We start from the raw sequence: 115,343 nt of genomic DNA, 5'->3' as shown, positions 1-115,343 counted from the left end.
GAACAGCAGATGAATCTCGCTGTCGACAGGGTGATGACCGAAGGCGGTATCGCTGACCGCGAACTGGCGGCGCTGGCGCTGAAACAGGCCAGCGGCGATAACGTCGAAGCGATCTTCCTGCTGCGTGCTTACCGCACCACGCTGGCGAAGCTGGCGGTCAGCGAACCGCTGGATACCGCCGGGATGCGCCTGGAACGTCGTATCTCCGCCGTTTACAAGGACATTCCAGGCGGGCAGTTGCTGGGGCCAACCTACGACTACACCCATCGCCTGCTCGATTTTACGCTACTGGCCAATGGTGAAACGCCCCCGCTGCATCCCGCAGAAAATACGCAGGAACCGGCCCCGCACGTCTTTTCACTGCTGGCCAGGCAGGGACTGGCGAAGCGCGAAGAAGATAATGGCGCTCAACCAGACGATATCACCCGCACGCCGCCGGTTTACCCCTGCTCACGTTCCTCGCGCCTGCAACAGCTGATGCGCGGCGACGAAGGCTACCTGCTGGCGCTGGCCTACTCCACCCAGCGCGGTTACGGGCGCAACCACCCGTTTGCCGCCGAGATCCGCAGCGGTTTTGTCGAGATTGATATCGTGCCAGAAGAGCTGGGATTTGCGGTGAACGTCGGCGAACTGCTGATGACTGAGTGTGAAATGGTTAACGGCTTTGTCGCGCCAGAAAATGAAGCCCCGCATTTTACCCGCGGCTACGGACTGGTGTTCGGCATGAGCGAACGCAAAGCGATGGCAATGGCGTTGGTGGACCGCGCCCTACAGGCACCCGACTACGATGAAACGGTCACCGGACCGGCGCAGGACGAGGAGTTCGTGCTGGCGCATGCGGATAACGTCGAGGCGGCGGGGTTTGTTTCGCACCTCAAACTTCCCCATTACGTCGATTTCCAGGCCGAGCTGGAACTGCTCAAACGCCTGCAACAGGAGGCCGCCCGTGACCACTAACCTCTCCGGCTACAACTTTGCTTATCTGGATGAGCAGACCAAACGGATGATCCGTCGCGCCATTTTGAAAGCGGTGGCGATCCCAGGCTATCAGGTGCCATTCGGCGGCCGCGAAATGCCGATGCCTTACGGTTGGGGCACCGGCGGCATCCAGTTGACCGCCAGCGTGATTGGCGAGCCGGACGTGCTGAAGGTGATTGATCAGGGTGCCGACGACACCACCAACGCGGTGTCGATCCGCAACTTCTTCAAACGCGTCACCGGCGTCAACACCACCGAGCGTACGGAAGACGCCACGCTGATCCAGACGCGTCATCGGATCCCGGAAACGCCGCTGACTGAAGATCAGATCATTATCTTTCAGGTGCCGATCCCGGAACCGCTGCGCTTTATCGAACCGCGAGAAACGGAAACCCGCACCATGCACGCGCTGGAAGAGTACGGCGTCATGCAGGTGAAGCTGTATGAAGATATCGCCCGCTTCGGTCACATCGCCACCACTTACGCCTACCCGGTGAAGGTCAACGGGCGCTACGTGATGGACCCGTCGCCAATTCCAAAATTCGATAACCCGAAGATGGACAAGATGCCCGCCCTGCAACTGTTTGGCGCTGGCCGCGAAAAACGCATTTATGCCGTCCCCCCTTACACGCGGGTAGAAAGCCTCGATTTCGACGATCACCCGTTTACCGTTCAGACCTGGGATGAGCCCTGCGCCATCTGCGGTTCGACCCACAGTTATCTCGATGAAGTGGTGCTCGATGACACCGGCAAACGGATGTTTGTCTGCTCCGACACCGACTACTGCCGCCAACAGAGCGAGGCCCTCAGCCAATGACGCAACCGCTGCTTTCGGTTAACAACCTGACCCATCTCTACGCGCCGGGCAAAGGCTTCAGCGATGTCTCTTTTGACCTGTGGCCTGGCGAGGTACTGGGCATTGTCGGGGAGTCTGGTTCCGGCAAAACCACCCTGCTGAAATCAATCTCTTCGCGCCTGACACCGCAGTCGGGCGAGATTCAGTACCAGAACCGCTCGCTGTACGGCATGCACGAAGCCGACCGTCGCCGCCTGCTGCGCACCGAATGGGGCGTGGTGCATCAGCACCCGTTGGACGGTCTGCGCCGTCAGGTGTCGGCGGGCGGCAATATCGGCGAACGCCTGATGGCCACCGGTGCGCGTCACTACGGCGAGATCCGCGCCACCGCGAAGCGCTGGCTGGAGGAGGTGGAGATCCCCGCCTCACGTATCGACGATCTGCCGACCACCTTTTCCGGCGGCATGCAGCAGCGTCTGCAGATCGCCCGTAACCTCGTCACTCACCCGAAGCTGGTGTTTATGGACGAACCCACTGGCGGGCTGGACGTTTCCGTGCAGGCCAAACTGCTGGACCTGCTGCGCGGGCTGGTGGTGGAACTGGATCTGGCAGTGGTGATTGTCACCCACGATCTGGGCGTCGCGCGCCTGTTGGCGGACCGCCTGCTGGTGATGAAGCAGGGCCAGGTGGTGGAAAGTGGGTTAACCGACCGTGTGCTCGACGATCCACATCACCCTTATACCCAGTTGCTGGTGTCGTCGGTTTTACAGAATTGATGTCGCTGTTTTGCCGGATGGCGACGCTAACGCGTCTTATCCGTCCTACGAGTCGACATCGCTTGTAGGCCTGATAAGCAAAGCGCCATCAGGCAATTGAATGCACAAATGCTTAAAGAGGCTAAAAATGAACGCGATCCGCGTTGAAAACGTGAGTAAGACTTTCGTGCTCCACCAGCAAAACGGCGTGCGCCTGCCGGTGCTGCAAAGCGCCTCTCTGGAGGTGAAAAAGGGTGAATGCGTGGTGCTGCACGGCCACTCGGGCAGCGGCAAATCCACGCTGTTACGCTCCCTGTACGCTAACTACCTGCCGGACGAAGGGCACATCCACATTCGCCACAGCGACGAATGGGTGGATCTGGTACAGGCACCCGCCCGTAAGGTGCTCGAAGTTCGCCGTTCAACGATTGGCTGGGTCAGCCAGTTCCTGCGGGTGATCCCGCGCGTCTGCGCGCTGGATGTGGTGATGCAGCCACTGTTGGATCTGGGCGTATCACGCGAGGCGTGCGCCGCCAAAGCCGCGAACCTGCTGACCCGTTTGAACGTACCGGAACGGCTGTGGCATCTCGCCCCTTCCACCTTTTCCGGCGGCGAACAGCAGCGCGTGAACATTGCCCGTGGGTTTATCGTCGATTACCCGATTTTGCTGCTTGATGAACCTACCGCCTCGTTGGACGCCAAAAACAGCGCGGCGGTAGTGGCGCTGATTGAAGAAGCAAAAGCACGCGGTGCGGCGATTGTCGGCATTTTTCACGATAGCGCCGTGCGCGAGCGCGTGGCGGACCGTTTGCACCTGATGGGAACAACAGCATGATTATCAACAATGTAAAGCTGGTGCTGGAAGATGAAGTCGTGCACGGATCGCTGGAAATGCAGGATGGCGTGATCCGCGCCTTTGCGCAAAGTCAGAGCCGTCTTCCCGAGGCGCTGGACGGCGAAGGCGGCTGGCTACTGCCGGGGCTGATAGAGCTGCATACCGACAATCTCGACAAATTCTTTACTCCGCGTCCGAAGGTGGACTGGCCCGCCCATTCGGCAATGAGCAGCCACGACGCGCTGATGGTCGCCAGCGGCATCACCACCGTGCTGGACGCGGTGGCGATTGGCGACGTGCGCGACGGCGGCGACCGTCTGGAAAATCTGGAGAAGATGATCAATGCGGTGGAGGAGACGCAAAAGCGCGGGGTCAACCGCGCCGAGCACCGTCTGCATCTGCGCTGCGAGCTGCCGCATCACTCCACCCTGCCGCTGTTTGAAAAGCTGGTGGGTCGTGAACCGGTGACGCTGGTGTCACTGATGGATCACTCGCCGGGGCAGCGCCAGTTCGCCAGCCGCGAAAAATACCGCGAATATTATCAGGGCAAATATTCTCTCACCGATGAGCAGATGGCCCGCTATGAAGAGGAACAGCTTCAGCTTGCGGCGCGCTGGTCGCAGCCGAACCGTACCGCCATTGCACAGTTGTGTCGCGAGCGGCATATCGCGCTGGCGAGCCATGATGACGCCACCCACGATCATGTGCGGGAGTCGCATCAACTTGGCAGCGTGATCGCCGAATTTCCCACCACATTCGACGCAGCACTTGCTTCTCGCCAGCATGGAATGAACGTGCTGATGGGCGCACCCAACATCGTGCGCGGCGGTTCGCACTCCGGCAACGTGGCGGCGCATACGCTGGCGGAAATGGGGCTGCTGGATATTCTCTCGTCGGATTACTATCCCGCCAGCCTGCTGGATGCAGCGTTTCGCGTCGCAGAAGACGAAGCCAACCGCTTTACGCTGCCGCAGGCCATTCGGCTGGTCACCCGTAACCCGGCACGGGCGCTGAACCTCGACGATCGCGGCGTGATCGCCGAAGGTAAGCGCGCCGACCTGGTGCTGGCGCACCGCAAAGGCGATCATATTCATATCGACCACGTCTGGCGCCAGGGAAAAAGGGTGTTCTGATTATGGGAAAACTGATCTGGCTGATGGGACCGTCCGGCTCCGGAAAGGACAGCCTGCTGGCGGAACTTCGCCAGCAGGAACCTGCACAACTGCTGGTGGCGCATCGTTATATCACCCGGTCGGCCAACGCCGGGCATGAAAACCATATCGCCCTCAGTGAACACGAGTTTTTTACCCGCGCCGGGCAGAATCTGCTGGCGCTAAGCTGGCACGCCAACGGCTTTTACTACGGCATAGGGGTGGAGATTGACCTTTGGCTACACGCCGGTTTCGACGTGGTTGTCAACGGTTCACGCGCGCATCTGGCGCAAGCGCAGGCACGCTACGGTATATCGCTGCTTCCTGTCTGTTTAGAGGTTTCTTCTGCTATCCTGCGCCAGCGCTTACAGGCTCGCGGGAGAGAAAATGAAACGGAGATCGCCGCTCGCCTCGAACGCGCCGCCCGTTACGCGCCATTAAACTGTCATAAGCTGAATAACGACGGAAGTTTATTGCAGTCCGTCGATGCGTTACTCACGCTGATGGGTCGCAAGGAGAAAATAGATGTTTGACTGTGAACTACGCCATGCCACCCCAGGGGATACCGAGGCCGTCTACGCGCTTATCTGCGAGCTGAAGCAGGCCGAATTTAACCGCCAGGCCTTTAGCGCCGGGTTTGCCGTTAATTTGCAGGATAGCAATCTGCGCTACCAACTGGCGCTGCTCGACGGCCAGGTGGTTGGCATGATTGGTCTGCATTTGCAGTTTCATCTGCATCACGCCAACTGGATTGGCGAAATTCAGGAACTGGTAGTGATGCCGCATGCGCGCGGGGGGAAAGTCGGCAGTCGGCTGCTGGCGTGGGCGGAGGAAGAAGCACGCCAGGCAGGGGCAGAAATGACCGAGCTTTCCACCAGCGTGACGCGTCACAACGCGCACCGTTTTTACCTGCGCGAAGGGTATGAACGGAGCCATTATCGCTTCACCAAAACGTTGTGAGGTAGGCCGGCCGGATAAGACGCTCGCGTCGCCATCCGGCACGATACGACAAGGGGAGTCACGATGAGTTTGACCATCACCTTAACCGGCACCGGCGGCGCACAGCAGGTGCCCGCTTTTGGTTGCGACTGCGCCGCCTGTCGTCGCGCGCGCGTGCAGGCGCACTATCGCCGCCGCCCCTGTAGCGGATCACTCAAATTCAACGACGCGGTAACGCTGCTGGACGCCGGTCTGCACGATCTGATGGATCGCTGGCCTGCCGGATCTTTCCGCCAGTTTCTGCTCACGCACTACCATATGGATCATGTCCAGGGACTGTTTCCACTTCGCTGGGGCGTGGGTGCGACGATCCCGGTATACGGTCCGCCTGACGAGCAGGGCTGTGACGATCTGTTTAAGCACCCAGGGATTCTGGATTTCAGCCACACGGTGAAGCCGTTTGTGGTGTTTGATTTGCAGGGATTACAGGTCACGCCGCTGCCGTTGAATCACTCAAAGCTGACGTTTGGCTATCTGCTGGAAACGGCGCACAGCCGCGTGGCGTGGCTCTCTGACACCGCCGGATTGCCAGACAAAACGCTGAAATTTCTACTGAACAATCCGCCGCAGGCGATCATTATCGACTGTAGCCACGCACCGCGCGCGGAGCCTGCGCGTAACCACTGTGATTTAAATACCGTCGTGGCACTCAATAACGTCCTCCGCTGCCCACGGGTGATCCTCACCCACATCAGCCATCAGTTCGACCTGTGGCTGATGGAGAACCCGCTGCCGGAAGGCATTGAAGCGGGCTTCGACGGAATGGAGATTGTGCTGGATTAACGCCACTTCATCGTCTCTTCACTTACGCAGACTACTTTCCCTTCAGAGAAAACACGCTGAAGGGGATCCTGTGAACATAAAAACACGCCGTATTATCCATCATGCCTGCTGGTTTACTTTGTTGGGACCGTTTACCGGCGTTCCCCTCACCGTCGCCATCACGGCGCTGTACTTTCGGGATTCGCCGTGGGAATTGCTGTTCGATATCAGCAGAGTGTTGCCAGAGTTTCTGGTATTAACGTGGCTAATCGGCGCACTCCCGGCGCTGGCGACAGGTATTCTCAGCGCCTGCCTGCCAGACAGAATTTACGACTCACGTTACTGGCGCAGCTTCACCTGTGCGGCCATTGGCGGCGCGCTCGCGTTGCTGTACGAACTCATTCCCCATGCGCTCAGCGCCAGGGCATTATTCAGTCATGAGTTTGTGTGGATAGTCTTTTGTACTGGCCTGTTCGCAGGGGGCGCGTTGGGCTTTTTAGTCCCTCGCCTCGCCGGGCATGGCAATCGCCTCAGCGCGGTTCAGCCCGAAACCAAAGGGTAAACGCGCACTTTGTATTATCACGAACGCTGAAAGAGAGTGTGTCAAAACCGCGAAGGATTAACGGCTACCGATAGTAGTCCTCTTCCATCCTTCGCTCGTCATCTTCTAGCTGGCGACGCTCTTGATCGAGCTGGCGCTGGCGCTCGTCTAACTGGCGACGTCGGTCTTCAAACTGACGACGCCTGTCGTCGTACTGTCTGCGACGATCGTCACTCATCTGCCGTTGCCCGTTGTCATACCGAGAGTCATCGTCATAGCGGCGGTCACTATCGGGTTTATAGGCATCGCTGATCGCCTGCTGAATGTTGCCGATGGCGTCATCGATAATGTCGGCATAGGCCAGTGGACTGCTTAAAGAGCACAGACTCAGTAACAGAGCGATAGAGTAACGTTTCATAAGACCAGTCTCGCAGGTGAGCTGGCTTTACGTTAATGAAAGGTATACGCGGGGAGTAGCGGAGGAATCTCAATTTCGCTGATGCCGTAGCGCCCGTGCCAAATCCATACGGGTAAACGGTTTACACAACAGCGCCACATCCGGCAGTGCAGGATTGTCTGCCGGGCGTAAATCCTGACCGCTGATCAGCAGCAGCGTCAGATGGGGATAGTGTTTCAGCGCATGATTCACCACATCCGCGCCGCTTAACCCGCCGGGTAGCATTAAGTCACTGATAAAAATATCGATCTCTGAGGAGGCGGCGAGCATCTGCATCGCCTGCTCACCGTTGGCGGCTTCCAGCGTCAGGTAACCCAACAAATGCAGCTGCTCGCACAGCGTCTGGCGCACATCGGCCTCATCTTCGAGAACCAGAGCCAGTTTATCCGTGCGGGCCACATCCTCCTCTGCCAACGGTTCCGCAGCGGTCGCAACAGGCACAATCGCGCGGGGCAGTTGCAATCTGACTATCGTTCCCTGCCCCGGCGCACTCTCGATTTCCACCCGTCCGCCGGACTGGCGCACAAATCCGTACACCATAGACAGCCCCAGGCCACTGCCGCTGCCGGTCTGTTTGGTGGTGAAGAACGGCTCAAAAACCTGCGCTTTGATCTCCTGCGACATCCCGCAGCCGTGATCCGCTATCTCCAGAATCACCATATCCTCTTTGCGCCCGCTGCTGCGCGTGACTCGCTGATTCCAGGTACGAATTTTGATGGTGCCCATCTGCCCCTCCATCGCATCGCGGGCGTTCATCACCAGGTTGATGAGGGCATTCTCCAGTTGGCTGACGTCAATCCACGCGGGCCAGGCGGGCGACTGGGCTTCAATGTCCAGCGTCAGGGTGGCGGGCAACGAGTGGCGCATCAGTTCACCAAGATTCTCCAGCAACGTTCTCAGCTCCACCGCATGGGGGTGCAGGGATTGCTTGCGTGAGAAAGCCAGTAGCCGCTGGGTCAGCAACGCCCCACGTTCCGCCGCTTTCAGCGCCCGCGAAATACGCGCCGCATCCGGCGAGTCGGGGTTAACCAGTTCCAGACTGCCGATTATCACCGCCAGCAGATTGTTAAAGTCATGCGCCAGCCCTCCCGTCAGTTGCCCTACCGCTTTCATTTTTTGGCTGTGCAGCAGCGCTTCCTCCAGCCCTTTGCGCTCGATTCTGTCGAGTTCCAGTTGCGTGCTTTTTTCCTTCAATAGACGCGAGGTGTGCTCCAGCGAGGCGGTATTACGGGCAAAAACGTTGAACGCGCGCGCCAGCTCTCCCAGTTCGTCGCGCCGCTGTAAGGCAGGGACGCTGACGTCCGACTCGCCGTGCGCCAGGCGGGTCATTGCTCGCGAGATTGCTGTCAGGTTGGAGCCGAGATTGCGGTAAATATACCAGCCCGCAAACCCGGTAATGACAATCGCCAGCAGGGCAAATGTCATGATAAACATGATGATAGATTGCAACTCCTGATGGCTTTGCGCCACACGCTGTTCTGAACTGGCCGCCACCTGCGCCACATATTGATTGATGTCGCTGTTGAGGATCGCCACCAGCGCTTTGATGTGGAACATATACCAGATGATCGCCAAATCGCTTTGTTCCAGCGCCGCCGAGAGCGGTTCAAGCTGGCGTAACTCCTGATTGAAGTCACTGAGGATGCCGTTGACCAGCGGGCGGGCGTTACGTGTTGGCAACAGAGGCATCACGCCATCCAGCTGCTTGACCACAGAGCGCGGCGTGGGCGTTTCGATGGCCGCCACAATCAGCCTGTCCATCTGAGCAAGCAACACCGCATCCTGCGCCGCATTGATCGTTTGCAAATGCCGCAGATAGCTCAAATTCTGATACAGCGAACTCAGTAGCGCGTTACGCTCCAGATGTCGTCGCTGCCCGCGCTGAAGCATGCCCGCCACGCTAGTTTGCAGTTCGTTGCTGCGCTGAATAATGCGGGCGACCAGGTCCGGCTCCTGCTGCGCCAGCGGGGCAGCGGCCAGTTGTTCCAGCGACTGTTTCAGCGCACGCTGCGTCTCCTGTAAGCGTTCCGCCTCACTTTTATATTCCAGCGCGCCGACCACCTGCGACAGTCGCACTGCCGCCGTCGCCACGTTGGCGGTGTCGCGCGCCAGATTCATGCTGCCGGTCATGTCATCAACCGTTTGCTGTTGTACCTGCTCCTGAATCTGGCTGGCGTGCCGAAAACCGAGCACCGCCACGCCGCTCACCATCAGCGTGACGGCCACCACCAGCAGGTTAAAGAACAGCAATCGCCCGCGCGCGCTGGCGAAAAAGTGACGCCCAGGCTGCGGCATATCACGCTCCATGAAGAAAAATATCACTATGACAAATATGAACGGCTTCTGACATTTTGCATTTACTTTCCTGTGATGGACTGCTGATATCGACAACCCCGCAGGAGATCCGCCATGAGCAGGGCACCGGTTCTGGAGATGCGCAATATTGCCAAAGCCTTTGGCAAATTTTACGCACTGAAAGGGGTCGATCTGACGGTATATCCTGGCGAAATCCACGCCCTGATGGGCGAAAACGGCGCGGGGAAAAGCACCCTGATGAAGGTGCTTGCCGGGGCGTATAGCGCCACCAGCGGCGAGATCCTGATTGACGGTCAGCCTTTCCATATCAAAGGCCCAAAAGATGCCCTCAGCGCAGGCATTACCCTGATTTATCAGGAGATGCAGCTCGCCCCGAACCTGACCGTCGCGGAGAACATATTCCTCGGCAGCGAACTGTCGCGCGGCGGCCTGGTGCAACGCAAAGAGATGGTTCTTCAGGCGCAGCAGGTTATCGATCGCCTCGGCGCACAGTTTAAAGCCAGCGATAAAGTGATGCGGCTGACCATCGCCGAACAACAGCAGGTGGAAATCGCCCGCGCCCTGCACCGCAACAGCCGAATTCTGGTGATGGATGAACCCACCGCCGCCCTCTCCTCGCGTGAAACCCACCGCCTGTTTGAACTGATCATGCGCCTGCGCGATGAAGGAATGGCGATTATCTATATCAGCCACCGCATGGCGGAAGTGTACGAGCTTTCAGATCGCGTCAGCGTGCTGCGCGATGGACAGTACGTCGGCAGCCTGACCCGCGACAAACTCAACGCCGCCGAACTGGTGCGCATGATGGTGGGTCGTCCACTGAGCGATCTGTTTAACAAAGAGCGCGATATTCCCTTAGGCAAAGCGCGCCTGAATGTCCATCACCTGACCGACGGCGGTAAAGTGCAGCCGTGCAGTTTACTGGTGCGTTCCGGGGAAATTGTCGGCCTGGCAGGGCTGGTCGGCGCCGGGCGCTCGGAACTGGCGCAACTGATTTTTGGCGTGCGCAAAGCCACCGGCGGCATGCTGGAAGTGGATGGCGAACCGGTGGTGATCCACTCCCCACGCGAAGCCATCGACTATGGCATCGGTTATCTCACCGAGAACCGCAAAGAACAGGGGCTGTTTTTAGAGCTGGCGGCGGCAGAGAACATCACGATGGCGACGCTGGAGCGTGACGCCACCTGGGGGATGCTCAACCGTAAAAAAGCGCAAACGATCTCCGATGATGCCATTCAGTTACTCAATATCCGTGTGCCGCATGCGCAGGTACGGGCGGGCGGGCTTTCCGGCGGCAATCAGCAAAAGCTGTTGATTTCGCGCTGGGTGGCGATTGGCCCACGCATTTTGATCCTTGATGAACCGACGCGCGGCGTGGATGTCGGTGCCAAAAGCGAGATCTACCGCATCATGAATGACATGGCGCGCCAGGGCGTGGCGATCCTGATGATCTCCAGCGAACTGCCGGAGGTCGTCGGCATGAGCGACCGGGTGTACGTCATGCACGAAGGCAGCATTGCCGGAGAGCTGGACGGAAAACACATTTCTCAGGAAAACATTATGACGCTGGCCACCGGCGCGAACGACTCCCACCCTCAGGCGAGGCACCCATGAATAATTCACCCACTCCCCAGCAGGTGGCGAAATCCGCCTCCGCCAAAAAAATGCTGATGGGCGATCTGATGCAAACCGTCGGTATCCTGCCCATTCTTATCCTGATTGTTGCCGTGTTTGGCTTTATCGCGCCCAACTTTTTTACCGAGAGCAACCTCCTGAATATTACCCGCCAGGCGTCGATCAACATCGTGTTAGCGGCGGGAATGACCTTCATCATTCTGACCGGCGGTATCGATCTTTCCGTCGGGTCGATTCTTGGCACCACGGCGGTGGCGGCGATGGTAGTTTCACTGATCCCCGAATTCGCCATGCTCTCTGTGCCCGTCGCACTGATGCTCGGTATGCTGCTGGGCTTGTTTAACGGCGCGCTGGTGGCCTTTGCCGGACTGCCGCCGTTTATCGTCACTCTCGGCACCTATACGGCGCTGCGCGGGGCAGCCTACCTGCTGGCGGACGGCACCACGGTGATTAACTCCAATATCAGTTTCGAGTGGATCGGCAACAACTATCTCGGGCCGATTCCGTGGCTGGTGGTGATTGCGCTGGCGGTCATTGTGGTGTGCTGGTTTATTTTGCGCCGCACCACGCTGGGGGTTCATATCTACGCGGTGGGCGGCAATATGCAGGCGGCGCGTTTAACCGGCATCAAAGTGTGGCTGGTTCTGCTGTTTGTTTACGGCATGAGCGGCCTGCTTTCCGGGCTTGGCGGGGTGATGAGCGCGTCACGTCTGTACAGCGCCAACGGCAACTTAGGCATGGGCTACGAGCTGGACGCCATCGCCGCAGTGATCCTTGGCGGCACCAGTTTTGTCGGCGGGATCGGCACGATCACCGGCACGCTGGTGGGGGCGTTGATCATTGCCACGCTCAACAACGGCATGACGCTGATGGGCGTTTCGTATTTCTGGCAACTGGTGATCAAAGGGGCGGTGATCATCATTGCGGTGCTGATCGATAAATACCGTACCCGACATCATCAAAGTGCATAACACACCTGCCGGCCTTATCCGTCCTACAACCCCGTAGGTCTGATAAGCGTAGCGCCATCAGGCAATGACAACAAAAAGTACCCTACGTGAGGAAAAGACTATGCGTTTGAAGCCATTAGTAACCGCGCTCTGTGCAGGCGCGCTGCTGACCGCAGCACCGTTTACGCAGGCCAAAGATCTCAAATCGATCGGCGTGACGGTGGGCGATCTTGCCAACCCGTTCTTCGTACAGATCACCAAAGGCGCGGAGCTGGAAGCCCGCAAGCTGGCGGGTGACGGCGTGAAAGTGACGCTGGTCTCCAGCGGTTACGATCTGGGCCAGCAGGTGTCGCAGATAGACAACTTTATCGCCGCCAAAGTCGACATGATAATCCTTAACGCGGCGGATTCTAAAGGGATCGGCCCGGCGGTGAAGCGGGCAAAAGACGCGGGGATCGTGGTCGTCGCGGTTGACGTCGCGGCAGAAGGCGCTGATGCCACCATTACCTCCAATAACACCCAGGCGGGGGAAATGGCGTGTAAATACATCACCGATCGCCTGAAAGGCAAAGGTAATGTGGTGATCATCAACGGACCGCCGGTATCTGCTGTACAGAACCGGGTAGAAGGCTGTCAGACCGAATTCAAAAAACATCCGGACATCAAGGTACTTTCCGATAACCAGAACGCCAAAGGCAGTCGTGAAGGTGGCCTGGAAGTGATGACCGCCCTGCTGGCGGCGAATCCGAAGATCGACGGCGTGTTTGCGATTAACGATCCAACGGCGATCGGCGCCGATCTCGCGGCAAAACAGGCGCAACGTAACGAGTTCTTTATTGTTGGCGTCGATGGCAGCCCGGACGCCGAAGAGGCGCTGAAGCGTGAGAACTCGCTGTTTGTCGCCACGCCTGCGCAAGATCCGCAGGTTATGGCGGCAAAAGCGGTAGAGATCGGCTATGACATTCTACAGGGGAAACCTGCGCCGAAAGAGCCGGTGCTTATCCCGGTGACGATGATCGATAAGAGCAACGTCAGCGGCTATAAGGGTTGGACGGTGAAATAGCGGCAAGCGGCCTCTGTCCAGGCCTGATAAGCGCAGCGCCATCAGGCCTGGAAGGCGACATCACACAAGGAGAATCCAGTCCATGAAACGCTCCGAAATAAACGAAATCCTCGGTCATACACGGCAGTTTTTTTCCATGCATGACATCCATCTTCCGCCCTTCGCCAGTTTTGCGCCAACGCAATGGCGACAGTTGGATGCCGACGCCTGGCGTGAAGTGATCGATCTCAAGCTCGGCTGGGATGTGACGGCTTTTGGCGGGGAAAACTTTGCCGCCTTGGGGTTAACGCTGTTTACCCTGCGCAACGGTTCACCTAACGCCTTCCCTTACGAAAAGTGCTACGCCGAAAAAATCATGCATGTGCGGGACGCGCAGATCACGCCGATGCATTTTCACTGGCGCAAGCATGAAGACATCATCAATCGCGGCGGCGGTAATCTGATCGTGGAGTTGTGGAACGCCGACGCCCACGATCAAACAGATAACAGTGCTGTCACGGTGGTGATTGATGGCTGCCGACAAACCCACGCGGCGGGCAGCCAGCTGCGCCTGACGCCCGGAGAGAGCATCTGCCTGACGCCCGGTCTGTATCACAGCTTTTGGGCAGAGTCTGGCTTCGGCGATGTGCTGGTCGGCGAAGTCTCTTCCGTCAATGACGACGACCACGACAACCACTTCCTGCAGCCACTCGCCCGTTATAACGACATTGAAGAAGATGAACCGGCGCAGCTGGTGCTGTGTAACGAGTATCGACTGTTCCGTTGAACAAGGAGGCTGTTATGCCACTGATTTCTCTTGCTGATGGGCTCGCCCACGCCCGTGAGCATCGCTACGCGTTAGGGGCGTTTAACGTGCTGGACTCCCACTTTTTGCGCGCGCTGTTTGCCGCGGCGAAGCAGGAACGTTCGCCGTTTATCATCAATATTGCCGAAGTGCATTTTAAGTATGTCTCGCTGGATTCGCTGGTCGAGACAATTAAATTCGAGGCTGCCCGCCACGACATTCCGGTGGTGCTTAATCTTGACCACGGTCTGCATTTTGAATCGGTGGTTCAGGCGCTACGTCTGGGCTTTAGTTCGGTGATGTTTGACGGCTCGACGCTGGAGTATGAAGAGAACATTCGCCAGACCCGCGAAGTGGTGAAAATGTGCCACGCCGTGGGCGTATCCGTAGAGGCTGAACTGGGGGCCGTCGGCGGTGACGAAGGCGGCGCGCTGTATGGTCATGCCGACGAATCGCTGTTTACCGATCCGCTGCTGGCGCGGGACTTTGTCGACAGAACCGGGATTGACGCCCTCGCGGTCGCCATCGGCAACGCGCACGGTAAGTACAAAGGCGAGCCGAAACTCGACTTCCCACGCTTAGATGAGGTCCGCCAGCAGGCCGCAATCCCTTTAGTGCTGCACGGCGGTTCCGGCATCAGCGACGCGGATTTTCGTCGCGCCATCGAACTGGGCATTCACAAAATCAACTTCTACACCGGAATGTCTCAGGCAGCGCTGGCCGCCATCGAATCGCGCATGGCGAACCGCCAGCCACTGTACGATGAATTTGCCGAGCTATTGCTGGGTATTGAGGCCGCAATTACCGATACCGTCTCTGAGCAAATGCGCATTTTTGGCAGCGCGGGGCAAGTGTGATGGAACGCAAAGGCATCATCGCTGCGGGCAATATGCTGGTCGATCACGTGCATCAAATAGTGCAGTGGCCGGAGCGCGGCTGGCTGGCGGAAATCAGTCACAGCGAGCGCTCTACGGGCGGCGCACCGCTCAACGTCTTGTTGACGCTGGCAAAAATGCACACCGGTTTGCCGTTACAGGCGGTGGGGCTTATCGGTCAGGACAGCGACGGCGACTACATTATGGCGATGCTGGAGCAGTATCATGTCAATCGCCAGCATGTGCAGCGCACCACCTTCGCACCGACCTCAATGTCGCAAGTGATGACCGACCCCAGCGGCCAGCGCACCTTTTTTCACTCGCCTGGCGCGAACCGCCTGCTGGATCTGCCCGCCTTTGATCGGCTCGACAACTCAATGAAAATCTTCCATCTCGGTTATCTGCTGCTGCTCGACAGTCTGGATATGCCGGATGGCCAGTACGGTACGCGTAGCGCGCGGCTGTTGGCGCAGATGCGCGAGAATGGGTTTGAAACGTCGCTGGACCTGGTCTCGCGAAAGGGCGACCCGCGTTATCAGCCGCTGGTGTTGCCCACGTTGCCTCATCTTGATTATCTGGTGATTAACGAGCTGGAAGCCGGAGAGTTCAGCGGTCTTGAGGTTCGTTATCCGGACGGCGGGCCGCATATTCCGCACATCGCCAGCATCGCGCGGGAGTTGCTCAACGCGGGCGTTCGACAGCGCGTGGTGATCCACTGCCCGGAAGGGGCGTGGGGGGAAACGCCGGACCAGCCTGGCGTCTGGATACCGTCGCAGAAACTGGCGCAGGAGGAGATCGTCGGCAGCGTTGGCGCAGGCGACGCCTTTTGCGCGGGCTTCCTGTACGGCTGTCATGAATCATGGTCGCTGGCCGACAGCATTACGCTGGCGCATGCCTGCGCACGGGCTAGCCTGCTGTGTGCGAACGCCATTGACGGCGCCAAAACGCTGGCGGAGTTAAAAGCGGAAATGCCTGCTACTTGATGAATTGTGTAGGCCGGATCAACAACATTATGCCGCCTTGTCGTGATGCTGGACGTCGGCGGCAAACACATATCCCAGACCGCGTATCGTTTTTATTAACGTCGGTTGATGCGGATTGGCTTCGATTTTGCGGCGCAAACGCATGATTAACACATCGATGGTGCGGTCAAACACCTCGATGCTGTCGCTGTGCGTGAGCGCCAGCAACTGCTCGCGGCTCAGAACCCGACGGGCATTTTGCGCCAACGCCAATAGCAGACTGTACTCCCCTTGCGTCAGATCTATCGTTTGCTGCTGGGGATCACGCAACTGGCAACGCCCGGTATCCAGATGCCAGCCGTTAAAAGAAAGACCAGCGATTTGCGTCACGCCGCCTTCAGCTACCGATACGCCGCCCCGGCGCAACACGGCTTTGACGCGCGCCACCACCACCCGGGGATTAAACGGTTTGCAGATGTAATCATCCGCCCCCATTTCCAGCCCCACCACCACATCAGACTCGCTGCTTATCCCTGTCAACATCACCACGGGCAGCGTCGGCCTGATTTTCTGGACCTGCTGCAACACCCTCAATCCGTTGATGTCGGGCAGCATCATGTCCAGCAGTACCAGCGCAATCTCGGGGCGCTCTTCGACGCAGCGTATCGCCTCCTGTCCGGTATGGCAGGTGGTGACCGCAAAAACATGCTCGCTCAACACATCCTGCAGCAGCGCGCAGATTGCGGTGTCATCATCCACGATCAAAACAGCAGGCTTCATCATCCTTCCCCTTTCGTCTCTCACTCAGATGAGTGTGAATGATTCTGCCCGGAGTAACAGAAATTGCGCAGGAGGAGATGCTGGAAACATAAGCACCGTCACATTGACTGGCTGTCACATATTTTGAATTCGTCACGTCAAAACTGACGACAGCCTGCTTTTCGTCAGCATTTTGCGCGAAATTTGCCCGTAATATCAGGGAATGCCCACAATAAAAAGATGGCATAAAAGATGCATACTGAAGGCGACAGCGCGTATGCGCGATTTGATTAACTGGAGCGAGACCGATGAAAAAAGTCGTCACGGTTTGCCCGTATTGCGCATCAGGTTGCAAAATCAACCTGGTGGTCGATAACGGCAAAATCGTTCGGGCGGAGGCGGCGCAGGGGAAAACCAATCAGGGTACCTTGTGTCTGAAGGGCTATTATGGCTGGGATTTTATCAATGATACCCAGATCCTGACCCCGCGCCTGAAAACCCCTATGATCCGTCGCCAGCGTGGCGGCAAACTGGAATCCGTGTCCTGGGATGAAGCGCTTAATTACGTTGCTGACCGCCTGAGCGCCATCAAAGCGAAGTATGGCCCGGATGCCATTCAGACTACCGGCTCCTCCCGCGGTACCGGTAATGAAACCAACTATGTAATGCAAAAATTCGCGCGCGCCGTTATTGGTACCAATAACGTTGACTGCTGCGCTCGCGTCTGACACGGCCCATCGGTTGCAGGTCTGCACCAATCGGTCGGTAACGGCGCAATGAGTAATGCTATCAATGAAATTGATAACACAGATTTAGTGTTCATCTTCGGGTATAACCCGGCGGATTCCCACCCTATCGTGGCGAATCACGTGATCAACGCTAAACGTAACGGGGCGAAAATTATCGTCTGCGATCCGCGCAAAATCGAAACTGCGCGTATTGCCGATATGCACGTTGCATTGAAAAACGGCTCGAATATCGCGCTGCTCAATGCGATGGGCCACGTCATTATTGAAGAAAACCTGTACGACCAGGCGTTCGTTGCCTCCCGTACGGAAGGGTTTGAAGAGTATCGTAAGATTGTCGAAGGCTATACGCCGGAGTCCGTCGAAGACATTACTGGCGTTAGCGCACAGGAAATTCGTCAGGCTGCGCGTATGTACGCGACCGCGAAAAACGCGACAATCCTGTGGGGCATGGGTGTTACCCAGTTCTACCAGGGCGTCGAAACCGTGCGTTCACTGACCAGCCTCTCCATGCTGACCGGCAACCTCGGTAAACCAAGCGTGGGCGTTAACCCGGTGCGTGGCCAGAACAACGTTCAGGGCGCCTGCGACATGGGTGCGCTGCCGGATACTTATCCGGGCTACCAGTACGTGAAGTTCCCGGAAAACCGCGAGAAATTCGCCAAAGCCTGGGGCGTGGAAAGTCTGCCTGCACATACCGGCTATCGCATCAGCGAACTGCCGCACCGTGCGGCGCATGGCGAAGTTCGCGCAGCGTACATTATGGGTGAAGATCCGCTTCAGACCGATGCGGAACTCTCTGCTGTGCGCAAAGGGTTTGAGGATCTGGAACTGGTCATCGTACAGGACATCTTCATGACCAAAACCGCCGCTGCCGCAGACGTTATTTTGCCGTCTACGTCATGGGGTGAGCATGAAGGCGTCTTCTCTGCCGCTGACCGTGGTTTCCAGCGCTTCTTCAAAGCGGTTGAGCCGAAGTGGGATCTGAAAACAGACTGGCAAATCATCAGTGAAATCGCGACCCGTATGGGCTATCCGATGCACTACAACAACACCCAGGAAATCTGGGATGAGTTGCGCAATCTGTGTCCAGAATTCTACGGTGCCACCTACGAGAAGATGGGCGAACTGGGCTACATCCAGTGGCCATGCCGCGATACGTCGGATGCCGATCAGGGGACCTCTTACCTCTTTAAAGAGAAGTTCGACACCCCGAACGGCCTGGCGCAGTTCTTCACCTGTGACTGGGTAGCGCCTATCGACAAGCTCACCGAAGAGTATCCGATGGTGCTCTCCACGGTGCGTGAAGTCGGCCACTACTCTTGCCGTTCGATGACCGGCAACTGTGCGGCGCTGGCAGCGCTGGCGGATGAACCTGGCTATGCGCAAATCAATACCGCCGACGCTGAACGTCTGGGTATTAAAGATGAAGAGCTGGTGTGGGTTAACTCACGCAAGGGCAAAGTCATTACCCGTGCAGCCGTGAGCGATCGTCCGAACAAAGGCGCGATTTACATGACCTACCAGTGGTGGATTGGTGCATGTAATGAACTGGTGACCGAGAACTTAAGCCCGATTACCAAAACGCCGGAGTATAAATACTGTGCCGTCAACGTTGAACGCATTGCCGATCAGCGCACTGCCGAACAGTATGTGATTGACGAGTACACCAAGCTGAAAACCCGCCTGCGCGAAAGTGCGATGGGCTAATCGGTTTTCGTTTGATATCCGCCTCAACAGCCTCCTTCTGGAGGCTGTTTTTTTATCTAAAAGATCGCTCTATACTGCCTATTCCGTACCCTAAACATAAAAATAAGATGAAACGACTTTTCGCATTGATGTTAATGATGACATGCGTTGCCCATGCCGAAGAGCCAGAGCCGGGTAGCCAGTATTTGAGGGCCGCCGAATCCGGAGACCGACGTGCGCAATACTATCTCGCAGACAGTTGGTTTAGCTCAGGTAACCTGAGCAAGGCCGAATTCTGGGCGCAAAAATCGGCGGATAACGGTGATGCGGACGCCTGCGCATTACTGGCGCAAATCAAGATAACCAATCCGGTGAGTCTGGATTACCCCGAGGCCAGGACGCTCGCCGAAAAAGCCGTACAGGCAGGGAGTCTGCCGGGCGAAATTACGCTGGCGCGCATTTTGGTCAATACCCAGGCGGGTCACCCCGATTACCCAAAAGCGATTTCACTACTGCAAAACGCCTCTGAAAATCTGGAAAATGACTCTGCCGTCGACGCGCAAATGCTGCTCGGGTTGATTTACGCCAACGGTGTGGGGATCCCCGCAGACGATGATAAAGCCACCTGGTACTTCAAGCGCAGCTCTGCGATTTCCCGTACCGGATATTCCGAATACTGGGCCGGAATGATCTTCCTGAACGGTGAACAGGGTTTTATCGAGAAGAATAAACAAAAGGCGCTGCACTGGTTGAATCTGAGCTGTATGGAAGGATTTGATACTGGCTGTGAAGAGTTTGAAAAGTTAACCAATGGGTGAATCAGATTGCCTGATGGCGACGCTCTCGCGTCTTATCAGGCCTACAAAGGAAGTGTAGGCCGGATAAGCGAAGCGCCATCCGGCAATCAACCCGCAATCAATTATTGATCGGCGGTTTTATCGAATTTGCCCAGCACTTCGCGCTCATACGCCAGCGCTTTTTTACGGTCAAATTTGTGTTCCCACTTGGCAATTACCAGTACCGCCAGCGCATTGCCCACCACGTTCAACGCCGTACGCGCCATGTCGAGGATACGGTCAACACCGGCAATAAACGCCAGACCTTCCAGCGGGATCCCCACGCTACCCAACGTTGCCAGCAGCACCACGAAAGAAACACCCGGCACGCCAGCAATCCCTTTCGATGTCACCATTAACGTCAGCACCAGCACGATTTCCTGCCACAGCGACAGGTCGATGCCGTACAGCTGCGCAATAAAAATGGCCGCAATACTCTGGTACAGCGTTGAACCATCGAGGTTAAAAGAGTAGCCGGTGGGCACCACGAAACTGGTGATCGACGCTGGTGCGCCGTAGGCTTCCATCTTCTCAATGATACGCGGCAGCACGCTCTCCGAGCTGGCCGTCGAGTACGCCAGAATCAGTTCATCCTTCAGGATACGAATCAGGATCCAGATGCTCAGCCCGCATATCCGCGCCACAATTCCCAGCACCACCAGGGCAAAGAACAGAATCGCGAAGTGAACCAGCAGCACCAGTTTCGCCAGCGGCCACAGCGAGGCAAAACCAAAGTTGGCGACGGTGACGGCGATCAACGCAAACACACCGACTGGCGCATAGCGCATCACCATGTGCGTCACTTTGAACATGGTTTCTGAAATGGAGCGGAACACTGCCACCAGCGGTTCACGGTGCGTTGACGGCAACGATGACAGGCCGAGACCAAACAGTACCGAGAAGAAGATAATCGGCAGCATGTCACCTTTCGCCATCGACGCGATGATGTTGGTCGGCACCAGCGACAAAATGGTGCCCATCAAGCCATGCGCGTGGCTCTGCACCTCTGCCGTCGTGTTCTGATATTTCGAAATATCCGCCGTCGCCAGCTGCGACATATCGATACCAGAACCGGGCTGGAACACGTTCGCCAGGGTAATCCCAAGGATAATGGCAACCGTCGTGATCACTTCGAAATAGATAATGGTTTTGGCGCCAATACGCCCCAGTTGCTTCGCGTCGCCGACGCCTGCAATACCGACCACAAGGGTAGAGATCACAATCGGCACAACGATCATTTTGATCAGGTGGATAAAGATATCACCCGCCGGAGAGAGCAGGTTTACAACCAGCCACTCGCGGCTGTCACTGTGATAATGCAGATAACTGCCCAGCAGAATGCCCAGCACCATAGCCAGCAAAATTTGCCAGGCCAGGCTGATTTTCATGTTTTTCATAACGACAGACTTCCTCAATGAAGCGCCATTCTACGTGCGCTGACGTGAGAATGGTTACATACTGAAAGGGTATGAATTGTGTTGCGTACGTTTGTAGTGTTTTTTAACGGGCATAATCAGTACCATTTACACGGCATCTTGTGCAACCCTTTAAGAACGAGGCTTTTCGCTAATTTAATGCATAATAATGCGAATTTATTGCGATAATCATCAATAACTATTTGTTATGAAAAGATTTTTATAGCCATTGTTTTGAATAATACACTTTTGGAATCATTTTAATCTTTTTGTTTATTTGATTATTTTATAAACACCAAAAAAGACCAAAATCACAAAAAAATGAAATCATTCCTGCCGATTCCGCAACAATTTCGCCATATTAATAGCGTCTATGAGTTGCACGCGGTTAACTCTCGGCGAGTTCAAATCCAGTAATTGTTGCCACAATGAAATGGCTTGTACGTAGTTAGCCTGCATAAACGCATCAGAGGCCAATAACATCAACGCCGTCACTTCCGTCGCATCCAGCGCCAGCGCTTTATCAATCATTTCCCGCGTCGCGGGCGTCATATGCTGCCCGGACTGGTAGTACAACACCGTTGCCAGCGCCGAATAGATCTCCGCGTTTTCCCCCTTCAGGCGCAGTGCCTGACGGTAGGCCAGCAGCGCATTCTGATACGCGTTACGCCACAGATAATATTCGCCAAGCATCGCCCACTGCTCACTGTCCTGCGGATTCGCACGAATCTTCGCCTGCAACGCCAGCAACTGTTTTTCAGGGGTCTGCTCATCAGCAAAAATGTGTAGCGGGTCCGCCAGCCGCTGCTGCTCCTGGCGCACCGCATGCCATTTAGGGCTAAGCAGATAACCGCCGACGCAGAGCAGCAACACGCCTGCCGCAACGGCAGTCATCACTTTCACCGGCAACGGACGTAATGGTACGCCCATCACCGCCGGTTCTTCCAGATCGTGATGTAGCTCACACTGCAAGGGTGTTGCGGCCCCCTCAGACATCTGCTGACTGGCCTGGCGCTGGCTGTGACGCAGCAGTTGTACGCTCACCTGATGCAAACTCATTCGCCCTCCTTTTTGCTCTGGCTGATGCTCGCCCGCCATAACAGGACGCCTGCCAGCAATAACAGAACGCAGGGCAACGCCCACAGCACGATCGTTTGTCCCGTCAACGGTGGGTTATAGAGGACAAATTCGCCGTAACGTTGCGTCATCCAGCGCGTGATCTCCTCTTCGCTTTTCCCTTCTGCCACCATGGTGAAAACCTGGTGGCGCATACTCACCGCAACAGGCGCATTGGATTCCAGCAAGTTTTGATTCTGGCACTGCGGACAACGCAACTGGCTGGCAATAAACAGGGACTTTTCCTGCTGTTGCGGGCTTTCAAAGGCCCAGGTGTCTACAACCTGCGCGTGGCTGGTAAAGGAGGTGAAAAACAGTAAGATAAACGCGATGATAATGCCTGATGGCGCTGCGCTTATCAGGCCTACACGGCGCTCGAATAACGCATTTACGCCGCCATCCGGTAAAAATGGGGTCATCTTAGGCATCGCGTTTTCTCCCTCGCCATCCGCTGAGCAACGCACCGAACACCATCAACAACGCACCGCCCCATATCCAGCGAACGCCGGTCTGCACGTACAAACGCATGGCGTAACGGTCCTGCCCGGTTTTTTCGCCGATGACCGCATACCAGTCGTGAAGCAGATTCCAGCGAATACCCGGCTCCATCATCTGCTGGCGACGCGCAGCATAGAAGCGCCGTTCAGGCAGCAGACTGCCAATGCGCGTCTTATCCTGCCACAGCGAAATCAGCGCTTTCTCGGTGGTGTAATTCCCCTTTGCTTCCAGGTCGAGGCGCTCATAACGGAAGGTATAACCCGCCAGCTCAACCTGCTGCCCCGGACTCAGATTAAGACTGACCTCCTGTCGGCTCCCGCTGGAGAAGATGATCCCCGCCGCCACAATCAGTACCCCACTGTGCGCCAGCAGCGCCGGAAGCTGACGGCGCAACGCATCAGCGGGCTGAAACCAGAGCCGCAGCATCACTGCCGCCACCAGGCCACACGCCAGCGCTTCTGCCGCACCGAGCGACCAGCATAGCGCGACCGCCAGCAACCCAATCGCAAAGGGCCATACCCGACGGTGCAGGGAGATGGGCGGCGAACGTTTCCAGAATCCGCCCGCCGAGAGCCCTATCACCACCAGCATCAGCAGACCAAAAGGCAATGTGGCGCGGTTAAAATAGGGGGCGCCAACAGAGAGTCGCCCCCACCCCAACAGGCCGTAGAGCATGGGGTAGAGCGTACCAATGAGCACAATCAGCAGTACCGCGCTAAAAAACAGCAGTGCCGCCAGAATCAGCATTTCGCGCGACCAGAGGGTGAATCGCGCAGCCTGCTGTGTGACCCGCGCCCGCCAGCCGTACAGACCCAGCGATGCCAGACTCAGGGCACAGAAGAGTCCAAACAACGGTACGGCGCGCACGTTATCCAGCGCAAAGGCGTGTACGGAAACCAAAATGCCGGAGCGCACAATCAGCGTGCCCAACAGCGAAAGGATCAGGGTCAGAATGGCCAGCAGCAGCGACCAGTGGCGGAAGATGCCACGCTGACGTGAGACATACAGGCTGTGCAGCAACGCGCTGGCGGAAAGCCAGGGCAATAAGGAGGCGTTTTCCACCGGGTCCCAGAACCACCAGCCGCCCCAGCCCAGTTCGCAATACGCCCACCATGATCCGAGAATGATGCCGAGCGTCAGCGCGCACCAGCCGGGCAACGCCCAACGCCAGCAGACCCAGGCCGTTGCCGCGCTAAAACCGCCACGCAACAGCGACGCTAATGCCACGCCCGCCGCCACCATCAAACCGCCGTAACCAAGATAGAGCAACGGAGGATGAAGAATTAACCCGAGATGTTGCAGCATCGGATTGAGATCGCGTCCTTCGATGGCAGGCGGAAAGAGGCGCACAAACGGATCGGACCACACCACCACGAACAGCAGCAGTAAGGCCGTGATGACTGACAAAATGCTGAGCGTCAGCGGGAACAGAGGATCAGACTGCCTGCGATAACGCCAGGCAAACAGCGCCCCCCAGCCGGAAAGCAGCAGCACCCACAGCAGCAGAGATCCTTCGTGCCCCCCCCACACCGCAGCCAGTTTTAATCCCCACGGCAATAAACGGTAGCTGTGCTGGGCAACGTAAACGACCGAGAAGTCGCTGGTGAGAAAGCAGATAACCAGAATGGAAAACGCGAGCAGTAACAGGACAAACTGCGCCAGCAAGCCCACCGTCGCCAGAGGCATAACACGCTGCCAGCGCAGGCGAATGCCCGAAAGCGTAACAAGCGGGGTCAACACGTTGACCCCGAGACTCAATAGCAGCGCCAGAAACCCGGCTTCAGGAAGGAAGAGATCCAAAAAGCTATGCCACCGTCAGTTGCCCTGCATAAAGAATAAAGAAGCGCAGCAACAACACACCGGTCAGACTGGCGCCGCACACCGCCAGCACGCCATGAAATGTCGAACCGCGATTTGCCCAGGGCTTCAGCAGCATCGGCACAATCAATCCCAATCCCGCCACGCCGAGCCAGAACCACCAGGTCCAGAATCCACCGCCCAAGGCCGCCGACAGCGCGCGCATTTTGCCGTCATCACCCAGCGCCAGCCCGACGAAAAACGCCGCCAGCAGGAAGATCTCCAGCCACACCACCGGGGTTTCCATGCGATGCACAAAGTGCGCTTCGGTGCTGTGCGGATTGCCGCGATGGCGCAAAGCCATGGCAATCAGCGCTACCGCCGCCCCGGAAGAGATCCCCGAGAACAGGAACAGGACCGGCAAAATCGGGTTATTCAGGAACGGATAGGACTTCAGCGCCGAGAGCAGAAAACCGGTATACGCCCCGAGCAGCACCGCCAGAACCAGCATCACCGTTTCAAGCAAACGGTGGAACGGCGTCAGCAGCGTGAGAACCTTTTGTACCAGTCCCAGGCGTGGCAACCAGCGCTGTTGCAGGGCAATCACCTCTTTTTCAAAGATTTTTGCCAGCCACAGGGCAAGCACCACCATATAAAGCTGGAACAGCATGACCCCCATCGACATCACCGAGGTGAAGCTGTAGTGGAACATCAGCTTCCAGAAGGTCCACGGGCGCGTCAGGTGGAAGACGAGGATCAACAGACCGAGAATAATCGCGCCCGGCCCCACCACCAGCGTCGTACGCAGCAGCGTGCTGTCCGCCCCGCCCGCCTCCGGATGGAAACGCCGCAGCAAAATGGCCAGTGTGACCAGCCCGGCGGAGATCCCAATCAAAAACAGGTAGATGGCAATGGGCCAGTCCCACACCAGCGATTCAAAATGGAAAGCAGAAGCGTGTGTCATTGGCTCACCTCCCCAAATTTAAAGGGAACGCGGTAGACCTTCGGTTTAGTCCCCAACGCCAGCTTGTAGCGGTAGGTCGTTTTCTGCTGCAACAGACGAGAAATATCGCTGTTGGGATCGTCGAGATTGCCAAATGTTAGCGCCTTTGTTGGGCAGGACTCGACGCAGGCTGGCAGCTTGCCCGCTTTCAGATTGGTCTTCCGGCAGAAATCGCACTTATCCGCCGTCTTCGTGACCGGGTGGATAAACCGCACGCGGTACGGACAGGCGGCGATACAGTACTGACAGCCGACGCAGAGATCCGGATCCACATCCACAATACCGCTGGCGGCATCGCGGAATGAGGCCCCCGTCGGGCAGACGTCAACGCAGGGCGCATGGTCGCAGTGCTGGCACGAGTGACGGAAGAAGCGATACTTCACATCCGGGAATGTGCCCTGCGGCTCGCTACGAATAATCGTCAGACGCGAGACCCCTTCCGGCACCTGATTCACTTCCCGACAGGCATCCATACAGGCGGTACAGCCGATGCACAATGTTTCATCATGCACCATACCGTAACGTACTCCGTTGATGTTCAACGTTTTCGCCACCACGCGTCCAGCCGTTGCGCTCACCGCCACCAGCGCGCCGACGCGGGTGATAAACTGGCGACGGGAGCAACTCATGGATGCTCCTTAAGCAAGGGAACGGACGCCGGATTAAAGTTCGGATTGTTACGCTGATCGCTGTGGCAATCGACGCAAATCTTGACCCGTTCTTTATCATTTAACGTCTGCATCGTGTCTTGCTTTGGATGCAGCGAGTGGCAACTGGCGCACGTCACTTTCGTCACATGGACATCGTGCGGCCAGAACGCTTTTTGCAACTGCTCAGGCAGGTGGCAGGACATACAGACGCTGTTCTGCTGCTCGACGTTGTACATCGGCTCGTTAAAGCGCATCACATCCTTCACCCCTTCGCGGTGCTGGGGTGACGGCTGACCATGACAGTTGGTGCAGGTGACCGGCAGTTTGTTGTTCGGGTTAATGGCATCGGCATGTTTACCATGCATACCTTCGGTGTCCGGCTTGTGGCAGTCCAGGCAAGCGGCATCAGGGCTGCGTTGCTGAGTCACCGTCCAGCGTTGTTCAGACGCCTGTGGCGTTGGCGTGGCGGTCATTCCACTCAGGCTCCAGAACAGACCTGACGCCAGCACCCCAGCAGTTAATAACGAACGTAATACGCTCATATTCACTCCGTTGCATAATGCCTGATGGCGCTACGCTTATCAGGCCTACAAGACTTCCGTAGGCCGGATAAAGCGCTTGCGCTGTCATCCGGCAAATTGAGGTTATTGGCTTAACAGACCGTTTTTACGCGCCTGATCTTCCCATTGCGGAATCACCGTTTTAATGAAGTCCTGCTTCTCGGCATTGATTTTCTGCACGTCCAGACCAATCGCCTGCTGGGCTTTCTCTTTGGTGGAGATGTCCGGTAGAGGGATTTCATGCGTGATGCCTTTCGTCGCCAACAGACGCACCAGTTTGGTTCGCGCATCCGCGGCTTTGTCCATCGCGCTACCCAGCATCCGCAGGCCTTCATCCGGGGCGTGCATATGAATACCGTGCGAGGCAATCGCCAGATCCCAGCGCCATTGCGCATGGCGGATATCTTCCAGAATCGGCTTCATTTCCGCCTCTGTCGCACCAGCATCCCACGCCGCTTTGGCTTCAAAATGGGCACGAACCAGCTGATCTTCAACCTTGATTTTCAGGTCATGAATCGCCTGTTTACGCTCAGCGACGACTTTTTGCAGCGCGGCTTTGTCTTGCGTATGGCAGTTGGCGCAGGTCTGGGCGAAGTTGTCGAACGGATTGCCAATCTTATGGTCGGTGTAGAGTTTGCCTTCGGCGTTCTGCACTTTCGGCATGTGACAGTCGATACAGGTCACATTGTTTTTGCCGTGAATGCCCACACTCCAGGTTTCATATTCCGGGTGCTGCGCTTTCAGCATTGGCGTTTTCGACAGCGAGTTGGTCCAGTCGGAGAAGGCGATCGTGTCGTAGTATTTCTCCATATTTTCAACTTTCACGCCGTCATCCCACGGGAATTTGACGGCTTTATTTTTACCGTCAAAGTAGTATTCCACGTGGCATTGACCGCAAACCATTGATTGCTGGTCTAAACGGCTGGCCTTATCAAACGGTTTACCAATGGTTTCCATCGCACGTTCAGCATAGGGGCGCGACAGCGTGAGCTCCGGTTTGCCTTTGGCGAAATCTGGCGAGGCGGTGTTATGGCAATCGGCGCAGCCTAAATTGTTCACGATTTCCGGTCCGCCACGCGCCCATTTACCGTGGAAGTAACCGTCTTCACCGTCTTTCTGGATCAGACGCGCCACGTCCGGGCTTTTACAACTCCAGCAGGCCATCGGCAACGGGCCGTCCTCGGCGTTTTTCGGCGCGCCGGTACGCAGGGTTTCGCGAACATCGGTGACCGCATACGCGTGGCCACGCGGTTTGTTGTAATCACGGGAGAAGGGATATCCCGCCCACAGGATCACCAGTCGCGGGTCTTCAGCCAGCGCATCATCACGGGCTGACTGCTCTGAGGTGGCTTTCCAGGAGAGGTATTGATCGGGGTGTTGAGGTGCGAACGTTTCATTCTTCGCTTCAACGGTAACGGTTTTTGCGGGTACGGGCGTCTGTTCAGCGTAAACGGTGGAAATAAATAAAAAAGGCAATATCAGGCTGAAGAAACGGCGTGCGCGTTGTGTAATCCTTGCCATAGAGGTCTCATCCAGATTGCGCCATTGTCTGCAATGGCGGTTCTTTTATTGTTCTCCCATAACAGCAACCGCACGAACACTGTTATGACATTACTCCCCTCTATGTGTAACAAATAACCACACTTAAAATGTTGTTTTTAATCAATTGTAAGTGCATGTTAAATACCACTTTAGAGTTATTAACCTCCTTTATCGCCCACTTCTTTTATCAACTTTCGACACAACGCACACTTTCAAGAAAAAACTTATAACGTCATGTTATAGAAAGAATTAACTCATTTTTGCGAGTTCCCTTCAAAAAACAGTTTGCCGCTAATTTGCACAATTCCGTTATTGCGTGATCTGCCGCGCAAATACTAAACAAAACTGCCAAAGCCCCTATATTTAACGTTTATGAGACATATTATTAACATCTTACAAGGAGAACAAAAGCCATGAGCCAAATCCATAAACACGCTATTCCCGCAAACATTGCGGATCGTTGCCTGATCAATCCGGAGCAGTACGAAGCCAAGTATCAACAGTCAATTAACGATCCCAATACGTTTTGGGGCGAACAGGGCAAAATTCTCGACTGGATCAAACCGTATCAGAAGGTGAAAAACACCTCCTTTGCTCCAGGTAATGTCTCAATTAAATGGTACGAGGACGGCACGCTGAATCTGGCGGCAAACTGCCTTGACCGTCACCTGCAAGAAAACGGCGATCGCACCGCCATCATCTGGGAAGGCGACGACGCCTCACAGAGCAAACACATTACCTATCGCGAACTGCATCGCGGCGTCTGCCGTTTCGCCAACACCCTGCTTGAGCTGGGTATTAAAAAAGGCGACGTTGTGGCCATCTATATGCCGATGGTGCCGGAAGCGGCGGTCGCAATGCTGGCTTGCGCCCGTATCGGCGCCGTGCATTCCGTTATCTTTGGCGGCTTCTCACCGGAAGCCGTTGCCGGGCGCATTATCGACTCCAGCTCACGTCTGGTGATTACCGCCGATGAAGGCGTACGCGCCGGGCGCAGCATCCCTCTGAAAAAGAACGTCGATGACGCGCTGAAAAACCCTAACGTGAAGAGCGTTGAGCATGTGGTGGTTCTGAAGCGCACGGGCGGAAAAATTGACTGGCAGGAAGGTCGTGACCTGTGGTGGGGCGATCTGATTGAGCAGGCCAGCGCCGATCATCAGCCTGTCGAAGTGAACGCCGAAGACCCACTGTTCATCCTCTACACATCCGGTTCCACTGGCAAACCTAAAGGCGTGCTGCATACCACCGGGGGTTATCTGGTGTATGCCGCCACCACGTTCAAATATGTCTTTGACTATCACCCGGGCGATATCTACTGGTGTACCGCCGATGTGGGTTGGGTCACCGGACACAGCTACCTGCTGTACGGCCCGCTGGCCTGCGGCGCGACCACTCTGATGTTTGAAGGTGTACCGAACTGGCCGACCCCTGCGCGGATGTCGCAAGTGGTGGACAAACACCAGGTCAACATTCTCTACACCGCGCCTACCGCTATTCGCGCCCTGATGGCAGAAGGCGATAAGGCCATTGAAGGGACTGACCGCTCTTCCCTGCGTATCCTCGGTTCGGTTGGCGAACCTATCAACCCGGAAGCCTGGGAATGGTACTGGAAGAAGATCGGTAACGAGAAATGCCCGGTGATAGACACCTGGTGGCAGACGGAAACCGGTGGCTTTATGATCACGCCAATGCCGGGCGCTACTGCGTTAAAAGCAGGCTCCGCGACACACCCCTTCTTCGGCGTACAACCTGCGCTGGTAGATAACGAAGGCAATCCGCAGGAAGGCGCAGCCGAAGGCAATCTGGTGATCACCGACTCCTGGCCTGGCCAGGCGCGCACGCTGTTTGGCGATCACGAGCGCTTTGAGCAAACCTACTTCTCTACCTTCAAAAACATGTATTTCAGCGGTGATGGCGCCCGTCGTGACGAAGACGGTTATTACTGGATCACCGGACGCGTCGATGACGTGCTGAACGTTTCCGGTCACCGTCTGGGGACGGCGGAAATCGAGTCAGCGCTGGTGTCGCATCCAAAGATCGCCGAAGCGGCGGTGGTCGGTATTCCGCACAGCATCAAGGGGCAGGCGATTTATGCCTACGTGACGCTGAATCATGGCGAAGAACCGTCACCGGAGCTGTATACCGAAGTGCGTAACTGGGTGCGTAAAGAGATTGGCCCGCTGGCGACACCAGATGTGCTGCACTGGACCGACTCTCTGCCCAAAACCCGTTCAGGCAAGATTATGCGCCGCATTCTGCGCAAGATAGCGGCAGGCGATACCAGCAATCTGGGCGATACCTCAACCCTCGCCGATCCGGGCGTGGTAGAGAAACTGCTCGAAGAGAAGCAGGCCATCGCAATGCCTTCATAAGAAAAATATTCCGGATGGCGACGCATAAGCGTCTTATCCGGCCTACAAATCTGCCCCTACCCTCCCTTCACCGGGAGGGAATTATAAAAACCTCCCCCAAAGGATTTCGTGTTACAGGAAGGCGGCAATCGAGCACATCCCCAGCAGCATAGTTCACTATGTGACTGGGGTGGTTGAGTGCGGCCAACGAACCTGTGGCGCGAAAGACGAAGGGAATACCTCTGGAGACTCTGTGATGAATGACACTATTTATCAGCGGATAGAAGACAGCGCGCGTTTCAGGGAGTTAGTTGAAAAACGGCAACGGTTTGCCACCATTCTGTCGATTATCATGCTGGTGGTTTATATCAGCTTTATCCTTCTGATTGCTTTCGCGCCTGGCTGGCTGGGCACCCCACTGCATGCGGGCACCAGCGTCACCCGGGGTATTCCTATTGGTGTCGGGGTAATTCTTATCTCCTTCATTCTGACCGGTATTTATATCTGGCGAGCGAACAACGAATTCGACCGCCTGAACAACGCGGTACTGCACGAGGTAAAAGCATCATGAAGAGAGTCCTGACGGCGCTTGCCGCCACACTACCTTATGCTGCCAACGCAGCAGATGCGATTAGCGGTGCAGTTCAACGCCAGCCAACCAACTGGCAAGCGATCATCATGTTCCTGATTTTCGTCGTGTTTACGCTCGGTATTACTTACTGGGCCTCTAAACGCGTGCGCTCGCGTAATGACTATTACACGGCTGGCGGCAATATTACCGGCTTCCAGAACGGGCTGGCGATTGCGGGCGATTATATGTCTGCCGCCTCATTCCTTGGGATCTCCGCACTGGTCTTTACCTCCGGCTACGACGGGCTGATCTACTCGCTGGGCTTTTTGGTCGGCTGGCCGATCATTCTGTTCCTGATCGCAGAACGCCTGCGTAATCTGGGACGTTATACCTTTGCGGATGTGGCCTCTTACCGCCTGAAACAAGGGCCGATCCGTATTCTTTCTGCCTGCGGCTCACTGGTCGTCGTGGCGCTGTATCTGATCGCTCAGATGGTCGGCGCCGGTAAATTGATCGAACTGCTGTTCGGTCTGAACTACCACGTTGCGGTGGTGCTGGTCGGCGTACTGATGATGATGTACGTGCTGTTCGGCGGCATGCTGGCAACCACCTGGGTACAGATTATTAAAGCGGTGCTGTTGCTGTTCGGTGCCAGTTTTATGGCCTTTATGGTGATGAAGCACGTCGGCTTTAGCTTCAACAATCTGTTCACCGAAGCCATGGCGGTACACCCGAAAGGCTCTGCCATCATGAGTCCTGGTGGACTGGTGAAAGATCCGATTTCCGCACTTTCGCTGGGGCTGGGTCTGATGTTCGGTACGGCGGGCTTGCCGCACATTCTGATGCGTTTCTTCACGGTCAGCGATGCTCGCGAAGCGCGTAAAAGCGTGTTCTACGCCACCGGTTTTATGGGTTACTTCTACATCCTGACCTTTATCATCGGTTTTGGCGCGATCATGCTGGTCGGTGCTAACCCCGAGTATAAAGACGCTGCGGGCAAGTTGATTGGCGGCAACAACATGGCGGCAGTCCACCTGGCAAACGCAGTGGGCGGCAACCTGTTCCTCGGCTTTATCTCTGCAGTCGCCTTCGCCACCATTCTGGCAGTGGTCGCGGGTCTGACGTTGGCCGGGGCATCAGCGGTTTCTCACGATCTGTACGCCAACGTATTCCGTAAAGGCGCAACCGAACGTGAAGAGTTGCGGGTGTCGAAGATCACCGTACTGGTGCTGGGCGTGATTGCTATCGTGTTGGGCGTGCTGTTTGAAAACCAGAACATCGCCTTCATGGTGGGCCTGGCGTTTGCGATTGCGGCAAGCTGCAACTTCCCGATCATCCTGCTTTCAATGTACTGGTCAAAACTGACCACCCGGGGTGCGATGTTAGGCGGTTGGTTAGGCCTGTTAACCGCCGTGGTGCTGATGGTGCTTGGCCCAACTGTGTGGGTGCAGATCCTCGGTCACGAAAAAGCAGTCTTCCCGTATGAATACCCGGCGTTGTTCTCTATCTCTGCCGCATTCCTCGGGATCTGGTTCTTCTCAGCAACCGATAACTCCGAAGAAGGTAATCGTGAGCGTGAGCAGTTCCGCGCCCAGTTTATCCGTTCCCAGACCGGCCTTGGCGTAGAGCAAGGTCGCGCACATTAATCTCTCCTCCTCCCCGGCCATTATGGCCGGGGATCACATTTTTAGAATTGCGTTCTCCCCCTCTCCTGCAATAGCGATACAGTACCCAAACTGAATTGAAACGCCGTTTTTATTACATCAACACATTAATTCATTTAGTGAAAAGAGGATGCTATGAAAAAATATGCCCTGGTGGGAACCGGTGGGCGTGCGGGACTGTATATCTCGGCGATTGGCGGGCAGTGGCAAGAGAACGCCCGACTGGTCGCCTTTTGCGATACCAACCAAACCCGTATGAACTACGCCAATCAGTTGCTGGAGAAAGAAGGCGCAGTCCCCGCCTCCACCTGGAAAGCCCAGCAGTTTGAAGAGATGATCCGCGAAACCCGCCCGGATATCATTATTGTCACGACAATGGATCGCACACATGACGATTACATCGTCCGGGCGCTGCACGCGGGCTGCGATGTGATCACAGAAAAGCCGATGACCATCGATGAAAAGCGCGCGCTGCGCATCCTTGATGCCATTGAGGAAACCGGCAGGCAAGTACGGGTCGCCTTTAACTATCGCTATGCCCCACACCACAGCAAAGTGCGTGAACTGTTGATGAACGGCACTATCGGCGAGGTTTACTCCGTTCATTTTGAATGGCTGCTGAATACGGAGCACGGGGCCGATTATTTCCGTCGCTGGCACCGTGAAAAACGCAACAGCGGCGGTCTGCTGGTGCATAAATCCACCCACCATTTTGACCTGATGAACTTCTGGCTGGAGAGCTACCCGGAGCGCGTTTATGCCGAAGGCGGCCTACGTTTTTACGGTAAAGAGAACGCCGAACGCCGTGGCGTGACGCAATTTTACCCGCGCGCCCACGGTTACTCACACGCCAAAGATGATCCGTTTGCGCTACAGATGGCAGAAAATCCGCAGCTTAAAGCGCTCTATCTGGATGCCGAACATGAGGACAATTACTTCCGCGATCAAAGCGTGTTCAGCGACGGTATTACCATTGAAGACACCATGTCGGTGCTGGTGAAATACCAGAATCAGGTGCAGCTTACCTACTCACTGAATACGTATTTGCCCTGGGAAGGGTTAAACGTGGTCTTTAACGGCAGTGAAGGGCGCCTGGAGATGAAGATTGTTGAGAAATCTTACGTGAACGCCGGGGGTGAGCGTGAGAATGAGGGCAGTCTTGAGGCTTGCGATATCACCGTTTATCCGATGTTTGACGCACCGTGGAAGGCGGATTTCACACTGGGAGAAGGCGGACATGGGGGCGGTGATAACGCCATGCTGGCAGACCTGTTCGGCGAGCCACAGCATGACCCCCTCCAGCGCGCCGCCGACCACCGCGCCGGGGCGATGTCGATTCTCACAGGCATCGCCGGAAATATCTCTATACAGCAACAGCGTCCGGTGAACTTTACCGAGTTTGAACTGGTTTCGCGATTGAAATAAATCGCGAGCGCCATGCGGTGACAAGCCGCGTGGCGCTTTTCCCTACCCCACGGTAACGCTGCCAACCAGTCTGAGTTTTCCGTCAATCAGCTTAAAAATGTAGGACGACGCGCCATCGCAGTACTCAGAAAGGCCGGGGAGTTGTTTATTGGCGCTGGTCCCCAGATAAAGACGCAAACTCCCCTCTTCGAACTCGCCGCCAGCAACGGTATCGCACGTCCCTTCAACGGTATGCTTTTGCCCATTCTCCTCGTAAAAGAACATCCCATCGTCTTCTGCTGGAAAGTAGTGCCGTTTTTGTTCTTCTTCAGATAACGCATTTATCCTGCGCTCGCCGAGGGTCTGCACATCAGGATTCACCATGATTTCACTGAGCATCTGCAAGCTATCAATGACTTTTGTCGCATTTTTGTCAAAAACGGCCTCGGTGAGTTTTTCCGGTTCCTGCGAATCAATATGAGGGAAAAAGCCCCACGTATCGCCCTCAACCGGAAACACAAAATATGTTTTCAGCGCGGCAACGTCCTTTTCTCGCAGCGCCTGCTGGAACTGTTGCAACTGAACCAACATGCTCTTTTTCTGCTCTGGCGTGGTCGCCCCGCTGACCTCTTTTACATCATCCAACAGGAGTAAAACGGACGTGAAGTGCCAACCAGACTGCAAATACTGGGTTTCCCCCGTTACGATGACCTCTTTATCCAGACTCGGCGCGATGTCGGCGTAAGTGACTTTCGTCTTATCGATGAAAATAAGCTGCACTTCAGGAACCTGTTCGTCTGCGCTGGTGATATTGCATTCAAGAGGCTCGTTAAGCTGCAAAAAATCGTAAGTCAGCGCTTCGTCACCCTCCTCGATGCTTTCGAAATTCGGCGGGCCAGGGTAAGTGTGCTGCACCAGCTTACCCTGCAGGGTAATGTGTTGATTTTCATCAGGACACCAGGCCAAAACGGACTGGCTAAATAAGAGGGCAGACAGCCATAAATACTTCACACTTTGTATCCTTACATCAGCGAGTAGAGTTACCCGCCAGTGTAATGAGTACGCAGAGTAATGAACATTGCCGACAGCAAAATCAGAACATAACTCTGGCAACCAGCGGCGCCGCCAGCACGGTCACAACCCCTGAAAGCATCATAACCAGACTGGCCACAACCCCTTCCTGCTGACCCAGTTCATAGGATCGCGCGGTGCCCGCGCCGTGGGAAGCGGCGCCAAACCCCGCCCCTTTTGCCATCCCTTCACGAATAGAGAGACGCAAAAACAGCGCATCGCCAACCGCCATGCCAAATACCCCGGTGACCACAACAAACAGCGCGACTAAATCCGGTTGCCCACCCAACGGTTCTGCTGCCGCCAGCGCAAAGGGCGTGGTGATGGAACGCACCGCCAGACTGCGCTGGATCTCATCCGGCAATGTAAATAAGCGCGCCAGCCACACGGAACTGGTGATAGCCACCACCGTCGCCGTCACCACGCCTGCGGTCAGCGACATCCAGTGGCGTTTGATAATCGCGATGTTATCGTAAACCGGTACGGCAAACGCAATGGTCGCCGGGCCGAGCAACCACAACAACCAGTGCGATTCGCCAATATAGTTTTGCCAGGAGATATGTCCAAACACCAGCATCAACACCAGGAGCGCAGGAGTGAGTACCAGCGGCATTAACGGCAGTTTACGAAAACGACGGTACAGACGTTTGTTGGCGAAATAGATAACCAACGTGACAGCCAGGCACAGTATGCTTAACTGGAAATTACTCACGGTTTAACCTGCTTAACTCGTAGCGATACACTTTGTCCACCACCCACGCGGTGGTGCCCAACACCATCAGGGTGCTGATGGCGATCACCGCAAAGATTCGCCATCCGTCCACCAGCAGCAGTTGCGTGTAGTTGACGACAGCGACCACCGCCGGAATAAAGAACAGCAGCATTTCGGCCAGCAACCAGTGTGCGCCCGCCCGAACCCATTTGAGCGGAACTACCCGACAGACAATCAACGCCAACATCAACACCATCCCGACCAGATTGGCGGGTAACGGCAGATGCAGCCAGACGACGAGATATTGGGCAAAAACAAATAAACCTGCATACAGCAGTACCTGAACCGGTACCTGGAGTCGTTGCACAACGGCAGGCGTAACGCGGCTTATCGCCACAGCCATGAGGAAATGTCCTGAAAAATAATACGAAGCGCCAGTATAGAGAGCCTCCGCCCTGGACTGAAATGAATTAAACTCATTGCAGGCATAGTCTTAAGGAATAATCATGGATATCAGAACGCTGCGTTATTTTGTCGAGGTGGTGCGCCAGCAAAGTTTCACCCGCGCAGCGGAGAAGTTATTTGTCACCCAGCCTACCATCAGCAAAATGCTGAAGAACCTTGAAGATGAACTCAACTGTACGCTGCTGATCCGCGACGGGCGGCGGCTTTTGCTGACCGATACGGGGCGCGTGGTCTTTGAGCGCGGACTGGCGATTCTCGCAGAGTTCCGCCAACTGGAAGCCGAACTGGGGGATATTAACCATCTCAACAAAGGCGTGTTGCGCCTCGGCATTCCCCCAATGGTGGGCATGTTAATGGCGGGACCAATTAGCCTGTTTCGCCAGCGCTACCCCGGCGTGGAACTGAAGATTTCAGAGTTTGGCGGTCTGACAGTGCAGCAGGCGGTGAGCAATGGCGAGCTGGATGTCGCCATGACCGCGCTGCCTGTCGAAGAGGAAAGCGGACTGGCAACGTTGCCGCTCTTTAGCCATCCCCTGTGCGTACTGGTGCCGCGCTCCGGCCAGTGGACGAAGTGCGAATCGATTTCCCCGGAGGCGTTGGCGGAACACCCATTGCTTATCTACAACGAAGATTTTGCGTTGAGCCGCCAGCTGATGCAGCTTTTTCACCAACATGGCGTGAAGCCGCGTATTGCCGTGCGCAGCGGGCAGTGGGATTTTCTGGCGGCCATGGTGCAGGCGGGCGTTGGCATTGCCATTTTGCCGGAACCGATTTGTCAGCGTCTGGATAAGAATACGCTGCGCTGGCTCCCGCTGGAGAGCGACTTACGCTGGCAGTTGGGGATGATTTGGCGCGAAGGCGTTTACCTGTCGCATAGCGCCCAGGCATGGTTGAAATGTTGCGAAGGGTTTTGGTTAACGCAGGAACGGCGCATTGCCCGGTAAGCGAGACGTCACCGGGCGCACAGGCTGGATTTGTAGGCCTGATAAGCGCAGCACCATCAGGCTCGTTCACCTGCACATAAGTCGGCCACTTCACCGGCCCAGTTTTCTGGATACAAACCAAGCCTCACATCACGATGAAACGAGGAAAAAGGCCATTCGCTCACCCGCTTAACCCAGCCATGCTTAATGGGATTGAGATAAATATAATCAATGTGGTGATGGTAATCACGTTCATCCCGGAGGGTGTGTTCCCAGAATCGCGGTTGCCAGACCTGGTTTAAGCGCAGTGTCTTACTGAATCTTTTTTTAATCTCCCGCCAGCGGCAGGAAAAGTCATATTCGTTGTCAGGCAACGTCCAGATACAGTGCATATGCTCGGGCAAGACAACCCAGGCATTGATGTAAAATGGCTTATTTCTTTTAACCGCCCAAATAGCATCGCGAAGCGCAGTGATTTGCGTTGTCAAAAGATGACTTCTGCGATTGCGCAGGTTAACCGTAAAAAACCATGTCCCACCGTTAATATAGTTGCGCCGATAGTCAGACATATTCCCTCCTTTTTTCGCAACATAGAAGGATCAGAGGGAAGCAGCAAGATAGCCAGATTAATTCAGGAATGCGGCTCGCAAAGTGGGTTGCCGGATGGCGGCGCTCACGCCTTATCCGGCCTACAAAGAGCCCAACAGGTATTGTAGGCCTGATAAGCGCAGCGCCATCAGGCAACCACGAGGTTTACTGATTTTCGATCAGCAGCGCTTCCAGCAAATCGAGATCGTGCAGCAGTTTCTGCAACGTTTCATTGCTGATCTCGCGCGTGGCGCGCAGGTGATACAACTCGGCGCGTTCGGAGCGTAATGCCGCCAGACGGAATCGCCGCTCAAGGTTTTCCTCCTGCATTGAACTTTCGACATCATTACGCCCATCGGCACGACGGCGTAAATTACCAATCACGCGGGAACTGACCTCCGTCAGCAACTGGTTATCGATGTTCTCTTCGCTATCCGCCGCCAGACGTTCTTCCATTTTCTGGATGGCGACAATCGCCACCTCAGCCGTCGCCGCCCGCGCGATCCGCATCTCTTTCTGCTGCTGAGAGTGGTCGGCCACTTCCAGATGTTGCAGCAGAATCGGCAGCATCACCACACCGACAAACAGCGAAAATAAAATCACCCCTGCGGCCAAAAAGACGAGTTCGTAGCGCGCGGGAAAGACGCTGCCATCAGGCAGCAGCAGCGGGATAGAAAGCACACCCGCCAGGGTGATCGCCCCACGAACACCGGCAAAAGAGGCAATCAGAATTTCACGCGTCGTCCAGGAGCCAAACTCCATCGGTTTTTTCTTCAGGAAGCGCTGGCTGAAATTTTTCATCGTCCACAACCAGCCAAATCGTACCAACATCAGCGCCACGTAAATCAGCACAATATCGGTAAACAGCATCCACATTTCAACGTTCGGATCGGCTTCTGCCGCCACCAGCGACGATTCCAGAATGCCCGGCAATTGCAGTCCCAATAGCAGGAAGACCATGCCGTTAAACACAAACTCCAGCATCGCCCAGGTACTGTTAGCACGCAGACGCATCGCCAGCGGCGCACGGCGCATAACACCAGAGCGGGTGATGGTCATCCCGGCCGCCACCGCCGCCAGAATGCCGGACACGCCAATATGTTCCGCAATCAGGTAGGAGGCAAACGGCAGCAGGAACAGCAGAACGATTTGGGTTGCCGGTTCATCACCACCCCAGCGGCTCAGGAAGCGCAGAGAGCGACCATAGAGCCAGCTGACCACAAACCCCGCCAGAACCCCACCAGCCGCCACCTTAAAGAACTCTACCGTTGCGCCGCCGATGGTGAACACCATCGTGCCCATTGCCACGGCCACCGCAAACTTCAACGACACCAGGCCGGAGGCGTCATTCATCAACGCTTCGCCTTGCAGGATGCCCATAATTTTTTTCGGGATCCGCCCTTCACCGACAATCCCGGAGAGCGCCACCGCATCGGTCGGCGACAGTACCGCCGCCAGCGCAAAAGCCGGTATCAGCGGAATACCTGGCACCAGCCAGTAAATCATAAAACCAATCCCGACTACCGTGACGATCACTAACGCCAGCGCGAGGCCCAAAATCTCTCGCCCGTGCTCAAGGAATTCGCGGGTCGGCGTCTTCCAGCCATCCGCAAACAGCAGTGGCGGGATAAAGAGAACCAGAAACAGTTCAGGGTCAAATTCCACATGCAAACCAAACGTTGGCCACGCCAGCAACGCGCCAACGGCGATCTGCATGAGGGGGAGAGGAAGTTGAAAGGGTAATACGCGAGTCACTACCCCGGACAGCGAGACCACGAGGGTCATAATGAGTATCGTGAAGAAAATTTCCATGCGATCCCTGTTTGCGATGTTTCTTATGATAAGTACTGAGAGGCGTCGTGCCTCAATTCTATCTTCCTCAGAGTAACGCAAAAGACAACGGGATGTGCTCCGAAAATAAAAACGGGCGGCAAAAGCCACCCGTTTTTAGAGGGTTCGACAGGATTAGATAGCCCAGCCGCCCGCGTAGAATGCGACCAGCGCCACTGCGATCACCACTGTACCGATGTTCAGCTTACGCCATTCGCCAGAGACCAGACGACCAATCACCAGCGTCGCAAAACCGATCATAATGCCGGTCACGATGTTACAGGTCAGGACGATAAACACCGCAGTGACCAAACCGGCCATCGCATCGACAAAATCAGTAAAGTCGATTTTTCCCACGTTGCTCAGCATCAGCAGGCCGACATACATCAGCGCTGGCGCTGTTGCATAGACCGGCACCAGGTAGGATAGCGGGGAAAGGAACAGGATAAACAGGAACAACACGCCAACGGTAATGGCCGTCAGACCGGTTTTTCCGCCTGCCGCCGTACCGGCTGCTGATTCAATGTACACCGCAGCCGGAGCCGCACCGACCAGCCCGGAGAATACGCTGCTCAGGGAGTCCGTGGTCAGCGCTTTACCGCCGTCGATAATCTGCCCGTCTTTATCCAGCAGGTTCGCCTGACCGGCGACCGCACGGATTGTGCCTGTGGCATCAAACACCGCCGTCATCACCAACGCCAGTACGCTCGGCAGCACAACAGGGTTCAGCGCCCCCATAATGTCCAGGCTGCCAATCAGCGAGTTACCGTTCTCATCGCTCAGAGAAGGCATGGCAAAAATACCGGAGAAATGCACGTTCGGGTCGAAGATCAGGCCAACAACGGAAATACCGATGATGGTGAGCAGGATACCGCCTGGCACTTTCAGTTTTTCCAGACCGATAATCACCGCCAGGCCAATCAGCGACATGATCACCGGGAAGGAGTCAAAGTGACCCAGCGCAACCGGCAGGCCGTCCAGCGGGTTCTTAATGACCAGACCCACGCCGTTCGCGGCAATCAACAGCAGGAAAAGACCGATACCAATCCCCGTACCATGTGCCACACCCTGCGGCAGGTTTCGCAGGATCCAACTACGGATACCCGTTGCGGAGATAACCGTAAACAGCACGCCCATCAGGAACACCGCGCCAAGCGCGACCGGTACGCTGATGTGCTGACCCAGCACCAGACTAAACGCGGTGAACGCAGTCAGAGAAATCGCACAACCAATGGCCAGCGGCAGGTTCGCCCACAGACCCATTACAATCGAACCCACACCCGCCACCAGACAGGTCGCCACAAATACGGCGGCTGGCGGGAATCCTGCTTTACCCAGCATCCCCGGAACGACGATCACAGAGTAGACCATCGCCAGAAACGTCGTTAATCCGGCAACCACTTCCTGACGGACGGTACTTCCACGGTGTGAAATTTTAAACCAGGCGTCAAGTGAACCGCCGGTACGCGCTGAAGGCGTAGACATAGAAAACATCCCCTGAGAGTTTATTTTTTCGTCGATATGCGTGGTGGACAATCCACTGCCAGCGAAACGTCATCTCCATGTGCTACGTTTGCAACAATAGGGGTGTCGCAAAAAAGCAAACGTTTAGCTCCGCGCATAAAAAACGGGTAGTAAAAAAAAGCAAACGATTATCCAGCGATTCTACGGGGGTTTTCAACTTAACTTTGTCCCTTTTTACGCATTTCTTTTTAGAATGGCGAAGAAACAGACAATCGATGCGCAAACGTTATCGTCAATGCGCAATCTGATAACAATTTTCTCCTGTGCTGTTCATAAATCAACCAGAAAACAGCTTACCCGCCGGGGATCTCGAATGCGCCGCCCTGATGAATCGCGCGTTGCCAGGCGGGTCGCGTCTCCACCCGTTTTTTCCAGGCGCTGATGTGCGTCAGGTCCTCAATTCCGCTTCTGGCAAGCAGCGCAAACAGCGGGAAACTCATTTGAATGTCCGCCATGCTGATATGCTCTCCGGCAAACCAGGGGCGTTCCGCCAGATGCGCATCAATATAGCGGGCATGCGTTTCCAGTTGCGGATTGAGCCAGGCTTTTTGCACCCCTTGTCCCAGCACGCCGCCCAGCGTACGCAACCCAAAGGGGACGGGAGGTTTACCGAGGCTCACGAAGACCAACTTCAGCAGTAACATCGGCATCAGCGAACCTTCAGCATAATGAAGCCAGAACCGGTACTGCCGTTTCTGTTCGCTATCAACCGGTTTAAAGTGTCCTGCGCTGTCATAGGTTTCCTGCAAATACTCAAGTATTGCCCCGGATTCGGCGAGGATGGCGCCGTTGTCTTCAACCACCGGGGATTTACCAAGAGGGTGGATTTTTTTCAGCGCCGGCGGTGCCAGCATCGTCTTTTCACGCTGATACCGAATAATCTGGTACGGCAGCGATAACTCCTCTAATGCCCACAGTACGCGCTGGGATCGGGACTGATTCAAGTGATGTACTGTCAGCATGTTTGCCTCCTGTTTTTCATTCCAATTAACTATAGAAAATTGTCGAAGATGGCGTAAAAATTTCGGCTAAATAATCGACATAACAGTGGCAAACCTGCGGTCGTGGCATACAATTACAGTATCAACACAGACCGGAACCTCCACCACGTGCTCGACTGAGGGGTGTTGACGTCGGGGGAAACCCTCCCGTGAACCAGCGGGATAGAGTGAAAGACAAAGACCGGAAACAAACTAAAGCGCCCTCCTGTGGCGCTTTAGTTTTGTCCTGTTATGACTGGAGCGCGCGTTTTTGGTCCTGCAAAAACGCGTAAATGACAACCCTGATACGCATCGCGCCAGCGGGTCAACACAAACCGTTTAATCATCTTCCAGCAATCGCGCGCCCGTCCCCTGCTCGCCTAACTGATCGCCAGGGTTACGCAATGGGCAGTCACTACGTGAAAGACAACCGCAGCCAATACACCCGTCCAGTTCATCACGCAACGCCTCCAGCGTGTGGATGCGCCTGTCCAGCTCCTCACGCCATTGCGATGAAAGCTGCCGCCACTCTTTTACACTCAATGTATGGCCTTCCGGCAGTACGCCCAGCGCCTCGCTAATGGTCGCCAGGGGAATGCCAATTCGCTGAGCAATTTTGATGATCGCCACATAACGCAACACATCGCGTTTATATCGTCGCTGATTGCCGCTGTTGCGAATACTGCTGATCAGCCCTTTGCTTTCGTAAAAGTGCAAAGCGGATACCGCCACGCCGCTACGCTTTGCCACCTCGCCCGGCGTCAAAAGGGCTTTAATGCGGGGTAATTTCTTTTCCATAAATCGCTTTACCTCAAGTTAACTTGAGGAATTATACTCGCCCGCAGACAAAACGACGAATTGAACACTGAGAAAGAGGCAGCAATATGTCCCATCAGCAGATTATTCAAACCCTTATTGAATGGATTGATGAACATATCGACCAACCGCTGAACATTGATGTGGTCGCAAAAAAATCAGGTTATTCGAAGTGGTACTTGCAGCGAATGTTCCGAACGGTGATGCGCCAGACGTTAGGCGACTATATTCGCCAGCGTCGGCTCCTGCTGGCCGCCGTTGAACTACGAACGACCGAACGCCCCATTTTTGATATTGCGATGGATCTGGGATATGTGTCGCAACAAACCTTTTCGCGTGTCTTCCGCCGCGAGTTTGATCGCACCCCCAGCGACTATCGCCATAGCCTGTAATATTACTGCTCGTGCTGCATCATGCTCACGAGCGGTCGTTGTAACCATTGCATGAACTCTTGCGGCGGTAGCGCTTTCGCAAAGTGCCATCCCTGACAGTAATGGACGCCGCGCTTAAGCAACCAGGTGACCTGCTCTGGTGTTTCCACCCCTTCCGCAATGGTCTTCAGACGCAGGCTTTGCGCCATTTCAATAATATGTTCCGCGATAAGATGGCTGGTACTGTTGGTGGTCAACGTATCGACAAACGATTTGTCAATCTTCAGAATGTCGACATTCAACGAATACAGATTGTGCAGGTTCGAATACCCTGTGCCGAAATCATCAATGGCAACTTCATAGCCTGCCTGACGAAACGCCTGAATCACCGGCGTCATTTTGGGCACATCAATAAATCCGCGCTCCGTCACTTCCACTTTAATTTGTTGCGCAAGCACCGAATGCTGGCGTGCTTTCTCAGCGATTAACGCAATCAGGCGCGAGGAGTGAAAGTCAGAAGCCGAGAGGTTGATCGAAATATACAGATGGGGATGCCGCGCCAGGAAATGGCCCAAATCATTGAACACCCCTTCGACGACATAATCCGTAAGCTGTTCAATCATGCCCTCTTTTTCTGCCAGTTGGATAAACTCCGTGGGGCTCATGACCTGCCCTTCACATCCCGGCCAGCGTAACAGTGCCTCCGCACCGACGCATTTTTCATTTTTGACATCAATGATCGGCTGGTAATGAACACAGAGTTGACGTTTATCAATCGCACGCTGCAGCAAACGGCGGGGAGAGTGATATTCCCGGCGGGTACGCCACCCCATCAGCAGCAAAATACTGCTACAGATAATGCCTAACGGCAGTGTCAGCGTGGCCTGGTGATACAGATTCTGGTAAAAACGATCGCTTGAAGACGAAACAATCACCGCAATCGGGCGTTTTTCGGAATGCACAATAGTGTAGAAACGATTGTCTTCCTGAAAAACTAATTTATCACGGCGTATCAGCGGGAGTAATTGTTCAACATTGGCCCACTCGCTGACAGAGAAAAATGATTCGGTGACCGTATCGTACACTCCCCAGGCCAGGGACTGATCATCAGACATCACTTCGCTGTAAGATAACGGATTTATCACCGCCACATAGTTTCCCCTTTGCATATACGTCATTTTATAGCCTGCAAAAAAAGGGGTGTCGCGATAGTAATAAATAGCGGTATCAGGTTTTCGTTGATAATTGGCGGAGGGAATAATATAAGGACTGGCGGGTGCCATAACGGTCGAACACAAGAAATGATCGCCCTGGGCATAAATTAGCTCGCTAATATACAAGCGACCACGAATAATATTCAGCATGCGTTGCTGATGCGCAGAAGTGCACGCTTTGCCATGATACTGTTCTGCTGCATCACGCGCTAAATCAGCCTGTAAGATAACCAGCTCTGTTTTATCTAACGCCAGTTGTGCAAAAGAGTGAAGTTGGTTATGCGTTTCTGATACCGCGCGTCCCTGAGCGAACCATAGCGCCAGCATCACGGGGAGCAATGCCACCATGATTGTTCCGAGGAACTTCAGCATCTTGCTGCGCGCACTACGATTCATTTCAGCCCTATTTCCCTGCAGTATATGTGCCTGTCATCATCAAGGCTGGATGTTCTGGCTCAATAATTCGAGTTGCAGGACCAGGCGTAGTGACACGGCACGTAAAAGCGAACCCAGGCACTAACAAAACGCAATGACCGGGGTGAACGAATGCAGCCGTAGCACATGCAACTTGAAGCACGTCGAGTCTATAACAAACAGGTGATTAAATTGCATGAATCTATCAACATTAGCAACAGACTTTTCTTAGTAAAAGTCTGATATTGACGGATGATGATAATATTTTCCCGTAAGGCAAACTTGAAGTTACGCTTATTTTTATTAAGGAATACGCGGCCCGACAAGGATTCGGATTTTTCTTAAATGAATGACATGCGTATTTTTAAAAAATTTCGTTAATTTTTCTGAATGGTTAATTTTACTGAAAATATAAAAGGGTAATAAAGATACATCTTTATTATCCAACGCCTGGCGCTAAATAATTTGAATAACAGCGCATGCAACCTGAAACATGACCACCAGAAATCCTCTCCCATCCTTGTTTACCACATATTTATCGTGGTTATAAAACAGGCAAAAAAGGGCGTCCCACGCTGGCGAATAAATCACTCAATGTGATATAGTTCACAAAACAAATGAAACAAAAACAACGTTTCATTAAGTCTTGTTCTCAAAGCCCGCCGATAACCAGAGTGCGCCACGTCTCCCGTGAACAGCACCGTGCTGTCCAGGGCAGCAGCTACTCTCAGAGGATTTGTTTCATGGCAACCATCACCACTGGCGTGGTTCTTCTCCGCTGGCAATTGCTGAGCGCCGTGCTCATGTTTTTAGCCAGCACGCTGAATATTCAGTTTCGTAAATCAGACGCGATTGGGCTGTCAGTCATCAGTAGCGCTCTTGGCGTGGTCTCCGCCTGTTGGTTTGCAACCGGTCTGCTCGGTATTACTCTGGTGGATATCTCGACCATCTGGAGCAATATCGAATCGGTGATGGTGGAGGTGATGAGCCATACGCCACCCGAGTGGCCGATGGTGTTAGTCTGATATTGAGAAGAGCCTCCTCCGTGGAGGCTTTTTATTAGGCAATAAAAAACCCCCTGTCGAGACAGGGGGTTGCAGAAAACACGTTACCGTATTAACCCATCATTATCAGAACGGGATGTCGTCATCGAAATCCATCGGCGGTTCGTTAGACGGCGCTGGTGCAGACTGCTGCGGACGAGACTGCGCGCCGCCGCTGAACTGATTGCCGCCCTGAGGCTGCTGAGGCTGACCCCAACCACCCTGCTGCTGACCACCTGCACTACCGCCTGCCGGAGCACCGCCGCCCTGACGGCCACCCAGCATCTGCATGGTGCCGCCCACGTTAACCACCACTTCCGTCGTGTATTTTTCTACGCCGGACTGATCGGTCCATTTACGGGTGCGCAGCTGACCTTCAATATAGACCTGAGAACCTTTACGCAGGTATTCGCTGGCCACTTCCGCCAGTTTGCCAAACAGCACAACACGGTGCCATTCGGTCTGCTCTTTCATCTCACCGGTCGCTTTATCACGCCAGGATTCGGAAGTAGCCAGCGTAATGTTGGCAACTGCGCCACCATTCGGCATATAGCGTACTTCCGGGTCCTGGCCCAGATTACCGACGAGAATCACCTTGTTTACGCCTCTGCTGGCCATGATCGTGTCTCCTGAAAAACGTTTCTTAATAAGTGTAAGCGCGGGATTGTAGCATTTCCAATAGCGCTTTTACTACGTTGCGAGGTCGATTCCAGTCAACAACCTCAGCCGGACATTGTTGCACAGGCACCTGCGTTTTGCATTCCAATACTGGATATCCATTCAGGTTTTATTGTGTCATAATTAACCGTTTGTAGTCACCGGTGGCTCCATGCGACCGGGCAAAAAGCGTTTAATCCGGGAAAGGTGAATGGATAAGATCGAAGTTCGGGGCGCCCGCACCCATAATCTCAAAAACATCAACCTCGTCATCCCCCGCGACAAATTAATTGTCGTGACCGGGCTTTCGGGTTCTGGCAAATCCTCGCTCGCTTTCGACACCTTGTATGCCGAGGGGCAGCGTCGTTACGTTGAATCCCTTTCCGCGTATGCGCGTCAGTTTCTGTCGCTAATGGAAAAGCCGGACGTCGACCATATTGAGGGGCTGTCGCCCGCCATCTCAATTGAACAGAAATCGACGTCCCACAACCCGCGCTCCACGGTAGGGACAATTACCGAAATCCACGACTACCTGCGTCTGTTGTTCGCCCGCGTTGGTGAACCCCGCTGCCCGGACCACGATGTTCCGCTGGCTGCCCAGACCGTCAGCCAGATGGTGGATAACGTGCTGTCGCAGCCAGAGGGAAAGCGCCTGATGCTGCTGGCGCCGGTGATCAAAGAGCGTAAAGGTGAACACACCAAAACGCTGGAAAATCTGGCGAGCCAGGGCTACATCCGCGCCCGTATTGACGGTGAGGTGTGCGATCTCTCCGATCCGCCGAAACTGGAACTGCAAAAGAAACACACCATTGAGGTAGTGATCGACCGCTTCAAAGTCCGTGACGATCTGTCCCAACGTCTGGCCGAATCCTTTGAAACGGCGCTGGATCTTTCCGGCGGTACGGCGGTGGTGGCCGACATGGACGACCCAAAAGCAGAAGAGTTGCTCTTCTCCGCCAACTTTGCCTGTCCGATTTGCGGCTACAGTATGCGTGAACTGGAACCCCGGTTGTTTTCATTCAACAACCCGGCGGGTGCCTGCCCGACCTGCGACGGCCTTGGCGTACAACAGTATTTCGATCCCGACCGGGTGATCCAGAATCCCGAGCTGTCGCTCGCGGGCGGTGCTATCCGCGGTTGGGACCGTCGTAACTTCTATTACTTCCAGATGCTGAAGTCGCTGGCTGAGCACTACAAGTTCGACGTGGATGCGCCGTGGGCCAGCCTGAGCGCGAATGTTCACAAAGTCGTGCTGTACGGTTCGGGTAAAGAGAACATTGAATTTAAGTACATGAACGATCGCGGTGATACCTCAGTACGTCGCCATCCGTTCGAAGGCGTGCTGCACAATATGGAACGACGTTATAAAGAGACGGAATCCAGTGCGGTACGCGAAGAGCTGGCGAAGTTCATCAGCAATCGCCCGTGCACCAGTTGTGAAGGTACGCGCCTGCGTCGTGAAGCACGCCATGTGTTTGTTGAAAATACGCCGCTACCTGCGATTTCCGACATGAGCATCGGCCATGCGATGGATTTCTTCAACAACCTCAAACTCGCCGGTCAGCGTGCGAAAATCGCAGAGAAAATCCTTAAAGAGATCGGCGATCGTCTCAAGTTCCTCGTCAACGTCGGCCTGAATTACCTGACGCTTTCCCGTTCTGCGGAGACGCTCTCCGGCGGCGAAGCGCAGCGTATCCGTTTGGCCAGCCAGATTGGCGCGGGGTTAGTCGGCGTGATGTACGTGCTGGATGAGCCGTCGATTGGTTTGCATCAGCGTGACAATGAACGTCTGCTGGGAACGCTTGTCCATCTGCGTAATCTTGGTAACACCGTTATCGTCGTAGAACACGACGAAGATGCGATTCGCGCCGCTGACCATGTGATCGATATCGGTCCTGGCGCTGGCGTTCATGGTGGTCAGGTGGTCGCAGAAGGCACACTCGACGATATCATGGCGGTTCCTGAATCCCTCACCGGCCAGTACATGAGCGGCAAACGCAAGATTGAAGTGCCCAAACAACGCGTTGCAGCGGATCCGGAGAAAGTGCTGCGACTGACAGGCGCGCGAGGCAACAACCTGAAAGACGTGACGCTGACGCTGCCCGTGGGCCTGTTTACCTGCATTACCGGCGTTTCCGGTTCCGGTAAATCCACCTTGATTAACGACACGTTGTTCCCGATTGCGCAAACGCAGTTGAATGGCGCAACGCTTGCTGAACCCGCGCCGTATCGTGATATTCAGGGTCTTGAACATTTTGATAAGGTCATCGACATCGACCAAAGTCCGATTGGCCGTACACCGCGCTCCAACCCGGCGACCTATACCGGCGTATTTACCCCCGTACGTGAACTGTTTGCCGGTGTACCGGAATCACGCTCGCGCGGTTATACGCCGGGGCGCTTTAGCTTTAACGTGCGTGGCGGGCGCTGCGAAGCCTGTCAGGGCGATGGCGTGATCAAAGTCGAAATGCACTTCCTACCGGATATCTATGTGCCGTGCGATCAGTGCAAAGGCAAACGCTACAACCGCGAAACGCTGGAGATTAAGTACAAAGGCAAGACCATCCACGAAGTGCTGGATATGACTATCGAAGAAGCACGCGAGTTTTTTGATGCCGTTCCGGCGCTGGCGCGTAAGTTGCAAACCCTGATGGATGTCGGTCTGACCTACATTCGTCTCGGTCAGTCAGCAACGACGCTCTCCGGTGGTGAAGCGCAACGCGTGAAACTGGCGCGCGAGTTATCCAAACGCGGTACCGGGCAGACGCTCTATATTCTGGATGAGCCAACAACCGGTCTGCACTTTGCGGATATTCAGCAGTTGCTGGACGTGCTGCATCAGTTGCGCGATCAGGGCAACACCATTGTGGTGATTGAGCACAATCTGGACGTGATCAAGACGGCGGACTGGATAGTCGATTTAGGCCCGGAAGGCGGCAGCGGCGGCGGGGAAATCCTCGTTTCCGGTACGCCAGAAACCGTTGCAGAGTGCGAAGCCTCACACACTGCCCGTTTCCTCAAACCGATGCTGTAGTGGTACCAATGCCGCTTCCTGGTGTGTCAGGAAGCGGCACTCATCGCCCCGAAGTTCAGTGTTATATCAACTGTTTACGTTTCTCGTCAGGTAGGGTGTTCACTGCCTGCTGATAAGAGGCGTCAACCAGGTAATAGATCTGCGAATCCGGCAGAGAGCCATCCAGATATACCGTGCTCCAGTGCGCTTTGTTCAGATGTCGACTGGGACGCACGTCGCTGTGTTGCTGGCGCAACAACTCTGCCAGTTCAGGGCTGGTTTTCAGAGAGACTGCAGGACGTTCTTCCACCTCTTTCACCATCGCGAAGAGGACATCTTCCACTTTAATTTGTGTGGCCTTCCAGTCGCTGTGCACGCTCTGCTCTGCGCCTGTTTTTGCCATGCAATATTGCAGTAACTCCGAATTGGTCATCTTTATTCCCCTTACACGCATGCCGCCCACTGAGAACATCTTTTATTCAGTGTGCAGCAAGTCAGCGAAAGGTAAAAGTGAACAGCTCAATTTTGTTTAAAAAAACAGCAAACCGGCAAACGCAACGTTCGCCCGCTGTCTTAATATTCTGAGTTGACGATCACTTCTTCACCAAACGCACCTGCCTGCGGCAACGGTTTGTAGGTTGAGTTAGACGCACGCAGAATACGAACACCACGAATCCCCACATCACGAGCGGCGGTGATATCGTTATCCGAATCGCCGTAGAACATCAGGATATTTTTACTCTGCAACCACTGTGTTTTGGTGTTCTGGCCTGCTTTATCACCCGCGAAAATCACCGGGTTCATCGCCGTTGCCGGAATATGGAAGTTATCAGCCAGCGTTTTGGAGACGGTTTCAGTTTTCGTCTGGCTACGTCCGGTAACAAAGAAGATGCTGTCGCCGCGGCGGACGTGCATGTCAATGAGCTGACGCGCAACCTCTTTCGGAATGCTGAACTCATCCCAGCCATTATTCATCTTCTCCCAGAACGCCGGATTCTTCAGGTAATCCTCACTGTCCGGAGACCAGGTTTTTTTGCCGCGCCAGAAACCTGGGCTGGAAAACAGCACGGTGTCATCAATATCAAATCCGACGGCCATCGGGGGGCGCCCTGCCAGACTGTTTTCAATTTGTGCAACAGAGACCCAGTGAATGGGGGCTTGCTCTGCGAGCTTAGCGACATTGGTTCCGGGGTGTAATGGAGAAGGAGAAGAGGCCAGAGCTTCGGCGGGACCGTTTAGTGTGAACAATAAGCAAACGGCGCTCAATGCCAGCGTTATCTTGCGCATATTTTTCCCTAAATAGTCAGCGAGTTATGATTATAAAATTGAGCCTGCGCTCAACAAAACTCTCTGACCATAACCCCGGAGGGGGGTTAAGGGAAGAATTATCTCCGGTTTTGTTATAGAAAAAGAGCATGATCACACCCGCTCCTTAATTTATGTTACTGAATGTAATATTTTCCGATATAACAACCTGTGTGATAAACCACACAGTACCCGATGTATTCTGCTCACTTACTCACACAATGGTACTATTTCATTTCTCATCATCACTGCGTAAGGAATATACTGGTCGCATTTATCATTACTCGTCCGTGGATACTGAATGAGAACACCATGCTCTTTTATTATTAAAAATAGATGGCGCTTTCACATCACAAGTATTTTTCTCCTGTTATTAATGCTGACTATCTCTGTCTTATTTTTGCATATGCGTTTTATGACCTTAGTCGGCACTGATAAAATGCGTTTAGAGATGTACAAGTCAACATTATACTCAACAATAGATCAATATTATATTTTACCTTATATGTTGTCGATGGATAATATAATAAAACAGTCTATGGACCAACCCGATGATAATGTTTCCGAGAGCCTTAATAAGCATGTTGAATACTTCAACACACAATTAAAAACAGCGGCGATATTTATTCTTAATGCGCAAGGTAAAACCATTGCTTCCAGTAACTGGAGGCAACCCGGAAGTTATGTAGGTCAGGACTATAGCTATCGCCCCTACTATAAACAAGCGATGATGGGGCTGAACGGCAGATTCTACGGTATCGGCAGTACAACGAATACCCCAGGATTCTTCCTGTCTACCGGTATCAAGCGCGAGGGAAAAATCGTCGGCGTCGTGGTCGTTAAAATCAGCCTTAATGACATTGAAAACGTATGGGCAGAAGGCCCTGAAAATATCATTGTGAGTGATGAACACAGCATTATATTTTTAAGCTCAAAGTCACAATGGCGAATGAGAACCTTAGAACCATTACCTTCTCAAATAAAAGAAAAATTACAATTAACTCGCCAATATAGTTTAAGCAATATTTTACCTGCCGATTATTATCCATGTTTCACATTTAATGAATTTATTTTCTTAAAAGAGAAAGCAAATCAATTTTGTTTATTACCGCGTTTTTACACTCAGCAAATTTCCATTCCAGAATTTAACTGGAAAATGACCATCATTGTGCCATTAGATAATTTCTACTGGACATGGGCAATTTCACTGGTAATCACCCTCATTTTGTATTTACTGGTACTGGTTATCATCAAATACTGGCGTATGCGTTCGCATGCTCAACAGTTATTAACACAGGCAAATGAAACGCTTGAGATGCAGGTTAAAGAACGTACTTATGCCCTTGAGTCCATGAACCAAAAACTGCTTCAGGAGATGAAAGAACGCAGCCAGGCAGAGCACATTATTCAACTGACACGCAGCGAACTAGCAGAATCCAACAAGCTTGCCGCCTTAGGACAGATGGCAACAGAAATCGCCCATGAGCAAAACCAGCCGTTGGCCGCGATCCATGCCCTGACGGACAACGCCCGCACAATGCTGGCGAAAAAGATGTATTCACAGACAGACCAGAATCTCAAATACATCATTTCCGTTGTCGAACGAATGACTCAGTTAATCTCGGAACTAAAAACCTTCGCCTCCCGCCATCGGGTGCCAAAAGGTTCTGCAGATGTGATTAAAGTGATGTACAGCGCGGTCGCGCTGCTGAATCACAGCATGGAAAAAAATAATCTTGAACGCCGGATTAAAGCACCGTCCAGTCCTCTCTTCGTCGGTTGTGATGAATTAGGTCTTGAGCAGATCTTTAGTAATTTGATAACCAATGCCCTGGACGCAATGGAAGATCAGCAACGTAAACGTCTGGATATATCAATTTATAAGGAAGATCATAAAGTTATCATCACACTGAAAGATAATGGCTGCGGATTTTCACCCCAAATTATTGAGCGAATATTTGAAGCGTTTTTCACCACCAAACGTCGAGGTATTGGGCTCGGTCTCGCTATTGTCAGCGAAATAGTCAGAAACTCAAATGGAACAATCCACGCCAGTAATCATCCGGAAGGTGGTGCGATGATTACTTTATCATGGCCAGAATGGAGAGAAGACAATGGTAAATAATGCAAGCGATATTACCATTATTTATATTGAGGACAGCGATGATGTGCGCTTTGCCTGCGAGCAAACGCTGACCCTCGCAGGTTATCGAGTGATATCTTGTTCTAATGCTGAGCAGAGTTTACCGGTGATTGAGAGTCAAACGAATATTATTGTACTCACTGATGTCAGACTTCCCGGGATATCCGGTTTAGAGTTATTAAACCGTATTATTGAAATCGATGCCAAAATCCCCGTCATTTTAATCACGGGTCATGGCGATGTTGAAATGGCCGTTGAAGCCATGCGCAATGGCGCCTGCGATTTTATTGAAAAACCCTGTAGCTCCGATAAATTGCTCAGCATTATTGCCAGTGCGGTGGAAAAACGCCGACTGGTATTAGAAAACAAGCAATTACTCACCCGTTTGCAACAAGAAAACGGTCCGATTCTGATTGGTCGTAGCCCGCAAATGCAGCAATTGCGAAAAATGATCATGAATGTCGCTGATACAGATGCCGATGTGCTTATTTACGGCGAAACCGGCTGTGGCAAAGAAGTTGTCGCCCGCATGTTGCACCACTGGAGCACCCGCCATAAAGGTCAGTTTGTCGCATTAAACTGTGCAGGATTACCTGAAACCCTCTTCGAGAGTGAAATTTTCGGTCATGAACCCGGCGCGTTTACCGGCGCGCTGAAAAAACGGATTGGGAAAATAGAACACGCTAACGGCGGTACACTCTTTCTGGATGAAATTGAAGGCATGCCACCGGGTATGCAGGTGAAACTATTACGTGTACTGCAAGAACGAACCATTGAGCGACTCGGCGCCAACCAATTAATTCCGGTGAACTGCCGCGTTATCGCCGCGACAAAAGAAGATCTGCTACGCCAGAGTGAAGAAAATAATTTTCGCGCTGACCTTTATTACCGTCTGAATGTGGTGAGCCTGAGTATTCCCCCTCTGCGCCAGCGACGGGAAGATATTCCAGAGTTATTTTACTGGTTCGCCAGTCAGGCTGCGCAAAAATACAATCGCCCCCTGCCCGATATTTCACCGATGCTGCTTGCCTGGCTGCAATCACAAAGTTGGCCAGGCAATGTGCGGGAACTTAAACACAATGCCGAGCGCTTTGTATTAGGATTATTGACCCAGCACCAGTCAGTGCCGATGACCCAGCAAGAAGAACGAGGTCTGACCGCCTGTATTGATGCGTTCGAGAAAAAGCTCATTGAAGATATGCTGCGACAAACAGAAGGCCAGGTCAGTTTGACTGCGCGGCTACTGCAACTGCCGCGCAAGACGTTATATGACAAACTGAATAAGCACCAGATTCAGCCCCAGCTCTACCGGTTAGATTCAACCAGCTAGCGCAGGCGTCTGGGGATGCAGACCCAAATCAATCCCTTTACGGGCGTAGTGTTCCACGACCCATGACCAGAACGCGGCCGGGATCGCAATCGTTTTGCTGTTGCGTTCCCGCGTTTCGGCCTCCGGCATCCCAGGGTAAATGACCGGCCTGCCCCCCGGCTGCGGCCGGGTCGCCAGCAGGTAGTCGGCAAAAAACTGCCCCTTCGCCTCTGCCTGATCGCTGAATTTTGCGGGATCAATGACCAGGGCAAACAGGTGGTTATGCGCGGATCCATCGGCCTGATGATCTTCTGCGATCGTATCCCCACCGGACAAGATCCCCGCCATCATTTCAATCATCAACGCCAGACCAAAGCCTTTATGTTCGCCAAACGGCAGCAGCGCCCCCGATGGCGAGGTAAACAGCACCCCCGGATCGGTGCTGGGATTGCCTTGCGCATCAATCACCTGCCCCGGTGCTGCCTGTTTGCCCTCAACAGACATCACCCGCGCTTTGTTCAACGCCATGCTGCTGGTCGCAAAATCAACCAGCATCGGCGGCCTGCCGTCGTTAAACGGCCAGGCAAAACAGAACGGATTGGTCGTCATGCGGGCCTGCGCTCCCCCCCAGGGAGCGACCAGCGCCGGTCTTCCGGTGACATTGCTCATCGCCAGCATCGCCAGCCCTTTATCGCTCGCCATCTGGCCGAAGTGTCCCATACGCCCTAAATGGTGCGCGTGGCACAAAGTGAGCAGACAAAATCCATGCTCTTTTGCTCGCTCAATGGCCGCATTCATCGCCACTTTTGCCGCGTGCTGGCCAAAACCATTATGGGCATGGTAACGCAGCAGATGGCCTTCGCTGACCAGCGCTTCTGGCCGGGCGTTGGGTGTCACGTCGCCTCTGGCGATGTTCTCAAGATATTTAGGTAATAGCGTGACGCCGTGGCTGGGAAAACCATAACGTTCAGCCTCAATCATGTGTTCAGCGACATCCTGGGCGATATCCGCATCGCAGCCGTTCAACTCAAGTAATCCAGCCGTTAACCAACGGACTTTTTCCAGTGCAATTTGCAGTGACATGGCGTATCTCCTTACATCAGACCCAGAAATTTCCACCAGGTGGCGGCAAAAAACAGCAGTAGCAAATAGCCAATCACCGAGAGCCAAATCCCCACGCGGGTGAACTGGCGCGGCGAGAAGGTATCGGTCCCCAGACACACCATGTTTTGCGGCGCATTAATCGGCAAAATGAAACCAAAACTCACGCTAAAGGCCAGCAGAATGGTCATACCAATAGGGTTAACGCCCAGTTCCGGCGGCAGACTGCTCAACAGGCTGATCAGAATCGGCAACAGCGCGGCGGTTAACGCAGTGGCGCTGGCGAATCCAAGGTGGATGACAATCAGGAACGCGGCGAGAATGGCGAAGATCGCCAGCGGAGGTAACGCATCCAGACCAAAACCTTGCACGACGTAATTCGCCATCCAGGATGCCGCCTGGGTATCAAGCAGCGTAGAACCGAGGCTAATCCCGATACCAAACATCAGCAACGTCCCCCACTGCACGCGCTTCTCAACTTCTTTCCACTGCATCACACCAATGCCCGGCATCAGCATGACCGCCAGCCCTGCCAGCGTCACGGAGGTCGTGTCGATACTGTGCAGTTTTCCGCCAGTAGACCAGAACACCAGCAACAACAATGAGATAGCAATCAGGCGTTTTTCTTTTCCCGTTGTTGGCCCCAATTCCACCAGCGCTTTTTTAATCGCATCGCTGCCTCCTTCAACCGCTTCCGTTTCCGGCGGCAGCAGTTTTCGGGCCAGGAAGTAGAGGATCACTGACATCGCCAGGCTCCAGGGGGCGCCCGCTAACAGCCAGTCGAGCCAGCTGATCGAATGGCCAGCACCAAAGGTTTTATTGATAAAGCCGATGGAAAGCAGGTTCTGCGCGGCGGAAGTCTGGATACCCACGTTCCAGATACTGGTTGCCTGAGCGATAACAATCATCATGGATGCCGCAAGGCGGGAGTGTTTATCGACCTTAAATGCCGCAATAACCCCCATCATAATCGGCACTACGCAGGCAGTACGGGCCGTGGCGCTGGGAACCACCAGGCTCAATACGATGGTCACGACAATCGCGCCAATAATAATGCTCCGGCTACTGGCGCCTATTTTTGACATGGTAAATAACGCGATCCGCTTATCCAGACCGGTTATCGTCATTGCCGCCGCAATAAACATCGCCGCCGCGACCAGGGCGAGCGCAGAGTTAGAAAACCCTGAGAGCGTCATTTTCAGGGCTTTCTCTGTTCCCAGAATAGTGTCCGGATGGTTCATATCCGGCGCAAAGCCAACCATAAAAATAATCAACGCCGAAATGACAATCGCGCTGGCGGTATAATCCATCGCTTCGCTTATCCAGACAATGATTGCAAAAACTAAAATCGCAATCATATGTTGCCCGGCGACCGGTAATGAGTCACCTAGCGGCAGGAACATAATAATAAGACCGGCAATAATGGCGAGCAATAAACCGGGGTTAGGAATGATGCTACGCTTTTGCGCAACATTATTAGGGACTGATGACATAATCACCTCAACGTGAAAGATAAAAGACCTGTTTCTCTAATGCAGGTGTTATGCCATCTTTTTAAAATACACTAAGACACTGTTATTCAAGGTATTTGATAAAAATCACTCTCGATAAAATGCGTGAATTTCCGCACAGGTAAAAAAGGTGAATATAAAACCGCACACATAAAAAAGGGGGCTTATCGCCCCCTGTTACATTGCCGTTAATTACTTAATGGCATTCCATAATGTCTCGCCGATTAATGCTGGGTTTCTTGTCCAGGCCATACCCGCCTGATCAAAGGCACGGAATTTATCTTCGGCACTGCCGCTACCGCCAGAAATAATGGCTCCGGCGTGTCCCATACGTTTTCCTTTCGGTGCAGTAACACCCGCAATATAGCCAATGACCGGTTTGTTCATTTCGTGACGAATAAACTCTGCGGCACGTTCTTCTGCATTCCCGCCAATTTCGCCAATCATAATGACCGCATCGGTTTGCGGATCATCAGCAAATAAACGTAGCGCATCAATAAAGTTCGTTCCGGGAACCGGATCGCCGCCAATACCAATACAGGTCGACTGGCCTAACCCCAGCGCCGTGGTCTGTGCAACGGCTTCATAGGTTAATGTCCCTGAGCGGGAAATAATGCCGATGCGTCCTGGGCGATGAATATCGCCAGGCATAATACCGATCTTACACGCCCCTGGCGTAATAATGCCCGGGCAGTTCGGGCCGATTAAACGGACATCCGGATGACAATCCAGCAGGCGGCGTACTTTCACCATATCCAGCGTTGGAACGCCTTCGGTGATCACCACAATCAATTTAACGCCAGCCTCAACGGCCTCAACAACCGAATCCAGCACAAACGGCGCAGGCACATAAATCACGCTGGCATCCGCTTCTGTCTGTTTCATCGCCTCTTTCATCGAATTGAAAACGGGGCGATCCAGATGCAGTTGCCCGCCTTTCCCTGGCGTGATGCCGCCGACGATGTTTGTGCCATACGCGATCGCCTGCTCGGTATGAAACGTCCCATTTTTACCGGTAATGCCCTGCACCAGAACCCGGGTATGCTTATCAATCAAAACGCTCACGCTAACCTCCAGTTAATTCAGTAATGCGATAATGCGCTTAGCGGCATCATCCAGAGAGCCAACGGCTTCCACCGCGAGGCCGCTTTCCGCCAGCAAACGTTGCCCTTCAGCCGCATTATTGCCAGACAGACGTACAACGACCGGTAAGGTAATTTCCGTTTCCCGCAGGGAGTGAATGATGGCGCGGGCGATCATGTCGCAACGCACAATCCCACCGAAAATGTTGACCAGAATGGCCTGCACTTTGTCGTCAGAGACAATTAGCCTGAACGCTTCGCTGACGCGTTCCTGCGTCGCACCGCCGCCCACATCGAGGAAGTTAGCCGGTTGCTCGCCATAGAGTTTGATGATGTCCATGGTCGCCATCGCAAGCCCAGCGCCATTGACCATGCAGCCGATATTGCCGTCCAGCGAGACGTAGTTGAGATCGAGTTTTGCCGCCTGGCTTTCGCGAGGATCTTCCTGCGTTTCATCGCGCATCGCCTGCAATTCCGGGTGGCGATACAGTGCGTTGTCATCTAACGACACTTTCGCGTCAGCGCACATAAATCCACCGTCTTCACGCAGCACCAGTGGGTTAATTTCCAGCAGGGCAAAATCCAGTTCGTTAAAGGCCTTCCATGCCTGATTCGCTAAACGACTGAACGCCGGGAACAGCGAATTTTCAAGGTTCAAAACCGTGAACATCTCCCGAATATGGCAGGGTTGAATGCCCGTCAGCGGATCCACGCTGACGCTGCCGATTTTCTCAGGCGTCTCATGAGCGACTTTTTCAATCTCGACCCCACCTTCCGGACTGACAATAAACGTCACACACTGACTTTCACGATCCACCACCATGCCAAAGTACAGTTCCTGGCGTACCGGGTAGATGTTTTCACACACCAGAATGCTGCTGACATACTGGCCTTCTGGCCCAGTTTGATAAGTCACCAGCTGCGAGCCGAGCATTTGCTCAGCAAAAGCTTCAGCCTGCTGGAACTGCGTCAGCACCTTCACGCCGCCCGCTTTACCTCGTCCCCCGGCATGTACCTGCGCTTTCAGCACGGCGCCTTTGCTTTCGCTGGCGATGCGGCTCCACGCCTCTGGTAACTCCGTAATATGTTGAATCGCAATTTCTTTCGGGCATGGCATTCCCATGCCGGCCAGCAAGGATTTGGCCTGATACTCATGTAAATTCATAATGTCTCTCGGTGGTATTGAACGTTATCCGTGGAGCGCCTGTTTATTCAGCGCCATTGCCGCTTCGTGTATGACTTCACTCAACGTGGGATGCGCATGTACCGCGCAGGCGATATCTTCGCCCGAGGCGCTAAACGTCATCGCCAACCCAATTTCGTTAATCAGTTCAGAAGCCTGCGGGCCGACAATCGCCCCGCCCAGTACGCGATCGGTGCGTTTGTCGGCGTAGAGCGTACAGCGCCCGCCATCCTGCCCCAGCGCCAGCGCGCGACCGTTGCCCGCAAACAGTGAATGACCTTTGGTGAAGTCGATACCGGAGGCTTTCAGCGTCGATTCGCTTTCACCCACCCACGCCACTTCCGGCTGGGTGTAAATCACAGAAGGGATCAGCGAGAAGTTGACCGGCTCGACGGGCAGTCCCGCAATTTGATCGGCGACATTCAGACCTTCCTCCATCGCTTTATGTGCCAGCATCGGCCCACGTACGACATCGCCAATCGCCCACAGACCGGGTTTTCCCGTGCGGCACAGCGCATCAACCTCAATGCCGCCACGCCCATTCGATGCCAGCCCCAGCGCCGCCAGATCAATCCCGGACAAACGTGGCTCACGGCCAATGGCGACAATCAGCTTGTCGACGCGCGTTTCCTGTACTTTTCCGCCCTGCTGCCAGCGAATAACGACCTCGTCACCCTGGCGTTCGACCACATCAATGCTGACCCCGAACTGCATCTCCAGACCGCTGGCAACCATCGCTTTACGCACTTCGTTCGCCATTCTCGGCTCCAGTGCGGGCAGGAAGGTTTCCGCCATTTCCAGCAGCGTGACCTGTGCGCCCACGCGATTCCAGACAGAACCAAGCTCCAGGCCGATCACCCCCGCGCCAATCACCCCCAGACGCGCCGGGCATTCGGTTAATGACAGCGCGCCGCGATTATCCAGAATGTGCGTGTTGTCCGTCGCCACGTCCGCAAGCTGGCGCGGCTGTGAGCCAGTCGCAATCACCACATTTTTGGCGCTCACCGTCTGCTCGTTGACCTGCACCTGCCAGAGCCCCTCATGCTGTTCCCGCAGCGTTGCCTGGCCAGAAATATGCGTCACCTTATTTTTTTCAAACAGCAGGCGTATCCCCTGTGTCAGGCGACGCACGATGGCGTCTTTACGCTGGATCATCGAAGGAACGTCAAACGACACCTCCTTGACCTTAACGCCGTGAATCGCCGCTTCATGCTGGATCTGGGCAAACAGTTCGGACGATTGCAGCAGCGATTTTGACGGTATACAGCCGACGTTCAGGCAGGTGCCGCCCGGCGACGGTTCGCCTTGCGCGTTGACCCCATCATCAATACACACCACATTCAGCCCGCGCTGCGCCGCCCGGAGCGCCGCTACATATCCACCGGGACCGCCACCGATGACCGCGACGTCAAAAAATGCACTCATCACTCTTCTCCTTACAGATCCAGCAACAGTTGTTCTGGCGCTTCCAGCAGTTCACGGATCGCCACCAGCGTTTGCACCGCTTCTTGTCCATCGATAATGCGATGGTCATAGCTGAGGGCGAGGTACATCATCGGGCGAATCACGACCTGACCGTTTTCGGCAACCGGACGCGGGGTAATGGCGTGCATCCCGAGAATGGCCGATTGCGGCGGGTTGATAATCGGCGTGGACATCATGGAGCCAAACGTGCCGCCGTTAGTGATGGAGAACGAGCCGCCCTGCAACGCTTCCAGCGGCAGTTTTCCTGCACGCGCCAGCGCGGCGTAATCGGCGATTTGCCGTTCGATATCGACAAGAGAAAGGGTTTGCGCATTGCGCAGCACCGGCACCACCAGCCCACGGTTGCTGCTGACCGCAATCCCGATGTCGCAGTAGTCGCGCCAGACAATGTCATTGCCCTCAACGCTGGCATTGACGATTGGAAAACGCTCAAGGGCACGGGTGACGGCTTTCACGAAGAACGACATAAAGCCCAACTTCACGCCGTGTTTTTCGGCAAAGCGGTCTTTCCAGCGGGCGCGCAAATCCATCACGTTCTGCATATTCACTTCGTTGAACGTGGTCAGAATGGCGTTATCCCGTTGCGAGGCCAGCAAACGTTCGGCAATACGTGCGCGCAAACGTGACATGGGTTCGCGACGTTCCTCGCGAGAACCGGCGGGAGCGACAGGACGCGGGGTATCCGGTGCCATCGTCGGTGCAGGCGCTGGCGCCGGTGCTGGAGCGGCAGACTGCGCATGCTGCAGCACATCTTCTTTCAGGATGCGGCCCTGACGTCCGCTCCCGGCAACCTGTGCAAGATCCACATTGCTGCGCTGGGCTTCAAGACGCGCAGCCGGCATGGCGGTCGGTTCCACCTCTGCGATGACCACTTCAGCAGCAGCGGCCTGCGGCTCCAGATAAGCCAACAGTTGAGAAGAGCCCACCTCATTGCCTTCCTCGACCAGAATGCGCGTTAATACGCCATCCTGCGGCGCAGGGATTTCGAGGATCACTTTGTCCGTTTCCAGCTCTGCGACGACTTCATCACGGCGCACGAAATCGCCTTCTTTTTTACACCACGTCGTCAACGTGCCTTCCGACACAGACTCCGGTAATTGAGGGACAGTAATTTCAATCATCAGATATTTTCCTTGTTATTTTTTTATGGCTGGATGTGCGCAAACGCATCCGCAAGAAAATCGTCAATTTGTTGTTTATGAACGCGGCCATAACCCGTTGCCGGTGCAGCGGCGGCCGGACGCCCCGCGTAATGCCAGAACGGTTTATCCAGTGCCAACGCCGTCAGTTCATGGTGAATTTGCCGCCACGCGCCCTGATTCTCCGGTTCTTCCTGTAGCCAGACCCAGCGTGAACACTGCGGCCATTGCGCCAGCGCGGCGTTAAGCTCGTCGGTTGGGAACGGATAGAGCTGTTCTACGCGCACGATTGCCACGCACTCATCAAGACCGCGCTGTTTGCGGGCTTCCAGAGCGTCGTAATAGACCTGACCACTGCACAGAATGACCTGCTTAACCTGCGACGAATCGCGCGGGAAGGTGTCGGTAATGACCGGTTGGAAACTCCCTGAACTCAACGCGGAAAGCTCACTCATCGCACCTTTAAATCGAAGTAAGCGCTTACTCATAAATACCACCAGCGGTTTGCGCATTGGGCGTAACGCTTGCCCGCGCAGCAGGTGGAACATTTGCGCTGAATCCCCTGGCATCACTACGTGCATGTTTTGTTCTGCACAGAGTTGCAGCCAGCGCTCAGGACGACCCGAAGAGTGCTCCGGCCCCTGTCCGTCGTAGCCGTGTGGCAACAGAATGGTTAACCCGCTATAGCGTCCCCATTTGGTTTCGCCTGAGCAGATAAACTGGTCGATGGCGACCTGTGCGCCATTGGCGAAATCGCCAAACTGCGCTTCCCAAATCACCAGTTGCTGCGGTGCAGAGGTGGAGTAACCGTATTCCCAGGCCAGCAGCGCCTCTTCGTTCAATACGGAGTCAAAGACCTCGAAAGGTGCCTGCCCCTCGCGGATATGCTGTAACGGCAGGTAGCGACCCGCTTGCGTCTGGTCATGCACCACGGCATGGCGATGGCTGAACGTGCCGCGTCCAGAATCTTCGCCGGACAACCGCACGCCGATGCCCTGATCGACCAGCGAGGCATAAGCCAGGGTTTCTGCCATCCCCCAGTCCACCGGTTGGGTACCTGCCGTCATCTCTTTGCGCAGGGCAAGCTGGCGCTTGATGGTGGGATGGGCGACCACGTCGTGTGGAAGTGTGGTGAGGAGGTCGCCGTAACGGGCCAGCTCTTCTCCCGACAGGGCGGTTTCCGGCTGCGCGCTCCACTGCGGGTTGCTTAAACCCTCCCAGTTAGCGCTAAACGGATGCGTGGCATCCGGCACCGGCAGCGGATCGCGTTTCTGGCAGGCGTCCAGCCAGTCGCGATAGGCACTGACTTTTTCATCCTGCTGGGCGGGTGTCAGAACACCACGGCGGGAAAGCATCTCACCGTAGCGGGTTCGCGTTCCCGGATGACTGTCTACCGCCTGGTACATCTGCGGTTGCGTCAGACGAGGTTCATCACTTTCGTTATGACCGTGCTTACGGAAACAGACCAGATCGATGACGATGTCGCGGTGGAAGGTATTTCGCCAGTCACAGGCCAGCTCAATCGCCTGACAAACGGCGTCGACATCATCGCTGTTAACGTGGATCACCGGTGCCGCCACCATTTTGGCGATATCCGTACAGTAGCGTGAGGAACGCATGTCCTGTAAACGGGCGGTGGTAAATCCGACCTGATTGTTGACAACCAGATGAACGGTGCCGCCGGTACCGTAGCCTGTGGTTTGCGACAGGTTAAAAGTGGTCTGGTTTACGCCCAGCCCGCCGAGCGCGGAATCGCCATGAATCAATACGCCCATGACGCAATCCTGACCATTTTCGCCACGCCGATTCTGCCGCGCCCGTACCTGCCCAAGCACCACCGGGTTAACAATTTCCAGGTGCGACGGGTTGTAGGCCAATGCAATGTGCAGCAATCCCGCCGGCGTCTGCATATTGGTGGAATACCCCATATGGTATTTCACATCGCCAGAACCGGTGCCAATCGTCTGTTTTCCTTCGAATTCCGCAAACAGTTGCGCCGGATCTTTACCCAGTAAATTGATCAGTACGTTCAGACGCCCGCGATGCGCCATACCGATAACCAGCTCATCAACGCCCTGCTCACGTACACGTTTCGCCAGCGTAATCAGCGCCGGGATTGCGCTTTCCCCGCCTTCCAGCGAGAAGCGTTTTTGACCGACGTAACGGGTATGCAGATAGCGTTCAAGCGTTTCTGCGGCCACCAGATTATCGAATCGCTCCAGGCAGGTTTGCGCATCCGCCTGCGGCGCATTGCTGCGCTCAATACGCGCCAACAGCCAGGTGATTTCGTCACGGTTATCCAGATGTGCCAGTTCATATGCGCGACTTCCCGCCCATGCCTGTTCCTGCATGGAGATAATCTGCTTAAGCGGCATCTGGGTACTGTGTTCGCCAAAGGTGACGTTAAATTCCTGGCGTAAATCGTCCTCCGTTAAGCCCCAAAATGCGGGTGTCAGTTGCGGCACGTCGGGGAGTTCCACCAATGACAGCGGATCCAGCTTCGCTCTGAGATGTCCGAAATGTCGCCAGGCATGAATCAACTGCGTTACCGCAGCCTGTTTTTTTAATGCCGGGCCAGACGCCATTACCGCTGAACAGGTTTCAGTGGAAGACAATTCCTGAGAAATAAAAAAACGCCGCCAGTCTTCCGGGAGCTGTTCGGGTGAGTGCAACCAGGTCTGGTAATACTCTTCAAGCCAGGTCGCATTGTCTCCATTGAGCAGCGTTCCGGGTGAGGTCATGTTCTCCATGTTGTTCTCCTGAGGGTCGTAGACTGCTGTTGTATTGCAGTATTCGTACCAACATAGAAAAACATGATTAATCAATGCATTAACAATAAAGGGGAGTGAGAAAGTGAGTGGAAACAGGAACAGTCATGCGAGGGGTGGCTGGAGTTAGAAACACCGGAAGAAAAAGAGGCTGACCAGACGCCAGCCTCACAGGTAGGAGATTACATTACTGCGGCAAACGCCTTCGCGACACGCTGAACGTTATTGGCATTAAGACCGGCAACGCACATGCGTCCGCTGGCGATCAGGTAAACGCCAAACTCATCACGCAGGCGATCCACCTGAAGCGCGCTGAGGCCGGTATAGCTGAACATACCGCGCTGTTGCAGCAGGTAGTCAAAGTTACGCCCCGGGATCTCGGTACTCAGAACCTTCACCAGCTCCTGACGCATTGCCAGAATACGGGTTCGCATCGCTTCCACTTCCGCCAGCCAGCTGGCTTTCAGCGCCTCATCACCCAATACGGCAGCAACCACCTGCGCACCAAAATTCGGTGGGCTGGAGTAATTGCGACGTACCGTGGCTTTGAGCTGGCCCAACACGCGAGCTGCAGCGTCTGCGTCTTCACACACCACGGAAAGACCGCCGACACGCTCGCCATACAGAGAGAAAATCTTCGAGAAGGAGTTACTGACCAGCGCAGGCAACCCGGCGCTGGCGATCGCGCGAATGGCGTACGCATCATCGTCCATGCCCGCGCCAAAGCCCTGATAGGCGATGTCGAGGAACGGGATCAGATCGCGGGCTTTCAGTATCTCAATGACCGCGTCCCACTGCGTGTGGGTTAAATCTGCGCCGGTTGGGTTATGGCAGCATGGATGCAGCAATACAATGCTGCGCGCCGGTAAGGTATCGAGCGTCGCCAGCAGGTCGTTGAAACGAACGCCGTTGGTCGCCTTGTCATACCAGGGGTAATTACTTACTTCGAACCCGGCACCTTCAAAAATCGCAATGTGGTTTTCCCACGTCGGATCGCTGACCCATACGGCAGAGTCGGGAAAATAACGTTTCAGGAAATCAGCGCCCACTTTCAGCGCGCCTGACCCGCCCAGCGTCTGAATGGTCGCGACACGCTGCTGCGCAAGCACAGGATGGTCAGCGCCAAACAACAATGGGGCAATGGTGTGACGGTAGGTATTCAGACCTTCCATCGGCAGATACAGCGAAGCGCCATGCGGCTGGGCATTGAGACGGGCTTCCGCTTCAGCAACCGCTTTCAGCTGCGGGATAATCCCTTCTTCGTTGTAGTACAGACCGATACTGAGGTTCACTTTGTCGCGACGCGCATCTTCTTTGAAGCGCTCCATGAGCGAAAGAATCGGGTCGCCTGCGTAGGCGTCAACTTTTTGAAACACGCGAAGGTTCTCCAGGTTTACAGGCAGGGGGTAAAGACACAATAGACCGGAAGCGAGAGAAGATCGAGAGGATGTTTAGCTAAGAAGTGCCAGGCGCTGGCGGATCTGCGCGATACGTTCCGACAGCGAGCCATGCACACGTAAAAAGGGGATCCCTCTGCGCGACAACTCAGCTTCGTACCACGCCTGCTGCCGTGTCCGAAAATTCACACCCTGGCGAGTGCCATCCTGCACAAACGGAAATTCATCCCCGCAAAGGATCACCAATGAATACGCCCGTTCCGCCAGGTCGTGCAGTTCCTGTGGCGCAACGCCGAACTGATCAAGCGTATAAAACAGCGTGGTTAACGGCGAGGTATCGCAGACAAGATATCGGTTCGGACGCGCCAGCTCCTCCCGGCGAACCTGTTCACGGGCGATATGCAGTAAGTCCTCATATTCCAGCAACCCGCGCTTTTCTTCCCAATATTCACGACCAAACTCTGCAATAAACTCCGTATTGAGCGCCGCCGCCAGCGCTTTTGAGAGCGTACTTTTGCCCGTAGATTCCCCACCCAGCAGGCAGAGACGAAAAACAAAGCTGCGATAAACATCAGCCGCCAGCAGAGTACGGTAACGGTGGACATCAGAGCGGATCAGCGTTCCGGAAGGGGCATCAGGCCCCACAGGGCGCTGCAGACGAACATGCGTCACTTGCTGCCCGAAACGCTGACTCAGCACGGCGGCAAACCCGTCGCCATACGCTTCTGCGGTAAAGACGGCCTGCGGCTGACAGTGCAAAACCTGCTGGCAGAGCGTCGCAACGTAATGGCGATGAACATCAGCCTCAGCATCATTATGTGGAACAGGATCCAGCCCCTGGCGGGAGACAACCTCCGGCGAGAGCACCAGCGCGTCGCATTGGGGAAAACGCTGATGAAGCCACCGCAGCCGTTTTTCCGGCTCGCAGCCCGGCATTTCAGGCACCGAGTAGCTGATGATGAAGACCTTGTCACACTGCGCCAGCGCGGCGTTAATGAGTCGCTCATGACCCGAATGCAACGGGGCGAATTTGCCCACCACCAGTCCGCTGGAGAAAGGTTTCATGGTGTACGGATCGCCTTTCGCCACTGATACAGACCATGCCAGGCATTGAACCAGAACACCAGATATAAGCCTGCGGTTAGGTTAAGCCCACGCGCTGCGTACAAGGGCACCGCCAGCGTATTGACCGCCAGCCAGACGTACCAGTTTTCAATACGCCGCCCCATCAACATAAATTGCGCCAGAACGCTGAAGGTGAGAATGAGCGAGTCCAGCCAGGGCGCCCACGCATTCGTGAAGGTATGCAGCAGAAACCCGTAACCGCCCGCAACCAGAACGGCGCAGGCCAACAGCATTAAAAAATGTCCCGAGCGGGTACGGCGAATCGGCAGAACATCGCCATGATGACCTTTCAGCCAGTGTAGCCAGCCAGTGATACTGGTCGCAATGAAGAAGAGTTGCAGCGTGACGTCGGCGTACAGCTGTACGGACCAAAATACCCAGCCGTACAGCGCGCTGCCAATAATCCCAATCCACCACGTATGCACACTATTTCTGGCCGCCAGTCCGACGGAAACAGCGTAAGCCAGGCACGCGGCGATTTCAGACGGTGACATTGTCCCTCCCTGGAACGGTTAGTTAGTCGATGTACTTCATCGCCACCCTTGAGGTCAGGCGCGTGATAAGTTCGTAAGCACTTACTTTTGTTATTTCAGCGATGCGTTCGACCGGCAGTCCGTCACCCCATAAGATGACCGGATCGCCCGCTTTATCCTGTGCCTCTGGCCCCAGGTCAACGCAGATCATATCCATCGCCACGCGGCCCACAATCGGGACTTCGCGACCGTTGACCAATACCGGCGTTCCGGAAGGCGCGGCTCGCGGGTAGCCATCGCCGTACCCCATCGCCACCACGCCCAGACGCGTGTCGCGTTCACTTCGCCAGGTTCCGCCGTAACCGACCGGCTCGCCCGCTTTATGCTCGCGTACGGCAATCAGGCTGGAGGTCAGCGACATCACCGGCTGGCAACCAAAATCGGCGCCCGTGGACTGGTTTTCCAGCGGCGAAACGCCGTAGAGGATGATTCCTGGACGCGCCCAGTCAAAGTGAGACTGCGGCCACAGCAGAATGCCGCCAGAGGCTGCAATGGAACGCTGACCCGGCTTACCTTCACAGAAGGTGTTAAAAATATCGAGCTGCTGCTCGGTCGCGCCGCATTCCGGTTCGTCTGCACGGGCAAAATGGCTGACGATGTTCACCGGCTGGCGCACGTTTTTACACTGCGTCAGGCGTTGATAAAATGCCTCGGCCTGTTCGGGAAGGACACCCAGACGGTGCATGCCGGTGTCGAGTTTCATCCACACGGTCACCGGTTCATCCAGCGTTGCTGACTCTAATGCAACGAGTTGTTCCTGATTATGCACGGCGGTATGCAGATGCTGCGCGGAGATGGTCGGCAGATCGGCAGCGTCAAAAAAGCCTTCGAGTAACAGGATGGGTTGCGTGATCCCCCCTGCACGCAGTCGCAGGGCTTCTTCGAGACGTGCGACGCCAAAGGCATCAGCGTCGGGGAGCGTCCGCGCGGTCTCTAACAGACCGTGTCCGTAAGCGTTCGCTTTCACGACCGCAACCAGTTTGCTGGCAGGTGCCAGTTCACGCAGTCGTTGCAGGTTGTGTCGCAGAGCGCGGCGGTTAATCACAACAGTTGCCGCTTGCATTTCAAATCCTTATAAAAAGAATCGCCTAAATCGTTCGCGTGGCAGGACGGCGACAAGCCCAGGAATTCCCGGGAGCTTAGATAACTCAGTAACCGGGGATTCTCGGGCGTAGTCAACGCATCTGCGGCGTGAAGGATAACGGAGATTTATTCGTCGTCGTACTGCGGCCCCGCATAATTATCAAAACGCGACCACTGACCGTTAAATGTCAGACGTACCGTACCAATGGGGCCGTTACGTTGTTTACCAATAATAATTTCTGCGATGCCTTTTAAGTCGCTGTTTTCGTGATAAACCTCGTCACGGTAGATAAACATGATCAAATCCGCATCTTGCTCAATGGAGCCAGATTCACGCAAATCGGAGTTAACCGGGCGTTTATCGGCACGTTGTTCCAGTGAACGGTTAAGCTGTGACAGCGCCACGACCGGAACATGAAGTTCTTTCGCTAACGCTTTGAGCGATCGGGAGATTTCGGCGATCTCCAGTGTACGGTTGTCGGAGAGTGACGGCACGCGCATCAGCTGAAGGTAGTCGATCATGATAAGCCCGATACCGCCGTGTTCGCGGGCGATACGGCGCGCGCGGGAGCGCACTTCCGTCGGCGTCAGGCCAGAGGAGTCATCAATATAAATATTGCGCTTTTCAAGCAAAATCCCCATGGTGCCGGAGATCCGCGCCCAGTCTTCATCGTCCAGTTGCCCGGTACGAATTTTGGTCTGATCCACGCGCGAAAGCGATGCCAGAGAACGCATCATAATCTGTTCTGAGGGCATCTCAAGAGAGAAGATAAGCACTGGCTTATCCTGCAACATCGCGGCGTTTTCGACGAGGTTCATCGCAAATGTTGTTTTACCCATCGACGGACGCGCCGCAACGATGATCAGATCCGACGGCTGCAAACCCGCCGTCTTTTTATTAAGATCGTCATAACCGGTATTCACACCGGTGACACCATCGTGCGGCTGCTGGAACAACTGTTCGATACGCGCAACGGTGGCATCCAGCACATCGGCGATGTTTTTCGGGCCTTCGTCTTTATTGGCGCGGCTTTCGGCGATTTTAAAGACGCGTGATTCCGCCAAATCGAGCAGATCTTCGCTGGAGCGCCCTTGCGGATCAAAACCCGCATCCGCAATTTCATGGGCAACAGAAATCATGTCGCGAACGACAGCGCGTTCGCGGACGATATCAGCATACGCGCTGATGTTCGCCGCACTTGGCGTATTTTTGGATAGCTCCGCCAGGTAAGCAAAACCGCCGACGCTGTCCAGTTGCCCCTGTACTTCCAGCGATTCCGCCAGGGTGATCAGGTCGATAGGCTTGCCCATCTCCTGCAAGCGGTGCATTTCGGTAAAGATGTGACGGTGCGGGCGGGTGTAAAAGTCTTCTGCCACCACGCGCTCAGCCACATCATCCCAGCGTTCGTTATCCAGCATTAAACCGCCCAACACCGACTGCTCCGCTTCAATCGAGTGCGGCGGCACTTTCAGCCCGGCAACCTGTGGATCGCGGTCACGAGCTTCAGTCTGTTGTTTGTTGAAGGGTTTGTTTCCTGCCATAGTGAATGGAGTTACCGAGATAAAGAGTGGGTCGAAAGATTACCATATAAGTAGACCCTAACGATACGTTCTGGAGGAAGCATGGCAACACGAATTGAATTTCACAAGCATGGTGGCCCTGACGTACTAAAGGTGGTGGACTTTATGCCCGCAGACCCGGCAGAGAACGAAATCCAGGTCGAAAATAAAGCCATTGGCATTAACTACATTGATACCTATATTCGCAGCGGTCTGTACCCGCCTCCCTCGTTACCCAGTGGATTAGGCACAGAAGCAGCGGGGATTGTCAGTAAAGTCGGCAGCAACGTCAAACATCTCAAAGCTGGCGACCGCGTCGTTTATGCCCAGTCAGCGCTTGGGGCGTACAGTTCTGTGCACAATGTTCCTGCCGATAAAGCCGCCATTTTACCGAACGCTATCTCTTTCGAGCAGGCGGCGGCCTCTTTCCTGAAAGGCTTAACCGTCTTTTATCTGCTGCGCAAAACCTATGAAATCAAACCCGATGAGCCTTTTTTATTCCATGCCGCCGCGGGCGGTGTAGGGCTGATTGCCTGCCAGTGGGCGAAAGCGCTGGGCGCTAAACTTATCGGTACGGTTGGCAACGCGCAAAAAGCGCAACGGGCTTTGCAGGCGGGCGCCTGGCAGGTGATCAACTACCGTGAAGAAAACATTGTCGATCGGGTCAAAGAGATCACCGGCGGCAAAAAAGTGCAGGTCGTTTACGACTCAGTTGGCAAAGATACATGGGAAGCTTCGCTGGATTGTCTGCAACGTCGCGGCCTGATGGTCAGTTTTGGCAATGCGTCAGGGCCAGTCACCGGCGTTAACTTAGGTATCCTGAACCAAAAAGGTTCGCTGTATACGACCCGCCCTTCTCTGCAAGGGTATATCACCAATCGTGATGAACTCACCGAAGCCAGTAATGAGCTGTTCTCGCTGATTGCCAGCGGCGTTATCAAGGTCGATGTGGCAGAGGATCAGAAGTATGCGCTGAAAGACGCACAGCGCGCGCATCAGGCGCTGGAGAGCAGAACGACGCAGGGTTCGAGCCTGCTCATTCCGTAATGGTGTAGAAAGAAATTGGGCTTCCACATGGGAAGCCCTTTCTTTTTTTAGTTCGGCTGTATGTAGGGTACAGCTCGATGAATTCGTTAGACGCGCAATAGTGACAGATTTGATAATCAATTCCTAATGGGTTCTAAGAGCAAAGTTTCAGGTTGTGACCCATCCCTCACATCTTTAGTAACGCCAACGGTTATTGCGCTGATATTGTGGGATTTTTGGTGCTTTTATCGCCTTAATGACCCACACCACCGCAATGGCCAGTAACAGCCAGGGCAGCAGTTTAAACATCAGCGCAAACAGTCCCCCCAAAAACATCACCACCGTCGCCACGACCAACGCGGCGAGAACGCCCAACAGGGAAACCCCCGTCGCCATCAACATGATGAAAAATCCAATGACAAACAGTAGTTCCAGCATGATGCTCTCCCCTAATGAAAACTGCACAGATCATTACAAGAAACATGCCAAAAAGTAACACGTTGATTTTAAATAAAAACACCCCGCAACATTGTGCAGGGCGTGGTGAATTTGACCAGGTTTTAGTGAAAAATTAACGCTTGTCCGCCACCAGCTTCAGCGCATGCTCCAGCACGTTGATATCAGCACCGGCTTTATGGGCATTTTCGCTCAGGTAGCGACGCCACTGACGCGCGCCCGGAATCCCCTGGAACAGACCCAGCATATGGCGGGTGATATGGCCCAGATAGGTGCCGTTACTGAGTTCGCGCTCAATATACGGGTACATCGCACGCACCACCGCCACCGGATCGGCATCGCCCGTCGTCGCACCGAAAATCTCACGGTCGACAGAGGCCAGAATACCGGGGTTTTGATAGGCTTCGCGCCCGACCATCACGCCGTCCATGTGCTGCAGATGCGCTTTCGCATCGTCCAGCGATTTAATGCCGCCGTTGATCGACATCGTCAGATGCGGAAAATCACGCTTCAATTGGTAGACACGCGGGTAATCCAGCGGCGGGATCTCCCGGTTTTCTTTCGGGCTAAGGCCAGAAAGCCAGGCTTTGCGCGCGTGGATGATAAACATCTCACACTCGCCTTGACCTGCAACCGTCGTGATGAAATCGCAGAGAAATTCGTAGCTGTCCTGATCGTCAATGCCGATACGGGTTTTGACCGTCACCGGAATCGACACCACATCACGCATCGCCTTCACGCAATCCGCCACCAGTTGCGCATTGCCCATCAGACAGGCACCGAACATGCCGTTTTGTACACGGTCAGAGGGGCAACCCACGTTGAGATTGATTTCATCATAACCGCGCTCTTGTGCCAGCTTTGCACACTGCGCCAGCGCCGCAGGGTCGCTACCGCCCAGTTGCAGCGCGATGGGATGCTCTTCGTCGCTGTACGCCAGATAATCGCCCTTGCCATGGATGATCGCGCCGGTCGTGACCATTTCGGTATAGAGCAGCGTCTGGCGGGAGAGCAAGCGCAGGAAATAGCGGCAATGTCTGTCCGTCCAGTCGAGCATCGGCGCGATAGAAAAACGATGGGCAGGAAAAACGGGGGACGAAGTTTCTGGCATGGCGATTAATTAAGCATTCTGAAAAAGGGGCGCTACTATAGCATAAAGCAAAACCAGAGAGGCAAGACCGCACGCAGATGGCTGCATTGCGTGTGATCCGGGCCGACGGCGCAGACCGTCCCAGCCCGATGCTCAACGACGAAGAACGGTACTATTTTCGCCCTGGTTTTCCGTCGTGCGGGCCAAAAAACTGCGGCGGATGGTCAACCCAGCGGTCTTCTCGTGTGGCGGCATACACCGGATTAATCGGGTAATAGATGCGATTGTGTTTTTTATTCGCCTCCCCGACAACAAGCAGGCGAACCTCTGCGCTGGTGTTATTGATAAAGGTGTGACACACCCCGGTTCCCGCCGGAAAACCAACGCTGTCTCCGGGTTCTAATTTCCACAGATAGCCGTTTATCCAGACTTCGGGATAACCTTCCAGCACATAAATGAACTCCTCTTCGTCGCTTTCCGCATGCGGATAGGAGGTACGGCGACCCGGCGGGAGGCGTTCATGGTGAATGCCAAGCCGACGCAGTCCGAGCGTTCGCGCCAGCGGCGCGCCGATGGAAAATAGCTCATCGCTATCAGGATAGGTAGAGTCATCAGCGCCTTCTGCGTCGCGCCAGTGACGAATGCAATCAGGTCTTTTCATTTTGGTTTTCCAGGGTGCAATGGGTCAGGTATAGCACACCGCGGGGGATCTCGGTGTTTTAAGAAGAACATGATAAAGTAAGGGATTAACGTTTCACGTACTCCGGGGTGCCAAATGGAAAAGACCACAACACAAGACCTGTTGGCGCAAGCTGAGAAACTCTGTGCGCAGCGCAATGTGCGACTCACTCCTCAGCGCCTCGAAGTGTTGCGTTTGATGAGCCTGCAACTAGGGGCCATCAGCGCCTATGATCTGTTGGATTTGCTACGTGAAACTGAACCGCAGGCCAAGCCGCCTACGGTGTATCGTGCGCTCGATTTTTTGCTCGAGCAAGGCTTTGTGCACAAGGTCGAATCCACCAATAGCTATGTGCTCTGCCATCTGTTCGATCAGCCAACCCACAGTTCAGCCATGTTCATTTGTGACCGGTGCGGCGTGGTGAAAGAAGAAAGCGCCGAGGGCGTGGAAGACATTATGCATACGCTGGCGGCAAAAATGGGTTTTGCCCTGCGTCATAACGTGATTGAAGCACACGGGTTATGCCCGGCGTGCGTCGAAGTTGAAGCGTGTCGCCATCCCGAAGAGTGCCAGCACGATCATTCGATTCTGGTGAAGAAAAAACCGCGTTAAGCGAGTTGGGCGGCAAAACCGCCCAATGGACTGTACATCCTTGTACTTTCGGGTCACCGCGGCTGATTACCAGCGGTATTTATTACGCGTTTCCCAGTCGCTCACTTCCTTTTCCGCCTTGTCTCTGGCGTAACCGTAACGTTCCTGGACCTTACCGACCAACTGGTCGCGCTTACCTTCAATGACCGTCATATCATCATCGGTCAGCTTGCCCCATTGCTCTTTCACTTTCCCTTTGAACTGTTTCCAGTTACCGCTGACTTCGTCTTTATTCATCATCGAGTCCTCATGATTAGTGGTGATTAGCGATATTGCTTCGCCCAAATACACTACGTTTTCTGCTGGACGTGAGATTAATTGTAGTCAGTGATTCCATGTTCATTTTGATATTCAGAATTTTTAACCATCACGCTTGGGCAAACCAGGTTCCATGTCGCCAGTGACGCCGCCAGATCCAGGCCAACGAGAGTCCACGGAGCGCCAGAAAAACGGCTAACGCCAGCCACAGTCCATGATTGCCCAGCCAGGGCAATGCACACAGCGTGAGTGCAAATCCCAGCGCCGCAACGGCCATACTGTTGCGCATTTCCGCCGCACGCGTCGCCCCGATAAACATGCCATCCAGCAAATAACACCAGACACCGATTAACGGCAACACCACCTGCCAGATAAGGTAGCGATCGGCCAAAAGTTGAATTTGCGGCAACGATGTTAGCAACGCGATGATCTGCTCGCCCGCCAGGGCATAAACGAGGGCAAACAGCAGCGCCACAATCCCTGACTGCCGACATGCAGCACGCCAGACATCCAGCAACTGGCTGCCGTCACGTGCGCCATACGCCTGCCCGGAATGCGCTTCGACAGCATAAGCAAATCCATCAAGGGCATAGGCGGTAAAGGTCAGCAGGGTCATCAGAACAGCGTTCACCGCAATGATGTCGCTGCCCAGTCGCGCCCCGAGAACCGTGATCGCACCAAAGCACAGTTGCAACAGCAACGAACGCAGCATGATATCCCGGTTAAGTGCCAGCAAACGGCGGAAATTCCCCCGCCAGGCCTGTTTCAGCATCGTGGATGACACGCCGCGCAGTGTAAGCACTTTGCGCACCATCATCAGCCCAAGCAACAACGTGGCATATTCTGCAATCACCGTCGCCAGCGCTGCGCCCTGCACGTTCATATGCAAACCCATCACCAGCCACAGATCGAGCACAATATTGAGAATGTTGCCGACAACCAGCAGGATCACCGGCGCGCGGGCATACTGAACGCCCAGCAGCCAGCCCAGCAGAACCAGGTTCGCCAGCGATGCCGGAGCGCTCAGCCAGCGGATCTCCAGAAAACGTCGCGCCTGTACCAGCACCGCTTCATTTCCACCGACGATATGCAATGCAAGATCGATGACTGGCGTGCGGAACAACGCGATCAAAGCCCCCGCCCCCAACGCCAGAATCAGTGGCTGCACTAGCGCGCGTGCCAGCGCCTGGGGATTTTTGGCACCAAACGCCTGAGCCGTCAGCCCGGTGGTGCTCATGCGTAAGAAGAGCAACAGCATGAAGAGAAAACTGGTTGCCGTTGCGCCCACGGCAACACCGCCCAGATAAACAGGGCTGTCCAGATGCCCAATGACCGCAGTATCCACCAGTCCCAGCAAAGGAACGGTGATATTGGAGAAAATCATCGGTAACGCGAGACGCCAGAGCGCTTTGTCGGAAGAGGTAAAGAAAGGCATGCAGGAAAGCCTGAGAAGGAGTTAAAACAAACAGTGGCGCGAGATGCGCCACTGTATCAAAACAATATTACAACCACTCACCGTTACGGATGACGCCGACTGCCAGCCCTTCAATCGTGAAGTTTTGCTCGCGCAGGTCAACCACAATCGGTTTGAATTCACTATTTTCTGGCAGAAGTTCGATTTTATTGCCCTGTTTTTTCAGGCGCTTAACCGTGACTTCATCGTCGATACGCGCCACCACGACCTGGCCGTTACGCACGTCCTGGGTTTTGTGTACCGCCAGCAAATCACCGTCCATAATCCCAATATCTTTCATCGACATACCGCTGACGCGCAGCAGGAAATCGGCATTAGGTTTAAACAGCGACGGGTCGACCTGATAGTGGCCTTCAATATGCTGCTGTGCCAGAAGGGGTTCCCCTGCCGCCACGCGACCTACTAAAGGCAGACCCTCTTCTTCTTCCACCAGCAGGCGGATACCGCGAGAGGCACCGGAGACAATCTCAATGACCCCTTTACGCGCCAGCGCTTTCAGGTGTTCTTCAGCCGCATTTGGGGAACGGAACCCCAAACGCTGCGCGATCTCCGCACGCGTCGGTGGCATACCTGTCTGGCTGATGTGATCCCGAATAAGATCGAACACCTCTTGCTGCCTGGCCGTTAACGCTTTCATTCCGCCCCCTGGGTGTATATACAGTTATGCTGTGAGTATATACAGTTAAAGGCGATTTTGGAACCACAAGCGGCACAAAAAACAAGAGATTTATCGGATTATGGAAGCCTTATCTAAAATGCGACCACAGCAGGACTCCCCAGGTGATCATCGCGACAAAGATCGACAGCAATACTGCCGCTGACCCCATATCTTTCGCCCGCCCGGAAAGCTCATGGTGTTCAGAGCCAACGCGGTCAACCACCGCCTCAATCGCGCTGTTGAGGATTTCCACTATCATCACCAGCATGACAGAACCAATCAACAAAACACGCGTGATGGCATCCACATCCAGCCAGCAGGCAATCGCCACGCCCAACAGCACAGCAACACTTTCCTGACGAAATGCCGCTTCATGAATCCATGCAGCACGAAAACCTTTCCAGGAATAACCAGCAGCTTTAATAATTCGGGTGAGTCCAGTGGTATTATTAGCCATCAAAAGAACCTTTTTGCATTATCAGCGTCAATGACATTATATCGTTAACCCACAAAATTCGGGTTACAGCGGCGCGAAGTATGACGGGATACACCAGAAATTCGCTAGACTTTCTGATATCCTTGCAGCGCATTTGCATTATTAACCAGAGGCTTTACATCGTTTATGTCTGGCTGGCCACGAATTTACTACAAATTACTGAATTTACCATTAACCGTACTGGTAAAAAGCAAGTCTATTCCAGCGGAACCCGCTCCGGAATTGGGGCTCGATACATCTCGTCCCATTATGTACGTTTTACCGTACAACTCAAAAGCGGACTTGCTGACGCTGCGCGCCCAATGCCTGGCGCACGATCTCCCCGACCCGTTAGAGCCGCTGGAGATCGACGGAACTCTGCTGCCGCGTTATGTGTTTATTCACGGCGGCCCGCGCGTATTCACCTACTACACACCGAAAGAAGAGTCGATCAAACTCTTTCACAATTACCTCGACCTTCACCGCAGTAATCCAGACCTGGATGTACAGATGGTGCCGGTATCGGTGATGTTCGGCCGCTCTCCGGGGCGTGAAAAGGGTGAGGTAAATCCCCCTCTGCGTATGCTGAATGGTGTACAGAAATTCTTTGCTGTTTCCTGGCTGGGGCGCGACAGTTTTGTCCGTTTCTCGCCTTCCGTTTCCTTACGACGGATGGCTGACGAACACGGAACCGACAAAATTATTGCCCAAAAACTGGCGCGTGTGGCGCGAATGCATTTCGCCCGTCAGCGTCTGGCGGCGGTCGGTCCGCGCCTGCCTGCCCGACAGGATCTGTTCAACAAGTTGCTGGCGTCTAAAGCCATTGCTCGCGCGGTAGAAGACGAAGCGCGCAGCAAAAAAATCTCCCATGAAAAAGCGCAGCAGAACGCCATTGCGCTGATGGAAGAGATTGCCGCCAACTTCTCCTACGAGATGATTCGCCTGACCGACCGCATTCTGGGTTTCACCTGGAACCGACTGTATCAGGGGATCAATGTCCACAACGCAGAGCGTGTACGCCAGTTGGCGCACGATGGGCATGAAATCGTCTATGTGCCCTGCCACCGCAGCCATATGGACTATCTGTTGCTCTCGTACGTGCTCTATCATCAGGGGCTGGTGCCGCCGCATATCGCTGCCGGTATCAACCTGAACTTCTGGCCAGCTGGCCCGATTTTCCGCCGCCTGGGCGCGTTCTTTATCCGCCGTACCTTTAAGGGCAACAAACTCTACTCCACCGTCTTCCGCGAATATCTCGGCGAGCTGTTTAGCCGTGGTTATTCCGTGGAATATTTTGTGGAAGGCGGGCGTTCCCGTACTGGCCGTCTGCTGGATCCGAAAACCGGCACCCTGTCGATGACCATTCAGGCGATGCTGCGCGGCGGTACGCGTCCGATCACCCTGGTCCCCATTTACATCGGTTACGAGCACGTAATGGAAGTGGGGACTTACGCCAAAGAGTTGCGTGGCGCGACGAAAGAAAAAGAGAGCCTGCCGCAAATGCTGCGTGGCTTGAGCAAGCTGCGTAATCTGGGTCAGGGCTACGTTAACTTTGGCGAACCGATGCCGTTGATGACGTACCTGAACCAACATGTTCCTGAGTGGCGTGAATCTATCGATCCGATCGAAGCCGTGCGTCCCGCCTGGCTGACGCCAACGGTCAATGGTATCGCCGCTGAGTTGATGGTCCGCATTAACAAAGCGGGCGCGGCAAATGCCATGAACCTGTGTTGCACCGCGTTGCTCGCATCCCGTCAGCGTTCGTTAACGCGCGAGCAACTGACAGAGCAGCTCGAGTGTTATCTGGATCTAATGCGCAATGTCCCGTATTCCACCGACTCTACGGTTCCTTCGGTCAGCGCCAGCGCGCTGATTGACCACGCGCTGCAAATGAACAAGTTCGAGGTCGAGAAAGATACTATCGGCGATATCATCATTCTTCCGCGCGAGCAGGCGGTACTGATGACTTACTATCGCAACAACATTGCGCATATGCTGGTTCTGCCTTCACTGATGGCGGCCATCGTGACCCAGCATCGTCGCATCTCCCGCGACGCGCTGCTTGAGCATGTTGAAATTCTCTACCCAATGCTGAAAGCAGAACTGTTCCTGCGCTGGGAGCGGAATGAACTGGCGGGCGTCATCGACGCGCTGATAAGTGAAATGCAGCGTCAGGGACTGATTACCGTCCAGAATGAAGAGCTGAATATCAACCCGGCACATTCCCGTACGCTGCAACTGTTGGCTGCGGGTGCGCGTGAAACTCTGCAACGTTATGCCATCACCTTCTGGCTGTTAAGTGCAAACCCGTCGATCAACCGCGGCACGCTGGAAAAAGAGAGCCGCACTGTGGCTCAGCGTCTTTCTGTTCTGCACGGGATCAACGCGCCGGAGTTCTTCGACAAAGCGGTATTCAGCTCTTTGGTGTTGACCCTGCGTGATGAGAAGTACATCAGCGATACCGGTGATGCGGAGCCTGAAGAGACGATGAAGGTTTATCAGATGTTGGCTAATCTGATCACCTCAGATGTGCGCTTAACCATAGAAAGCGCAACGCAGGACGAGTGATGTTAAAAAGCCGGGTGGCGGCTTCGCCTTACCCGGCCTACGGTTCTGCGCAATAATGTAGGCCCGGTAAGCGCGAGCGCCACCGGGCTTTTTTATCAGAAGTGCCAGTAACTCATCGCCAGCCCCAGAAACAGCACCAGGCCAACATAGTTGTTATTCATAAATGCTTTAAAACAGGCTTCGCGTTCACGGTGCACAATCAGTTTTTGTTGATACACGAACAGGGCGCCAGCCACCAGCAGCGACCAGTAATACCCCACTCCCAGCCCGTTCATCCAGCCAATCAGCGCCATCAAGGCCAACACCCCCACCTGCAGGATGCCAATGATCACCTTGTCATACTGACCGAACAGAATGGCCGTTGATTTAATGCCGATTTTCAGGTCATCGTCCCGATCCACCATGGCGTATTGCGTATCGTAAGCCACTGCCCAAAGAATGTTGGCGAGGAACATCAACCAGCAACTCAGCGGAACTGACTCACTGACGGCGGCAAACGCCATCGGTATCGACCAGCCAAACGCCGCACCCAACACCACCTGCGGTAAATGCGTGTAACGTTTCATGAAGGGATAGACCCACGCCAGAGCCAGCGCGGCGACCGACAGCAGGATCGTCATCGTATTCAGCGTCAACACCAGCAGGAAAGCGAGGAGCACCAGAACCACAAAAAGCGCCCGCGCTTCTTTCTCGGTGACGGCGCCGCTGGGCAGCGGTCGGTTCGCCGTGCGTTTGACGTGCCCGTCAAATTTGCGATCGGCATAGTCGTTCACCACGCATCCCGCCGCACGCATCAACCAGACGCCCGCCACAAACACCGCCAGAATCCACAGCGGCGGCGCACCGGGTGTCGCCAGCCACAGCGCCCACAGTGTTGGCCAGAGCAGCAGTAAAGCGCCGATTGGCTTATCCGTACGCATCAAGCGGTGAAACGCCAGTAGCTTATTCTGCGTCAGACTCCACTCCATATCTTTTCCTCTCAGTACAACGGCGATGCAGGTAAAAACAATTCTGTCAGCAGGAGCGGCTTTCCACTCAACCGCAGACGGGAACGACGTCCCCACAGCGCTGCATCGCGACCAATCTCAATAAAATCTCGGGTCAACGTCGATGATGTAAACAGGTAACGCCCGAGCGGGGTTTTACCCAGATTTTGCAACGCCAGTTCAGGGCCGCACAACGTTGACTCCGGCACCACAGTACGCCCGGCAAGCCAGGGTTCACCATCCGCGCATAACAGAATTTCACGTAACCAGTAACGGGATTCCGTCGGCAATAGCGGCAGTTCTTCCGCCACTTCATGTTGGCCAACAAATCCTTCCCGAATCATCGTCACGCTCACCTGTTTTCCCTGCTGCTCAAAACGTTTGGTCATGGAATCTTCCAGTAACAGCCAGTCCAGCTGTTGGGAGTCCAGCGCAGGGATTGCGTCAAAATAGCGCAGCGCACGCAGTTGCGTTAACGCAGGGTGTGGCATGCCTTGCTCTCCAGTTCATAACGTGAGGGCATTGTATCGCAGAAAAGAGATTACGGGAGGCGTAAAGATAATTAAGTGAACTGTTGCGCAACAGGAGTGTAACAATTCGCATGGAATGATAAAAAAAGGTGCGTCAGGAGACGCACCAGTTGTTGCAAAATCAGCAATGCGGGGAGACGGTTACCCCTTGCCTTTTACACTGCTGATAAAGGTGGAACGGGCAGATGTGGACCCCAGGCGTTCGGCTTCATCGAGCAGTTTCAGCGCTTTATCCACGTCACCTGCGGCGACGGCATCTTTAATAGCTTTGTTGAAGTAGCTCTCGGTGTCGTTCAGCATGGGTTCACTTTTCTTCGCCGATGCTGGTGCGACGACAGGCGCGGCAGTAACCGCCGCCGGGGCAGCATACGCTGGCGCAGGTGCCGCCGTGTTGCCGACGGTAACCGGACCCGGTGCGGAAGAGCCAAACAGCGGCCCCACCAGCACACTGGAGCTGCTGTTGGTTTTCACTTTCAGTTTCAACAGGCCGTCGGTGGTATGACGCGCGATAGGATCAGGGATATCCGGAATGGCGTTACCGACGCCTTTTGCATATGCCTTAGCGGGATCGAGCAGCGTAGTCGTCTGCTGGAGATCTTTTTCGGTGGTAAAGACCAGAACATAGAGCTTCTGCTGGCCCAGGGCTGGCGTGAGACGCATCACCCCTTCCAGGCTATCCGCACTCATCACGCCCGGCTCCTGGTAGGTAAAGTAGCTGCTGGGGAAGAAAGCAGAAGGCGTCATGTTCTGATCAAGAATGAGAACGTTCGGCGCAAATACGCTGGTTTGCTTGTTCACTTCGCTGGTCAGCGTCAGTGTCAGCTCACCAATGTTTGCCGGTACGCTATAGGCGGCAACCGGGCCGCTAATACCAGCGACATCAAGGCGTTGACCGCCAGTGGCAAGCTGTGTGGACTGCGTTTTGCTCTGGTCGACAGGCGTCCAGGTTAATTGTTGTAACGCAGCGGTCGGAATCGCAGGCGCAGCGCTAATGTCTTGCGGAACATAATTCACGTCCGCCAGCGTCACGCCCGGTGCGCTTGCGAATAACCCTGCAGATAAACAAAGGGCAACGAGACTTTTCTTCATTTTCATTGTTATCACCTCAGATAGCATGGGTTCAGCGGTGGCCAGGCAATAGCGCGCTAAACTCCAGAACAGAGGGGCTTGCGCCCCTCTTTAGGTCTTTACGTCAGATTAGCTACGCATTACCACCAGATTTCCATCTGGGCGCCAAAGGTGACTTCATCATCGTCACCACGGCTGAAGGTTGTGGTGCTGGTATCGCTAACGGCAACACCATTGTCGTAGCCCCACTTCTCATCCCACTTCGCATAGGTTGCAAAGAGACGGATCGCCGGGCGAGACCAGATGCTGTCGCCAGCCTGCCATTGTTGCGCCAGGGTGATTTTGAACTGGTCGTTGGTATCGTCGGTTTTCTGAGATTTGACGCTGTCGTAACCCACTTCCAGCAGGGTGCTCATGATTGGCGTCCACTTGTACATCGGACGAACACCCACGGTGTACCATTCAGTACCGTTGTCGTTATCCCAGTCGATATTCTGGTACATCGCCACGTACATCAGATCCCAGCTATCGCCCAGAGAGATGGCACCGTGATCGAGAATACGGGTCAGGCTACCGTTGTTGTTGAGGAAGTCCTGATCGTTATCGAAATTACCGAAGATATCCTGGCTGCGGCTACCCTGCGGAATACCTTTACCCTGAGAGGTCATCGCGTCAGTGGCGTACTGCACCACAAACTTGTTGTAGCCTTTCAGCATGCTCTGCGTATGTTCAGCAGTGAACATCCAGCCATCTTTGGTGGCGCCATCGGCAAGGTCATAGCCGTCAGTCGTGTTGGCGCTACCGTAGTCAACGCCTAATTCCAGCGTGCCGCCTGGGTTAATTTCCATACCTGCCAGACGTACGTCGAACACATCGTTCGCGGTGTCTTTCGTGGCGTCATAAACTTCATCGCTGCTGAACGCATAAGAACCGCCCGCTTCCTGAGAACGGGTCGCTGCCAGAGAGAGTTTACCGAAGCCCAGATCGATGTTTTCGATACCCGCACCAGGACCAGAGATATCCCAGTAGTAGAAGTCGATCATATGAACGTCGTGACGTTGGTAGAAACGCTTACCGGCCCAAATGGTTGAGCCTGGCAGCCAGTCAATCAGGTTTTTACCCTGCACGTTCGCTTCACGGAAGGCGGGACTGGTTGCTTCCCAGTCGTTTTGCTGTGCTACGGAGTAGGCAACGTTAGTGTCGAAGTAGAAGCTCTTATCGCCTTCTTTCCACACTTCCTGACCCAATTTTAATTCCGCATAGGTTTCACATTCGTTACCGAGACGGTATTTACTTTGAGCACCGGTTGCCTGAAAACATTGTTGTTCGCCGCCACTACCCGTCCAGCCAATGCCGGAACGAGCATAACCATGGAAATCCACGGCCATTGCCTGAGCAGACATAACGCCTGCTGCAACAGCAACTGCCAGAGGGAGTTTGCGCAGAGTAATCATCATTCTATCTCCTGAGATCATTGCTTTTCTTTTTTTACACATCGTCTTTTGCAGACTTCGCGTATTTAATGGGAGTGCTTAAACGCCCGGCTCTTGATGCAACCGACGACATGCAGTGCCATCCTCACGGAACAAATGGCAACGCTCTGGCGGCAGGCCGATAGCGAATGTGGCACCCTCTTCTACCAACACCACGTCATTCTGGCGGTACACCAGGTTTTGACGGATGGCGGGGATCTGGATATGAATTTGCGTTTCGTGACCAAGTTGTTCGACGACCTGAACCTCGCCTTCCAGGGTGACATCGGCGATATCACTGGGCAGCAGATGCTCCGGACGAATACCTAAAGACATATTTGCGCCGACCTGAACATCGCGGCTTTCAACCGGCAACCAGACGTGTTGGTGATTCGGCAACTCCACCTGAACCTGATCAATCGCCGTCGCGGTGACTTTCACCGGCAGGAAGTTCATCTTCGGAGAACCAATAAAACCCGCCACGAAGCGGTCTGCCGGATAGTGGTATAACTCCAGTGGTTTACCGACCTGCGCGACGCGACCGGCATCCAGCACGACAATCTTGTCGGCCAGCGTCATTGCTTCGACCTGATCGTGGGTGACGTAAATCATCGTGCGACCCAGGCGTTTATGCAGACGGGAGATTTCGATACGCATCTGCACACGCAGTGCGGCATCGAGGTTGGAAAGGGGTTCATCGAGCAGGAATACACGCGGTTCAGCCACCAGCGTACGGCCAATCGCCACACGCTGACGTTGTCCGCCAGAGAGTGCTTTCGGTTTGCGTTCCAGCAGGTGCGCCAGCTGCAGCACTTCCGCCACCTGATTGACGCGTTGGTTCATCACCTCTTTTTTGGCACCCGCCAGCTTGAGGCCAAATGACATATTTTCGGCAACAGAAAGGTGGGGATAGAGCGCATAAGACTGGAATACCATGCCGACGCCACGCTCGGCGGGCGGGATGTCGTTCATCCGGTGTTCACCGATGTACAGGTCCCCGCTGGTGATGGTTTCAAGCCCGGCGATCATACGCAGCAATGTCGATTTACCGCAGCCTGACGGTCCTACGAACACCACGAATTCCCCTTCGTGAATGTCGAGATTGATATCTTTCGATACCACCACGTCACCCCAGGCTTTCGTTACATTTCGCATCTGTACGCTCGCCATGCCCTTCTCCCTTCGTTACAACCTGTCATCGACAGCAACATTCATCATGCCCCGACTATGCGTCATCGATAGGTTGCGTAAATCCTCCACCCCCCGGCTTTTTTATGGGGGAGGAGGCGGGAGGATGAGAAAGCAGGCTCTGAGACCCAGGCTGCACGCGGCAGGGGAATTTCGTGACGTAGCCTGCAAAAAGCAGTGTGTTTTTATGTGCGCCAACACGCATTACTCACATTTATGCAACAGGTGTCACATAAAGCGGGGGTGGGGCGTAGTGGCGAGGAGGATGGAAAGAGGTTGCCGTATAAAGAAACTAAGAACCGTTAAGCCACCTCTGAGTATCCACGAGCACTTCACCAAAAAGGATGGGGAATATGAAAATCAAGACTGGCGCACGCATCCTCGCATTGTCCGCACTGACGACGATGATGTTTTCCGCCTCGGCTCTCGCCAAGATTGAAGAAGGTAAGCTGGTTATCTGGATTAACGGCGATAAAGGCTACAACGGCCTTGCTGAAGTGGGTAAAAAATTCGAGAAAGACACCGGTATCAAAGTCACCATCGAGCACCCTGACAAGCTGGAAGAAAAATTCCCGCAGGTTGCCGCAACCGGTGATGGCCCGGACATTATCTTCTGGGCGCATGACCGTTTCGGCGGCTACGCGCAGTCTGGTCTGCTGGCAGAAATTACCCCGGACAAAGCGTTCCAGGACAAACTCTATCCGTTCACCTGGGATGCCGTACGTTACAACGGCAAACTGATCGCCTACCCCATCGCGGTTGAAGCGCTGTCTCTGATTTACAACAAAGACCTCGTACCAAACCCGCCGAAAACCTGGGAAGAGATCCCTGCCCTGGATAAAGAGCTGAAGGCGAAAGGTAAGAGCGCTCTGATGTTCAACCTGCAAGAACCGTACTTCACGTGGCCGCTGATTGCTGCCGACGGCGGTTACGCGTTTAAGTTTGAAAACGGCAAATACGACGTGAAAGACGTGGGCGTCGATAGCGCTGGCGCGAAAGCGGGCTTGACCTTCCTGGTTGATCTTATCAAGAACAAGCACATGAACGCAGACACCGATTACTCCATCGCTGAAGCGGCCTTTAACAAAGGCGACACCGCGATGACCATCAACGGTCCGTGGGCGTGGTCGAACATCGACAAGAGCAAAGTGAACTACGGCGTCACACTGCTGCCGACCTTCAAAGGCAAACCGTCTAAACCGTTCGTTGGGGTTCTGAGCGCCGGTATTAACGCCGCCAGCCCGAACAAAGAACTGGCGAAAGAGTTCCTCGAAAACTACCTGCTGACCGATCAGGGTCTGGACGTGGTGAACAAGGACAAACCGCTGGGCGCCGTTGCGCTGAAATCCTTCCAGGATCAGCTGGCTAAAGATCCGCGTATCGCCGCCACCATGGATAACGCCCAGAAAGGCGAAATCATGCCGAACATTCCGCAGATGGCTGCGTTCTGGTATGCAACGCGTACCGCTGTGATCAACGCGGCGAGCGGTCGTCAGACCGTAGACGCTGCGCTGAAAGACGCACAGGGCCGTATCACCAAGTAATGCCGCAGTGCATGTGCCGGATGGCGGCATAAATGCCTTATCCGGCCTACAGAAAACCGTAGGCCTGATAAACGCAGCGCCACCCGGCGCATTTGCCACAAGATTTCAATGCTGTAGAGGAAGATCCCCATGGATGTCATTAAAAAGAAACATTGGTGGCAAAGCGACACACTGAAATGGTCAGTGATTGGTCTGCTGGGCTTGCTGGTGGGTTACCTTGTCGTTTTAATGTATGCACAAGGGGAATATCTGTTCGCCATCATGACGCTGATTTTAAGCTCAGCTGGCCTGTATATTTTCGCCAATCGTAAGGCCTACGCCTGGCGCTATGTTTATCCGGGTATGGCCGGTATGGGACTGTTTGTTCTGTTCCCGCTGATTTGTACCATCGCTATCGCATTTACTAACTACAGTAGTACCAACCAGCTTTCCTTCGAACGCGCTCAGCAAGTCCTGATGGATCGTTCTTATCAGGCGGGAAAAACCTACAATTTTGGTCTGTATCCGGCGGGTGACGAGTGGCAACTGGCCCTCACCGACGGTGAAAGCGGTAAAAACTATCTCTCCGACGCCTTTAAATTTGGCGGCGAGCAAAAACTGCAACTGAAAGAGACCGACGCCCTGCCAGTCGGTGAACGCGCGAATCTGCGTGTGATCACCCAGAACCGCCAGGCGCTGACCCAGTTAACCGCCATCCTGCCGGATGAAAGCAAAGTTATCATGAGCTCACTGCGTCAGTTCTCCGGCACACAACCGCTCTACTCGCTGGCTGACGACGGGACGCTAACGAACAACCAGAGCGGCGTGAAATACCGCGCAAATAACGACATTGGTTACTACCAGTCCGTCAACGCCGAAGGCGGCTGGGATACTCAGAAACTGAGTCCTGGCTATACCGTGACCATTGGCTGGAAGAACTTCACCCGCGTCTTTACCGATGAAGGGATCCAGAAACCGTTCTTCGCTATCTTCGTCTGGACAGTGGTGTTCTCCGTACTCACCGTGCTTCTGACCGTGGCGGTGGGCATGGTGCTGGCGTGCGTGGTGCAGTGGGAAGCGCTGAAAGGCAAAGCGATTTACCGCGTGCTGCTGATTCTGCCTTACGCCGTTCCGTCGTTTATCTCGATTCTGATTTTCAAAGGGTTGTTCAACCAGAGCTTTGGTGAAATCAACATGATGCTGAGCGCGCTGTTTGGCGTCAAACCGGCCTGGTTCAGTGACCCGACCACGGCCCGTTCGATGATTATCATCGTCAACACCTGGCTCGGTTATCCGTACATGATGATCCTCTGCATGGGCCTGCTGAAAGCGATTCCGGACGACCTGTATGAAGCCTCGGCAATGGATGGCGCAACCCCGTTCCAGAACTTCTTTAAAATCACGCTGCCGCTACTGATTAAGCCGCTGACGCCGCTGATGATCGCCAGCTTTGCCTTTAACTTTAACAACTTCGTACTGATTCAACTGTTGACCAACGGCGGTCCGGACCGACTCGGCACGACCACGCCAGCCGGGTATACCGACCTGCTCGTCAGCTACACCTACCGCATCGCCTTCGAAGGCGGCGGCGGCCAGGACTTTGGTCTGGCGGCGGCAATTGCCACGCTGATCTTCCTGCTGGTCGGTGCGCTGGCGATTGTGAACCTGAAAGCCACGCGTATGAAGTTTGATTAAGCCTGATTAACCAGGCGTTATTGGCGCAGCCAGTTTGGACACGGACTGCGCGGAAAAACCGGAGCGTACACGTAGTACGTGAGGATTTTGAGCACTGCCCGGGTTCAAAATGGCAAGCAAAATAGCCTGGAGCGATGCTAAGGAGTAATGAAAATTATGGCTATGGTACAACCGAAATCTCAGAAACTGCGCCTGTTTACCACGCATCTTCTGCTGCTGATCTTCATCGCAGCCATCATGTTCCCGCTGCTGATGGTTATCGCTATCTCACTGCGCGAAGGTAACTTCGCCACCGGGAGCCTGATCCCGGAAAACATCTCCTGGGAGCACTGGCGGCTGGCGCTGGGCTTCAGCGTTGAACATGCTGATGGCCGCGTGACTCCACCGCCATTCCCGGTACTGCTGTGGCTGTGGAACTCGGTGAAAATTGCGGGCATCACAGCGGTTGGTATCGTCACGCTCTCCACGACCTGTGCTTACGCCTTTGCCCGTATGCGTTTCCCAGGTAAAGCGACCCTGCTAAAAGGGATGCTGATTTTCCAGATGTTCCCGGCGGTGCTCTCTCTGGTGGCGTTGTACGCGTTGTTTGACCGCCTCGGCCAGTACATTCCGTTTATCGGTCTGAATACCCACGGCGGGGTGATCTTCGCCTATCTGGGCGGCATTGCGCTGCACGTGTGGACCATTAAGGGCTATTTCGAAACTATCGACGGCTCGCTGGAAGAAGCGGCCGCGCTGGATGGCGCAACCCCATGGCAGGCCTTCCGCCTGGTGCTGTTGCCACTTTCCGTACCGATTCTGGCCGTGGTGTTTATTCTGTCGTTCATCGCCGCCATCACCGAAGTGCCAGTCGCCTCTCTGCTGCTGCGAGATGTGAATAGCTACACCCTGGCCGTCGGTATGCAGCAATATCTCAACCCACAAAACTACCTGTGGGGCGACTTTGCCGCCGCCGCCGTACTCTCTGCGATTCCAATCACCCTCGTGTTCCTGCTGGCGCAGCGCTGGCTGGTTAACGGCCTGACGGCAGGCGGTGTGAAAGGCTAAGTTTCATCGAAGTACCTGTGTTAGACCCGCCCGGCAACGGGCAATGCCACTGCTACCCTCAACTTACGTTATCCCAACTTGTGACTGTGATTTGGCGCTCTACGGAGCGCCCTTTTTTTTATTCCCGTTTTAGCCGTTTTGAATTACACAGCCACAGGGTGATCACCAGCAGCAGGATCGCCGCCGAGTAGATCAATACATCCATGGGAGATTTATGATCGACGATGATCAACCGCACAATGGCCGTGATCCCGATATAGACAAAGTAACGCAGCGGAAAGTGAAAGCCTGACTGAAAATACTTCACAATCAGCGCGATAAACTCAAAATAGAGGAAATAGACCACCAACCCTTCCACCAGCTGATACTTGCTGGTTTGCTCAGGCGCGAACAGCGCATCCGCCAGATGCAGGGTCTCTTTGCCAAGAAAGACGACCAGGATCAGACCCAGGCTCAACAGTCCAAGATTCAGCACGGTCTGTAGGATCGTGGAGATAAACTCAACACGCGGACGAGATAGCGACGTCATAACAGCACCTCTTTCTCAGTAGCGAGGTTCCTGTATAACGCAGAAATGTGACAGAGATCTACATTTTTTGTTTATATTTTGTTCAGGCAGAGTCAACAGGCGATCATCATTGCTTCAACTGATTTCAACGGAAAATGAAAAATGCAGTTAAAACAGTCAACCGTCCGTAACGTTATCTGCGGCGAAAATGTGGTGATTTATGAACCCGCAAACCTCTACGACTGCACGCTCGGCGACAACGTCTTTGTGGGGCCCTTCGTTGAAATCCAGGCCAACTCGCAGATTGGCGCCGACACCAAAATCCAGTCGCACACCTTTATCTGCGAATATGTCACTGTCGGAAGCCGGTGCTTTATCGGGCACGGCGTGATGTTCGCCAACGATATGTTTCGGGAAGGAAAACCCAATGCCGACCGTAGCTGCTGGGGGCGAATTACCCTTGGCAATGAGGTTTCCATCGGCAGCGGCGCGACGATTCTGGCCGTCAGCATCTGCGATGGCTGCGTGATTGGCGCAGGCAGCGTGGTGACAAAATCAATTACCGAAAAAGGGGTGTACGCAGGAAATCCGGCAAAATTGTTACGCCATTTGTAAATCGTCCGGTGGCGCTACGCTTACCGGGCCTACAGGACCGTAGGCCGGATAAGCACAGCGCCATCCGGCAAATCCCCATCAACGGAAATTCACGCTGCGATCGCTGGTCATATTGTACAACTGGAACTTGCGACCCAGTTGCTGGCCGCCATCACGTGTCAACGGCGTCCAGCCGATCGCCGCGCGGCTACGGGTCGGTCCGGAAGAGAACAGATCCAGCGGAACGGAGATATAGACGCCTTTGGTGAAGTCCCCTTCCCCATACTCATCCGGCGATACATCAGTGATGGTCGCGTAACCGCCTACCACCACACCGCTATCAAAGCGTTTGGCTATTTCCAGCGTGCCGCCTTTATCTCCCGCCAGATACTGCCCGACGCTCGCCTTCACCAGCACATCCTGGGCAAACGACGGCGTCCAGTACGCCGTTAAATGACCGGTCTTCACACTGTAGTCGGTAAACTTCATCATGTCCTGCGCGCTGCGCCAGTCACGCTGTTTCACATAGTTAGCATCCAGACCAAACGCCCAGTTGCTGTCTACCGGACGATAGAGCACTTCTGCCCCGGCGCCGCCGAACATGGTCTCCAGATAACCGCCGTAGACCTGCCCGTAGAAACCCTTCCCCAGATACTGGAAGTAGTTGGCCTGCAGATTATTAACGTAAATGTCATTCTCAACGTATTCACGCACGTGGGTACGCACGCGCGGCAGCTGAGAGTCGTTTGGCGGATTGGTGTAATTAAACTTGTCGTAGTTATTGGCGATATTCGCGAACAGGCTACCGGTGGTGAGCAGATGGTCCGTCACCCACAGATCTGCCGTTCCCATCACGCCCAACTGATACATATAGAAGTTTTCCGGGCCGCCAATGGATTGGTTCAACACCGGATCGATGTGGAAATCAAAGCGCGATTTATCGATATACCAACCCTGTTCCGTGGCTTGTGGCACCACCGGCTCCACGCGTTTTTGCGCCAGTGGGGTTTCGTGACCCAGAGGTTCGCCTTCCAGATGACGCTTCAGGCTGGAAACCTCGGTTTCGGTCGTCACCTGCGGCATATTGAGCCGATTTTCCGTCACCCGGATCGTGCGGATCCCCTCAGGCAGATCGTTCATGATGATCCGGTTAGCGCGCTCGATCCCTTCGCGGGAGTCGCGGTATTTCACCTGCTCGCCGGTGACGTACAGCGTGTCGCCTTTCACCTGAATGTTCGGATCCGTCAGCCCGGCATTGTATTTCAGCAATGTCAGTTGATTGGCCACCACCGAATGCTGGAGGATGGCGTCCTGCGGCTCTGGCTGGTATTTCGGTCGGGCGTTATCGTTGTAAGTGGGGCGCAGATCGTTAAAGTTGGTGCGCAGCGTGACGCCAAACATGAAGGTGTTGCCGCGCTCATAGCTGAGGTTAACGTCGGCCCAATCGGTAACGCGATAAATGGCGCCGACGTTAAACTTGCTTTTCTGTTCCAGCTTACCGGCAAAATCCTGTTGATAGTTATTGCCTTCGTATTCCAGTTTCAGGCGCAGCGGTTGCCAGGGGGTCTGGTATTCCACACCGCCAAACAGCGATGCCGGGCCGTGGAACATCTCGCTGCCATCGACAGAGCCCGCCTGTTTATAGCTGTTATCGCGATCGCAATATTTGTCGCTGACGGAACAAAATGGGTTGCTCACATTGCCGCTGGTGCCCAGGTAGCCCCAGCCGAGGCCCAGCGAGAAATCAAACGGTCCCCAGGCTTTGTTGGCGACGATGTATTCTGCATCGAACAGGCCGGTACCGCCAATATCGCGCGCGCCGACCGCCACCTGCGGCATCCAGTAGCTCTCTTCCCACAAACGCAATTTCACGTCGAAGGCTTTATCTTTATAGGTCTGATCGCCGGAAAACGACTCCACGCTGCTGTACTGTTTCGTGCGGACGTCGGTGTAGCGCAGCGTGGTTTCCAGCCACGGGAAAAGCTGCACGGAGGCGGAGTAGTAGCGGTACTGATCGTTATCACGGTAGTTCAGGCTCATCTCACCTTCCCGCGCCATGCGCGCCGTGGGCGTTTGCAACAGCCCCACGCCGCCAAAATCAGACTGTGACGGCCCAATGGGGGCGGGAAACGTTTCACCGTGACACGCCGCGCTGACGCCCAGCGCCAGTATGCTGAGCAGATGTGTTTTTTTCATTATTCAGGTATCCGCTGCGTCAGGGTATGAAGAATGTCGGCGTTAAGCGCATCGGGGGTGTTACTCCAGACGGAATCGGAAAGACCGACAAAAATAATGCTGCCGGGCATCGGCTCAACGTGGCGTTTATTCCAGTACGCCACCGGCACTTTTTGTGTGCGGCCGTCGGGATAAACGACCCATGCATAGCTGCGATCGGCTCCAGCAATCAGGCTTTGTCCTTCGAGGTAGCTCACAACATCGCGACCGGGGGTAAACGGCTGGCTACCCGGTCGGCTCACCAGACCGAACAGCGTGACGCTCGTTGGCTGCGGCCCCACCCACAGGGTGTAATTTCCCTGCAGCGGCGGATTGCTCCGCTCACCGACGCGTACCGTGTCCGGATCGAGAGGAATAAATTGCCTGCCGGTCACCTTCAGTGCCTGAATTTGCTGACAAAGCACACGGATTGCCGCAGCATCGCCGCCGTTATCGTCTCTCCCATACGCCGCCAGACGCGCTAACAGCGCCTGCTGCTCACGTTGCGCCGTGGCGGTCGCCTGTTCTTCGCTGATGACCGCAGCAGGCCACCAGCTGTTCGCCAGTCTGGGCTGCCCTACCAGGTCAATCAGATGTTCCGCACTGGCCAGTGTTTTCGGCTCGGTACTGCCTGTAGTGAAAACCTTAACGGTGCCTGCAGCAAAGACAGATGGCACGCTCAGACTGAGGATCAGCGCCGCAATAGACTGTTTCATCATGGTTTCGCCGCCTTAATGAGCGTGGTTTTTACCGGGAAGAAATTTGCCCCCAGATACTGCTCTGACTGGCGAATCTGTCCGTCGCTGTCAATCCAGTAGCGGTTATGCCAGCGTGTCTGATCGGTCGTGATGGTTTCATCCAGCACGCGCACCGGCGTCGCTTCACTGCCGAGTGTGAGGGTGTCGGTGCCAGCCCATGTGAAGACCGAGCGGGCGGTGGCGTAGCGCACCTGCTTATACTCGGTCCAGCCCATCGTGCGGGTCCACGTTGCGCCATCGCTAATCTGCGCAGGTTTTGCCAGCGGGTCAGCGGAGAGGTTATTCACGTCAATGAGGTTGTCACCGCCGAGCTGTGTTTTCACCAGACGGCCATGCTGGGTCACCAGAGTGGCCTGGTCCTGCGTCACCCATTTCTGCTGCCCGTTCTCTGCGAAAGCGAGCACCACAAACAGCTGAGGCCCGCCGTTAAGCTGCATATACTGGCTGGCGTAGGGCATGTTATGAATATCATCGTCCGTCAGTTGCACGCCCGGCGTGCCAAACAGACTTTCCCACAATGAATTTCCCAGCCCTTTGGTGGTGGCTGAACATGCCTGTAGCAGCAGGCAAATGACGATGAGTACAGGTCGCTTCACGACTCTTCTCCAGAGGGGCAAAATAACCACACCGAAGTGTGGTTAGAATTAAACGTACCGGTATTACTGGGTACGGGTGGTCGTGGTAGTGGTGGTCCCGGTATTAGAACCATCACCACCGCCGGTCGCCGCCAGTGCGACGCCCACCGCAGAACTTACGGTGCTTACGCTGGTGGCGGAGGAACTTCCCGCCGACACCGACGTTGCTGCCGCACCTGCCGCTTCTCCCACCTGAACGGGAGTTGCCCAGGCGGAGGCTGCCGTAAGCGCAGAGATGGCAAAAATGCCATACAGAACTTTTTTCATAGCTATTTCCCTTCATTGAATGAATGGAGATTTACCCAAAATAATTTCAGGCGGGATCGAGTATACACAATTAAGACAAGCCAACTGACGTGAGGGGAAATAGCAAGACTGTTTTAGGATGATTAGACTTTTAGAATAAAAACATTTTTAATTTAAATTAAAAAACACTTAAAAATCATTGATATGTGATTTTATTATTGCTTTTAATTATCCGTATTATCTGAAAATAGCAGAGTGTGATTTTCAGGTTATTGGTTATTTTAGGATTAAGCTCAATATAGGAATGAGCGCCAAAACACAGACAACAGGAATTATCCGATAAAAAAATGCCGGCATTTCGCCGGCATTCATTACGTAATATTAATTACCCACGCCATTGCTTATAACGGTTAATCAGACCGTTCGTCGAGCAGTCATGGCTGTCAATTTCTTTATCATCATTCAGCTCCGGCAGAATACGGTTTGCCAGCTGTTTGCCCAGCTCTACGCCCCACTGGTCGAAGGTGAAGATGTTCAGAATTGCGCCCTGAGTAAAGATCTTGTGCTCATACAGCGCAATCAGCGCGCCCAGGCTGAACGGTGTAATTTCACGCAGCAGGATAGAGTTGGTCGGGCGGTTGCCTTCAAACACTTTGAACGGCACGACATGATCCAGCGTAGCCGGATCTTTACCCTGGTCACGGTATTCCTGCTCAACCACGTCGCGGGATTTACCAAACGCCAGCGCTTCAGTCTGTGCGAAGAAGTTAGACAGCAGTTTCGGATGGTGATCCGACAGCGGGTTGTGCGTAATCGCCGGTGCGATAAAGTCGCAAGGAACCATTTTGGTGCCCTGGTGAATCAGCTGATAGAACGCGTGCTGACCGTTAGTGCCCGGTTCACCCCAGATGATTGGGCCAGTCTGGTAATCCACCGCGTTGCCGTTACGGTCAACGTATTTGCCGTTGGATTCCATGTTGCCCTGCTGGAAGTAGGCCGCGAAACGGTGCATATACTGGTCATACGGCAGAATGGCTTCGGTTTCTGCGCCGAAGAAGTTGTTGTACCAGATACCGATCAGCGCCAGCAGCACCGGCAGGTTTTTCTCAGCCGGAGTGGTGGAGAAGTGCTTGTCCATCGCGTGCGCGCCGGAGAGCAACTCAACAAAGTTGTCGAAGCCGACGGACAAAATGATCGACAGGCCGATCGCAGACCACAGAGAGTAACGACCGCCCACCCAGTCCCAGAACTCGAACATGTTTGCGGTATCGATGCCGAACTCGCCCACCGCTTTGCCATTGGTAGAGAGCGCCGCGAAGTGTTTCGCCACGTGCTTGTTATCGCCCGCCGTTGCCAGGAACCAGTCGCGCGCGCTGTGGGCGTTGGTCATGGTTTCTTGCGTGGTGAAGGTTTTAGACGCGACCAGGAACAGCGTGGTTTCCGGATTTACTTTCTTCAGCACTTCCGCGATATGGGTGCCATCAACGTTAGAGACAAAGTGCATGTTCAGATGGTTTTTGTACGGACGCAGCGCTTCGGTCACCATGAATGGGCCGAGGTCAGAACCGCCGATACCGATGTTTACCACGTCGGTGATCGCTTTACCGGTGTAACCTTTCCAGCTGCCGGAGATGATCGCTTCAGAGAAGGTTTTCATCTTCTCCAGCACCGCATTGACTTCCGGCATCACATCTTTGCCGTCAACGATAATCGGGGTATTGCTACGGTTACGCAGTGCAACATGCAGCACCGCACGATCTTCGGTGCGGTTGATCTTCTCACCGGAGAACATCGACTTGATGGCACCCGCCAGGTCAGTCTCTTTGGCCAGCGCCTGTAACTTGCTCAGCGTCTCTTCGGTGATGCGGTTTTTGGAGAAGTCCACCAGCATCAGATCGTCGAACGTTGCAGAAAATTTAGAGAAGCGATCGCTATCTTTCGCGAACAGCTCCGCGATCGTAACGTCTTTCATCTCTTCAAAGTGTTTTTGTAGCGCCTGCCAGGCTGAGGTCTGCGTTGGATTGATGTTTTTCATTAGCAATACTCTTCTGATTTTGAGAATTGTGACTGAGATCGATTGTAACGCCAGTCACAGAAAAGTGTGATTGTTTTAGTGCCGTAACCCAGGCATGTGTCAAACGCGGATGAAAAGCAGCAAACATTCGAGTTGCAGGAAAACGGCACGCAAAAGAATCCCGAAGCGCCTGGTCAGATAAGCGATTCGGGCGTGCGGGCGTAGTCAACGCACAGGCGACTCGAAGTACGACGAGTATAGCTGTTATAAGCACCATTACTCAGAGCCTGGGCAGCATGAAAAATCCGCATAATCCCGTCGTTGACAGTGTCCTCCACACCTTTTATTTATAAATACGGTATTTGCGCCTGCACCGGTTTTTGTTTCGCCCTTGTGCCATGGTCGCTCTTTTCATTCCCTGACACGAGGTTGTAATGACAAATATTGTTGTCTCCAAGTTTGGTGGTACAAGCGTAGCCGATTTTGATGCCATGAACCGCAGCGCCGACGTGGTGCTTTCCGATACCAGCGTCCGTTTAGTGGTCCTTTCCGCCTCTGCCGGGATTACCAACCTGCTGGTTGCCCTGGCTGAAGGTCTGGAGCCGACAGCGCGTTTCGAGAAACTCGACGCTATCCGCAAAATTCAGTTCGATATTCTGGAACGTTTACGTTATCCCAACGTGATCCGCGAAGAGATCGAACGCCTGCTGGAAAACATCACCACGCTGGCAGAAGCCGCGTCGCTGGCTACCTCGACGGCACTCACCGACGAACTGGTCAGCCACGGTGAACTGATGTCTACCCTGCTGTTTGTGGAGATCCTGCGCGAGCGCAATGTCCAGGCACAGTGGTTTGACGTGCGTAAAGTGATGCGCACCAACGATCGTTTTGGTCGTGCGGAGCCGGATATCGCGGCGCTGTCCGAACTGGCCGCGCAACAGCTGGCTCCACGACTGAATGAAGGATTAGTGATTACCCAGGGCTTTATCGGCAGCGAAAGCAAGGGCCGCACGACGACACTGGGCCGTGGCGGCAGCGATTACACCGCCGCGCTGCTTGCAGAAGCGCTACACGCGACGCGCGTTGATATCTGGACGGACGTTCCGGGCATTTACACCACCGATCCGCGCGTCGTCCCTTCCGCGCAGCGCATTGATGAAATTGCCTTTGAAGAAGCGGCGGAAATGGCCACCTTCGGCGCGAAAGTGTTGCACCCGGCAACGTTGCTGCCCGCCGTTCGCAGTGATATTCCGGTCTTTGTCGGCTCGAGCAAAGATCCAAAAGCAGGCGGTACGCTGGTGTGCAACCAGACGCAAAATCCGCCATTGTTCCGCGCGCTGGCGCTGCGTCGTAAACAAACTCTGTTAACGCTGCATAGCCTGAATATGCTGCACTCCCGCGGCTTCCTCGCAGAAGTCTTCGGCATTCTGGCGCGCCACAATATCTCGGTCGATCTGATAACCACCTCTGAAGTGAGCGTGGCATTGACGCTGGACACCACCGGCTCCACCTCAACAGGCGATACGCTGCTGACGCAGTCGCTGCTGATGGAACTGTCTGCACTGTGTCGGGTAGAGGTCGAGGAAGGTCTCGCGCTGGTGGCGCTGATTGGCAACGATCTGTCAAAAGCCTGCGGCGTGGGTAAAGAGGTCTTCGGCGTACTGGAGCCGTTCAACATCCGTATGATTTGCTATGGCGCCTCCAGCCATAACCTGTGCTTCCTGGTGCCTGGCACCGAAGCCGAGCAAGTGGTGCAGAAACTGCATCATAATTTGTTTGAATAAAATTCGAACACACGATAAATAATAACAATAGCCGGGCTCGAACCCGGCTTTTTTATAACAAGCAAACACAACATTATCGCAAGGAATATAACATGCTCGCTGTACTGACCCGGCTGTTCCCGTTATGGGCGCTGCTACTCTCTGTTATTGCCTACAACACGCCAACCACCTTTACCGCCATCGGCCCGTGGGTCGCCACGCTGCTGATGCTGATTATGTTCGGCATGGGCGTGCACCTGAAAATTGACGATTTCAAACGTGTGCTCTCGCGCCCCGCGCCGGTTGCGGCAGGGATATTCCTGCACTATCTGGTCATGCCGCTCGCCGCCTGGGTGCTGGCGCTGTTGTTTAAGATGCCGCCGGAACTCTCCGCCGGGATGGTGTTAGTCGGCAGCGTTGCCAGCGGCACGGCATCTAACGTCATGATTTATCTTGCGAAAGGCGATGTTGCCCTGTCGGTGACTATCTCGTCCGTTTCCACGCTGGTCGGCGTCATTGCCACTCCACTACTGACGCGCCTGTATGTCGACGCGCATATTCAGGTGGATGTGATGGGCATGCTGCTCAGCATTCTGCAAATCGTGGTGATCCCGATTGGCCTCGGGCTTATCGTGCACCATCTCTTCCCACGCGTCGTGAAAGCGGTGGAATCGTACCTGCCCGCCTTTTCAATGGCCTGCATTCTGGCGATCATCAGCGCAGTGGTTGCCGGTTCCGCATCGCATATTGCGTCGGTCGGTTTTGTAGTGATTATCGCCGTTATCCTGCATAACACCATCGGCCTGCTCGGCGGTTACTGGGGCGGGAAACTGTTCGGATTTGACGAGTCCACCTGCCGTACGCTGGCCATTGAAGTCGGGATGCAAAACTCCGGCCTCGCGGCGGCGCTGGGCAAAATCTACTTCGGCCCGCTCGCGGCGCTGCCTGGCGCGCTGTTCTCCGTCTGGCATAACCTTTCCGGCTCGCTGCTGGCGGGGTACTGGTCAGGAAAGCCGATTGATGAGAAGTCGCGTGATGTGGTGAACGAGGGATAAGTTTTGGCCCGGCAAGGTTGCCGGGCTTGCTAGCCTATCTGGAGCGTTACAGGCTTTCCCAGCTTAACCAGCATCATTACCAGCGCATCCAGCGTAAATTTGCTGGTTTTCTGATTCACCACATCCGAAACCCTCGGTCGCGAAATGTTTAACTTCATGGCGACCTCGGCCTGTTTTAGCTGATGCTCGCCAATCCAGCTCGAAATCTCCTGCATAAGTTGTTTTTTTAGGTTAATAAGTTGCTCTACCTCGCGCTCAGCATCCTGCTGAAGCATTTGTGCGGCGGGTTCAGCAAAACCCAGTTCAGTAAAAATATTGGCATCCGGCGATGTGATGTGCCGAATTTTACTGTCAATTGCGTTACTCATTGATGCCCCTTACATTGACGCATTACTGCCTGATAACGCACTTTTGCGATATGTTTGTCATGCTCAGAAGTGCGCTGTGTTTTCTTACAGAAAGAGTGCAGGACATACAAGGCAGCGCCAACACGAGCACAATAAATGATCCGGTAACTCCCCACAGTGTGTCGCAACCTGATCTCTTCAACGCCCCGCCCTATCTCTGGCATGGATTTCCAATCCATTGCTTCCAGACCTGCCTGTAAGCGGTGTAACTGATACCCCGCATCTTTACGTACCGTTTCAGGAAAGCTACATAAATCATCCAATGCACTACCAACCCAGGCAATGGGCTTTAACAAAGGCCTTTTAGAAAGCATACCACGTCCCTGTATAAAATTTTATACATACATAGATGAAAATATGCTGAGAGAGGCGCCTTCACAGCATTACCGGTACGCTAGTGGAGGGATGATGATTCGTCACGTCAGGAATAAATAATTTGCGAGGGTCTTTCAGGATTAGTTTCTTTTGTGCAAATTACCGTACACTGGGTCATCTGGCTGACTGAGGGCACACCTATGGCACTCCCCCGCATTACCCAAAAAGAGATGACTGAACGCGAACAGCGTGAACTGAAAACGCTGCTGGACCGCGCCCGCATTGCACACGGTCGTCCGTTGACTAACGCGGAGACCAACAGCGTGAAAAAGGAATACATCGACAAACTGATGGCGCTGCGGGAAGCAGAAGCAAAAAAAGCCCGCCAGTTGAAGAAAAAGCAGGCTTATAAACCGAATGCCGAGGCATCTTTTTCCTGGTCGGCTAATACGCCAACGCGCGGTAAACGCTAACTAGCGCCCTTTCTTCTTACGTCCCGGCGCCGTAAAACGTTTACCGTTTGACGCCGGGCGTGCTTTCTCGTTGGTTTTTTCCATCTTCACTACCGGGCGTTTGATGCCCGCCGTTTTAGGCTTCGCTTTCGCTTTTGGCTTCGCCTCGGAAGAGGATCCTTCGATAAGCTTGAAGAGGTCAATCAGTTCGTCATCGGTTAAATCACGCCATTCACCCAGCGGAATACCGCTTAAGCTGACGTTCATGATCCGCGTACGCTCCAGCTTTTTGACTTCGTAGCCAAAGTGCTCGCACATACGGCGGATCTGGCGGTTCAGCCCCTGCACCAGCGTGATACGGAAGACAAACGGGGCTTCTTTTTTCACTTTGCACTTCTTGGTGACCGTGCCAAGAATCGGTACCCCTGCCGCCATCCCACTGACAAACTCATCCGTCACTGGTTTATCCACCGTGACCAGATACTCTTTTTCGTGATCGTTACCGGCGCGCAGGATTTTATTGACCAGATCGCCGTGGTTGGTGAGGAAGATCAGCCCCTGTGAGTCTTTGTCCAGACGACCAATCGGGAATACGCGTTTGCTATGGTTAACAAAGTCGACGATGTTGTCACGCTCGCCATCTTCCGTGGTGCTGACAATGCCTACCGGTTTGTTCAGGGCGATAAGCACCAGATCTTCTGCTTCGCGCGGCTCAATCAACTGACCGTTAACTTTTACAACGTCGCCAGGGTTTACCTGATCGCCAATGGTGGCGCGTTTACCGTTCAGGAAAACGTTGCCTTGTTCGATATAACGATCGGCCTCGCGACGGGAGCAAATTCCACTTTCGCTGATGTATTTATTTAATCGGATGGATGAGTCGGGCAACATAAATTCTCCTGTAAAAGCGAAATATACCTCACCTTGCGGGCGAGAAAAAATAATCGTGGCGCAACACATTGGCGATAAATGTGATCTACGGCGCTTTTCAGTCGTGGGGGTTATTCGTGAGTGAGTCGGAAACCTGACAGCGCGATGCGTATCAGGTTTCCGGTTTTATCAATAATCATCCCGCTCGTCGTCTTCATCCGCCTGCTCCAGCACGTTATAGGCGACGGAACAGAACAGTGAATTGAGACGCTGCATATCCCCCAGCAGGCCCAGGTGCAGTGAGCTGGTTTCAATGCTTTGTACGTTCTGCTGGTGCAGACGGTCAACGTGAGCATGAGAGTAACGGCGATTGAGGATACGAAAACGATGTTTACTCCGGCGCAGACGACGCGCGGTCGTCACATCTCCTGAGAAGAAGACCGACATCGCCAGTCGCAGGTTATTGAGCAACTGGTCGTACAGTGCATCCAGTTCCTTCAGCCCTTCCACGGAGAAGGCCCGGCGCGCCGCCAGTGATTTGTCGGCAATCTCGCTCCCCATCCGTTCGACGATATCGGAGGCCTGCTCCAGGTTGAGTGACATTTCGATGATTTCAGCCCAGCGGCGAGATTCTTCTTCCGCCAGTTCCTCTTTTGGCATCCGCGCCAGATAGAGCTTGATCGCGGTATACAGCACGTTGATATCATCCGCCATCTTGCGAAGCTCTTTCTCTTCGCGCGGCTCACCGTGCATCACACGCTTAAGCCCTTCCATCATCTGCTCCATGGCATCGCCAATACGCAGCGCTTCACGCGCGGCATTGGCCAGTGCAAGGGTCGGCGTGTCCAGGGAGCTGACATCCAGATGTTTCGGTTTCAGGTGACCATCCAGTTCCGGTTCGTCGCGAATAATACGCTTACAAAATCGCGCCATCGACTCGGCAAAGGGCACCATGGCCAGACAACGCACCAGGTTGTAAAAGACGTGGAAGTAGATCACCAGTTCAGATTTAGGCAGCGGCAGTTCATCCATCGCGTTCGCCAGCATGTGCACAAACGGCAGAATCAGCAGACTCCCCACCAGCTTGAACAACAAACTGCCGAGCGCCACACGACGCGCCGCCGCATTAGCCGCGCTGTTGTTGAGCATCGCCAGCAGGCCGGAACCGAGGTTGGCGCCGATCACCAGACAGAGCGCCACCGGGAACGAAATAATCCCCGCCGCCGTCAGGGTTGCCGTCAACAGCACCGCCGCCAGGCTGGAATAACTGATAATGGCGAACAGTGCGCCAATCAGCGCATCCAGCATGATATCGCCGGTTAACGAGGCGAATATCACCTGTACCCCGTTGGCCTGCGTGATCGGCGTCACCGCCTGCACAATCAATTCCAGTGCCAGCAGAATCAGACCAAGGCCGATCCCTACCCTCCCCAGTTGCCCAACCCGGGACTGTTTACGCCCCAAAAAGAAGATCACGCCGATGAAAATCAGCAACGGCGACAGCCAGGACAAATCGAAGGTCAGGATACGCGCCATCAGCGCGGTCCCCACATCTGCGCCTAATACAATCACCAACGCGGGCGTTAGGGCGACAAGATCCTGGGCGACAAATGAGGTCACCAGCATGGTCGTGGCGTTACTGCTTTGTACCAGCGCAGTCACGCCAATGCCCGCGCAGAAGGCGAGCGGTTTCTTTTCAACGCTACGGCTGAGAACAGTACGCAGACGCGCGCCAAAAACACGCATCACGCCGGTACGCACAATGTGAGTGCCCCACACCAACAGAGCAACTGCAGAAAGTAGGTGCAACAGAGTTAACACGGAATCAGGTTCTCCTTATATTTATATGTTCCTGAGGTTCATGGCACCGGCATCATGCCTGATGGCGCTGCGCTTATCAGGCCTACAAATACCCCCGGTAGGCTGGATAAGGCGTTTACGCCGCCATCCGGCAAGCAACGCTCATGAACCTTCTTCCAGTATAAGGGTTTACCATCAATAAAGAGATAAGGCGCTCAAAGAGCGCCTTATAAGTGGTAAGGAAAGTAGATGTTTTATGAATTAATCTGCGTCATATCCCAGATTTGGTGCTAACCAGCGCTCGACCTCGGCAACCGGCATACCTTTGCGCAGCGCATAGTCCTCCACCTGATCGCGTTGAATCTGCGCGACGGCATAGTACTTGCTATCCGGATGGCTGAAGTACCAGCCCGACACCGACGCCCCCGGCCACATGGCGAAAGATTCGGTGAGCTTCATGCCGGTGTGTTTTTCCACCTCCAGCAGTTCCCAAATTGTGCCTTTCTCCGTGTGTTCAGGACAGGCCGGATAGCCTGGAGCCGGGCGGATACCCTGGTAGTTTTCGCGGATCAGCTCCTCATTGCTGAGGTTCTCGTGGGCCGCATAACCCCAGTAGACTTTACGCACGCGCTCATGCAGATATTCCGCGAAGGCCTCCGCCAGGCGGTCAGAAATCGCTTTCACCATAATCTTGTTGTAGTCGTCGTGCTGGGCTTCAAATGCATCGGCCAGCGCATCTTCTTCCAGCCCACCAGTGACGGCAAAGGCACCGATGTAATCCGCTTTACCACTCAGTTTCGGCGCCACAAAGTCAGACAAGCAGTAGTTGGCGAAACCCACTTTCTCGGTTTGCTGGCGGAGATGGTGGCTGACCGCCTGCACATGAGTACGCGTCTCGTCACGATAGATTTCGATGTCATCTCCGACGCGGTTTGCCGGAAACAGCCCCACCACGCCGCGCGGGTTAAGGGATTTCTCCGCACTTAACATATCGAGCATATCGTTGGCATCTTTAAACAGGCGCTGCGCTTCTTCGCCCACGACCTCATCTTCCAGGATACGCGGATATTTACCGGCCAGCGACCAGGTCATAAAGAACGGTGTCCAGTCGATGTAATTGCGCAGGGTTTCAATACTGGCTTCGACTTCCTGTACGCCCAGACGATGCGCCACTGGCGGCGTGTAGCTTGCCCAGTCGAACGCCAGATCGTTGTCACGCGCTGCCGCCAGCGTGACCGGCGGCGTGCGCGGTTTCTTGCGCCCGTGCTGGATACGCACGGTTTCGTACTCTTTACGGGTACGGGCGACAAAGTCATCACGCTGCGTGTCGGAGAGTAGGGCCGCCACCACGCCAACGGTGCGCGACGCGTTCTGCACATAGACCGTCGGACCGCTGTAGTTCTGCTCGATTTTCACCGCCGTGTGCGCTTTCGAAGTAGTCGCGCCGCCAATCAGCAGCGGAATGGTAAAGCCCTGACGCTCCATCTCCTTCGCCACGTTGACCATCTCATCGAGCGACGGAGTAATCAGCCCGGAAAGACCAATCAAATCCGCGTTCACTTCTCTGGCGGTTCTGAGGATTTTCTCCGCCGGAACCATCACGCCCAAATCAACAATTTCGTAGTTATTACACTGCAACACCACGCCGACGATGTTTTTACCGATGTCGTGTACGTCGCCTTTTACGGTGGCGATGACCATTTTACCGTTGCTGGAGCCTTTCTCTTTGCTGGCCTCGATATACGGTTCAAGGTAAGCCACCGCTTGCTTCATCACGCGAGCGGATTTCACCACCTGCGGCAGGAACATTTTCCCTTCGCCGAACAGGTCGCCGACCACGTTCATGCCATCCATCAGCGGGCCTTCAATGACTTCAATCGGGCGTGCCGCCTGCTGGCGCGCTTCTTCAGTATCCAGCTCAATGAACTCGGTGATACCTTTCACCAGTGAATATTCGAGGCGTTTTTTTACGTCCCAGCTACGCCATTCGGCCTGCTGGACGTTAGCAGAATCATCCGTTTTGCTGCCGCGGTATTTTTCCGCCAGCTCCAGCAGACGTTCGGTGCCGTCGTCACGACGGTTGAGGATCACATCTTCCACCGCGTCGCGCAGGTCGGCAGGCAAGTCGTCGTAAATCGCCAGTTGCCCGGCGTTGACGATCCCCATATCCATCCCGTTACGAATGGCGTAATAGAGGAATACCGCGTGGATCGCTTCGCGTACCGGGTCATTTCCACGGAACGAGAACGAGACGTTAGAGACGCCACCGGAGATCAATGCATGCGGCAACTCGCGTTTAATGTCTTCGCAGGCGCCAATGAAATCCTGCGCGTAGTTGTTGTGCTCTTCGATACCGGTCGCCACCGCGAAGATGTTCGGGTCAAAGATGATATCTTCTGGCGGGAAACCGACCTCTTCGGTGAGGATTTTGTACGCCCGACGGCAGATCTCGATTTTGCGCGCGCGGGTATCGGCCTGGCCCTGTTCATCAAAGGCCATCACAACTACCGCCGCCCCGTAACGACGCAGCAACTTCGCGTGATGGGTAAAGGTCTCTACCCCCTCTTTCATCGAGATGGAGTTAACGATGCCTTTGCCCTGAATGCACTTCAGCCCTTTTTCGATGACGTCCCATTTCGAGGAGTCGATCATGATCGGCACGCGAGCGATGTCCGGCTCTCCGGCGATCAGGCTAAGGAAACGCACCATCGCCGCTTCGGCGTCAAGCATCCCCTCATCCATGTTGATGTCGATAATCTGTGCGCCGCTTTCCACCTGCTGCAACGCCACTTCCAGCGCTTCGCTGTATTTCTCTTCTTTGATCAGGCGTTTGAATTTAGCGGAACCGGTCACGTTGGTCCGTTCGCCCACGTTGACAAACAGGCTGTCCGCGCCGATGTTGAGCGGCTCAAGCCCGGCAAGACGGCAGGCCACCGGAATTTCCGGAAGCTGGCGCGGCGGTAACCCTGCAACCGCACGACTCATCGCCGCAATGTGTTCCGGCGTGGTACCGCAGCAGCCGCCGACGATATTCAGGAAGCCCGCTGTCGCCCATTCGCGAATCTGAACCGCCATCGTGTCAGCATCAAGGTCATATTCGCCAAAGGCGTTCGGTAGTCCGGCGTTCGGGTGCGCAGTGACGTAGCATTCGGCGATACGCGACAACTCCTGCACATACTGGCGCAGTTCGTCCGGCCCCAGCGCACAGTTGAGGCCAAAGGTGAGCGCTTCGGCATGGCGCAGGGAGTTGTAGAACGCTTCCGTCGTTTGGCCGGAGAGCGTGCGCCCGGAGGCGTCGGTGATGGTGCCGGAGATCATAATGGGCAGTTCAACGCCCAGCGCTTCAAACTCTTCTTTCACCGCAAAAATAGCGGCTTTGGCGTTGAGCGTATCAAATACGGTTTCAATCAGGATCAGGTCACTACCGCCCTCCACCAGCGCTTTGGTGGATTCACGGTAAGCCGCCACCAACTGATCAAAGGTGATATTACGGAATGCCGGATCGTTAACGTCTGGCGAGATGGACGCCGTACGGTTGGTTGGGCCGAGAACGCCCGCCACATAGCGTGGTTTTTCCGGCGTGCGCGCCGTCCACTCGTCGGCGCAGGCACGCGCCAGTTTTGCCGCGGCAAAGTTGATTTCCGCTGACAGGGATTCCATCTGGTAATCCGCCATCGCGATAGTCGTGGAGTTGAAGGTGTTGGTTTCGATGATATCCGCGCCCGCTTCAAAGTAGGCGTTATGAATCGCGGTTATCACCTCCGGTTTGCTCAGCACTAACAGATCGTTGTTGCCTTTGAGGTCGCACGGCCAGTCGGCAAAACGTTCGCCGCGGAAATCCTCTTCACTCAGACGATAGCCCTGGATCATGGTGCCCATACCGCCGTCCAGCACCAGAATACGTTCTTTTAACTGCTGACGTAATTGTTCAACTTTGCTGCTCACACTCGCTCCCGACAACGCTCAACCCAGACCAGAAATGGCCAACAAACCATACTGGCACAAACTGATGTGACGGAAAAGCAAACAGCGGGCAACATGAGACATGTTCAGCTTCACTCATCCGATCAGTACAGGAATTCTTGCATTATAATTAAATAAAACGAAAATGATTTCCACGATACAGAAAAGGAGACGGCTATGGTTGCCCCTGTTCCCGCAAAACGCGGTAGAAAACCCGCGGCTGCTACGACCCCCGCGACCGGACAGGTTCAGTCTCTCACCCGTGGACTGAAGCTGCTGGAATGGATTGCTGAGTCTAACGGTAGCGTTGCGCTAACCGAACTGGCGCAACAGGCGGGTTTACCGAATTCAACCACTCACCGTTTGTTAACCACCATGCAGCAACAGGGATTTGTGCGCCAGGTCGGTGAACTGGGCCACTGGGCAGTAGGCGCTCATGCGTTTACCGTTGGCAGCAGTTTTTTGCAAAGCCGGAATCTGCTGGCAATTGTCCACCCGATCCTGCGCAAGTTGATGGAAGACTCCGGCGAAACGGTCAACCTGGCGGTGCTTGACCAGAGCGACCATCAGGCGATTATCATCGACCAGGTACAATGTACCCAACTGATGCGTATGTCTGCACCTATCGGCGGCAAACTGCCGATGCACGCGTCCGGCGCGGGTAAAGCATTCTTATCGCAGTTGAGCGAAGAACAAGTCACCGGCTTACTGCACCGTAAAGGGCTGCACGCGTATACCCATGCCACGCTGGTGTCGCCCGTGCATCTTAAAGATGACCTTGCCCAGACGCGTAAGCGCGGGTATTCGTTTGATGATGAAGAACATGCGCTGGGTTTACGCTGCGTGGCGTCGTGCATTTATGACGAGCATCGCGAGCCGTTTGCCGCGATTTCCATCTCCGGACCGATTTCGCGCATCACCGATGACCGGGTAACTGAGTTCGGTGCCATGGCGATTAAAGCCGCGAAAGAGGTGACGCTGGCGTACGGTGGATTCCGCTAAGTTGGGTAAAGCGTTTTACGCAGCCATCCGTCGATGAAATGCCTGATGGCGCTACGCTTATCAGGCCTACGGATGACTTATCCGGCCTGATTATAACGTACGCTAAACCGCTGACGGCGGCGGTAGGCGTAAACATCTTCCACGTGCCCCTCACGAATTCGCGTCTGTAATGCACGCCAGTAGTCGGCGCGAAACAGGTCGGCGTGCATCTCTTCAAACAACGGCCCAATTCTGGGGTCTGCGCAGAGCCAGTAACGAAACTCCTCCGGAAAAACATCGCCCGGCGAAACGCTGTACCACGGTTCGCTGGCCAGCTCATCTTCCGGATAACGCGGCGGCGGAATAGTGCGGAAATTCACTTCTGTCATATAGCAAATTTCATCGTAGTCATAAAACACGACGCGCCCGTGGCGGGTGACGCCGAAGTTTTTGAACAACATGTCACCGGGAAAAATATTGGCGGCAGCAAGCTGGCGAATCGCGTTGCCGTACTCCTCAATCGCATCACGCAGCTGTTGGCCTTCTACCTGCTCCAGCCAGATATTGAGCGGCACCATACGGCGTTCAATGTACAAATGGCTGATGACAATGCGATCGCCAAGATCGGTGATTTTCTCTGGCACCTCCTGCATGAATAGCGCCATTAATGCCGGATCAATTTGCCGCTTCTCGAGGACGAAATTCTCAAACTCCTGGGTGTCTGCCATACGCCCCACGCGGTCATGCTCTTTAACCAACTGATAGCAGGCGCGCACGTGGGCGGCAGACATCTCTTTTTGCGGAGCAAACTTGTCTTTGATGATTTTAAAGACCCGGTCGAAGCCTGGCAGGGTAAACACCAGCATGACCATACCACGTATGCCTGGCGCTTCAATAAACGACTCATCGCACTCTGCCAGATACCACAGGTACTCGCGATAGCTTTCGGTTTTCGCATGTTTCTGGCAGCCGATCGCCATATACAGCTCCGCGGTCGTTTTGCCCGGCAGGATCTCGCGTAGCCATTCAACCAGCGCGGCAGGCAGTGGCGCGTACACCATAAAATAGGAGCGGGCAAAACCAAATACGATGCTGGCTTCTGCTGTGGTAGTCAAGCAGGTATCGACAAACAGCTCGCCTTCATCGGTGCGGTGAATCGGCAGTAAAAAGGGCAGCGTGCCTGTCGGGGTCATCAGCTTCCCCACCAGCCAGGCGGCTTTATTGCGGTAAAACAGCTCGTTTGCCACCTGCAGATGACAATGGTGCAGCCCTTCCGCGCCGCAGGCCTCTGTCAGATGCTCAATGATGTAGTGAATATCACGACTTTTGTTCTGCCAGGGTAAGCGAAGTGGAAGATCGCTCAGCACGCGCGTTAATAGCGGTTCCCAACCATTCACAGGAAAAAAATCTTTTGCCAGAGGACGAGGAATCGTGCGGAAACGGCGTTCCGGCTGAGAACTAAAAATAAATAACCGCTCGGGGGTCAGTGAGCGGTGGTCAAATAACCGGCAATAGACAGAGTTAAAAAAGCTCTCCGCAATTTCGAAGCGCGGGTAATCCGGCAACAGCCGGGTGTAATGTTCTTTGACGCACAGCAAAAACGCCGCATCGGTGGTTTTGCCGCCAGTGATACAGCGTAGCTGTTCCACGACCAGACCCACATGGTGATCGTAAAGGTGGATACGGCTTTTCATTGCCTGCTGCACCGCATGCCAGTCGGCCTGTTCAAAGCGCTGTTGAGCGCCGGACGTCACTTCCAGAAATCGACCATACTGCGCGTCAAAGCCTTGCAGGATGGTTTGAGCAATCAGTAATTCCAGGCCACGCGACATATTCAACCTCGTTCAGTGCACGATGTTGCCGGATGGCGGTGCAAGCACCTTATCCGGCCTACAGGCTGTCGTAGGCCGGATAAGCAAATGCGCCATCCGGCTTGCGCTACATCAGAACTGAGATTCTTCAGTGGACCCCGTCAGTGCGGTGACCGAAGAGGCTCCCCCCTGAATAATGGTGGTGACTTTGTCGAAGTAACCGGTACCCACTTCTTGTTGATGCGAGACGAAGGTATAGCCGTCTTTGCCTGCGGCGAACTCCGGCTGCTGGACCTTCTCGACGTAGTGCTTCATGCCTTCACCCTGCGCATAGGAACGCGCGAGGTCGAACATGTTGAACCACATGCTGTGGATACCTGCCAGCGTGATGAACTGGTATTTGTAGCCCATATCCGACAACTGCTGCTGGAAGCTGGCAATCGTTTTGTCGTCCAGCTTCTTCTGCCAGTTAAACGACGGAGAACAGTTGTAGGCCAGCAGTTTGCCCGGATACTTCGCATGAATGGCATCAGCAAAACGTTTAGCCAGCTCGAGGTCCGGCGTGGAGGTTTCGCACCACACCAGATCCGCATACGGCGCATAGGCCAGGCCACGGCTGATTGCCTGTTCGATACCGGCGTGCGTACGATAGAAACCTTCACTGGTACGCTCACCGGTAATGAATTCGCTGTCATAGGGATCGCAGTCTGAGGTGATCAGGTCTGCTGCGTCTGCATCGGTACGCGCAATCACCAGCGTCGGTACGCCCATCACATCGGCCGCCAGGCGCGCAGCCACTAGTTTTTGAATCGCTTCCTGCGTCGGCACCAGAACCTTACCGCCCATGTGACCACATTTCTTCACTGACGCCAGCTGATCTTCGAAGTGAACAGCCGCTGCACCGGCCTCAATCATCGATTTCATCAGTTCAAATGCGTTCAGCACGCCGCCAAACCCGGCTTCCGCATCGGCGACGATCGGCAGGAAGTAATCCACATAGCGAGGATCGTTGGGTTCAATACCGGTGGACCACTGGATCTGATCCGCACGACGGAAAGTGTTGTTGATCCGATCCACCACGGCCGGGACGGAGTTCGCCGGGTACAGTGATTGATCCGGGTACATGCTCGACGCCAGGTTGGCATCCGCCGCCACCTGCCAACCAGACAGATAGACCGCTTCAATACCGGCTTTCGCCTGCTGCAATGCCTGACCACCGGTCAGCGCGCCGAGGCTATTGATGTAGCCTTTTTTCGATTCGCCGTGCAGCAGACGCCACATTTTGGCGGCACCCAGCTGTGCCAGCGTGCATTCCGGATTGACCGAACCGCGTAATTTCACCACTTCCTCCGCGCTATAAGGACGACGAATGCCTTCCCAGCGCGGTTGTGTCCATTCTTTCTGTAATTCTTCGATTTGTTGAGTACGGGTTTTCATGTGCAGATGCTCCATATTATTCTCCTGGTTTTCCAGGCGTTATTGGTGAAAGCAGTTTGGTCACGGGCAGTTTGCGCACTGCCCGGGTACAAAATGGCGAACAAAATAACCAGGGCATTTACGCCAGCAGGCGGTAGCCTGGCAGGGTCAGGAAGTCGATTAACTCCTCAGAGGTGGTGATCTGCTCCATCAGACGAGCAGCTTCATCGAAACGCCCGCTGCTAAAGCGGTGCTCGCCGAGTTCCTCCTGAATCACCAGCATCTCTTCTGCCAGCATCTGGCGGAACAGCGCTTTGGTGACGGCTTTGCCATTGCTGAGGGTTTTCTCGTGATGGATCCACTGCCAGATAGAGGTACGGGAGATTTCCGCCGTCGCGGCATCTTCCATCAGGCCGTAAATCGGTACGCAGCCGTTGCCGGAGATCCACGCTTCGATGTACTGCACCGCCACGCGAATATTGGCGCGCATCCCCTCTTCAGTACGCTCACCTTCACAGGGTGCCAGCAGTTGTTCGGCGGTAATCGGCGCATCGTCATCACGCGTGACGAACAGTTGGTTTTTATGCTCGCCGAGGATTTCATCAAACACCGCCATCGCGGTATCCGCCAGGCCCGGGTGGGCAACCCAGGTGCCGTCGTGGCCATTATTGGCTTCCAGCGATTTGTCCGCTTTTACCTTGTTGAGCACCTGATTATTGCGAGCGGTATCTTTGCTCGGAATGAACGCCGCCATGCCGCCCATCGCAAATGCACCGCGCTTGTGGCAGGTTTTGATCAGCAGACGTGAGTAAGCGCTGAGGAACGGTTTGTCCATCGTCACCACCTGGCGGTCTGGCAGCACACGATCCGGGTGATTTTTCAACGTTTTGATATAGCTGAAAATGTAATCCCAGCGACCACAGTTGAGACCGACAATATGGTCACGCAGCGCATGCAGGATTTCGTCCATCTGGAACACTGCCGGCAGCGTTTCAATCAATAACGTCGCTTTGATGGTGCCCCGCGCCAGATTAAAACGATCTTCAGCGTAGCTGAACACTTCGCTCCACCACGCCGCTTCCTGCCAGGCCTGGGTTTTCGGCAGGTAGAAATAGGGACCGCTGCCTTTTGCCAGCAACGCTTTGTAGTTGTGGAAGAAATAGAGGGCAAAATCAAACAGGCTGCCCGGGATCGCTTCGCCACGCCAGGTGACATGTTTTTCCGGCAAATGCAGGCCGCGCACGCGGCAAATCAGTAACGCAGGGTCGGGTTTGAGCTGGTAGATTTTTCCGGCTTCATTGGTGTAGCTAATGGTGCCATTGACCGCGTCGCGCAGGTTAATTTGGCCATCGATGACTTTATTCCAGTCCGGCGCCAGGGAATCCTCAAAATCCGCCATGAAGACCTTCACGTTAGCATTCAGGGCGTTAATCACCATTTTGCGCTCAACAGGACCGGTAATTTCTACGCGCCGATCTTGTAAGTCCTCGGGAATCCCACGAATTTTCCAGTCACCATTACGAATGGAAGCTGTTTCCGAAATAAAATCAGGCAACTTACCATTGTCGATATCCTGCTGTTGCTGGATACGTGCGGCCAGCAGTTTATTACGCTTCGGCGTAAACCGCGTCACCAGCTCGGTCAGAAACTCCACCGCTTCTGCGGTCAAAACGTGCTTCTCTTGCTCGCCATATGGCCGGGTAAACAGCAATTCGTCAGTTGTCGTTGCCTGTTGATTCATTGTGCAGCTCCTCGTCATGGATCCGAATACTTCCCCCAATGCGAACGAAGGATCGTTGTGTGGTTTTCGTTCAGCACAACTAAGACTACTCAATTAAAAATCAAAATCAAAAACAATTTCCATTTTTAATTTAATTTATGATTAACTTATTGATAACAGTAAAAATAAAATTCAATTACACGATGAGGTGCATTTCGGAAATAAAAAAGGCACCCGAAGGTGCCTGATTCAACATGCTGAAACGCTTTAGGATCGTTAGCGACAGAAGATTAATCCAGCGTTGGATTCATGTGACGCAGATCATATGGCGTGATCTGATAGACGTAATAGTTGAGCCAGTTGATGAACAACAAATTGCCATGGCTACGCCATGTTGCGCGTGGCCTGTTTTGCGGATCATTTTTCGGGAAATAGTTGTACGGTACATCCGGGTTTAGCCCCGCCTCAACATCCCGAAAATATTCACTGCCCAACGTATTCGCATCGTATTCCGGATGACCCGTCACAAAGGCAATTCGCTTATCTTTACTGGCAAACAGGTAAGCATCACCATCCTCAGTTTCAGCCAGGATCTCAAGATCGGTATAATCATGGATCAGCACCGATGGGAAATCTGCATAACGTGAGTGCGGGGCGAGGAACGAATCATCGAATCCGCGAGTCAGCAACGCATGAGGATGAAGAATATGGTGCTCATAAACACCAGAAAGTTTATCTGTGCGCGTCTGCTTCGGGATCCCGTAGAGGATATTCAGCGCAGCCTGCACCGCCCAACAGACAAACAACGTCGAGGTGACGTGATCTTTCGCCCATTCCAGTACCTGCCTGATCTGCGGCCAATAAGCGACATCATTAAATTCAACCAGCCCCAGCGGCGCACCGGTCACAATCAGACCATCAAAGTTCTGATCGCGAATATCGTCAAAGTCACAGTAAAAGTTATTCAGATGTTCCGCTGGCGTATTACGCGACTCACGAGCATCAATGCGCAGTAATTGAACATCAACCTGAAGCGGTGAGTTCGACAACAGACGCAGGAACTGGTTTTCCGTTTCAATCTTCTTCGGCATCAGGTTGAGAATAAGCACCTTCAGAGGGCGAATTTCCTGACCGGAAGCGCGAGACGTCGTCATCACAAAGACGTTTTCCTCACGCAAGAAATTGACGGCGGGCAGCTCGTCCTGTACGCGAATCGGCATAACCTGATAACCTCACTACACACGTTTAAACGTTTAGACATCCAGATAGCTGAAGATACCCAGAAATTGCACGGATGTCGAGCCTGCATGCTAAAGGTGAGAAAGTTTCACGACGGTATCTACGATAAAATATAAGCATAAATAAAAGGAGAAGATATGGTTATTAGCATTCGCCGATCGCGGCGTGATGAAGGCGAGAAACTGATTGCCATCTGGTGTCGTTCAGTCGATGCCACCCATGATTTCCTGTCAGCGGACTATCGCGTTGAACTGGAAGAGTTGGTCAGTTCATTTTTACCGGAAGCACCATTATGGGTAGCCGTGACAGAACGGGATGAACCTGTCGGGTTTATGCTGCTCACCGGTGCTCATATGGATGCCTTATTCGTCGATCCTGATGTTCGCGGCTGTGGCGTGGGGAAATCGCTGGTCGAGCATGCGCTGACGCTGGCCCCCAGATTAACGACCAACGTTAATGAGCAAAATGAACAAGCTGTTGGGTTCTATAAGAAGATGGGATTTACAGTGACGGGACGTTCAGAGGTTGATGATCTTGGAAAACCGTATCCGTTATTGAATCTGGCATATACCGGGGAATAAGAGGTTTGATACGGTTTGTATTGCCGGATAACCCTATCTGGAAAAAAACAAACGAAAAAAAGCCCATCCGTCAGGATGGGCTTCTTCACTTGTTTGATGCCTGGCAGTTCCCTACTCTCGCATGGGGAGACCCCACACTACCATCGGCGCTACGGCGTTTCACTTCTGAGTTCGGCATGGGGTCAGGTGGGACCACCGCGCTACAGCCGCCAGGCAAATTCTGTTTATTAACATGTTCTCTGAACACATTAATTTAATCTGTATCAAGCTGATATTGATGTCTTTCTTCCACCAAAACACCTTTGGCGTTGTAAGGTTAAGCCTCACGGTTCATTAGTATCGGTTAGCTCAA

Annotated in this window: 101 protein-coding genes, 1 rRNA gene and 1 pseudogene (1 of these 103 running past the window's edge); 40 read left to right on the top strand and 63 right to left on the bottom strand. The window is 54.5% G+C overall.

The window, feature by feature from the left end:
• The 9 genes from AC07NP_RS10355 to cbrB form a co-directional block, all read left to right on the top strand.
• A protein-coding gene (locus AC07NP_RS10355) for a carbon-phosphorus lyase complex subunit (protein ID WP_494660414.1) crosses the window boundary here: on the top strand, positions 1–957 show its 3' portion. 111 nt of this gene lie to the left of the window's left edge; 957 of the gene's 1,068 nt are visible here — the last part of the coding sequence; its start codon lies off the left edge, out of view; it ends in the stop codon at positions 955–957.
• A gap of 46 nt (positions 958–1,003) precedes the next feature.
• Entirely contained in the window at positions 1,004–1,795 is a 792-nt protein-coding gene (gene phnJ, locus AC07NP_RS10350) for an alpha-D-ribose 1-methylphosphonate 5-phosphate C-P-lyase PhnJ (RefSeq protein ID WP_494660442.1), read from the top strand.
• Entirely contained in the window at positions 1,792–2,550 is a 759-nt protein-coding gene (gene phnK / locus AC07NP_RS10345) for a phosphonate C-P lyase system protein PhnK (RefSeq protein WP_203359247.1), read from the top strand. Before phnJ ends, phnK begins: the two co-directional genes overlap by 4 nt.
• Before the next feature lie 127 nt (positions 2,551–2,677).
• A complete protein-coding gene (phnL, locus tag AC07NP_RS10340; RefSeq protein ID WP_494660413.1) occupies positions 2,678–3,364 on the top strand; it encodes a phosphonate C-P lyase system protein PhnL in 687 nt (228 codons plus the stop codon).
• Positions 3,361–4,497: an alpha-D-ribose 1-methylphosphonate 5-triphosphate diphosphatase gene (gene phnM, locus AC07NP_RS10335; RefSeq protein ID WP_494660412.1), complete on the top strand. Its 1,137-nt coding sequence runs from the start codon at positions 3,361–3,363 to the stop codon at positions 4,495–4,497. Before phnL ends, phnM begins: the two co-directional genes overlap by 4 nt.
• Positions 4,497–5,048: a ribose 1,5-bisphosphokinase gene (gene phnN / locus AC07NP_RS10330; RefSeq protein ID WP_494660441.1), complete on the top strand. Its 552-nt coding sequence runs from the start codon at positions 4,497–4,499 to the stop codon at positions 5,046–5,048. The genes phnM and phnN overlap by 1 nt, the downstream gene beginning before the upstream one ends.
• Complete coding sequence (phnO, locus tag AC07NP_RS10325) at positions 5,041–5,475, top strand: aminoalkylphosphonate N-acetyltransferase (RefSeq protein ID WP_494660411.1); 435 nt, start codon at positions 5,041–5,043, stop codon at positions 5,473–5,475. Before phnN ends, phnO begins: the two co-directional genes overlap by 8 nt.
• A gap of 63 nt (positions 5,476–5,538) precedes the next feature.
• Positions 5,539–6,297 (top strand): phosphonate metabolism protein PhnP, encoded by a 759-nt coding sequence (gene phnP, locus AC07NP_RS10320; protein WP_494660410.1) that lies wholly within the window; start codon positions 5,539–5,541, stop codon positions 6,295–6,297.
• A gap of 70 nt (positions 6,298–6,367) precedes the next feature.
• The gene (gene cbrB / locus AC07NP_RS10315) at positions 6,368–6,838 is read left to right on the top strand and encodes an inner membrane protein CbrB (protein WP_494660409.1); all 471 of its coding nucleotides are present in this window, start codon (positions 6,368–6,370) and stop codon (positions 6,836–6,838) included.
• A 64-nt stretch (positions 6,839–6,902) separates the two neighbouring features.
• Here cbrB and yjdP read toward each other — a convergent pair whose 3' ends face one another.
• Both yjdP and AC07NP_RS10305 read right to left on the bottom strand, forming a co-directional pair.
• On the bottom strand, positions 6,903–7,235 hold the full coding sequence (gene yjdP / locus AC07NP_RS10310) for a DDRRRQL repeat protein YjdP (protein ID WP_494660408.1): 333 nt from the start codon (positions 7,233–7,235) through the stop codon (positions 6,903–6,905).
• Positions 7,236–7,304: 69 nt separating this feature from the next.
• A complete protein-coding gene (locus AC07NP_RS10305) occupies positions 7,305–9,569 on the bottom strand; it encodes an ATP-binding protein (protein WP_494660407.1) in 2,265 nt (754 codons plus the stop codon).
• 114 nt (positions 9,570–9,683) lie between these two features.
• On the opposite strand from AC07NP_RS10305, the gene AC07NP_RS10300 reads away from it, so the two are divergent.
• The 6 genes from AC07NP_RS10300 to AC07NP_RS10275 all read left to right on the top strand — a co-directional run bounded on the left by AC07NP_RS10300 (position 9,684) and on the right by AC07NP_RS10275 (position 15,880).
• Positions 9,684–11,204, top strand: a complete 1,521-nt coding sequence (locus AC07NP_RS10300; RefSeq protein ID WP_494660406.1) for a sugar ABC transporter ATP-binding protein — start codon at positions 9,684–9,686, stop codon at positions 11,202–11,204.
• The gene (locus AC07NP_RS10295) at positions 11,201–12,196 is read left to right on the top strand and encodes an ABC transporter permease subunit (RefSeq protein ID WP_494660405.1); all 996 of its coding nucleotides are present in this window, start codon (positions 11,201–11,203) and stop codon (positions 12,194–12,196) included. The genes AC07NP_RS10300 and AC07NP_RS10295 overlap by 4 nt, the downstream gene beginning before the upstream one ends.
• 100 nt (positions 12,197–12,296) lie before the next feature.
• Entirely contained in the window at positions 12,297–13,238 is a 942-nt protein-coding gene (locus AC07NP_RS10290) for an ABC transporter substrate-binding protein (protein ID WP_203359258.1), read from the top strand.
• 82 nt (positions 13,239–13,320) lie between these two features.
• Complete coding sequence (locus AC07NP_RS10285) at positions 13,321–14,004, top strand: D-lyxose/D-mannose isomerase (protein ID WP_494660404.1); 684 nt, start codon at positions 13,321–13,323, stop codon at positions 14,002–14,004.
• A gap of 14 nt (positions 14,005–14,018) precedes the next feature.
• Positions 14,019–14,879: a ketose 1,6-bisphosphate aldolase gene (locus AC07NP_RS10280; protein WP_494660403.1), complete on the top strand. Its 861-nt coding sequence runs from the start codon at positions 14,019–14,021 to the stop codon at positions 14,877–14,879.
• Positions 14,876–15,880 (top strand): carbohydrate kinase family protein, encoded by a 1,005-nt coding sequence (locus AC07NP_RS10275; protein WP_301702106.1) that lies wholly within the window; start codon positions 14,876–14,878, stop codon positions 15,878–15,880. The genes AC07NP_RS10280 and AC07NP_RS10275 overlap by 4 nt, the downstream gene beginning before the upstream one ends.
• 27 nt (positions 15,881–15,907) lie before the next feature.
• On the opposite strand, the gene AC07NP_RS10270 is transcribed toward AC07NP_RS10275, so the two are convergent.
• Entirely contained in the window at positions 15,908–16,639 is a 732-nt protein-coding gene (locus AC07NP_RS10270) for a response regulator transcription factor (RefSeq protein WP_494660440.1), read from the bottom strand.
• Between the two features lie 287 nt (positions 16,640–16,926).
• On the opposite strand from AC07NP_RS10270, the gene fdhF reads away from it, so the two are divergent.
• Both fdhF and yjcO read left to right on the top strand, forming a co-directional pair.
• Entirely contained in the window at positions 16,927–19,074 is a 2,148-nt protein-coding gene (gene fdhF / locus AC07NP_RS10265) for a formate dehydrogenase subunit alpha (protein WP_494660402.1), read from the top strand.
• A gap of 107 nt (positions 19,075–19,181) precedes the next feature.
• Complete coding sequence (gene yjcO / locus AC07NP_RS10260; RefSeq protein ID WP_494660401.1) at positions 19,182–19,871, top strand: Sel1 family TPR-like repeat protein YjcO; 690 nt, start codon at positions 19,182–19,184, stop codon at positions 19,869–19,871.
• 101 nt (positions 19,872–19,972) lie between these two features.
• On the opposite strand, the gene gltP is transcribed toward yjcO, so the two are convergent.
• The 8 genes from gltP to nrfA all read right to left on the bottom strand — a co-directional run bounded on the left by gltP (position 19,973) and on the right by nrfA (position 28,449).
• The gene (gene gltP / locus AC07NP_RS10255) at positions 19,973–21,286 is read right to left on the bottom strand and encodes a glutamate/aspartate:proton symporter GltP (RefSeq protein WP_192613741.1); all 1,314 of its coding nucleotides are present in this window, start codon (positions 21,284–21,286) and stop codon (positions 19,973–19,975) included.
• Between the two features lie 345 nt (positions 21,287–21,631).
• Positions 21,632–22,234: a heme lyase NrfEFG subunit NrfG gene (gene nrfG / locus AC07NP_RS10250; RefSeq protein WP_494660439.1), complete on the bottom strand. Its 603-nt coding sequence runs from the start codon at positions 22,232–22,234 to the stop codon at positions 21,632–21,634.
• A 125-nt stretch (positions 22,235–22,359) separates the two neighbouring features.
• Positions 22,360–22,848 carry a heme lyase NrfEFG subunit NrfF gene (nrfF, locus tag AC07NP_RS10245; RefSeq protein WP_494660400.1) on the bottom strand — a complete coding sequence of 163 codons (489 nt, stop codon included), beginning with the start codon at positions 22,846–22,848 and terminating at the stop codon, positions 22,360–22,362.
• Positions 22,841–24,718, bottom strand: a complete 1,878-nt coding sequence (locus AC07NP_RS10240) for a heme lyase CcmF/NrfE family subunit (protein ID WP_494660399.1) — start codon at positions 24,716–24,718, stop codon at positions 22,841–22,843. Before AC07NP_RS10240 ends, nrfF begins: the two co-directional genes overlap by 8 nt.
• Before the next feature lie 4 nt (positions 24,719–24,722).
• Positions 24,723–25,679 (bottom strand): cytochrome c nitrite reductase subunit NrfD, encoded by a 957-nt coding sequence (gene nrfD, locus AC07NP_RS10235; RefSeq protein WP_203359266.1) that lies wholly within the window; start codon positions 25,677–25,679, stop codon positions 24,723–24,725.
• On the bottom strand, positions 25,676–26,347 hold the full coding sequence (gene nrfC, locus AC07NP_RS10230) for a cytochrome c nitrite reductase Fe-S protein (RefSeq protein ID WP_203359267.1): 672 nt from the start codon (positions 26,345–26,347) through the stop codon (positions 25,676–25,678). The genes nrfD and nrfC overlap by 4 nt, the downstream gene beginning before the upstream one ends.
• Positions 26,344–26,910, bottom strand: coding sequence for a cytochrome c nitrite reductase pentaheme subunit (nrfB, locus tag AC07NP_RS10225; protein WP_494660398.1), 567 nt, complete (start codon positions 26,908–26,910; stop codon positions 26,344–26,346). Before nrfB ends, nrfC begins: the two co-directional genes overlap by 4 nt.
• A gap of 102 nt (positions 26,911–27,012) precedes the next feature.
• Positions 27,013–28,449: an ammonia-forming nitrite reductase cytochrome c552 subunit gene (gene nrfA, locus AC07NP_RS10220; RefSeq protein ID WP_494660397.1), complete on the bottom strand. Its 1,437-nt coding sequence runs from the start codon at positions 28,447–28,449 to the stop codon at positions 27,013–27,015.
• A gap of 434 nt (positions 28,450–28,883) precedes the next feature.
• Between nrfA and acs the strand changes: the two genes are divergently transcribed.
• The 4 genes from acs (at position 28,884) to AC07NP_RS10200 (ending at position 34,481) form a co-directional block, all read left to right on the top strand.
• The gene (acs, locus tag AC07NP_RS10215) at positions 28,884–30,842 is read left to right on the top strand and encodes an acetate--CoA ligase (RefSeq protein ID WP_494660396.1); all 1,959 of its coding nucleotides are present in this window, start codon (positions 28,884–28,886) and stop codon (positions 30,840–30,842) included.
• 235 nt (positions 30,843–31,077) lie between these two features.
• A complete protein-coding gene (locus AC07NP_RS10210; protein ID WP_192613749.1) occupies positions 31,078–31,392 on the top strand; it encodes a DUF485 domain-containing protein in 315 nt (104 codons plus the stop codon).
• On the top strand, positions 31,389–33,038 hold the full coding sequence (gene actP / locus AC07NP_RS10205) for a cation/acetate symporter ActP (RefSeq protein WP_494660395.1): 1,650 nt from the start codon (positions 31,389–31,391) through the stop codon (positions 33,036–33,038). Before AC07NP_RS10210 ends, actP begins: the two co-directional genes overlap by 4 nt.
• 153 nt (positions 33,039–33,191) lie before the next feature.
• The gene (locus AC07NP_RS10200) at positions 33,192–34,481 is read left to right on the top strand and encodes a Gfo/Idh/MocA family protein (RefSeq protein ID WP_494660394.1); all 1,290 of its coding nucleotides are present in this window, start codon (positions 33,192–33,194) and stop codon (positions 34,479–34,481) included.
• A 42-nt stretch (positions 34,482–34,523) separates the two neighbouring features.
• Here AC07NP_RS10200 and AC07NP_RS10195 read toward each other — a convergent pair whose 3' ends face one another.
• The 3 genes from AC07NP_RS10195 to AC07NP_RS10185 form a co-directional block, all read right to left on the bottom strand.
• Positions 34,524–35,471: a hypothetical protein gene (locus tag AC07NP_RS10195; RefSeq protein WP_203359273.1), complete on the bottom strand. Its 948-nt coding sequence runs from the start codon at positions 35,469–35,471 to the stop codon at positions 34,524–34,526.
• 82 nt (positions 35,472–35,553) lie between these two features.
• A complete protein-coding gene (locus tag AC07NP_RS10190; protein WP_203359274.1) occupies positions 35,554–36,243 on the bottom strand; it encodes an LrgB family protein in 690 nt (229 codons plus the stop codon).
• Positions 36,236–36,646 carry a CidA/LrgA family protein gene (locus tag AC07NP_RS10185; protein ID WP_494660393.1) on the bottom strand — a complete coding sequence of 137 codons (411 nt, stop codon included), beginning with the start codon at positions 36,644–36,646 and terminating at the stop codon, positions 36,236–36,238. Before AC07NP_RS10185 ends, AC07NP_RS10190 begins: the two co-directional genes overlap by 8 nt.
• A gap of 103 nt (positions 36,647–36,749) precedes the next feature.
• Here AC07NP_RS10185 and AC07NP_RS10180 point away from each other — a divergent pair, with 103 nt between their 5' ends.
• Entirely contained in the window at positions 36,750–37,652 is a 903-nt protein-coding gene (locus AC07NP_RS10180; RefSeq protein WP_494660392.1) for a LysR family transcriptional regulator, read from the top strand.
• Between the two features lie 56 nt (positions 37,653–37,708).
• Here the strand turns inward: AC07NP_RS10180 and AC07NP_RS10175 are convergent, their stop codons facing one another.
• The 5 genes from AC07NP_RS10175 to soxR form a co-directional block, all read right to left on the bottom strand.
• A complete protein-coding gene (locus tag AC07NP_RS10175) occupies positions 37,709–38,200 on the bottom strand; it encodes an REP-associated tyrosine transposase (RefSeq protein ID WP_494660391.1) in 492 nt (163 codons plus the stop codon).
• Between the two features lie 184 nt (positions 38,201–38,384).
• Complete coding sequence (locus AC07NP_RS10170) at positions 38,385–40,031, bottom strand: Na+/H+ antiporter (protein WP_203359276.1); 1,647 nt, start codon at positions 40,029–40,031, stop codon at positions 38,385–38,387.
• A 153-nt stretch (positions 40,032–40,184) separates the two neighbouring features.
• Positions 40,185–41,534 (bottom strand): guanine/hypoxanthine transporter GhxP, encoded by a 1,350-nt coding sequence (gene ghxP / locus AC07NP_RS10165; protein WP_494660390.1) that lies wholly within the window; start codon positions 41,532–41,534, stop codon positions 40,185–40,187.
• 332 nt (positions 41,535–41,866) lie between these two features.
• Positions 41,867–42,535, bottom strand: a complete 669-nt coding sequence (locus AC07NP_RS10160; RefSeq protein WP_203359278.1) for a glutathione S-transferase family protein — start codon at positions 42,533–42,535, stop codon at positions 41,867–41,869.
• A 357-nt stretch (positions 42,536–42,892) separates the two neighbouring features.
• Complete coding sequence (soxR, locus tag AC07NP_RS10155; protein ID WP_203359279.1) at positions 42,893–43,351, bottom strand: redox-sensitive transcriptional activator SoxR; 459 nt, start codon at positions 43,349–43,351, stop codon at positions 42,893–42,895.
• 86 nt (positions 43,352–43,437) lie between these two features.
• Here soxR and soxS point away from each other — a divergent pair, with 86 nt between their 5' ends.
• Positions 43,438–43,761 carry a superoxide response transcriptional regulator SoxS gene (gene soxS, locus AC07NP_RS10150; protein WP_162381798.1) on the top strand — a complete coding sequence of 108 codons (324 nt, stop codon included), beginning with the start codon at positions 43,438–43,440 and terminating at the stop codon, positions 43,759–43,761.
• A gap of 2 nt (positions 43,762–43,763) precedes the next feature.
• Here the strand turns inward: soxS and AC07NP_RS10145 are convergent, their stop codons facing one another.
• Entirely contained in the window at positions 43,764–45,350 is a 1,587-nt protein-coding gene (locus tag AC07NP_RS10145; protein ID WP_494660389.1) for an EAL domain-containing protein, read from the bottom strand.
• 761 nt (positions 45,351–46,111) lie between these two features.
• On the opposite strand from AC07NP_RS10145, the gene AC07NP_RS10140 reads away from it, so the two are divergent.
• On the top strand, positions 46,112–46,393 hold the full coding sequence (locus AC07NP_RS10140) for a YjcB family protein (protein WP_494660388.1): 282 nt from the start codon (positions 46,112–46,114) through the stop codon (positions 46,391–46,393).
• A gap of 105 nt (positions 46,394–46,498) precedes the next feature.
• On the opposite strand, the gene ssb1 is transcribed toward AC07NP_RS10140, so the two are convergent.
• On the bottom strand, positions 46,499–47,029 hold the full coding sequence (ssb1, locus tag AC07NP_RS10135) for a single-stranded DNA-binding protein SSB1 (protein ID WP_192613760.1): 531 nt from the start codon (positions 47,027–47,029) through the stop codon (positions 46,499–46,501).
• Between the two features lie 250 nt (positions 47,030–47,279).
• On the opposite strand from ssb1, the gene uvrA reads away from it, so the two are divergent.
• The gene (uvrA, locus tag AC07NP_RS10130) at positions 47,280–50,102 is read left to right on the top strand and encodes an excinuclease ABC subunit UvrA (RefSeq protein WP_276293146.1); all 2,823 of its coding nucleotides are present in this window, start codon (positions 47,280–47,282) and stop codon (positions 50,100–50,102) included.
• A gap of 61 nt (positions 50,103–50,163) precedes the next feature.
• Here uvrA and AC07NP_RS10125 read toward each other — a convergent pair whose 3' ends face one another.
• Together AC07NP_RS10125 and aphA are read right to left on the bottom strand one after the other, a co-directional pair.
• On the bottom strand, positions 50,164–50,514 hold the full coding sequence (locus AC07NP_RS10125) for an MmcQ/YjbR family DNA-binding protein (RefSeq protein ID WP_192613762.1): 351 nt from the start codon (positions 50,512–50,514) through the stop codon (positions 50,164–50,166).
• Between the two features lie 140 nt (positions 50,515–50,654).
• Positions 50,655–51,368 carry an acid phosphatase AphA gene (aphA, locus tag AC07NP_RS10120; RefSeq protein ID WP_203359282.1) on the bottom strand — a complete coding sequence of 238 codons (714 nt, stop codon included), beginning with the start codon at positions 51,366–51,368 and terminating at the stop codon, positions 50,655–50,657.
• Positions 51,369–51,687: 319 nt separating this feature from the next.
• Here aphA and AC07NP_RS10115 point away from each other — a divergent pair, with 319 nt between their 5' ends.
• On the top strand, positions 51,688–53,511 hold the full coding sequence (locus AC07NP_RS10115; protein ID WP_494660387.1) for a sensor histidine kinase: 1,824 nt from the start codon (positions 51,688–51,690) through the stop codon (positions 53,509–53,511).
• Positions 53,501–54,859 (top strand): sigma-54-dependent transcriptional regulator, encoded by a 1,359-nt coding sequence (locus AC07NP_RS10110; RefSeq protein WP_203359284.1) that lies wholly within the window; start codon positions 53,501–53,503, stop codon positions 54,857–54,859. The genes AC07NP_RS10115 and AC07NP_RS10110 overlap by 11 nt, the downstream gene beginning before the upstream one ends.
• On the opposite strand, the gene AC07NP_RS10105 is transcribed toward AC07NP_RS10110, so the two are convergent.
• The 12 genes from AC07NP_RS10105 to dnaB form a co-directional block, all read right to left on the bottom strand.
• Entirely contained in the window at positions 54,848–55,921 is a 1,074-nt protein-coding gene (locus AC07NP_RS10105; RefSeq protein WP_203359285.1) for an Ldh family oxidoreductase, read from the bottom strand. The two genes, AC07NP_RS10110 and AC07NP_RS10105, sit on opposite strands and share 12 nt — an antisense overlap.
• A gap of 11 nt (positions 55,922–55,932) precedes the next feature.
• The gene (locus AC07NP_RS10100; RefSeq protein WP_203359286.1) at positions 55,933–57,432 is read right to left on the bottom strand and encodes a DASS family sodium-coupled anion symporter; all 1,500 of its coding nucleotides are present in this window, start codon (positions 57,430–57,432) and stop codon (positions 55,933–55,935) included.
• Between the two features lie 210 nt (positions 57,433–57,642).
• Entirely contained in the window at positions 57,643–58,515 is an 873-nt protein-coding gene (sucD, locus tag AC07NP_RS10095; RefSeq protein ID WP_162381770.1) for a succinate--CoA ligase subunit alpha, read from the bottom strand.
• A gap of 12 nt (positions 58,516–58,527) precedes the next feature.
• Positions 58,528–59,697 carry an ADP-forming succinate--CoA ligase subunit beta gene (sucC, locus tag AC07NP_RS10090; protein WP_494660386.1) on the bottom strand — a complete coding sequence of 390 codons (1,170 nt, stop codon included), beginning with the start codon at positions 59,695–59,697 and terminating at the stop codon, positions 58,528–58,530.
• 24 nt (positions 59,698–59,721) lie between these two features.
• Positions 59,722–61,140, bottom strand: coding sequence for a dihydrolipoyl dehydrogenase (lpdA, locus tag AC07NP_RS10085; RefSeq protein WP_494660385.1), 1,419 nt, complete (start codon positions 61,138–61,140; stop codon positions 59,722–59,724).
• An 11-nt stretch (positions 61,141–61,151) separates the two neighbouring features.
• On the bottom strand, positions 61,152–62,321 hold the full coding sequence (odhB, locus tag AC07NP_RS10080; RefSeq protein ID WP_494660384.1) for a 2-oxoglutarate dehydrogenase complex dihydrolipoyllysine-residue succinyltransferase: 1,170 nt from the start codon (positions 62,319–62,321) through the stop codon (positions 61,152–61,154).
• Positions 62,322–62,344: 23 nt separating this feature from the next.
• Positions 62,345–65,089 carry a 2-oxoglutarate dehydrogenase E1 component gene (locus AC07NP_RS10075; RefSeq protein WP_494660383.1) on the bottom strand — a complete coding sequence of 915 codons (2,745 nt, stop codon included), beginning with the start codon at positions 65,087–65,089 and terminating at the stop codon, positions 62,345–62,347.
• A gap of 200 nt (positions 65,090–65,289) precedes the next feature.
• Positions 65,290–66,483, bottom strand: coding sequence for an aromatic amino acid transaminase (tyrB, locus tag AC07NP_RS10070; protein WP_494660382.1), 1,194 nt, complete (start codon positions 66,481–66,483; stop codon positions 65,290–65,292).
• Positions 66,484–66,558: 75 nt separating this feature from the next.
• Entirely contained in the window at positions 66,559–67,569 is a 1,011-nt protein-coding gene (locus AC07NP_RS10065) for an AAA family ATPase (protein ID WP_494660381.1), read from the bottom strand.
• Positions 67,566–68,123 carry a nicotinamide riboside transporter PnuC gene (gene pnuC / locus AC07NP_RS10060; RefSeq protein WP_494660380.1) on the bottom strand — a complete coding sequence of 186 codons (558 nt, stop codon included), beginning with the start codon at positions 68,121–68,123 and terminating at the stop codon, positions 67,566–67,568. The genes AC07NP_RS10065 and pnuC overlap by 4 nt, the downstream gene beginning before the upstream one ends.
• 22 nt (positions 68,124–68,145) lie before the next feature.
• Entirely contained in the window at positions 68,146–69,225 is a 1,080-nt protein-coding gene (gene alr, locus AC07NP_RS10055; protein ID WP_494660379.1) for an alanine racemase, read from the bottom strand.
• A gap of 146 nt (positions 69,226–69,371) precedes the next feature.
• A complete protein-coding gene (gene dnaB, locus AC07NP_RS10050) occupies positions 69,372–70,787 on the bottom strand; it encodes a replicative DNA helicase (RefSeq protein ID WP_192613774.1) in 1,416 nt (471 codons plus the stop codon).
• A gap of 81 nt (positions 70,788–70,868) precedes the next feature.
• On the opposite strand from dnaB, the gene AC07NP_RS10045 reads away from it, so the two are divergent.
• Entirely contained in the window at positions 70,869–71,852 is a 984-nt protein-coding gene (locus tag AC07NP_RS10045) for a quinone oxidoreductase (protein WP_203359293.1), read from the top strand.
• Positions 71,853–72,026: 174 nt separating this feature from the next.
• Here AC07NP_RS10045 and pspG read toward each other — a convergent pair whose 3' ends face one another.
• The 3 genes from pspG to AC07NP_RS10030 all read right to left on the bottom strand — a co-directional run bounded on the left by pspG (position 72,027) and on the right by AC07NP_RS10030 (position 74,038).
• Positions 72,027–72,269, bottom strand: a complete 243-nt coding sequence (gene pspG / locus AC07NP_RS10040) for an envelope stress response protein PspG (RefSeq protein WP_203359294.1) — start codon at positions 72,267–72,269, stop codon at positions 72,027–72,029.
• 133 nt (positions 72,270–72,402) lie between these two features.
• Complete coding sequence (gene dusA, locus AC07NP_RS10035; RefSeq protein WP_494660378.1) at positions 72,403–73,398, bottom strand: tRNA dihydrouridine(20/20a) synthase DusA; 996 nt, start codon at positions 73,396–73,398, stop codon at positions 72,403–72,405.
• 151 nt (positions 73,399–73,549) lie between these two features.
• Positions 73,550–74,038 carry a cupin domain-containing protein gene (locus AC07NP_RS10030; protein ID WP_203359296.1) on the bottom strand — a complete coding sequence of 163 codons (489 nt, stop codon included), beginning with the start codon at positions 74,036–74,038 and terminating at the stop codon, positions 73,550–73,552.
• A gap of 114 nt (positions 74,039–74,152) precedes the next feature.
• On the opposite strand from AC07NP_RS10030, the gene zur reads away from it, so the two are divergent.
• Positions 74,153–74,668: a zinc uptake transcriptional repressor Zur gene (gene zur / locus AC07NP_RS10025; protein ID WP_494660377.1), complete on the top strand. Its 516-nt coding sequence runs from the start codon at positions 74,153–74,155 to the stop codon at positions 74,666–74,668.
• A 66-nt stretch (positions 74,669–74,734) separates the two neighbouring features.
• Here the strand turns inward: zur and AC07NP_RS10020 are convergent, their stop codons facing one another.
• The 4 genes from AC07NP_RS10020 to AC07NP_RS10005 all read right to left on the bottom strand — a co-directional run bounded on the left by AC07NP_RS10020 (position 74,735) and on the right by AC07NP_RS10005 (position 77,554).
• Positions 74,735–74,944 carry a CsbD family protein gene (locus AC07NP_RS10020; protein WP_192614421.1) on the bottom strand — a complete coding sequence of 70 codons (210 nt, stop codon included), beginning with the start codon at positions 74,942–74,944 and terminating at the stop codon, positions 74,735–74,737.
• Between the two features lie 130 nt (positions 74,945–75,074).
• On the bottom strand, positions 75,075–76,400 hold the full coding sequence (gene dinF, locus AC07NP_RS10015) for an MATE family efflux transporter DinF (protein ID WP_494660376.1): 1,326 nt from the start codon (positions 76,398–76,400) through the stop codon (positions 75,075–75,077).
• 67 nt (positions 76,401–76,467) lie between these two features.
• Positions 76,468–77,076 (bottom strand): transcriptional repressor LexA, encoded by a 609-nt coding sequence (gene lexA, locus AC07NP_RS10010; RefSeq protein ID WP_162381749.1) that lies wholly within the window; start codon positions 77,074–77,076, stop codon positions 76,468–76,470.
• 109 nt (positions 77,077–77,185) lie between these two features.
• Complete coding sequence (locus tag AC07NP_RS10005; RefSeq protein WP_494660375.1) at positions 77,186–77,554, bottom strand: diacylglycerol kinase; 369 nt, start codon at positions 77,552–77,554, stop codon at positions 77,186–77,188.
• Between the two features lie 165 nt (positions 77,555–77,719).
• Here AC07NP_RS10005 and plsB point away from each other — a divergent pair, with 165 nt between their 5' ends.
• Positions 77,720–80,140 carry a glycerol-3-phosphate 1-O-acyltransferase PlsB gene (gene plsB, locus AC07NP_RS10000; protein ID WP_494660374.1) on the top strand — a complete coding sequence of 807 codons (2,421 nt, stop codon included), beginning with the start codon at positions 77,720–77,722 and terminating at the stop codon, positions 80,138–80,140.
• A 95-nt stretch (positions 80,141–80,235) separates the two neighbouring features.
• Here plsB and ubiA read toward each other — a convergent pair whose 3' ends face one another.
• The 5 genes from ubiA to malK all read right to left on the bottom strand — a co-directional run bounded on the left by ubiA (position 80,236) and on the right by malK (position 85,366).
• On the bottom strand, positions 80,236–81,108 hold the full coding sequence (gene ubiA, locus AC07NP_RS09995) for a 4-hydroxybenzoate octaprenyltransferase (RefSeq protein ID WP_494660373.1): 873 nt from the start codon (positions 81,106–81,108) through the stop codon (positions 80,236–80,238).
• 11 nt (positions 81,109–81,119) lie between these two features.
• Complete coding sequence (ubiC, locus tag AC07NP_RS09990; protein ID WP_203359301.1) at positions 81,120–81,617, bottom strand: chorismate lyase; 498 nt, start codon at positions 81,615–81,617, stop codon at positions 81,120–81,122.
• A gap of 180 nt (positions 81,618–81,797) precedes the next feature.
• Positions 81,798–82,751 (bottom strand): maltose operon protein MalM, encoded by a 954-nt coding sequence (gene malM / locus AC07NP_RS09985; protein WP_203359302.1) that lies wholly within the window; start codon positions 82,749–82,751, stop codon positions 81,798–81,800.
• A gap of 113 nt (positions 82,752–82,864) precedes the next feature.
• On the bottom strand, positions 82,865–84,181 hold the full coding sequence (locus AC07NP_RS09980) for a maltoporin (RefSeq protein WP_203359303.1): 1,317 nt from the start codon (positions 84,179–84,181) through the stop codon (positions 82,865–82,867).
• A gap of 75 nt (positions 84,182–84,256) precedes the next feature.
• Positions 84,257–85,366 (bottom strand): maltose/maltodextrin ABC transporter ATP-binding protein MalK, encoded by a 1,110-nt coding sequence (gene malK, locus AC07NP_RS09975; RefSeq protein ID WP_203359304.1) that lies wholly within the window; start codon positions 85,364–85,366, stop codon positions 84,257–84,259.
• A 371-nt stretch (positions 85,367–85,737) separates the two neighbouring features.
• Here malK and malE point away from each other — a divergent pair, with 371 nt between their 5' ends.
• From malE to malG, 3 genes are all read left to right on the top strand, one after another.
• Positions 85,738–86,928: a maltose/maltodextrin ABC transporter substrate-binding protein MalE gene (gene malE, locus AC07NP_RS09970; protein ID WP_192613788.1), complete on the top strand. Its 1,191-nt coding sequence runs from the start codon at positions 85,738–85,740 to the stop codon at positions 86,926–86,928.
• A gap of 129 nt (positions 86,929–87,057) precedes the next feature.
• Entirely contained in the window at positions 87,058–88,602 is a 1,545-nt protein-coding gene (malF, locus tag AC07NP_RS09965; protein WP_494660372.1) for a maltose ABC transporter permease MalF, read from the top strand.
• A 156-nt stretch (positions 88,603–88,758) separates the two neighbouring features.
• Positions 88,759–89,649 carry a maltose ABC transporter permease MalG gene (gene malG / locus AC07NP_RS09960; RefSeq protein WP_494660371.1) on the top strand — a complete coding sequence of 297 codons (891 nt, stop codon included), beginning with the start codon at positions 88,759–88,761 and terminating at the stop codon, positions 89,647–89,649.
• A 118-nt stretch (positions 89,650–89,767) separates the two neighbouring features.
• Here malG and psiE read toward each other — a convergent pair whose 3' ends face one another.
• Complete coding sequence (gene psiE, locus AC07NP_RS09955) at positions 89,768–90,178, bottom strand: phosphate-starvation-inducible protein PsiE (RefSeq protein ID WP_276293176.1); 411 nt, start codon at positions 90,176–90,178, stop codon at positions 89,768–89,770.
• Positions 90,179–90,319: 141 nt separating this feature from the next.
• On the opposite strand from psiE, the gene AC07NP_RS09950 reads away from it, so the two are divergent.
• The gene (locus AC07NP_RS09950) at positions 90,320–90,772 is read left to right on the top strand and encodes an acyltransferase (protein ID WP_494660370.1); all 453 of its coding nucleotides are present in this window, start codon (positions 90,320–90,322) and stop codon (positions 90,770–90,772) included.
• A gap of 78 nt (positions 90,773–90,850) precedes the next feature.
• Here AC07NP_RS09950 and AC07NP_RS09945 read toward each other — a convergent pair whose 3' ends face one another.
• The 5 genes from AC07NP_RS09945 to pgi all read right to left on the bottom strand — a co-directional run bounded on the left by AC07NP_RS09945 (position 90,851) and on the right by pgi (position 96,639).
• Positions 90,851–92,947: a YjbH domain-containing protein gene (locus AC07NP_RS09945; RefSeq protein ID WP_494660369.1), complete on the bottom strand. Its 2,097-nt coding sequence runs from the start codon at positions 92,945–92,947 to the stop codon at positions 90,851–90,853.
• Complete coding sequence (locus AC07NP_RS09940) at positions 92,947–93,684, bottom strand: capsule biosynthesis GfcC family protein (RefSeq protein WP_494660368.1); 738 nt, start codon at positions 93,682–93,684, stop codon at positions 92,947–92,949. Before AC07NP_RS09940 ends, AC07NP_RS09945 begins: the two co-directional genes overlap by 1 nt.
• Positions 93,681–94,319 (bottom strand): YjbF family lipoprotein, encoded by a 639-nt coding sequence (locus AC07NP_RS09935; protein ID WP_494660367.1) that lies wholly within the window; start codon positions 94,317–94,319, stop codon positions 93,681–93,683. Before AC07NP_RS09935 ends, AC07NP_RS09940 begins: the two co-directional genes overlap by 4 nt.
• A gap of 63 nt (positions 94,320–94,382) precedes the next feature.
• A complete protein-coding gene (yjbE, locus tag AC07NP_RS09930; RefSeq protein ID WP_494660366.1) occupies positions 94,383–94,625 on the bottom strand; it encodes an exopolysaccharide production protein YjbE in 243 nt (80 codons plus the stop codon).
• Positions 94,626–94,989: 364 nt separating this feature from the next.
• On the bottom strand, positions 94,990–96,639 hold the full coding sequence (pgi, locus tag AC07NP_RS09925; RefSeq protein ID WP_494660365.1) for a glucose-6-phosphate isomerase: 1,650 nt from the start codon (positions 96,637–96,639) through the stop codon (positions 94,990–94,992).
• 413 nt (positions 96,640–97,052) lie between these two features.
• Here pgi and lysC point away from each other — a divergent pair, with 413 nt between their 5' ends.
• Positions 97,053–98,402 (top strand): lysine-sensitive aspartokinase 3, encoded by a 1,350-nt coding sequence (gene lysC / locus AC07NP_RS09920; protein ID WP_203359314.1) that lies wholly within the window; start codon positions 97,053–97,055, stop codon positions 98,400–98,402.
• Between the two features lie 92 nt (positions 98,403–98,494).
• Entirely contained in the window at positions 98,495–99,436 is a 942-nt protein-coding gene (gene panS / locus AC07NP_RS09915; protein WP_494660364.1) for a ketopantoate/pantoate/pantothenate transporter PanS, read from the top strand.
• A gap of 29 nt (positions 99,437–99,465) precedes the next feature.
• Here panS and AC07NP_RS09910 read toward each other — a convergent pair whose 3' ends face one another.
• Entirely contained in the window at positions 99,466–99,804 is a 339-nt protein-coding gene (locus AC07NP_RS09910; protein WP_203359316.1) for a helix-turn-helix domain-containing protein, read from the bottom strand.
• Positions 99,801–100,157 carry a type II toxin-antitoxin system RelE/ParE family toxin gene (locus AC07NP_RS09905; RefSeq protein WP_494660363.1) on the bottom strand — a complete coding sequence of 119 codons (357 nt, stop codon included), beginning with the start codon at positions 100,155–100,157 and terminating at the stop codon, positions 99,801–99,803. The genes AC07NP_RS09910 and AC07NP_RS09905 overlap by 4 nt, the downstream gene beginning before the upstream one ends.
• Positions 100,158–100,358: 201 nt before the next feature.
• On the opposite strand from AC07NP_RS09905, the gene AC07NP_RS09900 reads away from it, so the two are divergent.
• Positions 100,359–100,631 carry a YjbD family protein gene (locus AC07NP_RS09900; protein WP_494660438.1) on the top strand — a complete coding sequence of 91 codons (273 nt, stop codon included), beginning with the start codon at positions 100,359–100,361 and terminating at the stop codon, positions 100,629–100,631.
• Here AC07NP_RS09900 and rluF read toward each other — a convergent pair whose 3' ends face one another.
• On the bottom strand, positions 100,632–101,501 hold the full coding sequence (rluF, locus tag AC07NP_RS09895; RefSeq protein ID WP_203359318.1) for a 23S rRNA pseudouridine(2604) synthase RluF: 870 nt from the start codon (positions 101,499–101,501) through the stop codon (positions 100,632–100,634). It abuts the gene before it with no gap.
• A 168-nt stretch (positions 101,502–101,669) separates the two neighbouring features.
• Positions 101,670–103,301, bottom strand: a complete 1,632-nt coding sequence (locus AC07NP_RS09890; protein WP_494660362.1) for a Na/Pi cotransporter family protein — start codon at positions 103,299–103,301, stop codon at positions 101,670–101,672.
• A 51-nt stretch (positions 103,302–103,352) separates the two neighbouring features.
• Between AC07NP_RS09890 and AC07NP_RS09885 the strand changes: the two are divergent.
• Positions 103,353–103,448, top strand: a pseudogene (locus AC07NP_RS09885) (hypothetical protein); the annotation flags it as partial.
• 93 nt (positions 103,449–103,541) lie between these two features.
• Here the strand turns inward: AC07NP_RS09885 and metH are convergent.
• Positions 103,542–107,225, bottom strand: coding sequence for a methionine synthase (metH, locus tag AC07NP_RS09880; RefSeq protein ID WP_494660361.1), 3,684 nt, complete (start codon positions 107,223–107,225; stop codon positions 103,542–103,544).
• Between the two features lie 195 nt (positions 107,226–107,420).
• Here metH and iclR point away from each other — a divergent pair, with 195 nt between their 5' ends.
• Positions 107,421–108,245: a glyoxylate bypass operon transcriptional repressor IclR gene (iclR, locus tag AC07NP_RS09875; protein ID WP_203359321.1), complete on the top strand. Its 825-nt coding sequence runs from the start codon at positions 107,421–107,423 to the stop codon at positions 108,243–108,245.
• A gap of 77 nt (positions 108,246–108,322) precedes the next feature.
• On the opposite strand, the gene aceK is transcribed toward iclR, so the two are convergent.
• From aceK to metA, 4 genes are all read right to left on the bottom strand, one after another.
• Positions 108,323–110,056, bottom strand: a complete 1,734-nt coding sequence (aceK, locus tag AC07NP_RS09870; RefSeq protein WP_494660360.1) for a bifunctional isocitrate dehydrogenase kinase/phosphatase — start codon at positions 110,054–110,056, stop codon at positions 108,323–108,325.
• 111 nt (positions 110,057–110,167) lie between these two features.
• Positions 110,168–111,472 (bottom strand): isocitrate lyase, encoded by a 1,305-nt coding sequence (gene aceA / locus AC07NP_RS09865; protein ID WP_494660437.1) that lies wholly within the window; start codon positions 111,470–111,472, stop codon positions 110,168–110,170.
• Between the two features lie 118 nt (positions 111,473–111,590).
• Positions 111,591–113,192 carry a malate synthase A gene (gene aceB, locus AC07NP_RS09860; protein WP_494660359.1) on the bottom strand — a complete coding sequence of 534 codons (1,602 nt, stop codon included), beginning with the start codon at positions 113,190–113,192 and terminating at the stop codon, positions 111,591–111,593.
• A 269-nt stretch (positions 113,193–113,461) separates the two neighbouring features.
• Complete coding sequence (gene metA, locus AC07NP_RS09855; protein WP_494660358.1) at positions 113,462–114,391, bottom strand: homoserine O-succinyltransferase MetA; 930 nt, start codon at positions 114,389–114,391, stop codon at positions 113,462–113,464.
• Positions 114,392–114,547: 156 nt separating this feature from the next.
• On the opposite strand from metA, the gene AC07NP_RS09850 reads away from it, so the two are divergent.
• On the top strand, positions 114,548–114,991 hold the full coding sequence (locus AC07NP_RS09850) for an acetyltransferase (protein WP_494660357.1): 444 nt from the start codon (positions 114,548–114,550) through the stop codon (positions 114,989–114,991).
• Between the two features lie 98 nt (positions 114,992–115,089).
• Here the strand turns inward: AC07NP_RS09850 and rrf are convergent.
• A 5S ribosomal RNA gene (gene rrf, locus AC07NP_RS09845) occupies positions 115,090–115,205 on the bottom strand.
• Positions 115,206–115,343: the final 138 nt, after the last annotated feature.

The organism is Citrobacter sp. GW821-FHT07H02 (assembly GCF_059418505.1).
The sequence above is the reverse complement of the archived record's forward strand: the minus strand, read 5'-3'. Positions and strand labels throughout refer to the sequence as shown.

Excerpts from the sequence above, each read along its gene's own strand:
- phnJ (WP_494660442.1), top strand. The coding sequence starts at position 1,004 with ATGATCCGTCGCGCCATTTTGAAAGCGGTGGCGATCCCAGGCTATCAG.
- phnK (WP_203359247.1), top strand. The coding sequence starts at position 1,792 with ATGACGCAACCGCTGCTTTCGGTTAACAACCTGACCCATCTCTACGCG.
- phnL (WP_494660413.1), top strand. The coding sequence starts at position 2,678 with ATGAACGCGATCCGCGTTGAAAACGTGAGTAAGACTTTCGTGCTCCAC.
- phnM (WP_494660412.1), top strand. The coding sequence starts at position 3,361 with ATGATTATCAACAATGTAAAGCTGGTGCTGGAAGATGAAGTCGTGCAC.
- phnO (WP_494660411.1), top strand. The coding sequence starts at position 5,041 with ATGTTTGACTGTGAACTACGCCATGCCACCCCAGGGGATACCGAGGCC.
- phnP (WP_494660410.1), top strand. The coding sequence starts at position 5,539 with ATGAGTTTGACCATCACCTTAACCGGCACCGGCGGCGCACAGCAGGTG.
- yjdP (WP_494660408.1), bottom strand. The coding sequence starts at position 7,235 with ATGAAACGTTACTCTATCGCTCTGTTACTGAGTCTGTGCTCTTTAAGC.
- AC07NP_RS10305 (WP_494660407.1), bottom strand. The coding sequence starts at position 9,569 with ATGCCGCAGCCTGGGCGTCACTTTTTCGCCAGCGCGCGCGGGCGATTG.
- AC07NP_RS10300 (WP_494660406.1), top strand. The coding sequence starts at position 9,684 with ATGAGCAGGGCACCGGTTCTGGAGATGCGCAATATTGCCAAAGCCTTT.
- AC07NP_RS10295 (WP_494660405.1), top strand. The coding sequence starts at position 11,201 with ATGAATAATTCACCCACTCCCCAGCAGGTGGCGAAATCCGCCTCCGCC.
- AC07NP_RS10290 (WP_203359258.1), top strand. The coding sequence starts at position 12,297 with ATGCGTTTGAAGCCATTAGTAACCGCGCTCTGTGCAGGCGCGCTGCTG.
- AC07NP_RS10285 (WP_494660404.1), top strand. The coding sequence starts at position 13,321 with ATGAAACGCTCCGAAATAAACGAAATCCTCGGTCATACACGGCAGTTT.
- AC07NP_RS10280 (WP_494660403.1), top strand. The coding sequence starts at position 14,019 with ATGCCACTGATTTCTCTTGCTGATGGGCTCGCCCACGCCCGTGAGCAT.
- AC07NP_RS10270 (WP_494660440.1), bottom strand. The coding sequence starts at position 16,639 with ATGAAGCCTGCTGTTTTGATCGTGGATGATGACACCGCAATCTGCGCG.
- yjcO (WP_494660401.1), top strand. The coding sequence starts at position 19,182 with ATGAAACGACTTTTCGCATTGATGTTAATGATGACATGCGTTGCCCAT.
- gltP (WP_192613741.1), bottom strand. The coding sequence starts at position 21,286 with ATGAAAAACATGAAAATCAGCCTGGCCTGGCAAATTTTGCTGGCTATG.
- nrfG (WP_494660439.1), bottom strand. The coding sequence starts at position 22,234 with ATGGGCGTACCATTACGTCCGTTGCCGGTGAAAGTGATGACTGCCGTT.
- nrfF (WP_494660400.1), bottom strand. The coding sequence starts at position 22,848 with ATGCCTAAGATGACCCCATTTTTACCGGATGGCGGCGTAAATGCGTTA.
- nrfD (WP_203359266.1), bottom strand. The coding sequence starts at position 25,679 with ATGACACACGCTTCTGCTTTCCATTTTGAATCGCTGGTGTGGGACTGG.
- nrfC (WP_203359267.1), bottom strand. The coding sequence starts at position 26,347 with ATGAGTTGCTCCCGTCGCCAGTTTATCACCCGCGTCGGCGCGCTGGTG.
- nrfB (WP_494660398.1), bottom strand. The coding sequence starts at position 26,910 with ATGAGCGTATTACGTTCGTTATTAACTGCTGGGGTGCTGGCGTCAGGT.
- nrfA (WP_494660397.1), bottom strand. The coding sequence starts at position 28,449 with ATGGCAAGGATTACACAACGCGCACGCCGTTTCTTCAGCCTGATATTG.
- acs (WP_494660396.1), top strand. The coding sequence starts at position 28,884 with ATGAGCCAAATCCATAAACACGCTATTCCCGCAAACATTGCGGATCGT.
- AC07NP_RS10210 (WP_192613749.1), top strand. The coding sequence starts at position 31,078 with ATGAATGACACTATTTATCAGCGGATAGAAGACAGCGCGCGTTTCAGG.
- actP (WP_494660395.1), top strand. The coding sequence starts at position 31,389 with ATGAAGAGAGTCCTGACGGCGCTTGCCGCCACACTACCTTATGCTGCC.
- AC07NP_RS10200 (WP_494660394.1), top strand. The coding sequence starts at position 33,192 with ATGAAAAAATATGCCCTGGTGGGAACCGGTGGGCGTGCGGGACTGTAT.
- AC07NP_RS10185 (WP_494660393.1), bottom strand. The coding sequence starts at position 36,646 with ATGGCTGTGGCGATAAGCCGCGTTACGCCTGCCGTTGTGCAACGACTC.
- AC07NP_RS10180 (WP_494660392.1), top strand. The coding sequence starts at position 36,750 with ATGGATATCAGAACGCTGCGTTATTTTGTCGAGGTGGTGCGCCAGCAA.
- AC07NP_RS10175 (WP_494660391.1), bottom strand. The coding sequence starts at position 38,200 with ATGTCTGACTATCGGCGCAACTATATTAACGGTGGGACATGGTTTTTT.
- AC07NP_RS10170 (WP_203359276.1), bottom strand. The coding sequence starts at position 40,031 with ATGGAAATTTTCTTCACGATACTCATTATGACCCTCGTGGTCTCGCTG.
- ghxP (WP_494660390.1), bottom strand. The coding sequence starts at position 41,534 with ATGTCTACGCCTTCAGCGCGTACCGGCGGTTCACTTGACGCCTGGTTT.
- AC07NP_RS10160 (WP_203359278.1), bottom strand. The coding sequence starts at position 42,535 with ATGCTGACAGTACATCACTTGAATCAGTCCCGATCCCAGCGCGTACTG.
- soxR (WP_203359279.1), bottom strand. The coding sequence starts at position 43,351 with ATGGAAAAGAAATTACCCCGCATTAAAGCCCTTTTGACGCCGGGCGAG.
- soxS (WP_162381798.1), top strand. The coding sequence starts at position 43,438 with ATGTCCCATCAGCAGATTATTCAAACCCTTATTGAATGGATTGATGAA.
- AC07NP_RS10145 (WP_494660389.1), bottom strand. The coding sequence starts at position 45,350 with ATGAATCGTAGTGCGCGCAGCAAGATGCTGAAGTTCCTCGGAACAATC.
- AC07NP_RS10140 (WP_494660388.1), top strand. The coding sequence starts at position 46,112 with ATGGCAACCATCACCACTGGCGTGGTTCTTCTCCGCTGGCAATTGCTG.
- ssb1 (WP_192613760.1), bottom strand. The coding sequence starts at position 47,029 with ATGGCCAGCAGAGGCGTAAACAAGGTGATTCTCGTCGGTAATCTGGGC.
- uvrA (WP_276293146.1), top strand. The coding sequence starts at position 47,280 with ATGGATAAGATCGAAGTTCGGGGCGCCCGCACCCATAATCTCAAAAAC.
- AC07NP_RS10125 (WP_192613762.1), bottom strand. The coding sequence starts at position 50,514 with ATGACCAATTCGGAGTTACTGCAATATTGCATGGCAAAAACAGGCGCA.
- aphA (WP_203359282.1), bottom strand. The coding sequence starts at position 51,368 with ATGCGCAAGATAACGCTGGCATTGAGCGCCGTTTGCTTATTGTTCACA.
- AC07NP_RS10115 (WP_494660387.1), top strand. The coding sequence starts at position 51,688 with ATGAGAACACCATGCTCTTTTATTATTAAAAATAGATGGCGCTTTCAC.
- AC07NP_RS10110 (WP_203359284.1), top strand. The coding sequence starts at position 53,501 with ATGGTAAATAATGCAAGCGATATTACCATTATTTATATTGAGGACAGC.
- AC07NP_RS10105 (WP_203359285.1), bottom strand. The coding sequence starts at position 55,921 with ATGTCACTGCAAATTGCACTGGAAAAAGTCCGTTGGTTAACGGCTGGA.
- AC07NP_RS10100 (WP_203359286.1), bottom strand. The coding sequence starts at position 57,432 with ATGTCATCAGTCCCTAATAATGTTGCGCAAAAGCGTAGCATCATTCCT.
- sucC (WP_494660386.1), bottom strand. The coding sequence starts at position 59,697 with ATGAATTTACATGAGTATCAGGCCAAATCCTTGCTGGCCGGCATGGGA.
- lpdA (WP_494660385.1), bottom strand. The coding sequence starts at position 61,140 with ATGAGTGCATTTTTTGACGTCGCGGTCATCGGTGGCGGTCCCGGTGGA.
- odhB (WP_494660384.1), bottom strand. The coding sequence starts at position 62,321 with ATGATTGAAATTACTGTCCCTCAATTACCGGAGTCTGTGTCGGAAGGC.
- AC07NP_RS10075 (WP_494660383.1), bottom strand. The coding sequence starts at position 65,089 with ATGGAGAACATGACCTCACCCGGAACGCTGCTCAATGGAGACAATGCG.
- AC07NP_RS10065 (WP_494660381.1), bottom strand. The coding sequence starts at position 67,569 with ATGAAACCTTTCTCCAGCGGACTGGTGGTGGGCAAATTCGCCCCGTTG.
- pnuC (WP_494660380.1), bottom strand. The coding sequence starts at position 68,123 with ATGTCACCGTCTGAAATCGCCGCGTGCCTGGCTTACGCTGTTTCCGTC.
- alr (WP_494660379.1), bottom strand. The coding sequence starts at position 69,225 with ATGCAAGCGGCAACTGTTGTGATTAACCGCCGCGCTCTGCGACACAAC.
- dnaB (WP_192613774.1), bottom strand. The coding sequence starts at position 70,787 with ATGGCAGGAAACAAACCCTTCAACAAACAACAGACTGAAGCTCGTGAC.
- AC07NP_RS10045 (WP_203359293.1), top strand. The coding sequence starts at position 70,869 with ATGGCAACACGAATTGAATTTCACAAGCATGGTGGCCCTGACGTACTA.
- pspG (WP_203359294.1), bottom strand. The coding sequence starts at position 72,269 with ATGCTGGAACTACTGTTTGTCATTGGATTTTTCATCATGTTGATGGCG.
- dusA (WP_494660378.1), bottom strand. The coding sequence starts at position 73,398 with ATGCCAGAAACTTCGTCCCCCGTTTTTCCTGCCCATCGTTTTTCTATC.
- AC07NP_RS10030 (WP_203359296.1), bottom strand. The coding sequence starts at position 74,038 with ATGAAAAGACCTGATTGCATTCGTCACTGGCGCGACGCAGAAGGCGCT.
- zur (WP_494660377.1), top strand. The coding sequence starts at position 74,153 with ATGGAAAAGACCACAACACAAGACCTGTTGGCGCAAGCTGAGAAACTC.
- AC07NP_RS10020 (WP_192614421.1), bottom strand. The coding sequence starts at position 74,944 with ATGAATAAAGACGAAGTCAGCGGTAACTGGAAACAGTTCAAAGGGAAA.
- dinF (WP_494660376.1), bottom strand. The coding sequence starts at position 76,400 with ATGCCTTTCTTTACCTCTTCCGACAAAGCGCTCTGGCGTCTCGCGTTA.
- lexA (WP_162381749.1), bottom strand. The coding sequence starts at position 77,076 with ATGAAAGCGTTAACGGCCAGGCAGCAAGAGGTGTTCGATCTTATTCGG.
- AC07NP_RS10005 (WP_494660375.1), bottom strand. The coding sequence starts at position 77,554 with ATGGCTAATAATACCACTGGACTCACCCGAATTATTAAAGCTGCTGGT.
- plsB (WP_494660374.1), top strand. The coding sequence starts at position 77,720 with ATGTCTGGCTGGCCACGAATTTACTACAAATTACTGAATTTACCATTA.
- ubiA (WP_494660373.1), bottom strand. The coding sequence starts at position 81,108 with ATGGAGTGGAGTCTGACGCAGAATAAGCTACTGGCGTTTCACCGCTTG.
- ubiC (WP_203359301.1), bottom strand. The coding sequence starts at position 81,617 with ATGCCACACCCTGCGTTAACGCAACTGCGTGCGCTGCGCTATTTTGAC.
- malM (WP_203359302.1), bottom strand. The coding sequence starts at position 82,751 with ATGAAAATGAAGAAAAGTCTCGTTGCCCTTTGTTTATCTGCAGGGTTA.
- AC07NP_RS09980 (WP_203359303.1), bottom strand. The coding sequence starts at position 84,181 with ATGATGATTACTCTGCGCAAACTCCCTCTGGCAGTTGCTGTTGCAGCA.
- malK (WP_203359304.1), bottom strand. The coding sequence starts at position 85,366 with ATGGCGAGCGTACAGATGCGAAATGTAACGAAAGCCTGGGGTGACGTG.
- malE (WP_192613788.1), top strand. The coding sequence starts at position 85,738 with ATGAAAATCAAGACTGGCGCACGCATCCTCGCATTGTCCGCACTGACG.
- malF (WP_494660372.1), top strand. The coding sequence starts at position 87,058 with ATGGATGTCATTAAAAAGAAACATTGGTGGCAAAGCGACACACTGAAA.
- malG (WP_494660371.1), top strand. The coding sequence starts at position 88,759 with ATGGCTATGGTACAACCGAAATCTCAGAAACTGCGCCTGTTTACCACG.
- psiE (WP_276293176.1), bottom strand. The coding sequence starts at position 90,178 with ATGACGTCGCTATCTCGTCCGCGTGTTGAGTTTATCTCCACGATCCTA.
- AC07NP_RS09950 (WP_494660370.1), top strand. The coding sequence starts at position 90,320 with ATGCAGTTAAAACAGTCAACCGTCCGTAACGTTATCTGCGGCGAAAAT.
- AC07NP_RS09945 (WP_494660369.1), bottom strand. The coding sequence starts at position 92,947 with ATGAAAAAAACACATCTGCTCAGCATACTGGCGCTGGGCGTCAGCGCG.
- AC07NP_RS09940 (WP_494660368.1), bottom strand. The coding sequence starts at position 93,684 with ATGATGAAACAGTCTATTGCGGCGCTGATCCTCAGTCTGAGCGTGCCA.
- yjbE (WP_494660366.1), bottom strand. The coding sequence starts at position 94,625 with ATGAAAAAAGTTCTGTATGGCATTTTTGCCATCTCTGCGCTTACGGCA.
- pgi (WP_494660365.1), bottom strand. The coding sequence starts at position 96,639 with ATGAAAAACATCAATCCAACGCAGACCTCAGCCTGGCAGGCGCTACAA.
- lysC (WP_203359314.1), top strand. The coding sequence starts at position 97,053 with ATGACAAATATTGTTGTCTCCAAGTTTGGTGGTACAAGCGTAGCCGAT.
- panS (WP_494660364.1), top strand. The coding sequence starts at position 98,495 with ATGCTCGCTGTACTGACCCGGCTGTTCCCGTTATGGGCGCTGCTACTC.
- AC07NP_RS09910 (WP_203359316.1), bottom strand. The coding sequence starts at position 99,804 with ATGAGTAACGCAATTGACAGTAAAATTCGGCACATCACATCGCCGGAT.
- AC07NP_RS09905 (WP_494660363.1), bottom strand. The coding sequence starts at position 100,157 with ATGCTTTCTAAAAGGCCTTTGTTAAAGCCCATTGCCTGGGTTGGTAGT.
- AC07NP_RS09900 (WP_494660438.1), top strand. The coding sequence starts at position 100,359 with ATGGCACTCCCCCGCATTACCCAAAAAGAGATGACTGAACGCGAACAG.
- rluF (WP_203359318.1), bottom strand. The coding sequence starts at position 101,501 with ATGTTGCCCGACTCATCCATCCGATTAAATAAATACATCAGCGAAAGT.
- iclR (WP_203359321.1), top strand. The coding sequence starts at position 107,421 with ATGGTTGCCCCTGTTCCCGCAAAACGCGGTAGAAAACCCGCGGCTGCT.
- aceK (WP_494660360.1), bottom strand. The coding sequence starts at position 110,056 with ATGTCGCGTGGCCTGGAATTACTGATTGCTCAAACCATCCTGCAAGGC.
- aceA (WP_494660437.1), bottom strand. The coding sequence starts at position 111,472 with ATGAAAACCCGTACTCAACAAATCGAAGAATTACAGAAAGAATGGACA.
- aceB (WP_494660359.1), bottom strand. The coding sequence starts at position 113,192 with ATGAATCAACAGGCAACGACAACTGACGAATTGCTGTTTACCCGGCCA.
- metA (WP_494660358.1), bottom strand. The coding sequence starts at position 114,391 with ATGCCGATTCGCGTACAGGACGAGCTGCCCGCCGTCAATTTCTTGCGT.
- AC07NP_RS09850 (WP_494660357.1), top strand. The coding sequence starts at position 114,548 with ATGGTTATTAGCATTCGCCGATCGCGGCGTGATGAAGGCGAGAAACTG.